The sequence below is a fragment of the Balneola sp. genome, from assembly GCA_003712055.1.
In the GTDB taxonomy this organism is placed as follows: Bacteria; Bacteroidota; Rhodothermia; order Balneolales; family Balneolaceae; genus RHLJ01.
In genome coordinates this window covers 1-115343 of sequence record RHLJ01000003.1, presented here as the reverse complement: position 1 = coordinate 115343, position 115343 = coordinate 1, and the positions used below count along the sequence as shown (strand labels likewise).

113 protein-coding genes and 2 tRNA genes (1 of these 115 running past the window's edge) are annotated in these 115343 nt (G+C 39.9%); 75 read left to right on the top strand and 40 right to left on the bottom strand.

Translation table 11 applies throughout. From position 1 onward, the window contains the following. Together serC and ED557_07925 are read right to left on the bottom strand one after the other, a co-directional pair. Nucleotides 1-931 carry the 5' portion of a 3-phosphoserine/phosphohydroxythreonine transaminase gene (gene serC, locus ED557_07930; protein RNC83701.1) on the bottom strand. It extends 152 nt beyond the left edge of the window, so the window shows 931 of its 1083 coding nt (coding positions 1-931); the start codon lies at nucleotides 929-931; the stop codon falls past the left edge of the window. 24 nt (nucleotides 932-955) lie between these two features. Next, on the bottom strand, nucleotides 956-2167 hold the full coding sequence (locus ED557_07925; GenBank protein RNC83700.1) for a DUF1015 domain-containing protein: 1212 nt from the start codon (nucleotides 2165-2167) through the stop codon (nucleotides 956-958). Between the two features lie 101 nt (nucleotides 2168-2268). On the opposite strand from ED557_07925, the gene ED557_07920 reads away from it, so the two are divergent. Next, the gene (locus ED557_07920; protein ID RNC83699.1) at nucleotides 2269-2589 is read left to right on the top strand and encodes a DUF1844 domain-containing protein; all 321 of its coding nucleotides are present in this window, start codon (nucleotides 2269-2271) and stop codon (nucleotides 2587-2589) included. Beyond that, complete coding sequence (locus tag ED557_07915) at nucleotides 2531-3016, top strand: NUDIX hydrolase (protein RNC83698.1); 486 nt, start codon at nucleotides 2531-2533, stop codon at nucleotides 3014-3016. Before ED557_07920 ends, ED557_07915 begins: the two co-directional genes overlap by 59 nt. 41 nt (nucleotides 3017-3057) lie before the next feature. Here ED557_07915 and ED557_07910 read toward each other — a convergent pair whose 3' ends face one another. From ED557_07910 to ED557_07890, 5 genes are all read right to left on the bottom strand, one after another. Further along, nucleotides 3058-3714, bottom strand: coding sequence for an energy transducer TonB (locus tag ED557_07910; GenBank protein RNC83697.1), 657 nt, complete (start codon nucleotides 3712-3714; stop codon nucleotides 3058-3060). A gap of 129 nt (nucleotides 3715-3843) precedes the next feature. Further along, complete coding sequence (locus ED557_07905) at nucleotides 3844-4488, bottom strand: energy transducer TonB (GenBank protein RNC83696.1); 645 nt, start codon at nucleotides 4486-4488, stop codon at nucleotides 3844-3846. 79 nt (nucleotides 4489-4567) lie between these two features. Then, complete coding sequence (locus ED557_07900) at nucleotides 4568-5002, bottom strand: hypothetical protein (GenBank protein RNC83695.1); 435 nt, start codon at nucleotides 5000-5002, stop codon at nucleotides 4568-4570. Further along, a complete protein-coding gene (locus ED557_07895; GenBank protein ID RNC83694.1) occupies nucleotides 4966-6459 on the bottom strand; it encodes an NAD(P)H-hydrate dehydratase in 1494 nt (497 codons plus the stop codon). The genes ED557_07900 and ED557_07895 overlap by 37 nt, the downstream gene beginning before the upstream one ends. 9 nt (nucleotides 6460-6468) lie before the next feature. Then, a complete protein-coding gene (locus ED557_07890; protein RNC83693.1) occupies nucleotides 6469-7935 on the bottom strand; it encodes a proline--tRNA ligase in 1467 nt (488 codons plus the stop codon). 125 nt (nucleotides 7936-8060) lie between these two features. On the opposite strand from ED557_07890, the gene ED557_07885 reads away from it, so the two are divergent. After that, nucleotides 8061-8137, top strand: a tRNA-Met gene (locus tag ED557_07885). Nucleotides 8138-8509: 372 nt separating this feature from the next. Further along, nucleotides 8510-8923, top strand: coding sequence for a TM2 domain-containing protein (locus tag ED557_07880; GenBank protein RNC84037.1), 414 nt, complete (start codon nucleotides 8510-8512; stop codon nucleotides 8921-8923). Nucleotides 8924-9080: 157 nt separating this feature from the next. Here the strand turns inward: ED557_07880 and ED557_07875 are convergent, their stop codons facing one another. Both ED557_07875 and ED557_07870 read right to left on the bottom strand, forming a co-directional pair. After that, on the bottom strand, nucleotides 9081-9722 hold the full coding sequence (locus ED557_07875; GenBank protein ID RNC83692.1) for a DNA-binding response regulator: 642 nt from the start codon (nucleotides 9720-9722) through the stop codon (nucleotides 9081-9083). 107 nt (nucleotides 9723-9829) lie between these two features. After that, nucleotides 9830-10210, bottom strand: a complete 381-nt coding sequence (locus ED557_07870; GenBank protein ID RNC84036.1) for a hypothetical protein — start codon at nucleotides 10208-10210, stop codon at nucleotides 9830-9832. A gap of 133 nt (nucleotides 10211-10343) precedes the next feature. Here ED557_07870 and aspS point away from each other — a divergent pair, with 133 nt between their 5' ends. The 6 genes from aspS to ED557_07840 all read left to right on the top strand — a co-directional run bounded on the left by aspS (nucleotide 10344) and on the right by ED557_07840 (nucleotide 15355). Beyond that, a complete protein-coding gene (gene aspS, locus ED557_07865; GenBank protein RNC83691.1) occupies nucleotides 10344-12116 on the top strand; it encodes an aspartate--tRNA ligase in 1773 nt (590 codons plus the stop codon). A gap of 235 nt (nucleotides 12117-12351) precedes the next feature. Then, nucleotides 12352-13059: a DUF429 domain-containing protein gene (locus ED557_07860; GenBank protein RNC83690.1), complete on the top strand. Its 708-nt coding sequence runs from the start codon at nucleotides 12352-12354 to the stop codon at nucleotides 13057-13059. A 237-nt stretch (nucleotides 13060-13296) separates the two neighbouring features. Continuing rightward, a complete protein-coding gene (locus ED557_07855) occupies nucleotides 13297-13902 on the top strand; it encodes a superoxide dismutase (protein ID RNC83689.1) in 606 nt (201 codons plus the stop codon). 62 nt (nucleotides 13903-13964) lie between these two features. Further along, entirely contained in the window at nucleotides 13965-14372 is a 408-nt protein-coding gene (locus tag ED557_07850) for a four helix bundle protein (protein ID RNC83688.1), read from the top strand. 62 nt (nucleotides 14373-14434) lie between these two features. Beyond that, nucleotides 14435-14881, top strand: a complete 447-nt coding sequence (locus ED557_07845) for a BrxA/BrxB family bacilliredoxin (GenBank protein RNC84035.1) — start codon at nucleotides 14435-14437, stop codon at nucleotides 14879-14881. A gap of 123 nt (nucleotides 14882-15004) precedes the next feature. Further along, a complete protein-coding gene (locus ED557_07840) occupies nucleotides 15005-15355 on the top strand; it encodes a response regulator (GenBank protein RNC84034.1) in 351 nt (116 codons plus the stop codon). Nucleotides 15356-15425: 70 nt separating this feature from the next. Here the strand turns inward: ED557_07840 and ED557_07835 are convergent, their stop codons facing one another. From ED557_07835 to ED557_07825, 3 genes are all read right to left on the bottom strand, one after another. Further along, complete coding sequence (locus ED557_07835) at nucleotides 15426-17102, bottom strand: mechanosensitive ion channel family protein (protein ID RNC83687.1); 1677 nt, start codon at nucleotides 17100-17102, stop codon at nucleotides 15426-15428. Nucleotides 17103-17176: 74 nt separating this feature from the next. Then, entirely contained in the window at nucleotides 17177-18292 is a 1116-nt protein-coding gene (locus ED557_07830; GenBank protein RNC83686.1) for a class C beta-lactamase-related serine hydrolase, read from the bottom strand. A 395-nt stretch (nucleotides 18293-18687) separates the two neighbouring features. Then, nucleotides 18688-19446, bottom strand: coding sequence for an alpha/beta hydrolase (locus tag ED557_07825; protein ID RNC84033.1), 759 nt, complete (start codon nucleotides 19444-19446; stop codon nucleotides 18688-18690). A 158-nt stretch (nucleotides 19447-19604) separates the two neighbouring features. On the opposite strand from ED557_07825, the gene ED557_07820 reads away from it, so the two are divergent. From ED557_07820 to ED557_07810, 3 genes are read left to right on the top strand one after another with little or no spacing between them, the layout of a single operon-like run. Beyond that, entirely contained in the window at nucleotides 19605-20018 is a 414-nt protein-coding gene (locus ED557_07820) for a glyoxalase (GenBank protein RNC83685.1), read from the top strand. 11 nt (nucleotides 20019-20029) lie between these two features. Further along, entirely contained in the window at nucleotides 20030-21055 is a 1026-nt protein-coding gene (locus ED557_07815; protein RNC83684.1) for a hypothetical protein, read from the top strand. 36 nt (nucleotides 21056-21091) lie between these two features. Next, nucleotides 21092-21526, top strand: a complete 435-nt coding sequence (locus tag ED557_07810; protein ID RNC83683.1) for a DUF559 domain-containing protein — start codon at nucleotides 21092-21094, stop codon at nucleotides 21524-21526. A gap of 107 nt (nucleotides 21527-21633) precedes the next feature. Here ED557_07810 and ED557_07805 read toward each other — a convergent pair whose 3' ends face one another. Beyond that, nucleotides 21634-23625 carry an ABC transporter ATP-binding protein gene (locus ED557_07805; protein ID RNC83682.1) on the bottom strand — a complete coding sequence of 664 codons (1992 nt, stop codon included), beginning with the start codon at nucleotides 23623-23625 and terminating at the stop codon, nucleotides 21634-21636. Nucleotides 23626-23731: 106 nt separating this feature from the next. Between ED557_07805 and ED557_07800 the strand changes: the two genes are divergently transcribed. Then, entirely contained in the window at nucleotides 23732-24817 is a 1086-nt protein-coding gene (locus tag ED557_07800; protein RNC83681.1) for an HlyC/CorC family transporter, read from the top strand. A 76-nt stretch (nucleotides 24818-24893) separates the two neighbouring features. Here ED557_07800 and ED557_07795 read toward each other — a convergent pair whose 3' ends face one another. From ED557_07795 to lysA, 3 genes are all read right to left on the bottom strand, one after another. Beyond that, a complete protein-coding gene (locus tag ED557_07795) occupies nucleotides 24894-25700 on the bottom strand; it encodes a hypothetical protein (GenBank protein RNC83680.1) in 807 nt (268 codons plus the stop codon). Between the two features lie 298 nt (nucleotides 25701-25998). Continuing rightward, the gene (locus ED557_07790; protein ID RNC83679.1) at nucleotides 25999-27360 is read right to left on the bottom strand and encodes an aspartate kinase; all 1362 of its coding nucleotides are present in this window, start codon (nucleotides 27358-27360) and stop codon (nucleotides 25999-26001) included. A gap of 249 nt (nucleotides 27361-27609) precedes the next feature. Continuing rightward, entirely contained in the window at nucleotides 27610-28767 is a 1158-nt protein-coding gene (lysA, locus tag ED557_07785; GenBank protein RNC83678.1) for a diaminopimelate decarboxylase, read from the bottom strand. A gap of 212 nt (nucleotides 28768-28979) precedes the next feature. Between lysA and ED557_07780 the strand changes: the two genes are divergently transcribed. After that, nucleotides 28980-31070, top strand: coding sequence for an amino acid permease (locus ED557_07780; protein RNC83677.1), 2091 nt, complete (start codon nucleotides 28980-28982; stop codon nucleotides 31068-31070). A gap of 160 nt (nucleotides 31071-31230) precedes the next feature. Next, nucleotides 31231-33336: an amino acid permease gene (locus ED557_07775; protein RNC83676.1), complete on the top strand. Its 2106-nt coding sequence runs from the start codon at nucleotides 31231-31233 to the stop codon at nucleotides 33334-33336. 3 nt (nucleotides 33337-33339) lie between these two features. Here the strand turns inward: ED557_07775 and ED557_07770 are convergent, their stop codons facing one another. Beyond that, nucleotides 33340-34599, bottom strand: coding sequence for a histidine--tRNA ligase (locus tag ED557_07770; GenBank protein ID RNC83675.1), 1260 nt, complete (start codon nucleotides 34597-34599; stop codon nucleotides 33340-33342). Nucleotides 34600-34726: 127 nt separating this feature from the next. Here ED557_07770 and ED557_07765 point away from each other — a divergent pair, with 127 nt between their 5' ends. Beyond that, a complete protein-coding gene (locus ED557_07765) occupies nucleotides 34727-36187 on the top strand; it encodes a lipopolysaccharide biosynthesis protein (protein ID RNC83674.1) in 1461 nt (486 codons plus the stop codon). Here the strand turns inward: ED557_07765 and ED557_07760 are convergent. Beyond that, a complete protein-coding gene (locus tag ED557_07760) occupies nucleotides 36177-36806 on the bottom strand; it encodes a hypothetical protein (protein ID RNC83673.1) in 630 nt (209 codons plus the stop codon). The two genes, ED557_07765 and ED557_07760, sit on opposite strands and share 11 nt — an antisense overlap. 495 nt (nucleotides 36807-37301) lie before the next feature. Here ED557_07760 and ED557_07755 point away from each other — a divergent pair, with 495 nt between their 5' ends. The 8 genes from ED557_07755 to ED557_07720 all read left to right on the top strand — a co-directional run bounded on the left by ED557_07755 (nucleotide 37302) and on the right by ED557_07720 (nucleotide 44742). After that, nucleotides 37302-38375 carry a DegT/DnrJ/EryC1/StrS family aminotransferase gene (locus ED557_07755; GenBank protein RNC83672.1) on the top strand — a complete coding sequence of 358 codons (1074 nt, stop codon included), beginning with the start codon at nucleotides 37302-37304 and terminating at the stop codon, nucleotides 38373-38375. Beyond that, on the top strand, nucleotides 38363-39247 hold the full coding sequence (locus ED557_07750; protein RNC83671.1) for a sulfotransferase: 885 nt from the start codon (nucleotides 38363-38365) through the stop codon (nucleotides 39245-39247). The genes ED557_07755 and ED557_07750 overlap by 13 nt, the downstream gene beginning before the upstream one ends. Nucleotide 39248: 1 nt before the next feature. Then, nucleotides 39249-40196: a glycosyltransferase gene (locus ED557_07745; protein ID RNC83670.1), complete on the top strand. Its 948-nt coding sequence runs from the start codon at nucleotides 39249-39251 to the stop codon at nucleotides 40194-40196. 109 nt (nucleotides 40197-40305) lie between these two features. Then, nucleotides 40306-41358: a glycosyltransferase gene (locus ED557_07740; GenBank protein ID RNC83669.1), complete on the top strand. Its 1053-nt coding sequence runs from the start codon at nucleotides 40306-40308 to the stop codon at nucleotides 41356-41358. Nucleotides 41359-41430: 72 nt separating this feature from the next. Then, complete coding sequence (locus ED557_07735) at nucleotides 41431-42060, top strand: PIG-L family deacetylase (GenBank protein RNC83668.1); 630 nt, start codon at nucleotides 41431-41433, stop codon at nucleotides 42058-42060. A gap of 54 nt (nucleotides 42061-42114) precedes the next feature. Further along, nucleotides 42115-43017, top strand: coding sequence for a UDP-3-O-(3-hydroxymyristoyl)glucosamine N-acyltransferase (locus ED557_07730; protein RNC83667.1), 903 nt, complete (start codon nucleotides 42115-42117; stop codon nucleotides 43015-43017). A gap of 10 nt (nucleotides 43018-43027) precedes the next feature. Beyond that, the gene (locus tag ED557_07725) at nucleotides 43028-43261 is read left to right on the top strand and encodes an acyl carrier protein (GenBank protein RNC83666.1); all 234 of its coding nucleotides are present in this window, start codon (nucleotides 43028-43030) and stop codon (nucleotides 43259-43261) included. Between the two features lie 2 nt (nucleotides 43262-43263). Continuing rightward, on the top strand, nucleotides 43264-44742 hold the full coding sequence (locus ED557_07720; GenBank protein RNC83665.1) for a long-chain fatty acid--CoA ligase: 1479 nt from the start codon (nucleotides 43264-43266) through the stop codon (nucleotides 44740-44742). On the opposite strand, the gene ED557_07715 is transcribed toward ED557_07720, so the two are convergent. The 3 genes from ED557_07715 to gatC are packed head-to-tail and all read right to left on the bottom strand — an operon-like array spanning nucleotide 44720 to nucleotide 48785. Next, nucleotides 44720-46036, bottom strand: coding sequence for a hypothetical protein (locus ED557_07715; GenBank protein ID RNC83664.1), 1317 nt, complete (start codon nucleotides 46034-46036; stop codon nucleotides 44720-44722). The two genes, ED557_07720 and ED557_07715, sit on opposite strands and share 23 nt — an antisense overlap. Continuing rightward, on the bottom strand, nucleotides 46017-48488 hold the full coding sequence (locus ED557_07710) for a hypothetical protein (GenBank protein RNC83663.1): 2472 nt from the start codon (nucleotides 48486-48488) through the stop codon (nucleotides 46017-46019). Before ED557_07710 ends, ED557_07715 begins: the two co-directional genes overlap by 20 nt. 9 nt (nucleotides 48489-48497) lie before the next feature. Continuing rightward, entirely contained in the window at nucleotides 48498-48785 is a 288-nt protein-coding gene (gatC, locus tag ED557_07705; protein RNC83662.1) for an Asp-tRNA(Asn)/Glu-tRNA(Gln) amidotransferase subunit GatC, read from the bottom strand. Nucleotides 48786-48932: 147 nt separating this feature from the next. Here gatC and ED557_07700 point away from each other — a divergent pair, with 147 nt between their 5' ends. The 7 genes from ED557_07700 to ED557_07670 all read left to right on the top strand — a co-directional run bounded on the left by ED557_07700 (nucleotide 48933) and on the right by ED557_07670 (nucleotide 54266). After that, entirely contained in the window at nucleotides 48933-49205 is a 273-nt protein-coding gene (locus ED557_07700; protein RNC83661.1) for an HPr family phosphocarrier protein, read from the top strand. 5 nt (nucleotides 49206-49210) lie between these two features. Further along, nucleotides 49211-50923: a phosphoenolpyruvate--protein phosphotransferase gene (gene ptsP, locus ED557_07695; GenBank protein RNC83660.1), complete on the top strand. Its 1713-nt coding sequence runs from the start codon at nucleotides 49211-49213 to the stop codon at nucleotides 50921-50923. Between the two features lie 230 nt (nucleotides 50924-51153). Then, nucleotides 51154-51453: a glycoside hydrolase gene (locus tag ED557_07690; GenBank protein ID RNC83659.1), complete on the top strand. Its 300-nt coding sequence runs from the start codon at nucleotides 51154-51156 to the stop codon at nucleotides 51451-51453. A 5-nt stretch (nucleotides 51454-51458) separates the two neighbouring features. Continuing rightward, nucleotides 51459-52241 (top strand): biotin--[acetyl-CoA-carboxylase] ligase, encoded by a 783-nt coding sequence (locus ED557_07685; protein RNC83658.1) that lies wholly within the window; start codon nucleotides 51459-51461, stop codon nucleotides 52239-52241. After that, the gene (gene tilS, locus ED557_07680) at nucleotides 52213-53556 is read left to right on the top strand and encodes a tRNA lysidine(34) synthetase TilS (protein RNC83657.1); all 1344 of its coding nucleotides are present in this window, start codon (nucleotides 52213-52215) and stop codon (nucleotides 53554-53556) included. The genes ED557_07685 and tilS overlap by 29 nt, the downstream gene beginning before the upstream one ends. 3 nt (nucleotides 53557-53559) lie before the next feature. Beyond that, nucleotides 53560-54120 carry a hypoxanthine phosphoribosyltransferase gene (hpt, locus tag ED557_07675; GenBank protein ID RNC83656.1) on the top strand — a complete coding sequence of 187 codons (561 nt, stop codon included), beginning with the start codon at nucleotides 53560-53562 and terminating at the stop codon, nucleotides 54118-54120. Between the two features lie 57 nt (nucleotides 54121-54177). Beyond that, nucleotides 54178-54266: transfer RNA gene (locus ED557_07670), tRNA-Ser, on the top strand. A gap of 85 nt (nucleotides 54267-54351) precedes the next feature. Here ED557_07670 and ED557_07665 read toward each other — a convergent pair. Beyond that, complete coding sequence (locus ED557_07665) at nucleotides 54352-55725, bottom strand: aldehyde dehydrogenase (GenBank protein ID RNC83655.1); 1374 nt, start codon at nucleotides 55723-55725, stop codon at nucleotides 54352-54354. Nucleotides 55726-55727: 2 nt separating this feature from the next. After that, entirely contained in the window at nucleotides 55728-56819 is a 1092-nt protein-coding gene (locus ED557_07660) for a phenazine antibiotic biosynthesis protein (protein ID RNC83654.1), read from the bottom strand. A 102-nt stretch (nucleotides 56820-56921) separates the two neighbouring features. Between ED557_07660 and ED557_07655 the strand changes: the two genes are divergently transcribed. Beyond that, nucleotides 56922-58547 carry an aromatic amino acid lyase gene (locus ED557_07655; GenBank protein ID RNC83653.1) on the top strand — a complete coding sequence of 542 codons (1626 nt, stop codon included), beginning with the start codon at nucleotides 56922-56924 and terminating at the stop codon, nucleotides 58545-58547. Nucleotides 58548-58694: 147 nt separating this feature from the next. Here ED557_07655 and ED557_07650 read toward each other — a convergent pair whose 3' ends face one another. Further along, nucleotides 58695-59390, bottom strand: a complete 696-nt coding sequence (locus ED557_07650) for a DNA-binding response regulator (GenBank protein ID RNC83652.1) — start codon at nucleotides 59388-59390, stop codon at nucleotides 58695-58697. After that, entirely contained in the window at nucleotides 59377-60429 is a 1053-nt protein-coding gene (locus ED557_07645; protein RNC83651.1) for a hypothetical protein, read from the bottom strand. Before ED557_07645 ends, ED557_07650 begins: the two co-directional genes overlap by 14 nt. 197 nt (nucleotides 60430-60626) lie before the next feature. Between ED557_07645 and ED557_07640 the strand changes: the two genes are divergently transcribed. Both ED557_07640 and ED557_07635 read left to right on the top strand, forming a co-directional pair. Then, on the top strand, nucleotides 60627-63341 hold the full coding sequence (locus ED557_07640; GenBank protein ID RNC83650.1) for a TonB-dependent receptor: 2715 nt from the start codon (nucleotides 60627-60629) through the stop codon (nucleotides 63339-63341). 5 nt (nucleotides 63342-63346) lie between these two features. After that, a complete protein-coding gene (locus tag ED557_07635; GenBank protein ID RNC83649.1) occupies nucleotides 63347-64165 on the top strand; it encodes a DUF4249 family protein in 819 nt (272 codons plus the stop codon). 279 nt (nucleotides 64166-64444) lie between these two features. Here ED557_07635 and ED557_07630 read toward each other — a convergent pair whose 3' ends face one another. Then, entirely contained in the window at nucleotides 64445-65215 is a 771-nt protein-coding gene (locus ED557_07630) for a 3-methyladenine DNA glycosylase (GenBank protein ID RNC83648.1), read from the bottom strand. Nucleotides 65216-65227: 12 nt separating this feature from the next. Then, a complete protein-coding gene (locus tag ED557_07625; GenBank protein RNC83647.1) occupies nucleotides 65228-65650 on the bottom strand; it encodes a YjbQ family protein in 423 nt (140 codons plus the stop codon). On the opposite strand from ED557_07625, the gene ED557_07620 reads away from it, so the two are divergent. Both ED557_07620 and ED557_07615 read left to right on the top strand, forming a co-directional pair. Beyond that, entirely contained in the window at nucleotides 65597-66427 is an 831-nt protein-coding gene (locus tag ED557_07620; GenBank protein ID RNC83646.1) for a DNA alkylation repair protein, read from the top strand. The two genes, ED557_07625 and ED557_07620, sit on opposite strands and share 54 nt — an antisense overlap. After that, entirely contained in the window at nucleotides 66411-67304 is an 894-nt protein-coding gene (locus tag ED557_07615; GenBank protein RNC83645.1) for a radical SAM protein, read from the top strand. The genes ED557_07620 and ED557_07615 overlap by 17 nt, the downstream gene beginning before the upstream one ends. On the opposite strand, the gene ED557_07610 is transcribed toward ED557_07615, so the two are convergent. The 8 genes from ED557_07610 to ED557_07575 all read right to left on the bottom strand — a co-directional run bounded on the left by ED557_07610 (nucleotide 67301) and on the right by ED557_07575 (nucleotide 80617). Further along, a complete protein-coding gene (locus tag ED557_07610; protein RNC83644.1) occupies nucleotides 67301-67714 on the bottom strand; it encodes a hypothetical protein in 414 nt (137 codons plus the stop codon). The two genes, ED557_07615 and ED557_07610, sit on opposite strands and share 4 nt — an antisense overlap. Before the next feature lie 10 nt (nucleotides 67715-67724). Beyond that, nucleotides 67725-74039, bottom strand: a complete 6315-nt coding sequence (locus tag ED557_07605; GenBank protein RNC83643.1) for a T9SS C-terminal target domain-containing protein — start codon at nucleotides 74037-74039, stop codon at nucleotides 67725-67727. A gap of 22 nt (nucleotides 74040-74061) precedes the next feature. After that, nucleotides 74062-75546 (bottom strand): tail fiber domain-containing protein, encoded by a 1485-nt coding sequence (locus ED557_07600; protein ID RNC83642.1) that lies wholly within the window; start codon nucleotides 75544-75546, stop codon nucleotides 74062-74064. Between the two features lie 18 nt (nucleotides 75547-75564). Then, nucleotides 75565-75780, bottom strand: a complete 216-nt coding sequence (locus tag ED557_07595) for a LuxR family transcriptional regulator (protein ID RNC83641.1) — start codon at nucleotides 75778-75780, stop codon at nucleotides 75565-75567. A gap of 82 nt (nucleotides 75781-75862) precedes the next feature. Further along, nucleotides 75863-76471: a DNA-binding response regulator gene (locus ED557_07590; protein RNC83640.1), complete on the bottom strand. Its 609-nt coding sequence runs from the start codon at nucleotides 76469-76471 to the stop codon at nucleotides 75863-75865. Then, nucleotides 76468-79482: a hypothetical protein gene (locus ED557_07585; protein RNC83639.1), complete on the bottom strand. Its 3015-nt coding sequence runs from the start codon at nucleotides 79480-79482 to the stop codon at nucleotides 76468-76470. The genes ED557_07590 and ED557_07585 overlap by 4 nt, the downstream gene beginning before the upstream one ends. A gap of 104 nt (nucleotides 79483-79586) precedes the next feature. Further along, complete coding sequence (locus ED557_07580; protein RNC83638.1) at nucleotides 79587-80024, bottom strand: hypothetical protein; 438 nt, start codon at nucleotides 80022-80024, stop codon at nucleotides 79587-79589. 104 nt (nucleotides 80025-80128) lie between these two features. Then, nucleotides 80129-80617 (bottom strand): AraC family transcriptional regulator, encoded by a 489-nt coding sequence (locus ED557_07575; protein ID RNC83637.1) that lies wholly within the window; start codon nucleotides 80615-80617, stop codon nucleotides 80129-80131. Between the two features lie 127 nt (nucleotides 80618-80744). Here ED557_07575 and typA point away from each other — a divergent pair, with 127 nt between their 5' ends. After that, nucleotides 80745-82565, top strand: coding sequence for a translational GTPase TypA (gene typA / locus ED557_07570; GenBank protein RNC83636.1), 1821 nt, complete (start codon nucleotides 80745-80747; stop codon nucleotides 82563-82565). A 104-nt stretch (nucleotides 82566-82669) separates the two neighbouring features. On the opposite strand, the gene ED557_07565 is transcribed toward typA, so the two are convergent. Beyond that, on the bottom strand, nucleotides 82670-82933 hold the full coding sequence (locus ED557_07565; protein ID RNC83635.1) for a hypothetical protein: 264 nt from the start codon (nucleotides 82931-82933) through the stop codon (nucleotides 82670-82672). Between the two features lie 224 nt (nucleotides 82934-83157). Between ED557_07565 and ED557_07560 the strand changes: the two genes are divergently transcribed. Both ED557_07560 and ED557_07555 read left to right on the top strand, forming a co-directional pair. Then, nucleotides 83158-84837: a hypothetical protein gene (locus ED557_07560; GenBank protein ID RNC83634.1), complete on the top strand. Its 1680-nt coding sequence runs from the start codon at nucleotides 83158-83160 to the stop codon at nucleotides 84835-84837. 308 nt (nucleotides 84838-85145) lie between these two features. Then, nucleotides 85146-86747, top strand: coding sequence for a hypothetical protein (locus ED557_07555; protein RNC83633.1), 1602 nt, complete (start codon nucleotides 85146-85148; stop codon nucleotides 86745-86747). 1 nt (nucleotide 86748) lies between these two features. On the opposite strand, the gene ED557_07550 is transcribed toward ED557_07555, so the two are convergent. Both ED557_07550 and ED557_07545 read right to left on the bottom strand, forming a co-directional pair. Further along, nucleotides 86749-89577, bottom strand: coding sequence for a hypothetical protein (locus ED557_07550; protein RNC83632.1), 2829 nt, complete (start codon nucleotides 89575-89577; stop codon nucleotides 86749-86751). A 98-nt stretch (nucleotides 89578-89675) separates the two neighbouring features. Next, the gene (locus ED557_07545) at nucleotides 89676-89948 is read right to left on the bottom strand and encodes a hypothetical protein (protein RNC83631.1); all 273 of its coding nucleotides are present in this window, start codon (nucleotides 89946-89948) and stop codon (nucleotides 89676-89678) included. A gap of 177 nt (nucleotides 89949-90125) precedes the next feature. Here ED557_07545 and ED557_07540 point away from each other — a divergent pair, with 177 nt between their 5' ends. Next, nucleotides 90126-91250 carry a DUF3541 domain-containing protein gene (locus tag ED557_07540; GenBank protein ID RNC83630.1) on the top strand — a complete coding sequence of 375 codons (1125 nt, stop codon included), beginning with the start codon at nucleotides 90126-90128 and terminating at the stop codon, nucleotides 91248-91250. 288 nt (nucleotides 91251-91538) lie between these two features. Further along, nucleotides 91539-92657 (top strand): hypothetical protein, encoded by a 1119-nt coding sequence (locus ED557_07535; GenBank protein ID RNC83629.1) that lies wholly within the window; start codon nucleotides 91539-91541, stop codon nucleotides 92655-92657. Nucleotides 92658-92706: 49 nt separating this feature from the next. On the opposite strand, the gene ED557_07530 is transcribed toward ED557_07535, so the two are convergent. Both ED557_07530 and recG read right to left on the bottom strand, forming a co-directional pair. Continuing rightward, nucleotides 92707-93825 carry a carboxypeptidase-like regulatory domain-containing protein gene (locus ED557_07530; protein ID RNC83628.1) on the bottom strand — a complete coding sequence of 373 codons (1119 nt, stop codon included), beginning with the start codon at nucleotides 93823-93825 and terminating at the stop codon, nucleotides 92707-92709. A gap of 63 nt (nucleotides 93826-93888) precedes the next feature. Continuing rightward, the gene (gene recG, locus ED557_07525) at nucleotides 93889-95958 is read right to left on the bottom strand and encodes an ATP-dependent DNA helicase RecG (protein ID RNC83627.1); all 2070 of its coding nucleotides are present in this window, start codon (nucleotides 95956-95958) and stop codon (nucleotides 93889-93891) included. A gap of 190 nt (nucleotides 95959-96148) precedes the next feature. Here recG and ED557_07520 point away from each other — a divergent pair, with 190 nt between their 5' ends. Genes ED557_07520 through rplQ form a run of 33 tightly spaced genes read left to right on the top strand, consistent with a single transcriptional unit; the run spans nucleotide 96149 to nucleotide 115045 of the window. Beyond that, on the top strand, nucleotides 96149-96523 hold the full coding sequence (locus tag ED557_07520) for a 30S ribosomal protein S12 (GenBank protein ID RNC83626.1): 375 nt from the start codon (nucleotides 96149-96151) through the stop codon (nucleotides 96521-96523). A gap of 26 nt (nucleotides 96524-96549) precedes the next feature. Next, on the top strand, nucleotides 96550-97017 hold the full coding sequence (locus ED557_07515; GenBank protein ID RNC83625.1) for a 30S ribosomal protein S7: 468 nt from the start codon (nucleotides 96550-96552) through the stop codon (nucleotides 97015-97017). Nucleotides 97018-97038: 21 nt separating this feature from the next. Beyond that, entirely contained in the window at nucleotides 97039-99180 is a 2142-nt protein-coding gene (fusA, locus tag ED557_07510; protein RNC83624.1) for an elongation factor G, read from the top strand. A gap of 28 nt (nucleotides 99181-99208) precedes the next feature. Beyond that, nucleotides 99209-100396, top strand: a complete 1188-nt coding sequence (tuf, locus tag ED557_07505) for an elongation factor Tu (protein ID RNC83623.1) — start codon at nucleotides 99209-99211, stop codon at nucleotides 100394-100396. 13 nt (nucleotides 100397-100409) lie between these two features. After that, the gene (locus tag ED557_07500) at nucleotides 100410-100721 is read left to right on the top strand and encodes a 30S ribosomal protein S10 (protein RNC83622.1); all 312 of its coding nucleotides are present in this window, start codon (nucleotides 100410-100412) and stop codon (nucleotides 100719-100721) included. Between the two features lie 19 nt (nucleotides 100722-100740). Beyond that, nucleotides 100741-101379, top strand: a complete 639-nt coding sequence (locus tag ED557_07495; GenBank protein RNC83621.1) for a 50S ribosomal protein L3 — start codon at nucleotides 100741-100743, stop codon at nucleotides 101377-101379. A gap of 2 nt (nucleotides 101380-101381) precedes the next feature. After that, nucleotides 101382-102032 carry a 50S ribosomal protein L4 gene (locus ED557_07490; GenBank protein ID RNC83620.1) on the top strand — a complete coding sequence of 217 codons (651 nt, stop codon included), beginning with the start codon at nucleotides 101382-101384 and terminating at the stop codon, nucleotides 102030-102032. Next, nucleotides 102029-102319, top strand: a complete 291-nt coding sequence (locus ED557_07485) for a 50S ribosomal protein L23 (protein RNC83619.1) — start codon at nucleotides 102029-102031, stop codon at nucleotides 102317-102319. The genes ED557_07490 and ED557_07485 overlap by 4 nt, the downstream gene beginning before the upstream one ends. 12 nt (nucleotides 102320-102331) lie before the next feature. After that, entirely contained in the window at nucleotides 102332-103162 is an 831-nt protein-coding gene (locus tag ED557_07480) for a 50S ribosomal protein L2 (GenBank protein RNC83618.1), read from the top strand. Between the two features lie 11 nt (nucleotides 103163-103173). Further along, the gene (locus ED557_07475; GenBank protein RNC83617.1) at nucleotides 103174-103443 is read left to right on the top strand and encodes a 30S ribosomal protein S19; all 270 of its coding nucleotides are present in this window, start codon (nucleotides 103174-103176) and stop codon (nucleotides 103441-103443) included. 10 nt (nucleotides 103444-103453) lie between these two features. Then, entirely contained in the window at nucleotides 103454-103831 is a 378-nt protein-coding gene (locus ED557_07470; GenBank protein ID RNC83616.1) for a 50S ribosomal protein L22, read from the top strand. Nucleotides 103832-103843: 12 nt separating this feature from the next. Beyond that, on the top strand, nucleotides 103844-104605 hold the full coding sequence (locus tag ED557_07465) for a 30S ribosomal protein S3 (GenBank protein ID RNC83615.1): 762 nt from the start codon (nucleotides 103844-103846) through the stop codon (nucleotides 104603-104605). 10 nt (nucleotides 104606-104615) lie between these two features. Further along, complete coding sequence (locus ED557_07460) at nucleotides 104616-105035, top strand: 50S ribosomal protein L16 (GenBank protein ID RNC83614.1); 420 nt, start codon at nucleotides 104616-104618, stop codon at nucleotides 105033-105035. 10 nt (nucleotides 105036-105045) lie between these two features. Next, nucleotides 105046-105243: a 50S ribosomal protein L29 gene (locus tag ED557_07455; protein ID RNC83613.1), complete on the top strand. Its 198-nt coding sequence runs from the start codon at nucleotides 105046-105048 to the stop codon at nucleotides 105241-105243. Nucleotides 105244-105260: 17 nt separating this feature from the next. After that, nucleotides 105261-105536 (top strand): 30S ribosomal protein S17, encoded by a 276-nt coding sequence (locus ED557_07450; protein ID RNC83612.1) that lies wholly within the window; start codon nucleotides 105261-105263, stop codon nucleotides 105534-105536. A 19-nt stretch (nucleotides 105537-105555) separates the two neighbouring features. Then, nucleotides 105556-105924 carry a 50S ribosomal protein L14 gene (locus ED557_07445; GenBank protein RNC83611.1) on the top strand — a complete coding sequence of 123 codons (369 nt, stop codon included), beginning with the start codon at nucleotides 105556-105558 and terminating at the stop codon, nucleotides 105922-105924. Nucleotides 105925-105937: 13 nt separating this feature from the next. After that, on the top strand, nucleotides 105938-106318 hold the full coding sequence (locus ED557_07440; protein ID RNC83610.1) for a 50S ribosomal protein L24: 381 nt from the start codon (nucleotides 105938-105940) through the stop codon (nucleotides 106316-106318). Between the two features lie 12 nt (nucleotides 106319-106330). After that, nucleotides 106331-106882 carry a 50S ribosomal protein L5 gene (locus ED557_07435; GenBank protein ID RNC83609.1) on the top strand — a complete coding sequence of 184 codons (552 nt, stop codon included), beginning with the start codon at nucleotides 106331-106333 and terminating at the stop codon, nucleotides 106880-106882. A 14-nt stretch (nucleotides 106883-106896) separates the two neighbouring features. After that, complete coding sequence (locus ED557_07430) at nucleotides 106897-107166, top strand: 30S ribosomal protein S14 (GenBank protein ID RNC83608.1); 270 nt, start codon at nucleotides 106897-106899, stop codon at nucleotides 107164-107166. A gap of 6 nt (nucleotides 107167-107172) precedes the next feature. Further along, nucleotides 107173-107565, top strand: a complete 393-nt coding sequence (locus ED557_07425; protein ID RNC83607.1) for a 30S ribosomal protein S8 — start codon at nucleotides 107173-107175, stop codon at nucleotides 107563-107565. A gap of 15 nt (nucleotides 107566-107580) precedes the next feature. After that, on the top strand, nucleotides 107581-108135 hold the full coding sequence (locus ED557_07420) for a 50S ribosomal protein L6 (GenBank protein RNC83606.1): 555 nt from the start codon (nucleotides 107581-107583) through the stop codon (nucleotides 108133-108135). Nucleotides 108136-108145: 10 nt separating this feature from the next. Continuing rightward, on the top strand, nucleotides 108146-108481 hold the full coding sequence (locus tag ED557_07415) for a 50S ribosomal protein L18 (protein RNC83605.1): 336 nt from the start codon (nucleotides 108146-108148) through the stop codon (nucleotides 108479-108481). A gap of 17 nt (nucleotides 108482-108498) precedes the next feature. Then, complete coding sequence (locus ED557_07410) at nucleotides 108499-109023, top strand: 30S ribosomal protein S5 (GenBank protein ID RNC83604.1); 525 nt, start codon at nucleotides 108499-108501, stop codon at nucleotides 109021-109023. Between the two features lie 21 nt (nucleotides 109024-109044). Next, a complete protein-coding gene (locus ED557_07405) occupies nucleotides 109045-109497 on the top strand; it encodes a 50S ribosomal protein L15 (GenBank protein RNC83603.1) in 453 nt (150 codons plus the stop codon). 16 nt (nucleotides 109498-109513) lie between these two features. Further along, nucleotides 109514-110827 (top strand): preprotein translocase subunit SecY, encoded by a 1314-nt coding sequence (secY, locus tag ED557_07400; protein RNC83602.1) that lies wholly within the window; start codon nucleotides 109514-109516, stop codon nucleotides 110825-110827. 2 nt (nucleotides 110828-110829) lie between these two features. Next, entirely contained in the window at nucleotides 110830-111639 is an 810-nt protein-coding gene (map, locus tag ED557_07395) for a type I methionyl aminopeptidase (protein RNC83601.1), read from the top strand. Continuing rightward, entirely contained in the window at nucleotides 111632-111850 is a 219-nt protein-coding gene (locus tag ED557_07390; GenBank protein RNC83600.1) for a translation initiation factor IF-1, read from the top strand. The genes map and ED557_07390 overlap by 8 nt, the downstream gene beginning before the upstream one ends. Nucleotides 111851-111861: 11 nt before the next feature. After that, nucleotides 111862-111978, top strand: coding sequence for a 50S ribosomal protein L36 (locus ED557_07385; protein RNC83599.1), 117 nt, complete (start codon nucleotides 111862-111864; stop codon nucleotides 111976-111978). Nucleotides 111979-111992: 14 nt separating this feature from the next. Next, nucleotides 111993-112370: a 30S ribosomal protein S13 gene (locus tag ED557_07380; protein RNC83598.1), complete on the top strand. Its 378-nt coding sequence runs from the start codon at nucleotides 111993-111995 to the stop codon at nucleotides 112368-112370. 19 nt (nucleotides 112371-112389) lie between these two features. Continuing rightward, entirely contained in the window at nucleotides 112390-112797 is a 408-nt protein-coding gene (locus tag ED557_07375) for a 30S ribosomal protein S11 (GenBank protein RNC83597.1), read from the top strand. A gap of 19 nt (nucleotides 112798-112816) precedes the next feature. Further along, nucleotides 112817-113422, top strand: coding sequence for a 30S ribosomal protein S4 (locus ED557_07370; GenBank protein RNC83596.1), 606 nt, complete (start codon nucleotides 112817-112819; stop codon nucleotides 113420-113422). 23 nt (nucleotides 113423-113445) lie between these two features. Further along, on the top strand, nucleotides 113446-114417 hold the full coding sequence (locus ED557_07365; GenBank protein RNC83595.1) for a DNA-directed RNA polymerase subunit alpha: 972 nt from the start codon (nucleotides 113446-113448) through the stop codon (nucleotides 114415-114417). Between the two features lie 16 nt (nucleotides 114418-114433). Beyond that, on the top strand, nucleotides 114434-115045 hold the full coding sequence (gene rplQ / locus ED557_07360) for a 50S ribosomal protein L17 (protein RNC83594.1): 612 nt from the start codon (nucleotides 114434-114436) through the stop codon (nucleotides 115043-115045). Nucleotides 115046-115343: the final 298 nt, after the last annotated feature.

The window sequence follows — 115343 nt, the reverse complement described above, 5'->3', positions numbered from 1 at the left end:
ATTCAGCCTCAAGTTCTTCAGAAGAAAGCCGGAAGCATACATTCATATTTGAACGAGAGTTCAGTTCTGCGGTACCCGAATAGAAATCATCGGAATCAATTTCATTATAAATGAGAGATGCTTTTTCTTCATTGAATTGCTTGAAGTATTCCAGCCCGCCCTTATTTTCAATCCACTCGAGAACCAGGTTAACCATATAAATAGCAAAGGTTGGGGGAGTGTTGAACATAGCTCCATTTGCATGGGTATGATAACTTACCATGGTAGGGATATTGGTTTTGGTCGCAAGTTGGAGGAAGTCCTTTTTAATAATAGCGACGGTTACACCAGCAGGCCCAAGGTTTTTTTGAGCTCCGGAATAAATAACTCCATACTTCTGAACATCAATAGGGCGGGATAGAAAATCAGAAGAAGTGTCACAAACCAAAGGGACTCCATTAGTATTCGGTTCCGAATCGAACTGCGTTCCAAATATGGTATTATTTGAAGTAAAGTGAACATACTTAGATCCATCAGACAGGTTCAATTCTCCTTTGCCAGGAACTCTGTTAAAGTTAGAGTCTGCACTGGTAAAGGCTTCGTTTATACCACCAAATAGCTGTGCTTCTTTAATAGCCTTTTTACTCCATGCACCCGTATTGATATAATCTGCAGTTTCACCTTCACTTAAGAAATTAAAAGGAACACTAAAGAATTGAGTGCTGGCACCACCTTGAAGAAACATGATCTCAAAATCATCCCCAAGCCCTAAGATGGTAGAAAGGCGTTGCCTGGCTTGTGCGTCTATTTCGGTGTACTCAGGTCCGCGGTGGCTTTTCTCCATAATGGAAGTACCGGTTCCTTTGTAATCAACAAGTTCTTCTTGAGCTTTCTGCAATACCTCTAAGGGTAAAATGGCAGGGCCGGCGCTAAAATTATGTACTCTTTTCATGTATAGTGTAAGTGTGAGTGAAGATTAAAAAGTGTGAATAAGTAACCCTGACCTAAGTTTAGGTTCAAACCAGGTTGATTTTGGAGGCATCAATAAACCAGCATCTGAAACAGCCATTAACTCCTTGATACTGGTCGGATACATGCTTATACCTAGTTCTGCTTCTCTGGAATCAATTAGTCGTTCAAGTTCATCTGTACCTCTGATGCCCCCCACAAAGTGAATATTTTTGTCCTTGCGAGGATCAGTAATGCCCAACAATGGTTCCAATAAAAATTCTTGTAATCGAGCTACATCGAGATGATCAGCTACGGTATTTCTTTCCGTTTCAGGGAGGGTGATCCCGAACCAACTGCCATCTAAATATATCGACAGGCCCCCTTTTTTTGTTGGAACCGGATGCGCATTTTCTGTTATCGAAAAATTTTCAGCAAGTCGGGCTTTAAAATCAGAAGGTATCTTATAAATAATACGATTGTAAGCCAGGATATTCATTTCATGTTTCGGAAAAAGCACAGCTGGGAAGAAGTCATATTCTTGTTGCTTATTCGAGTCGGGATTTTTTTTCCTCATTATATGAGCAGCTCTAGATGCACTTGCACATCTATGGTGGCCATCGGCAACATAAAGAACGGGTACGTTCTGAAAAGCCTGGCTCAATCGTTCAGCATTTGATGCTTTCCAAATAGTGTGCTGAACACCATCATCGGCTGTAAAATCATACAAAGGCTCAGTTTCACACTCATCTTCAATGATCGAAGAAACATTACGTTCATCGTCATTAAAGGTGAACATAACGGGTTCAGGGTGAGCCTGCATAGTTAGCAGATGTTTGGTGCGGTCATCTTCCTTATCGGGACGTGTTAGCTCATGCTTTAAAATGATATTAGAGTCGTATTCATCGACGCTAACACACCCGAAAATTCCTGTTTGGGAACTGCCCTGCCACGAAAGTCTGTAAATGAACAAGGTGTTCTGATCTTCCTGGATCATCTTACCGGATGCTAAAAGATGCTCAAGGTTTTCCTTACCCTTTTGATACACCTCTTCAGAATAGATGTCAGTTTCTTCCGAAAGGTCTATTTCCGGCCGTATTACATGTAGAAAGCTGAGTGGATTACCCTTTGCCATAGAGCGTGCTTCGGCAGTGTTAATCACATCGTACGGTACAGAAGCGATATCAAAAATAAACTCAGAATCGGGGCGCCATGCTCTAAATGGCTTGACTGTGGCCATAGGGTAAATACATAAAATTTTTGTAAGCAGAAAAGGTAAAGAAAAAAGAACTTTGTTAAGTTTAAATCAGCTTAAAATTTAGGAACTAAACAGTAAATATTATGACAGCAGATAACATCAGTGCAGACCAACAAGATCAGCTATTGTTAATGATGTTGATTCAGCAGCACCAGCAAATTGGGATGATGGGGCTTGGTAAGATTAAAAATCCGGCAACGGATCAAATCGAGCGGGAACTGGCTTCCGCTAAATATGCAATTGATACATTGAACGCTCTCAAGAAATTCACGGCTGGAAATCTCCCAAAAGAACTAGAAGGTTACCTCGATCAAACGTTGACCAATCTGCGCTTAAACTACGCAGATGAAGCAAAAAAAGGAGATACAGACTCTTCCGCTTCCGAAAATAGTTCGGATGAGTAAACAAATAAAAGCGGCTGGAGGAGTGGTTTTTAGAGTTTCCGGGCAAAGCTCAGAAGCAAAAGTACTTCTGATTTATAGGAATGGGATTTGGGATTTACCTAAAGGAAAGCTCGAAAAGGGTGAGCATATCGAAATGTGTGCAGTAAGGGAGGTTGCAGAAGAAACAGGTACTCAATTACCGATGATAATCAGTGACCTTGGAACTACATACCACGAGTATATCGAGAAAGAAAAAGAGATTGGAAAAACTACCTATTGGTATAGCATGGTGTTTCCTAGATCTCAATCCCTAAAGCCCCAGTTAGAAGAAGGAATAGAGCAGATTGAGTGGGTGCCGTTATCAGAAGCTATTGAAAGGGTAGGGTATCAAAACCTGGTTCAGGTGCTTCAACGTTTTCAAAATGTGATGGAAACAAAAAAGGCGTGATATAAATACCACGCCTTTAATTCCTCACTGATTAAAATAAATCAGTTTTGAAGCCTGAATACAATTGGTAAACTGTACTGTACACGTACTGGACGACCACGCTGCATTCCCGGAGAGAATTTAGCTTGCTTTACTGCTTCAAGTGCTGCCTCATCGCAACCACCGCCGATACCACGAATAACTCGTGGGTTTTCAACTCTTCCTTGCTCGTTTACAATAAACTGAACAGTAACACGACCTTCGATGCCAGCTCTTCGAGCCATCTCAGGATACTTTACCTTTCTTTGTAGGTCAGCAAGTCCACCTTGTAACTGAGGCATAGTTTCAACAACTACGAAGAAATCTTCTTCTTCCTCGTCAGATGGTGGTGGTGGTGGTGGTAGGTCGAGAGGACCATCCAAATCTAATTCGGCATCAAGGTCCAGAATCTCATCCTCGATAATCTCATCGTTAGGTACTTCAACAGGTACCGGTGGACGAGGTGGAGGTGGGGGAGTTTCTATTTGCTTGGTTTGAATTACCTCTTCCATCACCACTTCCTCTTGTTCCTCAATGGGTGGCGGAGTTGGAGGTTCACTGTACAAATTGATCTTGACTAAGCCAATAATAAATAATAGTGCGACAATTAAACCCACCTGGAGCGTAATATTGTACGTTCTACGTAGATCTACTCCTGCCTTTTTTCTATCTGTAATCATAACCTATCCTTAATTCTCAATGATTTTTTTAGGGACTAAAAAAGAACGTGTTTTTTTGCTAAGTCCGCAAGTCATTTATTTAAATATTACTGTTCTGTAACGAAATTAATATCGATATCGTTTGTGGGCTTAATTTTGAAGTTTGAAGGTCACGGTCTGATGCATTCGGACCCTAACAAATTTTCCGTTTTGAATACCTGGAGTAAACTTCATTTTTTTGATAACACGGAGTACTTCTTTATCACAGCCGCCACCAATTCCTCTAATTATAGTTGGGTCTTCTACTTCTCCTTGTTCATTTACAATGAATTGAACAGTGACTCTTCCCTCAACGCCGATTTGCCGTGCCATATCAGGGTATTCGATTTCACTATATAATTTTTTGAGTCCACCTTTCATTTCTGGCATAAATTCAGGTAAAGGCTCAAATGTATCCTCCGGAGGTGTCGCCTCTGGCTCAGAAAAAGGAATGGGGTCATCAGGGGCGAAATCAAGAAATACAATCGGATCCGGTTCAATGGGGTCATCAGTTGGGACTTCTATGAATACGGAAGGCTTATGCGGAGCTGGCCTCTCAGGTTCTTTAGTTATTGGTACATCAACAACATCAAAAGGGTCTGGAGTAGGTGGTTCACATATTGTACATGGCTTTTCTATTACTTCAAATCGAATATTTGTTGCTGCAATTAGAAATAGAAGAGCACATATAATTCCTATTTGTGTAAATATAGTGTGGTAGGCACGCAAGTTTGCCCGTGGTTTCTTTTTGATCATAATGTGTAAGATTAGTTAGTACATAACTAATAAAGCAGAACTCAAGTAGCAGAGATATCACATGATCATGTCGGGGGAGCTAATCCTTGAAAAGCTGGCGAAAAAAGAAAGGAAGTATAAGAATGGCAAAACCGGATCCCAATCCATCGGCAATAAAATCATAGAGTTCGGGGCTACGATTGGTGGGGAGCATAAATTGCAGGAACTCGATCAAAAGGCCGAAAGAAAGTCCATAAACAAAAACCCAGAAGAGACTTGGGGTTTCTTTTTTCTTTAGTGCCCAAACAATCCCAAGCAAAAAGGTCCAGATTGCAAAGGCAAGAAAATGACCAATTTTGTCATAGTCCCAGATATTTATCTCGTAAAGCCGATCTGCTGGATATAAAGTACCTATGAATATTACTCCGGTTGCTAATAGAAGTAAAATGAAAGGTAGCTTTCTGTATTTGAGGATGATTGCTTTAATAATCTGGAGAATTAAATAAGATGAATAGGTTCCAAAGGTGTAGTAGATGTATTCGAATGGGTATCTGCTTTTTCCTTACCGTCTAAAAGTGCAAAACAGCAGGCAAGTTCCCGGTTTTTCTTTGAAAGCCAGAAACCAGCAACTTTCCCGGCTAGCACATCCCCAAAACCTGCCCGGGAAAATATTCGTGTATCATAACCTGTCATTAACACCTGTTGATTGTTTATAACTTGAGAAGGTAGTCCTTTTGAGAGAATCGTTGCATTCAATTTAGTAGAAAGAGAGGTGCCAAGTTCTAGTCGATTCTTTTCTTCCATCTCAAATCCCTCAGCCAGTTTTTTTAATTCTCCAGGGTGGGGAGTTAAAATCCAGTTTGCCCGTTCCGGCTTTTGAAGATCACTATGTTCAGAAAGTGCAAATAGGGCATCGGCATCAATAACCAAATCTCCTTCAAATTGAGAAAGCAGGGATTGAACAAAAGCGACGGTTTCCGGTGATCGGCCTAGTCCGGGACCAATTAGAAGTACTCCCGGTTTTTCCCGAAGGATTTCAAGTACAGAATCCAGATGTGAGGAATCAAAGAATACATCTTTATCATTTCCCAAAGGTCTTTTTATAATCTGAACCAGGCTCTTCTCATATACATCCAGTAACCCTTTTGGGGTGATTAAGACCACACCACCAACACCAGAAGACCAAGCACTTTGACTTGCCAATGCCGCAGCACCTGTTAGTCCCTCTGAACCAGCGATGATGTATACAACACCCCCGTCATATTTGTGCGCCCTCTTTACGTTCTCTCGATTTTGATCGACCCATACCTGGTCGATCAAAAAAGTAGATGACGTTTTATATCCGGAAGGAAAAGGGAGTTCACATAAGACAATATCCCCACACACATCATAGGCTTTATCGAGATAAAAGCCTTTTTTTAAAGTACCGAATGCAAGGGTGTAATCGGCTGAAATGGTAGCACCCTCTATCTCTCCGGTATCAGCATTTAATCCTGAGGGGATGTCCATTGAAAAGGTAGTAGAGTGCTGCTTATTAACCCACTCGATTACCTCTTTAGTAGGAGATTTTATTTCTGAACTTAGCCCGGTGCCAAATATTCCGTCTACTATAAAATCGTAAGCAGAATTTTCCAGCTCTTCTAAAGAACTCAAAAAATGTACGTCATTCCCTAGCTTTTTTAGGAGGTCAAGATTTTTTGTACAATCGGGAGAAAGGTTTTCGGTACCGAACACAAAATAAATAGTACAACTAATCCCTGCTTCGCTTAAGATTCGTGCCACTACCAGAGCGTCTCCGGCATTATTACCTTTTCCGCAAAGGAATAGCCCTGAGTGTTGAGATTCTATGGTTTGTAGGATAAAATCGGCGGCTCGTGTACCTGCAATCTCCATTAAAGTGAAGCCGTCAATTCCGAATTCAGATATAGTTCGTTCATCCAATTCGCGGCTGCTTTGGGCCGTAAATAATTGGTATGAATGTGGAATATTCATTAGGCTACGTTAGTAGGCTTTTGCAAATAGAACTTTTTGGGTAGATGGCTTTCCGGTAACCATACAGGTTCCGGCTTCTCCTTCAGTTAAAGGAATGCAGCGGATGGTAGACTTGGTTTCTTCTTTGATTCTTTCTTCTGTTTCGGGAGTACCATCCCAATGAGCGTAAATGAATCCACCCTTTTCTTCTAATACCGATTTGAATTCTTCGTAAGTCTCCACTTCGGAGGTCATTTCATCGCGTCTTTTTTTAGCTGTTTCAAATAGATCTGTTTGGATAGTTTCCAGAAGTCCCGAAACCAGGCTCCCGATTCCTTCTCTGGATTCAAAACTCTTTTGCAGAGTATCCCGGCGCGCTAATTCCACATTTCCGTTTTCGACATCACGAGGCCCGACAGCAATTCTTAGTGGAATACCAGCAGCTTCATGTTCTGCAAATTTAAAGCCTGGTTTATAGTTATCACGATCATCCAGCTTTACCCGGATTCCCATTGCCTTTAATTCATCATAAATACCATTTCCATATTCAACAACGGTAGCTCGTTGTTCATCATCGCGATAGATTGGGACGATAATTACCTGTGTTGGAGCAAGTTTAGGAGGAATTACCAGGCCATTATCATCGGAATGAGTCATGATCAAACCCCCAATCAAACGAGTTGAAACCCCCCAGCTGGTGGCCCAAACCAATTTATGATCCCCATCCTTATCCTGGAATTTCACATCAAAAGCTTTGGCAAAATTCTGACCAAGGAAATGAGAAGTACCAGCCTGAAGTGCTTTTCCGTCTTGCATAAGTGCTTCAATACAGTAGGTGTCTTCAGCTCCTGCAAAACGCTCGCTTTCTGTTTTTACTCCGGTAATAACTGGCATAGCCATAAAGTCTTCAGCAAAGCTTCGATAAACTTCCAGCATTTGAAGGGTTTCCGCTTCAGCTTCTTCTTTGGTAGCGTGAGCAGTATGCCCTTCCTGCCATAGGAATTCCATAGTTCTTAAAAAGAGGCGGGTACGCATTTCCCATCGAACCACGTTGGCCCACTGGTTGATAAGAATTGGAAGATCTCGGTAAGATTGAATCCAGTTTCGATAAGTATCCCAGATGATAGTCTCAGAAGTAGGTCTAACGATCAATTCCTCTTCCAGTCTGGATTCAGGATCAACTTCAACTCCTCCATCCACACTTTTTAAACGACTATGAGTGATAACCGCACATTCTTTAGCAAAACCCTCTACATGTTGGGCTTCTTTGGAGAGGAAGGATTTTGGGATAAAAAGAGGGAAATACGCATTCTCATGCCCGGTATCCTTAAACATAGTATCAAGTCCCTGGCGCATATTTTCCCATAAAGCCATTCCATTGGGGCGTATTATCATACAACCACGAACTGGTGAGTGTTCAGCCAGTTTTGCTTCTTTCACCACATCCAGATACCATTGTGAATAGTCTTGTTCCCTTTTTGTAATACGTTGCGCCATGTAACCTTTATAATCTGTGTTTTGCGGGAAGTGAAGGTAACAAACTTCCGGTTGAGATTGGGAACAAATGTCTAAAAAACTGTTACTCTTAAGCTGGGAAAGCTGTATATTTGGCGCTCTCCGAAGGCGTGGTAGCTCAGATGGTTAGAGCGCACGACTCATAATCGTGAGGTCGGCGGTTCAATTCCGCCCCACGCTACAAGAGTAAAGCCCGATCCATAAATGAGTCGGGCTTTTTTTGTTTTGAGCAACATCTTTCGATATTGATAAGAAACTTAGTATTCAAAAACTCGATAAGAGCTTTTGAAATGAATTGCGCTATCAAATCTAACAGATAATGAGGACATCAGATCAGTACGAATTAATAAACCAGGTACAACGTGTATTTCAGGAGGCTTCAAAAAGATATGAGGGGCTCCTGACAGAACTGGATAAAGGGGAATCAGTTAGGGAGTCAGGATTGGCTATTACTATTTCGGACTCTTTAAAGAATTTAAACCGTAAAATCAGCGCATTCGAGTTTGGGAATATTGATTTAAATAAGCTTCTGGATGAATTTATCTTTGAAAAAGAAATGCTTATAGGGGAATTGGAGATTCAGACCGATAGCCATGTTCAGTTAAAAAGATTTGCAAAGCGTTTACTTCAAAGCATTGAAGAGTTCATTGCTAAAACTGGAGGTAAGAAGAAAAAGCTTAGGAAAAGCCTGGCCAATCAATATAGCTCGGAACAAAAATCCAAGTTGATAGCTTATTTGTTATGGTTTTTTGGAGGTTTTGGAATACTTGGATTGCATCGGTTTTATTTAGGTAGAATAGGCACTGGCTTGGGCTGGCTTTTCACCTGGGGCTTATTTGGTTTTGGAGCTATATATGATCTATTTGCTCTTTCGGGAATGGTTGATGATCAAAATTATATGAATCAGTTGCGAGAGGTTAAGTTGAAGCAGCTGTCTGAAGGTAGGGATAAGGAACAGGACAGTTACTGATTTGTCCAAAATAAAAAAGCCGACCTCAATTCAATGAGCGTCGGCTAATATCATCTACAGACGGCTATTACCCCATTTGCAATTACAAACTACTTTAAAGAAAGCGCTTGCTCAATAATGGCTTTTATGTAATTTGTGTACGTAGAATTACGTAGTTCTAGTGAAGCATGTGCCGATTTTGCAATGCATATCTGACCAGACCAGCGGTGTTCTTTTGCCCCAGTTTTTTCAAGAGGTTAGTGCGGTGTTTATCTACGGTTCTGGGGCTTATGAATAGTTGATGAGCAATTTCTATGCTGGTCAATCCATCCACCAATAAATTCAGGACCTCTTTCTCTCTTTTGGTAAGATGCTTTTTGGATTTTTTTATCCTTGCAAGTCGTAAATACTCACGGGTCATCATTTTTGAGAAACGCTTTCCGAGGTAGTTTTCTCCATTTGCCACTTTTTGAGCTGCGTCAATTAATTCAATCCGATGGGAAGATTTCAACAATAAGCCGGTAGCTCCAGAATCAAGGAACTCATTAAGGGTGGCATCGGAATCGGTATCGGCCATCACAAGGATGTTAGCCTTAGGGTATTTTTGAATAATTTTATTGGCTAGCTGAATACCGCTGATCTCAGGCATAGAAAATGAGATGACGCACAAATCGGGCATCACATTCTCGAATGCGCTAAGTACTAATGCACCATTATCAATCTCACTGCAAATTTCGAAATCAACAGATGAGAGGATGGTACTTAGTCCATGCCTAAATATTTCGTTACCGTCTGCAACAATCGTTTTGATTGCCCCCATTTAAGACCTCCCCAGGCTTAATGAGTATTGCTTATATATTCAAAAGGACTGCTAAAGTACTTGAAAAAAGTGTCTTAGCAAAAATGTTTTTTGCTTCAATATTGAGCTTATAAACTAAGGCTAAGAAAATACACACCTATTGAAGCCTTAATAGTCCACAAAAGGGTTCTGATCCAGTTCGTATTCACCAGAATCCTTATGGTCTTTTTATCCATTTCGGAGCTTAGTTTATTATGGGCAGGAACCGAAAAGGCAGCGGTTGATATCCAAATAGCTATGACCAAATAAAATCCCAAGCTATTCAAGCTGAATGCTGAAGACTCCCACCATAGAATTCCTGAGCTTATTAGTTCAAAGATCATAAGTGGAACAACAAGTATGCTGATTCTTTTGCTATGGAAAATGTGAAACTCTTTGAATCGCTCTCGATCAACAAAATAAAAAGAGGGATAATGCACCAATTGAATGGTCCATATAAGACCCGTCAAAAAGAGAGTAACTCCAAGGTTAAGTACAAATATGAGGTTTCCGCTCATACTAACAAGCGATTCGTTTTCATTATGCGTATTTTCTGCGCCTTTCTAACATAAAAAATTCACTCTACGATTCATCGAACGAAGCATGACTTTAAAAAGAACACATACCTGTGGAGAATTAACCGCTAAGGATATCGGTCAGGAAGTAATATTGAATGGATGGGTAGGTCCCCGTCGCGATCTGGGTGGATTAATTTTTATCGATTTGAGAGATCGATATGGAATCACTCAGATTGTATTCACAGAAACAGATGCTGCATTACATGAGCGCGCCGAGGGATTACGCGCAGAATATGTAATTGGGGTAAAAGGAAAAGTAATTGAGCGCGGGGAAGAGAATATCAACCCAAACCTTGTAACTGGTGAAGTTGAGATCGAGGTTACAGATATGATCATTTATTCAGAAGCTGAAACTCCACCTTTTGAGATCAAAGATGGAATTCCGACTAATGAAGAAACACGGCTTCGCTATCGATACCTCGATTTACGCCGGCCCGAGATGCAGCAAAAACTAATGATGAGATCCAAGGCATATCAGGCTATTCGATCCTACTACCACAGTCATAATTTTGCAGAAGTAGAAACTCCGGTACTTATGAAAAGCACCCCGGAAGGAGCACGGGATTATTTGGTTCCAAGTAGAGTAAATCCCGGAAAGTTTTTTGCATTGCCACAAAGTCCTCAGACTTACAAGCAGTTATTGATGGTATCTGGCTACGATAGATACTTTCAAATTACCAAGTGTTTCAGGGATGAAGACTTAAGAGCTGATCGCCAGCCAGAGTTTACACAGATTGATGTGGAAATGAGCTTTGTGGATGAAGAAGCTGTGTTTTCTCTTCATGAAGGGTTGATGAAGCAGGTATTCAAGGAAACGGTGGATGTTGATCTGGAAACCCCGTTCCCAAGAATGAGCTACGAGCAGGCGATGAATACCTATGGCTCAGATAAACCGGATATCAGATTCGGGCTTGAGTTTGTCGATTTCTCAGATATCGTAAAAGATGCCGAATTCAAAGTATTCTCTGGAACGGTTGCAAATGGCGGTGCGGTAGTTGGTATCACTATCCCAGGACAAGGTGAAATGGGACGGGGCGCTATCGATCGGTGGACAGAACGAGTTAAAAAAGAAACCGGCGCCGGAGGATTAATTTACATCAAAATGCTGGAAGAAGGGCCATTATGTAGTGTGGCTAAATTCCTTAGTGATGAGATTCTAACTCAAATGGTTGAGGCTTCAGGGGCAAATACCGGAGACCTTGTGTTTATTCTTGCAGGCCCAAAACCCTCTGTACTGCAACAACTAGGGCAATTAAGATTGATGGTAGGAGAAGAATTTGAGTTAATAAACGAAGATGTGTTTAAACTGCTTTGGGTAACTGATTTTCCATTGTTAGAATGGGATGAAGAAAGTAGACGGTTCCATGCTATGCACCACCCGTTTACCTCTCCTAAACAAGAAGATTTAGAGAAACTCGAAGCCGATCCCGCTTCGGTGAAAGCCCGGGCTTACGATCTTGTGTTAAACGGTTTTGAACTTGGTGGCGGTTCAATAAGAATCCACAGCCGTAAAGTGCAAGAGACCATGTTTAATGCCCTTGGAATTGGAAAAGAAGAGGCGGAAGATAAGTTCGGGTTCCTTCTTGACGCCTTTAAATATGGTGCACCTCCACATGGGGGAATTGCTTTTGGAGTAGATCGGTTGTTAATGATCCTAACAGGTTCCAAGAGCTTGAGAGATGTGATTGCATTCCCAAAGAATCAGCGGGCACAGAGTATGATGGATAATTCCCCATCAGAAGTTGAGCCTGAGCAGTTGAATGAACTTCATATCACCTTGAAAAGAACGTTGAAGTAAGATTATTGATTTAGCCACAGAAGTCCTAAAACTCAAAGGAATAAATAGATTACATTAAATTATTACCATTAGTTATTCACGGACCTTAAGAGTTATTCGTTAATGGTTATTGGTGAATCACCTTCCAAAAACCATTAACGAATAACCAATAACTCATAAGGTTTACTAAAAATGTTTAACCACAATGATTTAATAGTGTTGTGTTTTTGGGAGCGGAAACTAATTAGCAATAAACATGAGAACAGCAGGCATTGACGGATGTAAAATCGGATGGGTATTAGTCACCTTTGATGAAGGAAGCGAAAAGTACCAGATCATTGAAAACAATGATGATTTGAAAGCTGCTTTTGCTGAATACGACCGAATATTCATCGATATGCCTATCGGGCTTGAGGATGAAGATTACACCCGAGAGTGCGATGCTTTGCTCAGAAAAGAATTAGGCAGCGATTATGCCTCTAGTGTGTTTAGTCCCCCAATTCGTCCAGCCTTAGATGCTCCGAGTTATGTGGAAGCAAATATGATCAGCTTTGATTACACCGAGAAGAAGCTTTCCCTTCAGGCTTGGAATATCACCCCAAAAATTAAGCTAATTGATGAGTTGCTTACATCTAATGAAGGCTGGAGTGAGAAGATTATGGAAAGTCATCCGGAGCTACTGTTCCAAAAACTGAATGGAGGAATGATTTTTCAGAAGAAAAATCTCAAAAAAGGTATTCGTCACAGATTGGAATTGATTAGGGAAGAAGAACCTATAGCCGATGATTTTTTCAGAGAGATAAAGGAAGAGTGGAGACGAAGCGACGTAGGAGAAGATGACATTGTAGATGCCATGGCGCTGGCCTTGTTTGCAAAAAGATCAATTGAAAAGGGGATCAAAACTATTCCAGAAGAAGCAGAGTACGATTCCAAGGGTTTACCCAAAGCCGTTCACTTCGTGTAGAACAGAGTAAGAACGTCGAACACTGAACTTTCAACATTGAACTTTGAAGTTCAGCGTTCAACATTTGACGTTCAATGTTCAATAGGGTTAACAAATCACAAAGATAGATTCTTTGTATCGCTTCAGGAACGATTTTAGGAGCGGTTATGCTTACCTTTCAAGCCTTAAATAGTTGAAGACCAACCAAGTAGTAGTTGCCTGCAACTTCAAAACAGAAATTTTAAAAAGAGGATTATTATGGCTTATACATTACCTGATCTCCCATACGCTTATGACGCGCTAGAACCACATTTTGATGCCCGAACCATGGAGATTCATCATACCAAACATCACCAGGGATATACAACTAAAGTTAATGCGGCTCTGGAAGGAACTGAGTTTGAAGGGAAGCATATTGGGGAAGTGCTTTCTAATATTAATGCATTACCAGCCGATAAGAAACAAGCTGTAATCAACAATGGTGGTGGTTTTGCTAATCATTCATTGTTCTGGGAAATCCTTTCTCCAAACGGTGGAGGTGCTCCAACAGGTGATCTTGGAGATGCTATTAATTCAACCTTTGGAAGCTTTGATGCGTTTAAAGAGCAGTTCAGCGCAGCAGCAGCAACCCGTTTTGGTTCTGGTTGGGCATGGCTTGTTGTAGATGGCGGTGCACTTAAAGTAATCTCTACTGCGAATCAGGACAGCCCGATTATGGATGGCATGAAGCCAATTCTCGGGTTAGACGTTTGGGAGCATGCATACTATTTAAACTACCAAAACAGAAGACCTGATTATGTAGCAGCTTTCTGGAATGTGGTAAACTGGGATAAAGTATCTGAGTTCTACAACAGAGCTAAGTAAATATCGACTATTGACAAGCGACCATGGACTAAAATTCTTGGTCGTTTTATTTATAGAATAGTATGGCTTTTAAGTTTGAAAAATTAGAGATATGGAACCTCTCAAAAGAAATGGCAAAACAAGTCTATATGTTGATTAGGCTTTTGCCTGACGAGGAGAGATACAATCTTAGTTCTCAGATGCGGAGAGCCGTTACGTCTATTTCATTAAATATTGCTGAGGGTTCTACTTCTCAAACAGACCCGGAGCAAATTCGTTTTTTAGGATATGCACATCGTTCTTTAATGGAAGTAGTTGCTTGCTTAATTCTAATCAAAGAGAATAATTATATTGATAAGGATTTTTTTGAGCAGCTATATAGAGATGCTGAAAAGCTCTCAGCAAAAATTTTAGCGATGAGAAACTCACTAAAAAAGAATCAAAATTATTATATAAAAGAAGACCCAAAAAACTATGAGGTTGATATTTAAATGTCGATTGTCAACCGTCATTTGTCTACCCATTAATGTTAGAAAATAATTTAGGAGAAAATATGCAATTTGGATTTGGTGTTGGCCCCGATACTTCGTGGATGAGAGAAGAACTCACCCAGTTTGGTGTGGAGGAACTCACTACCGTACAAGATGTTGATCGAGCAATGACCGAGTATAAAGGAACCATGCTCATGGTTATTAATTCTGTATGCGGATGTGCTGCAGGCAATGCGAGACCTGGTTTAGGAATTGCTCTCGAGCATTCTGAAGCAAAGCCGGATCATATGGTTACTGTATTTGCCGGGCAGGATAAAGAAGCCACAGCACATGCGCGAGCTTATTTTAGCGATTTCCCTCCTTCGTCTCCTTCTTTCGCCTATTTTGTTAATGGCGAGATTAAGGCAATGATCCCACGTCATCGTATTGAAGGAAGGACCAGCCATGATGTAGCCGCAGATTTAAAGATGGTTTTTGAAGCCTTTAAAGGCAAGGAAGAAGAAAAATAAAAATTTGCTGGCGAGAGTTTTAAAAACCCGATACATTCATGTGTCGGGTTTTTTTATTGGGAGAAAGGATTAGGTGGCTATAAATACTAAAGAAGCACTATGGAGCAGATATCAAAAAAAGCCATTATTGTTGAAGACAACCTAATTCTCTCGATACTCTACGAAAACCTAATGAAGGAAATGGTTTTCAAGACTATTGGTGAGATTCGAGACGGGGAAACAGCAGTAAATCTTGTAAGAAAATACTCTCCTGATGTAGTTATCATGGATATAATGTTGGAAGGGGAAATGGATGGTATTACAGCGGCGCACCACATACGTGAATTCTCTAACGCCCCCATTCTTTTCATTACAGGAAATTCAGGAAAAGAACATGTGGAACGAGCTTCGAAGGTTGCCAACTCCAAATTTCTGATAAAACCAATTTCTGAAAAGAAGCTCACGGAAGCTGTAAATGAAATGGTAGAGGTTTAGTACCTGATTGGTTATTTGTTAATGGTTTTGGTGAATCACTTTCCCAATAACCATTAACAAATAACCAGTCTTACTTCTTAGCTCCAAAATCTACTTCTTTACCGTCTTTGAAAATTTTAAGACCGTCAGGTTTCCCTTTGCTTCCTCCAGGACCAAATTCAAATACACCAGTAGCGAGTTCCTCTTCCGTTCTGGAGTTTCCTACTTCTCTGCTAGTCTCTTTATAGAAAGAATCTACATGCAGGGTTTGAGTAGGGAAGGCGAATTCCACTCCAACTTCCTGTGCAAGTCGTAAGATTTCTAGCAAGAAATTATGGCGCTGTTGCAACTCAGTACTCCAGTCAGGAACATCAAAGAATACATACACCAGTACATCAAGAGAATGAGCACCAAATGAGTTGAAATGAATCTCATAAAAGTCCTGCCGGAAATGCTTGTTCGCCTTTACCGTTGCTTTGAGTCCCTCTACAAAAGCCTCCATTTGTTCAGGAGTAGTTGAGTAGGTAAGGTTGAGTACCGTTTTCAATCTTCGATATTGTCTCAACCCATAGTTATCAATATCAGTGGTGGCAATGTTTGAGTTAGGAACGGATACCAACGAGTTATAAAAAGTTCGTACTCTGGTTGTTCGGAATCCTACTTCTTCAACAACGCCTTCAACATTTCCTACTTTTATCCAGTCGCCAATTCGGAATGGCCTGTCCGCAAAAATGGTGATGGAACCAAAGAAATTAGCAAGTGTGTCTTTAGCAGCTAAGGCAACGGCTAGACCACCAATCCCCAGTCCAGCAATAAGGGAGGCCACGTTATATCCGTTATTTTGAAGGATTAGGATCACACCCATCGTTACAATAAAAAAGCGCAGTGTTTTTCTGACTAGAGGTACAAGTTGATCATCTAACTTATTCCCCGTTTTAGAAGTAACTACCATCAGGTACTTGGCCAACACATCTGCAAGGTTATAGAACAGCCATACAAAACCGATAGAAACAGCTACTTCCAGAATTTTAGATAAGTACAGGTTAACCTGTACAGAGAGCTGCAGGTTGGTATAAGTGAGATAAAAGAAGGCAATCAGGAAAATGAAGCCAATAGGCCGTTCTATTCCATTTAAAAGGTCATCATCCCAGGTGAACTTGGTTTTCTGGGTAACTCTTCGGATGTAATTATCCAGTATGAATTCAAAAACTCTGCGCAATATGAAGCCAATGAGCAACCATAGAAAAACTCCCAGGTATTGCCAGATCTGAACACCAAACCATTCATTTTTTGACCACTCAGGAAGTTCATCAATCAATGCTTCAATCACTCCAGAGAAGGTAGCCTGGTACAGATCAGGTATTTGTTCAATCGTGGCTTCAGAAAACACCCATTTCCCATTTTGTTTAACCAGGTATACTTCTGGTAGGGAATTGAACAAGATATACTGGTTCAACCCGGAAAGAGTGTCTGCATAGTTGGGGTTGTTTGGGATGTTTTCGTATACGACCAGTAAGCCACGAGCATCAAGAACTCGTCGCAATTCGATTGCCAGTTCGGTTTTCTCTTCTTTATCTCCATCTGATAACTCAAACGGTAGGATAATGCGGTCCAGATTTTCATGACCTTGCTGCTGCCAATGCATAAAAGTGTGAACTGCTCTTCGGGGGTTATCCAGATAATTCGGATTAGCTGCCTCCTGGAAAGCGAATGCTGGTGAGGAAAGCAGAATGCCTAGTATTATCCCAAATGAAAAAAACCGACGCATAGTTGTAAAGTCTGAGTGAAGTTCTGCGGAAAGGTAAGGAAAGGGAAAGCCTGTGGAAAGCCTTTAAGTCTTGATCAGTTTGAAATAGTTCTGCTTTCAAGGAAAGGAATGATATGATCTTCAATCAATAAGAAAACAGGACGTTTATAAGTTCTTCTCCGGCTTGCATTGGTAACTGAAGAAGTCATAACAACTACCGCATCCAACTCTGGAATCATCATGATGTATTGCCCTCCATGCCCCCAGGCAAAAAAGGTAGTATATGCTCCGGTTCTGGTATTCCACCATTGATATCCATAGCCATATGGATTGTAATTGCTGTAGGTATAGGTCTTGAATGAATCAGTTATCCATTCTTTTGAAATGATTTGTTCTCCATCATATTCACCTTCATCCAGAATCATTTGTCCAAGCTTGAGCATATCGGAAGGAGATAGAGCCATGTTATTTCCACCCATGTAGTAGCCTTGAGGATCTCTATCCCATCCGCCTACCGTAATGTTCAAAGGTCCAAATAGATACCTTTCGGCGAATGACTTCGTGCTCATACCAGTTGCTTTGGTAATAATCACGGAAAGTAAATGAGAAGTACCGGTGCTATACACCATTCTGCCACCTATTCGGGATACAAAGTTTTGATCAAGGGCATAACCAACCCAGTCGTTGCTTAGCACCCAGGCTCCATAATTTCCAGAGCTGGTAGAAGCTAATCCAGCTTGCATGCTCAACAAATTTTTTACCGTGATGGCTTCTTTCCTTGGATCAGGGTTTTCTTCAAAATAATCCGGAAAATAGGTCTTGATTGGTTCATCAACTGAGGGGATAAAGCCTTCCTCAACGGCTATACCTACAAGAAGGCCAATAATACTTTTAGATGCTGATTTGATGTTGTAATCTTGGGCAGCAGAACGGCCATTAAAGTAAGTTTGCCCAACTAACTCTCCATGTTGTTGGATGATCAGGCTCCTTACTGAAGAGATAGAATTAGCCTCTTCATAAATGCTCTCAAGTTGAGCACTTTCGGAAGCCGATTGTTGCGCTAAAATACCCTGAGCTTGAAAGAGTAGTAGAAAAAGGGCAATTAGAAAACTAGTCTTCTGAATCTTCTTTATCTCCTTTAAACCTAAAAGTAACCGGTATGCTACCATCTTGTGGTGCTCCGATGTGATACAATTCCCATTCTGCGTCATAATTCAATATCCGATATCTAAGTAATGAGACCAAATCTTCGGAACTTCCGCTTTCGTCGTTCCATTCGAAGGTTTCAACGCGAAAACGGAGATTTCGTTTCTCTCCGTTCACATAAACATCAAGATTAGCGACTTTATCTACATTTGGGATGGTAAACTGTACTCTTACATTATGCATGGTGTGCGATTAGTTAGTAACTGATCTACAAATATCAAGAACTGTACCAAGCTGAGAAATAATACAAATAAGTAGTAAAATCATTGGTTTTGATATTAAAACTGTTCGATTTGATACACATTTGTTCATTTTCGTACGGACTACATTCACGAGTACAACGAAGTGATCTCAGAATTTACCGCCATTATTTCTGAGACCGCTTCACTTTGTTCGCGGACTAAATATACTTCTCAGCCCAGGTACCCAGAACCTTCCCTACAAATTCACTGTCCTCTCTTTCACGAAGCAGATGATCGGCTTTATCCAGGGAGATAAAGCTTTTTGGGTGCTTAGCATTTACAAAAATCTTAGTGGCGTTTTCAATGCCAACAGTATTATCGAGGGGAGAATGAAAGATGATGAGCGCTCGATCTAAATTCTTGATATAGGTCCTCATCTTAATTTCTTCCAGGTCATCCACGAACTGTTTTTTAATGGTGAAGGGTCTTCCTGCCAGGGTTACCTGAGCCTCTCCCTTTTCCACAATCTCATCCAGGTTTAGGGCAAAATTATGTTTTACATGCTCAGGTTCTGCAGGGGCTCCTATTGTAGCTACAGCTTTCACCGAATCCATATGATTGGCAGCTTGAAGTACAGCCGCTCCTCCTAATGAATGACCGATTAAAATGCTTGGAGCCTGGTATTCTCGTTCCATAAAACGGCAGGCAGCAATAAGGTCATCGATATTGGATGAGAAATTGGTATTGGCAAAATCGCCGGCGCTTTCACCTAAGCCCGTGAAATCGAAGCGGAGGGTTGCAATTCCAACCTCAGCTAGCTGACGGGTGATATTTCCTACTGCTCTAAGGTCTTTTGAACAGGTGAAGCAGTGTGCAAAAAGCGCATAAGCCTTGATGTTTTCTTCCTCAGGGAGATCCATTTTTGCAGCTAAGGTATCTCCAAAGGCCCCGGTAAATTGAACTTTTTTTGACGGCATAATTTGAAGGTTGCCACTAAAGCGCGAAAGCACAAAAAGTGAGTGTGATTGGTTCGCAAAATAAACTAATTTCCAACACCAGAAATTCCTGGCTAATATAAAACGCGATCTAAAATTTTGTGTTTTAGTGATTCCGCGGCAAACAAACCTGAAATCATATGAATCCTTTTCACCTCGCTTTTCCAGTTAAAAATCTAGATGAAACTTACACCTTTTACACCGAAATATTAGGCTGTTCAACTGGTCGCACTTCCGATCACTGGATCGACTTTAATATGTGGGGGCACCAGGTAGTGGCACATTTGAGTCCCGAAGAAGCGGGTGAAGCTGCAAAAAATGCGGTAGATGGAAAAGGAGTTCCGGTACGCCACTTTGGAGTCATCCTGGAAATGAATGAATGGAAGACGCTAGCTGAAAAATTAACTTCTGCTGGAATTGAATTCATCATTGAACCCTATGTGCGCTTCAAAGGCGAGCCCGGAGAGCAAGCCACCATGTTCTTCCTAGACCCCAGTGGAAACGCCCTCGAATTCAAAGCCTTTGGAGATAAAAGCCAGATTTTTGCTAAGTAATTCTCGGAAAAATGAAAAATGAATTAAAAATTAGTAATGATGAGAGAACTTGGCTTGAAGAGGCCTATAACATTTTTAAGAAAGGTGAGGTTTATGACCCGATTATATTTTATGAAGCCAACTTTGATAAGTTTTCTAAAGGATTTATGCCAGAAGATCTCAATAGGAGTTTAATTAGGCCAGATGGTATAACTCTTTTAGGAATTTGGTTGGTAGATCCAGATAACAATATTTTTGAAAAGATCGAAAAAGTAATAATTGAACTTAAAAAACTGGTTTTAGATAAAAGCAAAAGGAAAGAGTTTTCGACAAAAGAGCTCTCAGATAGTTTAAATATTTCCCTAGAAGAGATAAGCAAAATTATTCAATTCATTTTTCATGATTTAAATGGATTCATAAGATCATTTGGAGGGAGTTATGAGTATGTAGATAACTTTGAAATAGTTAAATCATTTCATCAGGTTCGAAAGTTCAAGAGATTTGTTTCTGTAGAGAAGGAATTGGAGATAACTGCTAGGCATATTTTAAAACAAACAAAATCCCCTAACAGACGGGTAGTTAGGAATATACACAAGGGATCACCCCATCAGGTAACTATTTCTGAAGAGCAGGTCGAAATTAAAAGAACAGAGAAAGATACTGCATTTATAATCATGCAGATTGATAAAGAAAAGCACGAATTAGAAGATGTTCTAAATACAATAAAAGAGGTTTGTAAGGAATTTAATATTGTTGCACAAAGGGCTGATGAAATAGAACATCAGGATAAAATTACAGATGTCATATTGAATAAGATCGATAGTTCTGAGTTCATTATCGCTGATTTATCAGGTGAAAGACCAAATGTTTACTACGAAGTAGGATATGCTCATTCAAAGGGTAAAAGGCCAATCTTGATAAGGAAGGAAGGTGAAAAGCTTCATTTTGACCTATCGGTTCATAATGTCCCAGAATATAGGAGTAACACAGAGTTAAGAGATATTTTGACTAGAAGGTTCGAAGCAATTACTGGAAGAAAATTAAAAAAGGAAGATTAGTTTGTAAGGACTCCCTCCTTCACCGGTCTAACCGGTATGGCAAGAAATGTAATCATCCCTTACAACCCGAAATTAAAAGAATACGCACGCGCTCTACGCAAGAGATCCACATTAGGTGAGGTACTGCTTTGGCAGCAAATCAGGAGAAGGAGGCTTGGGGTACAGTTTCACCGACAAGTTCCTATTCATCAATACATCGCCGATTTCTACTGCCACGAACTCCTACTCGCCATTGAATTGGATGGAAGTTCCCACGATCATCCCATTAGACAAGAAAAAGATGCGATCAGGGATTTCATCCTCAAGAAGCTGGGAGTAAAAGTTATCCGGATTGCTGACTGGGATGTAAAAATGCATATGGACTCGGTAATCAGTTTTCTCCAACAACAAGTAGAAGCACGCATCGAAGAGCTCGAAAAAGACGAATTAAAGCCCCGTAAAAATCCTCCCTCGAGGGAGGTGTCAATTTGAGCTAAGCTCAAATGACGGTGGGTGTCAAACCCCGGCCGGAGGTTTTGACACCCCACGCGATAAATCAAGAACGCTTGATTTATCGGTCTCCCCTTGAGGGGAGATTTTTATGGGGCTTCGCTTTTTAGCTCTTCTTCTACGGCCTCAATGCGCATGGAATATTCCTCCCATTTGTACATGAGCTCGACCAGAGATTTTTTGAGTTCCTCGTATTCCAGGGTGACTTCCTTCACCTTGTCATTATCCTCATAGAAATCGGTTTGAGCCATAAGCTCTTCAATTTCAATCTTACGAAACTCAGAGGATTCAATTTCTTGCTCTACTTTCTGCAGCTTTTTCTTGATGGGCTTTACCCGTCGATTCAGCTCGTTCCGGCGTTCGGCTTCCTGGCGGCGCTGCTCCTTTTTTGAAAGAGTTACACTTTCAGTGTCTCTGGTTGCTAGTGCCTTATTGTTATTAGTTAATTGTGAATCGGTCTTGCCCTGTTCTTCCTCTTCCTTCTTCTTATCCAGGAAATAAGACACGTTCCCCAAATAAGTTCGGATTCTACCAGGCTGTACTTCCAACACTTTATTTACAATGGTATCAAGGAAAGCTCTATCGTGAGAAACAATCATGCAGGTACCCTCATACTGTTGAATGGCCTGCTGCAAGATATTCTTACTGCTCATATCCAGGTGATTGGTAGGTTCGTCAAAGATGAGAAAATTAGCAGGAGATAGAAGCATTTTGGCGAGTGCTAACCGGCTTTTCTCTCCACCTGAAAGCACCTTCACTTTCTTGAATACGTCATCCCCGATAAACAGGAAACTTCCAAGTATGGAACGTAAATGACTTTCTTTTTGTCCGGCGCCTTCTTCCAACATGATTTCCAGAGGATCTTTTGTGAGATCAAGTTCATCAGCCTGATGCTGAGCAAAATAGGAGGTGGTTACCTTATGTCCTTCCTTTCTTTCTCCAGCCTGAATAGGTTCATTTCCCGAAAGGATGCGAATAAGTGTGGACTTCCCTGCTCCGTTTGGTCCAACCACCGCAATTTTATCTCCTCGTTCGATCTCGAAATCCAGGCCTTCAAAAACGGTGTAATCTCCATACCTCTTAGTGATATTATTGAGATTCATCACCACTTGTCCGCTTCGTTCGGGAGGAGGGAAGCGAAAAGAAACGCTAGCTAGTTCGTCTTCTACCTCGATACGATCAATCTTTTCAAGCTGCTTAACCCGGCTTTGTACCTGACGTGCTTTGGTAGCCTTGTATCGGAATCGTTCTACAAACCGCTCCGTCTCTTTGATCTGCTTCTCCTGGTTCTTCTGTGCATTAATTAGCAGCTCCCGTTCCTCCTCCCACTTTCGCTCATAGAAAGAATAGTTTCCTGCGTAATCGCTCATGGTTCCCTGTCGAATAGCCAGTGTTCTATTCGTGAGCATATCAAGAAAAGCCCGGTCGTGAGAAACAACAATGACCGCTCCATCATAGGTCTTAAGGAAATTCTCCATCCATTGAAGCGATTCTATATCAAGGTGGTTGGTGGGCTCATCCAGCAAGAGGTAAGTAGGATTTCGAAGTAGTAGTTTTGCAAGGGCAATTCGCATTAACCATCCCCCGCTAAATTCTGTTGTTGGTCGATCAAAATCCGATTCTGAGAAGCCCAGGCCCATCAATACTTTTTCAATCTTTGAGCGCAGACTGTAGAGTCCTGAAGTTTCCAGTTGTGTTTGAAGAGAGCCATATCTCTCCATTAATTTCTCATACTCCGATGATTGGGAATCGGTAATAGAAAGCTTTTGCTGTACCGATTTGACCTGCATCTCCAGATCAAACAGCTCTTTAAAAGCTGTTTCTACTTCTTCAATAATGGTAAGGGAAAAATCAGGCTCCACTCCATCCTGAGGCAGATAACCAAGGCTCTCTTCTCCGGCCATCGACACTTGGCCTTTGTCTACTTCCTGAAGTCCCATAATCACTTTCAAGAGCGTTGACTTACCTGCGCCATTAGGTCCTACGAGTCCAATTCGTTCTCCAGGATTTACGATCGTGCTAATCCCATCGAGCAGATTCCGATCGCCAAGTGATAGTGTTATGTTAGTTAGTTGAAGCATTCAGAAAAGTAAGCGCAGAAAATACCTATAAAATCAAACCAAGAGAAAATGATACTCAACAAAAATTTTATAAATAGATACCAATTTTAGTGCTAGTTTTAAGGGTATGGGATTACTCATCTTTTATTTAGTACTCGCTATCGCGGTTTCTTTTCTCTGTTCGATTCTGGAAGCAGTCATTCTTTCTGTTACTCCGTCTTTTATTGCGCTAAAAGAGCAGGAACAGCCAAAGAAGGGGGCATTGCTTCGATCTCAAAAGGAAGACATCGACCGGCCACTTTCTGCTATTCTCACACTTAATACCATTGCACACACGGTAGGGGCTGCTGGAGTAGGTGCTCAGGCACAGGTCGTATTTGGGAATGCTTATGTGAGTATCACTTCAGCTATACTTACTCTTGTGATCTTAATATTCTCTGAAATCATCCCAAAAACATTAGGAGCGATTTACTGGAAATCTATGGCTTTATTTGCAGCGCGGATTATCCGTGTTCTGATATGGCTGACCTATCCATTTGTGAAGCTTTCGAAAGGGATTACAATATTGCTAAGCAGAGGAGAGAAAGAACCTTCCCTGAGTAGAGAAGAATTTTCAGCTATGGCTGACCAGGGAGTTCAGGAAGGCATTTTCGAAGAGGGAGAATCAAATATCTTTAAAAACCTTATTCGTTTTAGCTCTCTGAGAGTAGAGGATATTATGACCCCACGCATTGTAGTGGTGAAGTATCAACAGGAAACCACCATAGCAGAGGTTTTATCAGGGGGAGAGGAAATACAAGTTTCCAGGATTCCTGTATTTGGTGAGACCGAAGAGGATATTACAGGCTACATCCTCAAGATCGATTTGTATTCTAATTTGGCTAATGGAAATGAGTCTAAAACGCTTAAAGAGATAAAGCGTGATGTACTTATCGTACCTGAGCGAACAACCGTAAAAATGCTCCTTGAACGGCTTTTGGAAAACAAAGAACACATTGCGGTAGTTGTGGATGAATATGGAGGGTTAGCAGGGGTCGTAACTATGGAAGACGTAGTAGAGACATTGTTGGGCATTGAAATAGTAGATGAAATTGATGCCATTGAGGACATGCAGAAACTGGCTAGAGAGAAATGGAAGAATCGAGCCAAAAGATTGGGTATTGTAATGCCCGACCCGCCTATCGAGGATGTTGAAAAGAGTGGAGACAGATAAATTCCTCTAACAACTTAATGCAAATAGCACCTGACTATTTTTTAAAGCCAGGTGCCATAAAAAACTATTGCATTAACTAGTTGTCAGAATCATCATGATGGTGATGATGCTCATCGCCGCCTTCACTATGATGGTGATCATGTTCATTGTCATGACCGTCTTCATCGTGATGGTGTTCATGTTCGTTTTCATGCCCGTCGTCGCCATGGTGATGGTCGTGCTCGTTCGCATGTCCATCGTCTCCGTGGTGGTGCTCATGCTCATTTGCGTGTCCATCATCTCCATGGTGGTGATCATGCTCATTCATGTGTCCATCTTCTGCGTGATGATGGTGGGCTTCTGCATTTTCTCCATGATGGTGATCGTGCTCATTTTCATGCCCATCGTCTCCATGATGATGTTCGTGCTCGTTCGCGTGCCCATCGTCTCCGTGGTGGTGTTCATGTTCATTGGCGTGTCCATCGTCGCCATGGTGGTGTTCGTGATCTCCCGAGTGCCCATCCTCACCATGATGATGATCGTGTTCGTCCGAATGTGCATCTTCTGCATGATGGTGACCATGATTAGAATCATGAGTGCCTTCACTATGGTGATGTTCGTATTCATTCGAATGCCCGTCCTCTCCATGATGGTGCTCGTGTTCACTGGAATGCCCATCATCGCCATGGTGATGTTCGTGTTCATTTGCATGCCCATCTTCTGAGTGATGATGCTCATGCTCGTTGGCATGTCCATCGTCCCCGTGATGATGATCATGGAGTTCTTTAGCCATTGCTGCTACCGACTCGGCACTTTTGGCTACTGAATCATTAGAATTGAAAATGTAGAGCATAACCGCGATTGCACAAACAATTCCAAAAACTTTGAAAGGTAGATTTTTCATTATTAACAAGATTCAATCATTGCGTGTAAAAAAAGAAGCCGAATTTGATGGTTATCAAATTTGCAAATCAAACAGGATCAACATGTCTCAATTCATTAAAAATTGAGATATGTCGACCTATTTCGTGTTAGTTATGCTTCCAAATTACATTTTTTAACAGGTCAATAAAACGTAGAATGGTTCTAAATTTGATGTGCAATTACCCATTAAAGCTAAAGCCCATGCAAGCCAGTGGTTTAGTCGGATAGAGGGGCGTGGACGAATGGTCAAATTTTTTGTTAAGAGTCAAAACCTGGTGCTAGAATAACCCTGAGTGCACTTTTTGTGCCGATTCTATCATTCGGTTTTCGGCTACTACAAAACTGAATATTCTCTTTTCCTTGGTGAAGGTGATCATATCCACTTCTTCATTTTCGATCGCTGAAAATACCTTGTTGTTTAGCTCTTCTATGTTAGAAATAGTACAGCCGATTAAACTAACAAGTCCTTTATGTTTTTCTATGGTCACTGTTCCCACTTCTATTAAAGCGTTTGAAAGAGTTTCCAGATTAGTGGAATCAGAAAGGCAGATGGTTACAGAAGCTTCAGTAGTGTTTACGGCGTCTACCGGAAGGCGAAGCTGTTCCAAGGCCTGGAATACTTTAGTAAGAAAAGAGAAGCCCATTACGGTTTCATAAGCACTTACTGTGAGCAAGACCATGTTCTCTTTAAAAGACATGGCCAATACATCTCGTTTATGATCTGAGTCTCTGACAATTAGTGTTCCTTCATCATCGGGCTGGAACATGTTCTTCACAAAAACAGGGATATTTCTTTCCTGGGCAGGTTTAAGAGTCGAAGGGTGCAACACTTTAGCTCCGTAATAAGCCATTTCGGTGGCATCAAAATAACTGAGCTCAGCAATGGGTTTGGCATCAGAAATAAAACGAGGATCGCTGGTGTATATACCGCTTACATCCGTCCAGATTTCGATAGCCTGTGCATGTAATGCTCCACCAATTAAACTGGCAGTATAATCTGAGCCTTCGAAGCCTAGTGTGGTTGTGGTTCCATCTGGTGCTTCTCCATAAAATCCACCAATAATAGGAGTAAAGCCTCCATCCAGTACAGTTTCAAGTGCCCCTGATTTTTGATTGATCAGTCCGCGGTTTGGATTAGCCCTTCCATATTCGCTATCTGTTTTGATAATCTTTTTGGCATCAATGAACTGGGTGAGTAAGTCGACGGCTAAACCACACTGGGCAAGTAAAAAGGAGGATATTTGCTCCCCAATACTTGCAATAGAATCTCTCATTGCCGGAGTAAGTTCACCAGCTTTATGCGTATAGGTTAAGAGCTTAAAAAGGAGTCCAATTTTCTGATCAAGTTTGTGCTCGCAACTTTCTTCAATAAGCGGATTCTTCGGATGCGGATTTTCCTTTAGAAAATTATGGAGGAGACCCAAATGCCTCAGTTTTATTGCTTCCCCGGTAACTAAGGCTTTCTCCAGGTCACCATTTGCTGCCAGTTCCGCAGCTTCAATGAGCTGCCGCGTAGTTCTTGCTGTTGCGGATACAATAACTACTGGGTATTCATATCCGCGAATGATCTCCAATACCTGTTTCCAGGTGTGATGATCATTCATCGAGGTTCCGCCAAACTTGAGTACGTGTATGTTCATCTAGTCTTTATGAAGTTCTGAAAATAAAGGGTTTAAAATCTTATTCCATTAACAAAGAGAAGTTTTGTTCCATCCCCTTTTTATTTTAAAAAGTCATCCTAAGGATACTTCCGAAGGATCTAGTCGAGTACTTACTTCTGACCCACCCCTCAATCCCCTCCGTGGGAGGGGAGGCTCGCTGTTATAGATTTTCTTCAAGTAAAGAGTTCCCCTCTTGGGATTGAGGGGTGGGTTAAATATTGGTTGGCATTACCCCAAATCTTCTGAGAATACGGAAGCAATATGAGGACGGAGGTTGTACTGGCTCTTCATTACCTCACCATAGGCACCGCAACTTCTTATTGCAATGATATCACCCCGTTTTACTTCCGGGATATCAATATCCTTTCGAAAGGTATCTGAACTCTCGCAAATAGGGCCTACTACATCATATTTCTTGGTAGGCTGAGAGCTGGTTAGTACGTCAATTCTGTGCTTGGCCTGATATAAGGCAGGACGTATAAGCTCAGTCATGCCTGCATCAACAACCGCAAAGTTTTTGGTTCGCCCTTCTTTGGTAAATAGCACTTTAGTGATGAGGCTTCCTGACTGCCCAATGATGGATCTACCTAGTTCAAAGTGTAGATTCTGATGACCTTTTAACTGGATATGTTTCTCAAATAAATCAAAAAAGCCTTTGAAATCAGGAGTAGCATGTTCGTTTGGGTGAGAATAGTTGATACCAAATCCTCCACCAACATTAATTACACTAAGCTTGAAGCCTTTATCTTCGATATAGTGATTTAGTTGATTTGCTTTGGCGCAAAGCTCTTCAAAAGGGCTCAGGTTTTCTATTTGAGAACCAATATGAAAGTGGATTCCTATAAGCTTAAGATTCTCAAATTGAGGCAGCCGATCTAAAACCGTATCTAAATCCTCTTCATTAATCCCGAATTTGTTTTCATTCAATCCAGTAGTAATGTAGTGATGTGTATCTGCATTCACATTGGGATTCAGGCGAAGTGCAATTCGTGCTTTCTTTCCAAGCTTTCTCGCCAGCGAATCTATCACTTCAATTTCCTGAGGAGATTCACAGTTGAAGCAAAAGATGTCATGCTCTAAGGCTAAAAGGATTTCATCATCACTTTTTCCTACTCCCGCAAAAGCAATTTCAGAAGGCGAAAATCCAGCTTCCAAAGCTCGTTCGATTTCTCCACCACTTACACAATCAGCACCTAATCCAGCCGCTTTTATGTGTTCAAGCACCTTGACCTGGTGATTAGCTTTCAAGGCATAATGGATATGACACCCTCTGCTTGTTCCATATTTCTCGACTTGAGATAATGTGGCATTTAGTACATCAAGATCATAATAATAGAATGGGGTTTTTAACCCCCTGAAAGAGTCAACAATTTCGTTTGGAAACATTATATATTCGGCTACGCCGCCTTCTTCGATAGTTCGAGTGAGTATAACTAGTTAAATGAGGCACAAATTTAGCAATCCAAAAGGGAAAGAGTGTATTTTTTTACTGTTTTTAGCTATTGCATTCTTTTTATGGAACTAAGAACATGATAAAGTTGATTTCTACACAAAGAGCTAAGCCTTTTTAGCAAAACGAACGTTTCTTTTATATCGAGATGGCCGAATCGAAAAAAAAACTATCTAAAAAGCTTACGCTTTTTGACCTCTATGCAGTAAGTACGGGAGCTATGTTTAGTTCGGGCTTTTTCCTTTTGCCCGGTATTGCTGCCATGGAAACAGGTAGTGCAGTGTATTTAGCATACCTCGCCGCTGCTTTTTTAATTTTACCATCAATGTTTAGTGTAGCAGAGCTTTCTACAGCAATGCCAAAGGCTGGTGGTACTTACTATTTTCTTGATCGTAGTTTAGGTCCATTGATTGGAACAATAGGAGGGCTGGGTTCCTGGATAGCATTAGTTTTTAAAAGTGCCTTCGCCTTGATTGGGATGGGAGCATATCTGACTTTATTCGTCGATCTTCCAATTCTTCCCCTTGCACTGGTATTAACAGTAGCCTTTGGATTGCTTAACATTTTTGGCGCTAAGGAAACCGCATTACTACAACGCATACTTGTTGCTTCATTAGTAGTGATTATGGCCTTCTTTGTAATTCAGGGCCTGAATTACATGTATATAGCTCAGAATCCTTTACCAGAGCTCAGACAACAAGATTTTTTCACTAACGGAATAAATGGTTTCATCTCTACCATTGGATTAGTATTCGTTTCGTACGCGGGTTTAACGAAGGCAACCAGTATTGCTGAGGAAGTCCAAAATCCGGATAAGGTTATTCCTTTAGGAATGATATTGTCACTATTGACTGCAAGTATTGTGTATGTAGTTGGGGTATATATCATGGTAAATGTGTTACCCGCTGATGAATTATTTTCAAGTCTTACCCCGGTAGCCGATGCTGGGAGAGTGATTTTAGACTTTCTGCCCGGTAATTCAGGGCTTTTATTAGTAGTAATTGCAGCAATAGCTGCCTTTGCATCAACCGGGAATGCAGGAATTATGTCTGCTTCCAGGTATCCTCTCGCAATGAGTAGGGATAATTTGATTAGTTCTAAGTTTGGCAGGATTGGAAAATTCAAAACCCCTCACATTTCGGTATTAGTTACTACCGGGGTCATGCTCTTAGTCCTCATACTATTTGATGTAGAGGCTGTAGCGAAACTTGCCAGTGCATTTCAACTATTACTTTTCTTCCTGATTAATTTGTCGGTAATAGTGATGAGAGAAAGTAAGATTGAGGCTTATAAACCTGGCTATAAATCTCCATTCTATCCTTGGGTTCAAATTGCAGGTATGATTATTTCATTGTGGCTGGTTGCCGAGATGGGATTATTGGCCGTAGGTCTTACTGGCACATTAATTATAATCTGCATTGGCTGGTATTTCTATTATTCTCATGGAAAGGTGAAGCGACAAGGAGCTATTTACCATATTCATGCCCGGTTGGGTCAGTTAAGATATGAGGCGCTGGAACATGAGTTAATGACCATCATTAATGAGAAAAACCTTAATACCGCTCTTACCTATGAAGAAGTAATAGCAAGGTCGACGATAATAAAGGCTACCGATCAGCAAACGAATTTTGAACGGCTATTGATGAAAGCCACGATAAATCTTGATCGCAAGGTAAGTGTGGAGCGAACAGTCTTAAAAGATAGCCTTTCTAATTTCGAACAGAATTTTACCCAGTTAAAAGAAGGTGTATTCTTCAAGTATGTACAAGTAGAAGAAGTGAAGATTCCTGAGATGATTGCTATACAATCAAAAGAGGGAATGGTGTTAAACATTGGAAAAGAAGAGCATAAGGCACATGCTATGATTTTCTTGGTTACACCCGCTGACCGTCCTCTTTTGCACATGCGGATTATCGGTCATCTAGCAGAGCTAATTGAAGCGGAAGAATTTTTGGAGCGGTGGAAACAGGCCGAGGGTGAAAAGGAGCTAAAGAATGTACTTCTGACTGATGAGCGTTTTATCCATATTCGCCTTCAGGAGCATACAAAGTCAGAAGAGTGGATAGGAAAAGAGATTATGAATGTAAGCTTACCCGGGGAATGCTTGATTGCCATTATTGAGAGAGACGGGGAAATCGTTATTCCAAAAGGGAAAACCAAGTTAGAATCCGGAGATGTACTATCTATTCTAGGTTATCCTAACGATATAAAGGTACTCAAGGAAGGCCTTGAAGAATAATTACTTATCCAATCTGATTCTGTTTTTTTAAAAGTTAAATTTGATTGGTACTTATCAAATTCGCACTATCTGGAAAAGAAGTGAGTAGATAATGGTTGTTTACTCATACTTCTTTATACTGTTGAATAGATAAGCAATATCATCAGACTTAACTTTTTTTATGGCCCACGACAAATTAGCTAAAGAACTTGGTCTCTCCGACGTATATGCAATCGCTACAGGGGCAATGTTTAGTTCAGGATTCTTTTTGCTTCCGGGCTTAGCTGCTGCTGAGACAGGGCCATCCGTATTTTTGGCCTATCTCGTTTCAGGTATTATCGTACTGCCTACCATGTTCAGTGTAGCTGAGTTGGCGACAGCTATGCCCAAAGCCGGTGGGACCTACTATATTATCGATAGAAGTTTAGGACCAATGATTGGTACAATTGGGGGCTTTGGCTCCTGGATTGCACTGGTTCTGAAAAGTGCTTTCGCGTTGATCGGTATGGGCGCCTATATCGCTATTTTCTATGATGTGCCCATTATTCCGGTAGCAGTAATTCTGACTATTATTTTTGGGATTTTGAACGTGGTTGGAGCTAAAGAGACTACCTTTTTGCAAAAGGTACTTGTAGCAGCACTAGTTACAATTATGATTTTCTATGTGCTTCAGGGTTTGTTCGCGGTATTTTCACCGGGAATGATGGAACAAACTTCCGATCGATTTACTCCTCTTTTTACAGATGGATACTATGGATTTTTTGCAACCGTAGGGATGGTATTTGTTTCCTATGCCGGCCTTACAAAAGTTGCCAGTATAGCAGAGGAAGTAAAAAATCCGGATAGGAATATTCCTTTGGGGATGTTTCTCGCAATCATCACCGCTGTGTTTGTATATGTGGTTGGGGTGTTTATAATGGTTTCAGTGTTAGACCCCAACGAGTTTCGCGAAGACCTTACCCCCGTAGCTACTGCTGGGGATGTGTTCCTTAACTGGTTGCCCGAGCCAACAGGCCTGATTCTGGTTGTAATAGCGGCAGTAGCTGCCTTTGCATCTACTGGAAATGCAGGGATTATGTCAGCTTCCAGATACCCGATGGCAATGGCTCGAGACAAACTGATTAACGAACGGTTTGCTAAAATCGGAAGGCTTGGTACTCCGCATTGGTCAGTATTAGGCACAGTGGTTATGATGCTGATTATTTTATTAGCCCTTAATGTAGCAGAAGTAGCAAAGCTCGCTAGTGCATTCCAGTTACTATTATTCCTGCTTCTAAATTTGGCGGTTATAGTAATGAGAGAAAGTAGGATCGAAGAATATGATCCCGGATTCCATTCTCCCTTTTACCCATGGCTTCAGATAGCGGGAATGATCCTTTCTATTGTACTCATCTTTGAGATGGGTGGATTATCCATTCTGTTTACCATCATTGTGTGCGTTTTTGGAGTGGTATGGTATAAGTATTATGCCGCTGAGAAAGTAGATAGGCAAGGGGCTATTTTTCACGTGCATGCTCGATTAGGAGAAAACAAAGACTCAGGCCTTGAGCGAGAGATGAGGGGTATTTTGAAGGAAAAAGGCTTACGGCAAGAGGACCAGTATGAAGAGATGATTTCTCGATCTGAAGTGCTGGATATAACGAATAATGCAAAGTATTCGGCAATTGTAGACAAAGTCTCGGAGCGTTTTGCTCAAAAATTAAATACCCCTTTAGAAGAACTAGAAACACTTTTTAAGGATTTTGATCAGGAGCATATCATACCTATCGCAGAAGGAGTGGCATTAAATCATGCTAAGCTGGAAGGTGATATCCAACCAGAGATGGTTTTGGTGAGAATTAAAAAAGGACTCGAAACTGAGGATATGAAGCATTTGGCCTCTGATCAATCGGGGTCGGAAACGCTTAGTGCAATCCTGTTCTTAATTAGTCCTCAAAACAACACGGGTCAACATTTGCGAATGCTTGCTCAAATTGCTCAAAAAGTTGGGATTCATAACTTCATAGAGAGATGGAATGGCGCAGAAACTGAAGTTGAATTGAGGGAGATTTTACTTAGAGACGAACGTTTTATTCGTATTACTCTAAAGCCTGAAGATGAAACGAATCTGTTTATCGGGCAGATGATCAAAGATATCAGACTTCCAGGTCAGAGTTTGATTACTATCATTCACAGGCAGGGTAATATTGAAATACCCCACGGTATCACAGTACTTCAAGAAGGAGATGAACTTTCCATTATTGGAGATAAGGAGGATATAAAAGCACTCCAGAAAATGATAAGCTAAAACTTAGCTCGATAAGAAAGAGAGGATTTGATCTAATGAAAGAGATTCTTCGCTGCTTTCCTTCATATTTCTAAAAGTAAATAATCCTTGTTCCAGCTCATTGTCTCCTACAATCAATGTATGCATGGCGTTTTCTCTGTTGGCATCTTTCATTTGTGCACGCATTGACCGGCCCTGGTAATCCATTGTAGCAGAAACGCCGACTTCTCTAAACTTGGAAAGAGTTTTTATAGCCCAGTTTCTGGCGGTATCGCCAAGGGTAATGATATAAACATCAATGGCTTTCTCTTCAACAAGGCCAATTCCCAGTTCTTCACAGGCAATGAGTAATCTTTCCATTCCTGCCGCGAATCCTACTGCTGGAGTGGGTTGCCCTCCAATTTCTTCAACCAATAAATCATAGCGACCACCACCAGCCAGTGCATCCTGTGAACCAAGGTCCGGGCTTGTTAGCTCAAAAGCAGTACGGGTATAATAATCCATACCACGAACCAGTAGTGGGTCTATGGTATACTCAATATCCAGCGCCGTAAGGTATTCACACACTTGTTCGAAATGAAGTTTAGATTCTTCATTTAGGTGATCACTAATTATCGGGGCATTCTTTATAAACTCTTGGTCTTCTGGCTCTTTCGAATCCAGGATACGCATCGGATTTTTCTCAAATCGTTGTTGCGAAAGCTCGCTTAATGTATCGAAGTGTGGTTTTAGGTAATCTCGGAGTACCGTTTTATAAGCATCTCTGCTTTCCGGATCTCCAACAGAATTAATCTTCAAACTGAAATTTTTGATTCCAATACGCTGATAAATACGCATCATAAATGCCATGCATTCTACGTCGGCCACCGGGTTATCAGTTCCAATAATTTCTACACCAAATTGATGGAACTGACGCTGCCTGCCTTTTTGTGGTCGTTCAGCTCTAAACATGGGTCCGATGTAATAGAGTTTTTGAGTCCCTCCTCGTTGTGCCAGGTGATGTTGTACGAATGAACGTACTACAGGAGCGGTAAGCTCAGGCCGGAGTACGTAATTGCTATCTCCTTTTGTAAATGCGAAAATCTCTTTAGTTACTATATCTGTTAATTGACCGACTCCACGCTTAATCAATTCTGTTTGTTCAAGAATGGGAGTTCTAATCTCTTCGAAATTGAATTTAGCTGCTTCTTCATGGATAATCTGCTCGAGAGCTCTCCAGGTTGGTGTTTCATCAGGGAGAATGTCGAACATTCCATGATGGGTAGAGTAGGTAGTTTTAGCCATGTATTAATCGCAAAATTTATGAGGAGAGAAGATAAGATTCATGGAAGTGAAATTCTGATTTTAGATTTGCGAACCTTTTACTTCAAAAAAAGTATACATTTCGATTCGAATTTTATGTAAAAATTGAATGTCATCGTTATCAGATAAGGCAGTAGTAGGAGTCTTTTGGGCTGGTGTTGAAAAGTTCGGTGGAAAGGCCATACAGTTTGCTTCAACTATTGTATTAGCTCGAATTTTAACTCCTGAAGATTATGGATTAATAGCATCCATAATTATTGTATTTGCCGTTGCCCAGGTTTTAATAGATAGTGGATTTAGTCAGGCTTTAATTAGAGAAAAGAATATCACCGACCAGGACAGGGCTACTACTTTTTATGTTAATCTAATAATAGCCTTTCTGTTATCAATTCTTATATGGTTTTCGGCTGAGCCCATTAGTGTGTTTTATGAAAATGATACACTGATAAACTTGACAAAATTAATGGCAGTTACCCCATTAATTTCTTCCCTCTCAATTATCCAGCGAGCGCAATTCATACATCAAATTAATTTCAAAGGGCATGCTTTTGTTTATCTGGTCGCTTTTTTGTTAAGCTCGGTACTCGCTATTTATGCAGCAGTAGAAGGCCTGGGTGTTTGGGCCTTAGCTATACAATATGTAAGTATGGCTTTTTTTACTTCACTGTTATTCTGGATAGTCAATCCATGGATACCCAAAGGGTTTATAAGGAAGGAATCCTTTGAAAGGCTTTTTGGCTTTGGTTATAAGTTAATGCTGTCGGGGTTGTTGGATATCAGTTTTAAAAATTTGTACAAAGTATTAATTGCCAAATACTTCCAGTTTAGTATTCTGGGCTTTTACTCACAGGCTGAAAACATTAAAAATTCGATCTCAGAAAATTTAATAGGATCTGTGACAAGAGCTAATTACACAACACTATCGAAAGTAAAAGACGACCAAGAGAGAATAACAGACGCTCACATAAAAACAGTTCAGGTAACGTCTTACTTCGTTTTTCCCATAATGACCGGTCTGATATTAGTCGCAGAACCATTTATTATTACGTTAATAGGGTCTAAATGGGCTCCCTCCGTACCAATACTACAGGTAATAGCTATAGCTGGAATGATTAATCATTTACAGGTTTTGAATACCGATGTACTAAAAATATTTGGGCATTCAGGCCTGTTGCTGAAATTGCAAATTATAAAGAAGACTGGGGTACTAATCGCAATTATTATTGGAATTCAATATGGTTTTTGGGGATTGATAATTGGGCAGGTAATCAGTTCATATTTTTCTCTATTCTTGAATATGAGATACACTGCAAAGTTGATTATTTACCCAATAGCGGATCAAATTAAAGATATAATACACGTTCTACTATATTCATTACCAATGATTGCAATAGTATTCGTTATTGATGGTATTCAATTCGAATTAATCTGGGTCAGATTGATAATTCTTATTCTCGTGGGAGCAGGAACTTATCTAGGTACTAGTTTTATTTTGAAGCCAATTTTCTTCAAAAATATGATTTATATTTTAAGGCCTAAATTTAAAATGCTAAATAGAATTAAGGTTTGATCTTACTCGAAGATTTGTTTGAGTGAAGTTCAAAATTTTCTGGAACATCTATATTGAAGAAGGCTCCCAGTTTCTGCCACTTCTTGTCGTCATACAAATCACAATAGAAGAGTGATCCAGAGCTTTTTTCTTCAAAAAAATCTACAACTTCCCTGTTACGTAATGTGTAGATTTTTTTATAATGATCACCAAATCCCTCTAGATTAAGCAGGTTATCAATCTCGAATACTTTAGGTTTAAACTGTGGGTCTGTATCAAGCCTTTCATAGAAATCCTGTTCACGTCGATACACCTTGCAATGCCTTTTCGTATTGCCTAACGTTTTCCCGTTAGAGTGAGATTTTAGTGACCTGAACCAGTCATCTGCATTTCTGGTAAATAAGATAAATTTAGCATCCGGAAATCTATGATATAACACCTTATAAAACTCGGGATACCACCATGGGTCATCTTCAAATACTTGAAAGGATAAGAAATCTTTCGAATTGAATATGGATTCGAAATCTCCATCAAACCATGAGCCTGACCATTTATTCCTTTTCGAATCGTCCCAACGCGCTACGGGGTAGCCAAAGTAGGTGAAAAAATCACCAACAGAAGTTGTACCCGTTCTTTGCATAGAAATGCAGAAGATCCTGGAGGTGTTTTTCCACTTTAACCGGTTTAAAAACCTTAACCGTATTCGATTTAATGGGTGGAGCATTTTCTTTAGAAACATTTCTAAAAACTATTAAAAAAGTGTTGACAACAATTCCGCGGAAGGTGCGAAGCTAAGCATTTATTTTTTTAAGAGAGAAAGAAAATATGGCAAATCCTATTCGAAAAAGAGGATTTCAAAAAACAGTATTTATTGAACTACTATTTCAAAAATGTCTTAATGAACGGAAAGATTTTCGAAGTACTGGAGGTAAGAGCAATTAAAAACTAAAATTGGTACTTTTTTACAATCTCATTTAAGATGTTAACCTAACTAAATACTGTTGGTAAGATTGCAGAATCCTATTTTACAGGATTGGATTAAAACAGGAATAAATTTATTGAATAGGTCTTATATCCTTACAAATGTTACCCATCTTCTGTTTTCTGCCATAAAATTTCTACATAGAAGTAAAAAATGATTCAGGTAACAAAACCTTTTTTCCCTCCTTTAGAAGAATATTCAGAATATCTTAAAGGCGCCTGGGACAGAGAGTGGATCACTAATAATGGACCTCTGGTGAATAGGCTGGAAGAAGAACTCATAAGCTATCTTGGAATTGATAACCTCCTTTTTACCGGAAATGGTACGATAGCTTTGCAGATTGCCATAAAAGCATTGGAATTAAAAGGGGAGATTATCACTACTCCATTTACGTATGTAGCTACGGCAAGCAGCATTTTTTGGGAAGGGTGCACTCCTGTTTTTGTAGACATAGACAATAGTACATTTAATATTGACTCTGACAAGATTGAAAGCGCGATTACTGATCAGACCTCTGCAATTTTGGCCACCCACGTATTCGGAAATCCCTGTGAAGTAGAAAGAATTGGTGAAATAGCGAGAAGAAATAACCTAAAAGTTATTTATGACGCTGCACATTGTTTTGGAACTACTTTTAAGGGTAAATCAATCTTTAATTGGGGTGATATATCAACTGCAAGCTTTCATGCTACCAAGATTTATCACACGGTTGAAGGTGGGGCAGTAATATCCTCGAATAGTAATTTGTTTCAGAGGATGAGATACATGAGAAACTTTGGACATGATGGTCCATACAAATTTAATGGGGTCGGAATAAACGGAAAAAACTCTGAACTACATGCAGCAATGGGGCTGACGAATTTAAAATATATCGATGAAATTCTTCATAAAAGAGAACAGCAATTTCTTTTTTATAAAGAATGTTTGGAGGGATTAGAGTTAGAGTTTCAAAAACCAGAGTCTGAAGCTGAAATTAATCACTCTTATTTTCCAATTGTATTAAGTAATGAAGAAGTAACCGGAAAACTAGAACTGGAATTAGCAGAAAATGAAATTTTTGCTCGCCGTTACTTCTATCCTTCTTTGAATACTCTCGATTATTTATCAGGAGAAGTACCCATTTCAGAAGATATAGCAGCAAGGATTTTATGTTTACCCCTTTACCACGATCTTAAAAATAGTGAGCAAGCTAAAATTTGTGATATCATATCTGGATGCATAGAATAAAGACTCCCTTATTCATTCTTGGGAATCCAAGATCAGGCACGTCTCTATTGAGGCTCATGCTTACTGAGCATAAATCCATGATTATACCCCCCGAATGTGGGTTTATTCAATGGTGGTTTGATAAGTATCAGGATTGGTCGGATCAGCTTTCAGACATACACTATGAAAGAAAGGTCTTACAATATGTAGAAGACTTAAAGACATCGAGGAAAATCGAAACCTGGGATTTTGATTTTGAGTTACTTACTCAGTTTCTCAATAAGAAAAGGCCATCTACTTATTCCGAGCTATGTTTATTAGTGATTGAAGCTTATGCTATTCAGAAGAATAAAATGGTTAGGTACTTAGGTGATAAGAACAACTACTATCTTAGTTACCTCGAGTTAATTGGAGAGCTATTTCCAAATGCAAAGTATATATCTATTATTCGAGATGGCAGAGATGTAGCTTGCTCATATCTCTCGATGAAGAAGGTACACTCTAATTCTGATTACAAACCCAAATTAGCGAGCTCAATTGAAGAAATTGCTGAAGAGTGGTCAAGCAATATAAATCGTATTAAGCTTTTTCTAGATAAGATTAAGGTGGAAGATTCGATCTGGGTTAGGTATGAAGATTTAATCACAAATACTGAAGAAGAGTTATCAAGAATTACTTCTTTCCTTGACATTTCTTTTGAAAAACAAATGCTGGACTACTATAAAAGCAATAATGAGCCAAATGAGCTGCTGGCATGGAAGAAAAAAACACAGGAAAAACCTGATGTTAAGAATATTGGGAAATTCAGATTTGAGCTCACACCCGATGAGATTATCGAATTTGAAACTATTGCAGGCCCTATGCTAAAAAAATTTAAATACGATATGAACTAAGGTGATTGAACTCTCAGAAGAAGAAATAATATCAAATTGGTATTCCGATAGTATTAAGGTGAGCATTTGTTGCATTACCTATAATCAGGAGGAATATATATCTAACACATTAGATGGTTTTCTTAGCCAGAAGACAAGTTTTGCTTTTGAAATCCTTATCAATGATGATGCATCAACAGATAGAAACCAGGAGATCATAAAAAGCTACGAAGAAAAATATCCGAGACTTATAAAGCCGATATATCAAAAAGAAAACCAAAGAAGTAAGATAGGGCCGGTCATAAATGTGGAATTTAATTATCTAAGAGCTGCTGGTGACTATATAGCCCTGTGTGAGGGAGATGATTATTGGAAAGATCCCAATAAGCTTCAAAAGCAATATGATTTTATGGAAGCCAATCAGGATTGTTCTGTTTGCTTTACTGCTGCTTTATACAGAAATGATGCAAAGCCATCCAAAAGTTTTATAAAGAAACCTGTTAACTACGAAGAGACAAAGAAATATAGCCTCACAGAGAGTATTTATAAGGCAGGAGATTTTATGCCTACTCCTACTGTTTTTTTTCGAACAAAATATGCTCATCAATTACCCAAATGGTTTTATGATTCACCAGTAGGTGATATGCCACTTTCACTTTTTCTCGGTACGGTAGGCAAATACGGATATTTAGATTTCGTGGGATCTGTTTATAGAGTTAATGCCTCTTCGTCATGGAGTTCGACCATGAAATTTGAAAAAAGGCGCAAAGTTGTACAAGGTCTTTTAAAGCTGTTGGATGAGTTTAATAAATACACTGAATTTGAGTATCAGAGAGAAGTAGGAAAAGAAAAAAAGAGAGTAATATTTAACGATAGAAAGTCTATTGTCAAAAGAGCTATATCCACTAGCTTTATAGGAAAATTGATTAAAAAAGTGATTGGGGACAATAATTATCATGATAAGAATTGAGCACAAAAGAATAAGGATTATCCTCAATCACATTGAGTAACTTAATTATAAGTGCTCAAATCGAGGGTATTTTTCCAAGATATTTATAAAATAAATTATAGTTTATTTTATGGCGAAAAAGGACAAAATATTAGTAGTAATTCCCTATAAAAGTTCATTTATAATGAATGATATTAAAATTATATCTAGTCAATATGATATTATATTGAACTCATATAATTGGAAAAATAAATTCTATGTTCCTTTTTTTTTAGTCTTACAGTTCTTGGCAATGTTCAAATATTTAAGAAGAGCCAGGCTAATACTGATAGAGTTTGGTGGTTATTGGGCATTAGTTCCTTCCATCCTTGGGAAGGTTTTTAATATTCCAGTATTGATTGTACTGCATGGAACAGATTGTGCAAGCATGCCGCATATTCAATATGGAAACCTAAGAAAGAAAGTACTCAGATTAGCATGTAAGGTATCTTATAATTTAGCCACTGCCCTTTTGCCGGTAAGTGATTCTCTTATCTACACTAAAAACGATTATAATACAGAAGACATATACCAAGGGGTAAGGCACCATTTCCCAAATACTAAGACTCCTTTTGAGGTTATTCATAACGGTTTAGATACCGAATTCTGGAAGCCTATCGGGAATGTAATCAGAGAGGATAATCGTTTTATTGCTGTATTCAGTCAGGCTCAATTCATTTTAAAAGGTGGAGACTTAATCATGGCTTTGGCTGAAAAATTTCCCGATCGAAATTTTTATATAGCTGGAATTGATGCACCACAGAATTTAAGTAATACCTCAAAAAATGTTCATTTTTTGGGAAAGTTATCAAAGGAAGAACTAAGAGAAGAATTTGAAAAGTCTACATTTCATCTTCAATTATCAATGTATGAAGGATTTGGATTAGCCCTTTGCGAAGCTATGCTTTGTGAATGTATTCCAATAGGTTCATCAGTAAATATCATTCCTGAAATTATTGGAGATACAGGATTTATTTTACAAAAAAAGGATATGGCTCAATTAGCCGATGTCATAGAAAAGGCTGATGCAGTAGAGAATAAAGTTGAACTTGGTCAAAAAGCAAGAAAGCATATAATGGACAATTTTAGCTTGAAGAAAAAAGAAGAACTACTGCTAAATACTATCAATTCATTCGTGAATTGATAGTATAACTTTCTCTCAATAAACGATTTCAAAATTCCATATCCTTGAACTGAACAACGTGTATATTTGAGTATGGAAAAAATTCTAATTCTAGCCCCTCACACTGACGACGCCGAGTTAGGTTGTGGAGGCACCATGGCCAGGTTTTTCGAAGAAGGAAAGAAAATATATGTAGCTGCATTTTCTACAGCACGGGCGTCTCTTCCTGAGGGTGCTGATCCCGATATGCTAAAGAATGAATTTTTGGCGTCTATGAAAACCTTAGGGGTACCCGAAGAGCAGTTATTTATCTACGATTACAAAGTACGAATGCTTTCTTATCACAGGCAGGAGGTATTGGAAGAAATTGTAAAGCTGAAGCAGCAGATCAATCCTGATCTTGTACTGGTACCATCGGGGAGCGACTTACATCAGGATCATCAGGTAGTATATAATGAGGCGTTACGTGCTTTCAAAGAGGTAAGTATTTGGGGTTATGAACTTCCGTGGAACCATGTTTCTTTTTCCACTCAGGCCTTTGTGACGTTGTCTCAAAAGCATCTGGATAAGAAATGGGAAATGATGACGACATACGAATCTCAGTTCCAGAAACAGAGAGCTTATTTTACAAAAGAATTTATGGAAGGCCTTGCAAGGGTAAGAGGCGTGCAAATAAAAGAAGCTTATGCTGAGGCATTTGAAGTAGTACGATTCAAAGTATGATCAAAAAAAATAAATACTCCGTTTCGTCTGTGAGATTAGATATAAAGGCCAGTCATGAATAAGTGGACTCCAAAATTTTTGATGGAGAACTCTCCAGCAGAATTCATTTTTCAGGGAAGTGAGAATTTCGATTTCCTCGATAATGTGAGGAGTATTGATAATGCTAATGAACGGTCTTTAGTTTGGTGCAGTCCCAATCGAGAGGACAAACAAAAACTGGTAGAACAAACTGAAGCAAGGGTAATTATTTGTGACGAGTCCATTGAATTAACCAGTGATCTTTTAGAGCGAAAAGGGTTTTTCATTGTCAAAAATCCCAAGCTTGCTTTTTCAAGATTGCTTAGAGCCATTATCCCGTCAAATTTTAAACCCGGAATTCATGAATCCTCAACTATTCACCCCGAAGCAGTTATTTCTAAAACAGCCCACATAGGTCCTAATAGTTATATCGGCAAATGTGTGATAGGGGATGATACCGTACTTCATGGCAATAATTATGTATATAATGGAACCAAAATTGGTAACCATGTTCTCATCGAGGCAGGAGCAATATTAGGGGCAGAAGGATTTGGAATGGCCAAAACCGAACATGGAACCTGGGAACGTATGCCGCACCTGGGCGGATTAGAAATAGCTGATTGGGTTGAGGTGGGAGCAGCAACTACTATTGATAGAGGTACACTGGAAAACACCGTAATAAAGGAAGGAACTAAGATATCAAAGTCAGTTCATATTTCTCATAATGTTCAAATTGGTACAAATTGCCTTATAACAGGTTGTGTTTCAATTGCGGGTTCAACAACTATTGGCAATGATGTTTGGATAAGTCCTAACGCCACTATACTGAACAAGATCAATATTGGGAATAATGTGTTTATCTCATTGGGCGCAACAGTTACCCAGGATATTAAAGACAACTTTCAGGCACTAGGAAGAAAGATTCTTCCTAAGAGTTAATTATGGGATAATGAGTATAGATGTAGAAAAACTTATTAAGGAAGTATTATTTCTGGAAGAGGGAATTACATTGACTGATAGTATGGGGCCTAATGATATTGATTCATGGGACTCATTGGGGCATATTAATATCATATCAGCAATAGAAGATGAATTCGAAATCGAAATGGATCCAGAGGAGATTATTGAAATCAGTACTATTGCTGACATCAAGGAATTACTGAACAAAAAACTCAAAGATTAAGGTTGAATCAATCTAACTCTATTGTTGAAGGTTTCTTTTCAAGTGCAGAAAGGTTTCCCAAAAAAACTGCGATTATCTGGAAAGGTGAGACTCTGAGCTATGAGGAAGTGTCGGTCAACACTCGAAAAGTAGCTGCCTTTTTAAAAAAAAATGGTATTTCAAAAGGTGATAGAGTGTGCTTTTATGGGGAGAAGAGTCCACTATTCGTATATGCTTATTTAGCAACTCATTTGTTGGGAGCAGTTGCCATTCCTTTGGATGTCAAACTTCCTAAAACAGCTGTACAAGACGTATTTAGTATTACAGAGCCTAAAATAATCCTACATCCTACTCAAAATGAGCTTTCGTTACTTCAGTTTCCATTTGATGATCAATTACTGGGTACTGAACCTTTAGTTGAATATGAATTTCCGGATAGGAGCGATTTAGCAGATATTCTATTTACAACCGGAACAACAGGTTCTGGTAAAGGAGTACAGCTTATACATCAGAATATTTTAGCAGGAGCAACCAACTCTAATGAATTTATAGGGAATGATCATTCAGATACGGAAATAATCCCACTTCCTTTGCACCATGCCTTTGGGTTAAGGCGTGTTCGCACAAATCTTTATTTGGGAGCTACCATAATTTTGGTTGATGGCTTTATGTTTCCCAAGCTTTTTTTTGAGGCTATTGAGCATTGGGGAGCAACAGGTATTTGTTTGGTTCCTGCAGGTTTTCTGGTAATCAAAAAACTTATCAAGGATCGATATATTCCGTACTTCCGGCAATTGAAGTATATCGAATTTGGTAGTTCGTCAATGAATATTGAAGATAAAAGAGAGATTGCAGCAAGTTTACCTACTACCAGAATTTGTATGCACTATGGCTTAACTGAAGTAGCTGCTAACATTTTCACGGAGTTTCATGACTTCAATGAAAAGCTGGAATCTTTGGGAAAGCCCAGTCCAAATGTAAGTGTAAGTATCCTAGACGAATTGGGTAATCCATGTAAGAATTATGAAGTAGGGGAAGTTTCTGTTAAAGGAGAAATACAGACCATTGGCTATTGGAAAAATGATAAGCTTTCCGGTGACTCTTTTATAAATGGCTGGTTCAAAACGGGTGATCTAGGTTATCTAGATGAAGAAGGTTTTGTCTTTTTAAGTGGGCGCAAAGATGATGTAATTAATGTAGGGGGTAAAAAAGTATTCCCTACTGAAATCGAGTATGCGTTAAATCAACATCCTGCTATCAAAGATAGTGCTTGTATTTCAGTTAGCGATGGAAAAGAAGTTACCGGTGAAAAGATTAAGGCGTTTATTCAGTTCGAAGATGGAAGTAAAATAGAAGATAAAGAGCTTGTATTGTTCTTATCGGATAAGCTGGAGCCCTATAAAATTCCAAGAATATTCAAATCTGCGGAAAGCATACCATATACAAAGTCGGGGAAAAAACAGAGAGAACAACTGAAATCTAATCCAAAAGAGAACGCATAATTTTTTCCAGGCTCTCGGTAAGTTTCTCAAAGCTGTAGGAGCTTATTGCACTCTTGTTTGGGGGTATCGATCCCTGGTTCGTTTTTGAGTTGGTATAACTTTTTAGGATAAACTCTGTGACACCCTCCATATCATCATGCTCAAAGAAGGATCCAATATTTGTTTCATTTACTAGTTGAGCAGCAGCTCCGTCTATTGGACCTATTCCTAGAACCTGATTTCCTGAAATCATGTATTCAAACACCTTAGTAGATAAGGCGAATTTGCTGTTCTTAGTCCTTCCAATAGCAAGTAAAAGCAGATCAGTATTCTTGACCTTTTTCATCATGTCGTCATGCTGGATGAACCCTGTAAATGTACAGGTAATGTTCTTTACCGAATTTGCTAGATCCTTTTTAAAAATCGGATCAATACTTCCGAAGAACTCAACTTGTATTTGTGCTGCTATTTCAGGGTGGCTTATTTCAATATTCCTTAATGCAGCAACAAAGGCTTTGGGATACTGATTTGCCTTCAAGCTCCCAAAATATCGTATAGAGAATTTATCGCTCGGTTCTTTAGCGGCTTGTTCAGTTACGATGTGATCAGGGTCAAATCCGTTTGGGATTTTTGTGGATTTCTTCTCAATGATGTTCTTGGAATCAGAAAAAAAGCCGTGATTTACCATCGTAATCTTATCGGCTCTATCAAGCACAGAGGATTCTAATCTTTTGTTTCTTTTTCTTGCCCACGGACTCTGAGGGTTATCATCGTAGTAGTAAATATTGGTCCACGGATCTCGAAAATCGGCCAGCCATGGCAGGTTACTCCATTCCGCTAGTTTCTTAGCAATTAGGCTGGTAGTGGGCGGGGGAGAAGTAGAAAAGATGAGGTCTGGTTTTTCTAACTCGATTATTTTTTTACCGAGTGGTACAGCAAACCATTTCCAGGTGAATTTAGCATCAGGTACCATCAAATTTAATCTTGCCCAAACCGCAAACCTATCGAGAAGCTTTTTATCCTTTTGATAGAAAATCCCCGGGTTACTAGTACTACCCTGATCTTTATTTTTTTTATTAAGAAGGTTCGTTGGCTCGATTATTCGAGACCGGTAAACTTTTAAGTTATCTAAAGCAGGGTCGTCCGGCTTACCCTCCATCCCAGCTACTGCTTTTTCGGTGGTGAGAATAACTACATCCCACCCTAATCTGGAAAGGTATTTTGCGAACCTAGAGACTCTGTAAGTCCCTACTCCTGCTGAGGGGTACCAATAATAGGTTACTATAAGTACCTTTTTATTCTTCACCTTCCTCAGGTTTCTTCCTGAATTTTAAAAATCCTATTAACAGAAGGAGCCCCAGCTGAAAACCCAGTGAAATTCTTGAAAGCATTACACCTCCGTAAAAGGATCTGGGTCTGAAATCTAGTTCAAGAGTATGTTCTCCAGCTGGTATCTGGATACCGCGCAACAAGTAATTCGTTTTATGTATCTGAACTTCTTCACCGTTCAGCAAAGCCACCCATCCATCATCATAGAATATTTCACTTATTACCAAAAAGCCGGGTTCAGATCGTTTTAAATTGAAGCTCATTTCTGCACCATAATTATAGGTGAGTACTTCTACGGTACTGGTACTATCCATATACGTTTCAGCATCAAAGCCTTCAACAATGGCCATCTTTGAGAAGTCGGTTCTTCCGCTATAAATCAATTCATAAGCCTCATTTGGAGAGTTTGCAGTAACAGTTGAGTCTGCAAAAAATGCTTTAGGCAACACATTAGAAACCTCATAAACCACACCGCTATTACTTTGAAAAACAGGGGTCAATCCGGCTAGATTTAAGCCTGGGGTATAAGTGATATACTTTGTATTTAGAACTCTCAATAGGTCAAGATTTATCCCTTGGCTTCCACTAAAAAGAGGATTTTCATTAACCATGAATACATCCTGAGCAAGACTCAGTTTTGCAGCGCTATACCCTCCAAGAGATGGGTAATAATAGCTTGGCTCCGAGTTGCTGAAAGCATTATCCAGAAGAGGAAGTACCCGGTAAGGATAGCCTTCTCCTGAGTCAGTGTTATCAATCAGGAATTGATCTAAATCTCGTTTCTTAGATAGTATGGTTTCTTCTGCTCCTACATTGGAATTCACAAGGCTGGTTTCGGGCATATATCGTTGCCCCACTAAAATCATGTCACCGCCAATAGTGGTAACAAGAATAAGCCCGGCAAGTCCAGTAGCTATCCTGGAAGTATAGAGCAAATAAACAACTCCTCCTCCTATCACTAAAATAATTCCGAATCGTAGTAAATCACTTTTGGCTTTTTCTTCTCTCCCAGGCACCAGACGAGTATTTACAAAGTTATTGGCCTGTTGGATTACCTGAGGATTTTGTGGGTTAACCCGGTTTTGTTGTGCAATTTGTGACGCAATCCGTTCCACCTCTCCGTCTTTTTTGAAATCAAAAGAATTAACATGTAGGAAGATGCCTACAAACAGAACAGCAGTTATTATCACAGGACTTTGTACTTGCTTGAAGCTCCTTTCTGTCTTATCAGTTCGATCCAGTAACCAGGCAAGCGCATAAGCCGCTACAACCGAGAAGGCAAATGCAGGTAGTACCAGCCATGTTTCAGGTGCTCGGAACTTATTGTAGAGAGGGATAATATCGAACGCTAATTGGTTGAAGAAGGCAAAATTCTCCCCCCATGCGAATAAAATCCCTAAGGCTCCAGCTCCAAAAAATACGTACATCTGCTTTTCTCTAACCCTCGAAAGGGCCAGAATTAGTAGCAACAGAGACAGGGCTCCAAAATAGTGTGGTCCGCTTGTGGAAGTTTTTGGCCCCCAATAGTCTGGTGAAGCTCCGCCATAAATATTGGGCATAAAAATGGTTAGTGTTTCAGAGATACCTTGAGACCATAAGAAAGCATAATTGGAATCTAATCCATCGGTATTAGTGATTGCTGAACCTCCACGGGTACTGTGCTTGGCGTACTCTTGCTGAGAGAGCATACGCTCTGCATTCCCAAAAGCTCCCATCAAACCACCTAAAACCAGGAAGCCCGTAATAATGGCAAATTTTTTATATGACTTTTCTTTTAATAATAACCAACCATCATAGAGCCAGAGAAACCCTAGCAAGTAGATGAAATAGTATGTGATTTGAATATGTCCCGCTCGTACTTCAAGAGCCATTGCCGCGGTGAATATGAGTAGTCCCCATAATTTTGCTTTGGTTTTAGCAATGAGCCAGTACCCAGAAAACATCCAGGGAATAAGTGCTAGCGCGAAGAACTTGGAGGTATGGCCTGCAATAATTATTACTGCAAAATAGGAGGTGAGCCCGTACATCAAACTTGCGAATAAGGCTGTTAGCGATCTAAAGCCCATTAGAGTCAGAAAAAAGTACATCCCACCTAAAAGTACCCAATACTGAAAGGCTGGATATATGTCTCTAAAAAAACGAGAAAAATAATCCAGGTGGACAGTTTGTGGTAATGTTGAAATAACAAAAGAAGGCATTCCCCCAAACATATTTGAAGCCCAAAGAGGTTCTTCTCCAAATTCAGCGCGGTATTCTATAATAGACTCCGCAGCTCCTCTCCATTGGGTAATGTCATGTCTTTGAAGTTCTTTTCCTCCAAGTGTAGTGGCATAAAAGAGGATGAAAGGAACAACAAACAGAACCAGAAGTGCTATTATGTGTTGTCGGGATTTTGGAAGCTTGTAGAAGAAGTCTGAAGAAGGAGTATTTGAAGACATGGATATGGGTTATTCAATTACTTTTGGAACACGGAAATAATCAGAGTCGGCATCGGGAGCATTCTTTAATGCGTCTTCATGTGAAAGAGGGTGCTTGGTTTCATCTTTTCTTAAACGGCTTTCCATTTCAATAACATGCTCTAATGGTTCTACTTCAGTAGTATCTAATTCATTAAGTAGCTCCATATAACCAAGAATTTTATTCATGTCTCCGGCTAGACTTTTAACTTCTTCTTCAGACAATTGAAGTCGAGCTAAATTGGCTACATATCGAACATCTTTTTCAGTAACAGACATTGTATTGTTCTCTTTTTTGATTTCTTAAGGTAAGAAAGAAAGCCCTAAAGGGTAATGTATTTACTTAATAAAATTGTGGAATAAGTTTAACCACATAAATTTAGGAATCATTGGGTTTTTCTTTGACGAAGAATACTATATTAGATCATGACAAAGAAAAAAGTGACCATTTTAAATAGTTCAGGCTTGCATGCACGGCCTTCAGCGGCGCTTGTAAAACTAGCCAGCAAGTTTGAATCTGAATTCTATATTCATATGTACGGATACAGAATCAACGGAAAAAGTATTCTTGGGGTGATGACATTAGCCGCGGAACAAGGAGCAGAACTGGAATTTGAAGTTAATGGTCCTGACGAGGAAGAAGCCATGGAAAGTATTACTGAATTGGTAAATAATAAATTTGGTATGCACGATGAGTAACTAGCATGGAAAAGTTAGCGACTCAAGAAATATCGATAAAAGGTCTTCCGGGTAGCGAAGGTATAGCAATTGGAGATGTTCTTGTTATTGACAACAAGAAGAGAAAGGTTCAGCCAAAAAAGATTAATTCGGAATCAATTCTTAGTCATCTTAAAAGCTTTGCGAAATCAAAGCAGCTATTTCTTAAAGAACTTGACACCCTCTCAACAAATCTTGATACAAAAACAGCGGGTATTTTAGAAACCCAAAAGCATATTGTTTCTGATGTTGAAATTGAAAAACGAATTAATGCTTCTATCGAAGTGGAGCAATACTCCGTTGATTATTCCATTTATAAGGTGTTTAACGAATTTATTGAGCGATTAAGAGAGAGCGGCTCCGAATTATTTCAGCAGCGTATTGTAGATATAGAAAATATTAGGGACCGCTTAATTGGGTTGTCCTGCGAAAATAGAAACGCTCTTATTGTTGAGAAGGGGACAATACTCATAGTGAAAGATATTAGTCCAACCGACCTGATACATTATTTCGAACAGGGAATAGGTGGATTGGTTATGGATAAAGGAGGAATAACTTCACATGCAGCTATTATTGCTCAGTCACTCGGAATACCATGTTTAGTAAGCACTAAAGATGCCGTTTCTTCTTCGGGTTTATCAAAGAAAGCAATACTTGATGCAAATAACGGAGAGCTTATACTTAATCCCTCATCTCAAACTACATCAGACTACAAAACAGCTCAAAAAAAAGAGAAAAGGCTGAGGAATGCCGTTGCGGTTACAAGTAAGCCTTCAACAACAAAGGATGGTAAAGATTTTACGATTAGAGCAAATATTGAATTTGTTCAGGAGTTAAAACTGGCCAAAAAATTTAATGCAACTGGTATCGGGCTACTCAGAACTGAGGCATTATTGTTTGGGGGAATTGCCAATAAAAGTGAATCTGAGCAGGATAAGTTTTATGAAGAGGTGCTCTCAAAAAGTGAAGGGGAAGTAACTATACGTCTATTTGACGTTGGGGGCGATAAGTTAATTTCTCATACACACGAAGAGGCAAACCCGTTTTTAGGTTGGAGAGGCATTCGAATGCTACTTGATGAAGGGGAGATGTTTAAAAGTCAGCTCCGATCTATTCTTAAAACTGCAGGTAAATACCCAGGTAGGATTAAGATTCTGGTTCCAATGATAAGCTTTGTAGAAGAAATCGAAGAAGTAAGAACTGAGCTCAATATTTTACAGGATGAGTTGAAAAATCAGGGTTTTACTGTTGATGAAGGTGTTCAGCTTGGGGTTATGATTGAGGTTCCAAGTGCTGCTTTAATGGCTGATCATATAGCAAAAAAAGTAGATTTTTTAAGTATTGGTACAAATGATCTTACTCAATATACATTAGCTGTAGATAGAGGTAATGAACGCATTTGCTCGATGTATCAACATTATCATCCGGCTGTTTGGAAGCTTATACAAACTTCTTACGATGCCGCAGTAAACAATGGTATTCAAATCAGTGTATGTGGTGAATTAGCTGGAGACGAAATAGGCGCTGCTTGTTTACTAGGGCTTGGGATTAACGATTTGAGTATGTCTCCTTCATCTATACCAAAAATTAAAGGTCTGCTTATTCAGCGTTCTCAAGAGGAGCTCCATAAATTTTCGAAAGCAGTGCTCAACTGTTCTACCAGTGAAGAGGTTAGAGAGTTATATCGAGCCTGGGATTAAGAGACTATTTATCTAAGTTTTTAAGTGGTTCTAAGCATATGCTTAATCTGGTTTGGTAAGGAAACGGTTCCATATTAATTCAGTAAGGTATTTATCTATTATTTATTTAATAAATAAGTCAAACAATGTGATTGTATAAATTTGTTTACGGTATTTTTATTGATTCAATTAAATAATAAAAGTAAATTTGCAGCTTCTCCTAATTAAACTAAAACAAACTGATTGTTGAAATGTTAGAAAAGAAATTTACCCCTAAGAGAACTGTATGTAAGGTAACATTTACTGTTCCTTCTGAGATTGTTGAAAAAGAAGTATCACTAGCCGGAGATTTTAACGACTGGGATGCTACCGCAATTAAACTTGAAAAGAAGAACGGATATTATGAAACTGAGCTTCGTCTGAAACCAGAATCAGAGTATCGGTTCAAGTATTTAATTGATGGCGAAACATGGGAAAACGACTATGAAGCCGATGCCTATGTTGCCAACGAATTTGGCACAGAAGATTCTCTGGTTACAATAGGAAAGTAATCCCTTTGTTTTTAACCGAGCAATTTGAAGATCAATTAGCTACGTCCTGGTTAGGACGTAGCAATTTTTATTTCTCTGAATTGGATTCCACCAACTCATATGCTAAAAGAATGAGCAGGGTGGATAGCTTACATGGCACTTTAGTTATTGCTGATTCACAGACTAAAGGAAGAGGACAGTATGAACGCGCCTGGGAGTCAGAGTCAGAATGCAACTTGATGTTCAGTCTGATATTTGAGCCGACTAATCAACATAGATTAACGATACTAACTCTTTCATGTGCACTTGCTGTAGCGGATGTATGTAGCGATTATGCTAAAACTAGTTTTGATATAAAGTGGCCTAACGATGTTCTGATCGATGGGAAAAAGCTATGTGGTCTACTTACAGAGGCAGTATTCAATGGAAATGTGTTGGATAGAGTAATTGTTGGTATTGGGATTAATATAAATCAGCGTGAATTTGAAGCTGAATTAAGTGACTCTGCAATTTCACTTGCCCAAATAACAGATAAAGAATATTCAAGAGAGCAAATATTAGCCCGTATTCTAACGAAAATAGAATACTACTACCGGCTATGGGAAACCAGAGAAATCGAGTTAGTCCGCACGATCAATAAAAATATGATTGGGTATGGACAATGGGCAAAGATATTTGTGAACAACGACCTAAGAGAAGGGACTTTTAAATTTCTGGGTGTTAATGAACATGGTGCGTTAGTTGTATTGAATAAGGATCTTGAAGTGGATACTTTTTCGTATGAACAAATCCGTGTCCAAATCGATTAAACAAAGTTTAGTCAATCACCTTTCTTCATTAAAAAAGAAAAACCCCAGCTTCATTATAGGGGTTAGTGGAGGAGCTGATTCAATGGCTCTTTTGTATCTGCTTTCAAAAGTTGAAGCAGAGCTCTTTGTTGTACATATCAACTATGGATTAAGAGGCGAAGATTCAGACCTGGACCAGGAACTTGTTGAAGGAATGTGCACGGAATGGAACATTGAGTGTTGTTCTGTACGTCTAGAGTCGGCTCATGCAAAAGTGGAGAATTTTCAGAAATGGGCACGGGATGAACGCTATCGGATTTTCAGGGATATTAAAGCCTATCAGAAGGCCGATTTTATAGCAACTGCTCACCATCAAGACGATCAACTTGAGACTATTTTTCAAAAACTATTGAGAGGAAGCGGGATTGGTGCCTGGGATGGAATGCAAGTTGTTGAAAAGGATATTTTTCGACCTCTCTTAAGAATTAGCAAAGAAGAGATTTATACTTTTTGCGAAGAGAATGCGGTTCCTTTTAGAGAAGATGTAAGTAATCAAGAAAACAAATACGCTCGAAATCTTCTTAGAAATAAAGTGTTTGAAGAATTTGAAGAATTCTTCCCTGGATGGAGAAATAATATCCTGGAACTTGAAGAACGAAGTAAGTCCTATCAGGCTGCTCTTGATATAGTTTTTGAAAAAGTCTTCAATGGCTCAGGGATTGAGCTTGATTCATATAATATGTTGGATGAAGTGCTGAAGGCAGAAGTGCTAAAGAAATACATACTCACTTTGAATGAGGATGTACCACTTTCTAAAGGCCAATTACTGGAGCTTAAAAAAATAGGAGATACTCAAACAGGTACATCCATTGAGCTTGGTGAGTGCGGCCACTTATATAAAGAAAGAGAACAAATCTTTTTCAAACTTTCCGACCTAAAACAAAAAGATCAGAGTTTAATACAAAAAAATGAGATAGAAGATGGATTGGTATTAAATGGATTCAGTTTTTATTTCTCCTCAGAATCGAAGCCAGGGGTATTAAATCTTGACGCTGATTGTTTGAGTTGGCCAGTTACAATAAGAAATTGGCGAGATGGAGATTCCTTCAATCCCCTTGGTATGGAAGGTTCGCAGAAGGTTTCAGACCACTTGACAAATCGTAAACTTCCTTCATCATTGCGGGAAAACGCCCGGGTGCTTTGTGGTAATGATGGAGTCATTTATTCCGTTTTATTTCCTGAAATAGCTTCAAACGGAGAGTTTGGTACTATTTCGGAAAAAGTGAAATATAATTCGCATACTTGCAGCTATTTAATTATCCAACAAGTGGTATAAGAAATGAGCTTTTATTTACCGGATTCTGTTGAGTGCAACGGGGAAATTTTTGATGTATTTATCACCAAAGAGCAGATAGATGCTAGGATTTCCTTAATGGGCGAGCAGCTAGATAAAGACTTTGATGGCAAGAACCCCATTTTTATTGGTGTACTGAACGGAGCATTTATCTTTCTGGCAGATATCATGCGCAATGTTACTATCGAATGCGAAGTCGATTTCATGAAATTGAGTAGTTACGGTGATGCTAAGGTGTCGTCAGGAGAAGTAACTGAGCTGAAAGAAATTGATGCAAAGATTAAAGGGAAGCATATCATACTTGTTGAAGATATAATCGATACTGGGCTTTCTATGAAGTACATAGTTGAAAAGATGAAAGAGAATGAACCAGCATCAGTGTCAGTGATTACATTATTGCATAAGAAGGATGCTACCGTTCATGATGTTAATATCGATTATGTAGGCTTTGAGATCCCAACAAAATTCGTTTTGGGTTACGGATTAGATTATGCCCAAAAGGGTAGAAACCTGGCTCAGATTTACGCCATAAGGGAAGACAAATAAACAAACTTAACATTGCTTAGACATACTGAGCACCGTATATTTGTGCCCCTTCAAAAAGGAGAGGTGGCTGAGTGGCTGAAAGCGCTCCCCTGCTAAGGGAGTTTAGGTGGAAACACTTAACGAGGGTTCGAATCCCTCCCTCTCCGCTCTACTTCGCCAAGGCTTCGTAGAGCAGGCTCGGTTGGTCTAGCAATTTTTGTAGTAGCTCAGATTACTATTAAAATCTTCCTTTCAATTCCGAGCTACTCCTTTAGTTCGCATCAGGAATTCACCTAAATATGAATCATGTGGAATACCCGGTTCCAGGAAAGTAGTTGGTGTATTTCCTAGATAAAGGTTAAGTATGGATGGTTCATTGAGCAAACTGTCTATAAGTTCTTCATCTCGAGTAATCGCTGTTAAAACTAAGGTATCTTTTAGTGGAGGTATTCCATAGTCCTTTGACCAAGGTGCAACCCATACGCAAGGAAAGGGCAATTCAACTCTTGTTTGCGATGCGTTTGGATCATTAAGAAGAAAGACTGCTGGGCGTAAGACAGCAGCTCCGTCTCCAAGATCATGAACCACTTCATTTAATATAGGCTTTGTTCCAAGCGCACGTTGATGCAATAGATTTTCTAGTGCTAATGCCTGATCCAGCTGCTGTACAGGTAAAATCGCTTTATCATGATCTGGCGGGTGGCTCGGCATTTTTGCTAAGCGGTCGGCAAGAGCCTTTGCAAATGGAGCCGGGTCGCCTTCGACAAATATAGCCGTGGTATTAATACAGTTAGTTGCGCCTTTTCCAGCAACGGATTCGATGATCATATCCATGCTTTCTTGCCAGGCATCTTCCGTGATAAGAATTTTGGATCGTCCCGGGCCCTCAGTTAGTACGGTGGGGCGATTATGGTATTTTTGAACCATGGCATCACCGCCATATACTATAGACAAATCGGATGCCTCGACGATATCTTCAGCTTCTGCATGGTTCGTCGGTAGAAACATGATTTGATCAGTGTCAAAACCTGCCATATGCAGAGCTCGAATTAATCGGTAAGGAGTTAGTGGCTCGCGTTGGGAAGGGCGAACTACTACTTTATACCCGAGTGCCAATGCTTCAAGCCAAAGTGAGTGAACACTAGGTGTGTTTCCTGAAGCAAGAACACCAAATATGTTACCTCTGCGAACCCACACAGCTCCTCCATCTAAAGTTTGGGGCGCTCTCCAATCGTCGACAGCAGCTAATGGACGGGCAAATGCCGATGTTTGATATGCTTTGATTGCAGATTCGGCTATTATTTCCGTTGATTTACGGGCCATATATAGAGGTAAACCGCAGATACGGCTCACCATGCGTTGGTAGGTGTCTGGAGACATGCCATCGATAGATTCAGTGGAAAATATTTCTCCCGCTTTCGCCAATATTTCAGCTCTTTTTTCCACTGATTTCGGTGCTGCTTTATGCATCGCTGAGATACTGCGCCATAAGAATAGACGAGGAATTAAGCTCAGGCGAAGAGTAGGCACGCCACGAACATCCTTGACTATGGTATGACGGCGAGTTCGGTAGGAACCACTTGGGCCAATGGAGTCAATCGGGATGAGAGTATCAGGAGATGGCATAATTAATAGACTCCTTCGATTACTGTCTTTCCCTCAAATGTTTGAACTGGATAAACATCCGCAACAGCATCACCTAAGTGTCCCGAAAGGGCTTCAACTCTTGTTCCCATATCTCTCTCGAGATTATTAGGCAAAAACATATTTCTACTAATATGATGCATTAACAACTGACCTCGTTCGCCATAGGGTACTTCTTCGTGAGTATCAGGATGAACAACCTTGAAGGTTACGAAGGGAGAGAGAGGATCGAATACACAAAGGTCGTCATTACGCTTCTCGGGTCGCTCGATCACTCCGCCAAGCATCATAGCACTGCCATAGTTACCAACCAGGGAGACCTCTGGAAAAACCTTATTACGGTAAAGCTCGCGTGTATCGGCATCCATGTGCGCACCACCCCATTGAATACCGGTTACTTTTTCATTTATTAAATCAACCAGTTTATCTTCGCGAGCCATGCGCTCAAGTAAAGGTGGTGTTGTGATTAGGAGCCCTATATCCTGAGTCTCTAAAATAGTACTTGCTTGCTCAACAAGGTGACGAACATACCGCTCAACCTCTTCCTTGTGTCCAGCTTCTAAGCTACGTTTCACCCAACGGGGATCCAGATCTATTGGGAAATTCAAGCCTCGGGTTCTCCGTGCCCTTTCCGCAGTATAAGCACCAAACATATGAGGCCCCGAAGGACCGACGTAACAAATATTTTTGCCTGGTAGAATTCCATGAGCCGCGACCTTTTCATCTTGCCAACTAAGTTGAAGGTTCACCCAATCTTCGAGAACTACGACGCGCTTAGGGATTCCGGTAGTACCACCGGAGTCAAATACACCGAAAACAGGGGGTTTCGGGCCATAGCCCACAGGGATAAGGTTTTGAACCGGTACTTTTCGCATCTCATCTACTACATTTGGAAACTTCTGTAGATCTGCGAAGGTCTTTATTTCTTTCTGAGGGTCAAAACCCAATATTTTACTTCTTTCAACCCAATAGGGTGAGCCAGTATTCGGATTGAAATGCCAGCTCATTGCAGCTGCGATGAAGTCTTTTTCTTTAACTTCAGATCCAATTCGTTGATCTAAAATTTCAGTGATCATTTTAGTTGGCTCCTATCTTTTTTAAAATTATCTCTGTCCGTAGATTGTAAAATATAAAATATAACTTAGACTGCTAGTCCAAACTCTTGAAGCACAAAAAAAATGGCGAATTCACCTTATAAAAACGACTCGGTCAATCGCGAGACCTTCTCTTTCATGTTAGATGGAAAGTCGCTTCAGGTAGAGGACGTTTTCCGTTTTTTAGCGGCTGAATCTTGCGAGGTTAAACTTGAACCTGAAGCAGCGGGGAATGTTAAGGCCTCTAACGATCAGGTTCGAAAATGGTTAGCAGAAGGGCGACCTATTTACGGATTGACAAGAGGATTGGGTCCCTTAAAAGACAAGGTATTAGTGAGTGAAGAACAGATCGACTTTCAAATGAGGATACTGGAATCTCATGCGACGGGCATAGGTCAACCCTTTTGCGATCAGATTTCTCGAATTGCCCTGCTACTTAGGGCCAATGTTGCTAGCAGTGGTTCGTTTGGTATCCGTATAGATTTGATCCAACGTTACTTGGATTTGTTGAATGCTGGTGTGATTCCCATTATGCCATGGGAGGGATCTCTGGGTAGTGGTGACCTGCAACCAATGGCCGCACTCGGACTAGTAATGGCAGGTAGTCCGCATGGTGTGGCCAAATACAACGGCGATATTGGTTCCGCGCCAGACATACTCGCGAGAGCAGGAGTTGATCCATTATTTACTTTGGAGATAGAGGAGGCCCTTTCGATTATTAGCGGTAGCACCGTATTAGCAGCGGGTGCGGTTTATTCGCTTTACCGGATAAAACATCTTCTTTATGTGATGGAGGCTTGTTTCGCCCTGACCATGGAGGCTCTCCGCGGTGAAATAGGTGCATTAGACTACCGTATTCATGAATCGCGTGATATACCTGGTCAGATTATTTCGGCACATACAGCACGCACTCTTCTAAAAGGTAGCGAGTGGACAACAGATGAAGGACGTGCACGTCTTGGTGAAGTTAACCCACGTATACAGGATGCAGTTAGCCTCCGCTCAACACCGCATATTTATGGGTCGTTACGGGAGACCTATAGCTTCGTGTCCGATGCGATGAACCGAGAGATCAATGCCGCGTCTATGAATCCACTTGTCTTTCGGAATATAGAGCAACCAGATTGCTTTGATGTTGTAATGGGTGGAAATTACGATGGTTCTCATATGGCGCACCTTTTAGATTACCTCAATATTGTCCTTACTGATGTAGCTGGTCTTTCTGAGTCACGTTCCGCACGACTGATTTCACCTCAAGCTAGCTATGGACTCCCCGCCAACCTGGCCGGCGGTCAGCCTGGGCTCAACTCTGGTATGGTACAAGTTCAGTCTCTCCAACTCTCTATTATTGGGCAAATGCGTCAGCAAGCTACGCCAGCAAGCATCCATTCCCTATCAGGAAAAAGCATGCAAGAAGACCACAATAGCATGGGTAATAGTTCTTTGTATGATTTGCAGTTAAACCTGGATATGTGCGAGCAAGTATTGGCCATTGAGTTAATGCTTGCTGCACAAGCCATTGACCTTATTCGAGATCGTATGCACCCGATGAAAATGTCACCGAAAACTGAGGCAATACACACCTTGATTCGCAGTCATATTGAGATGGTTATGGAAGATCGTTTTCTTCGGGAAGACATCGAAGCATTGATTGACCTGGTTCGCGGTCAGGAGTTAGCGGCTTTAGTTGAAAATTTGCTAGAAGAGTGATGGCTTAATCATGAACAGACAGCTGGAGTTTAAGCGGACTTAAGGAGGGTTCGAATCTCTCCCTCTCCGCTCTACTTCGTCAAGGCATGGTAGAGCGAGCGCTCGGTTGGTAAGGTAATCTTGCAAGAGCAACTAATTGATAAACATCTATTTCAGAGCTTCCAGTACTTGTTGTTTATAACTTACTCCAATCGGGATTTCTCTATCTTCAAGGTGAATAATATTGCCTTCTAAAAATCGAATGGCGTCAATTTGAACGATATATGATCTATGAGTACGCAGAAAAGCATTGGAAGGGAGTTCTTTCTCTAGTGCCTTGAGACTTTGTAAAGAGATAATGCGTTGCCCTTGCTTGGTGTAGAACGAGACATATTCCTTCAGTCCCTCTATTAAAAGTATATCAGAGAATTTTAGTCTATATATTCGATGATTAGAAGAAATGGAAAGATGATTTTTTGAATTTGTGACGGATTCGACTCTGGGAAAAATAAGTCTATGGACTTTTTCAATGGCCTGCAGGAAACGTTCAAAGCTAAAGGGTTTCAATAAATAATCGGTCACATTTAGATCGTATCCTTCTAAGGCGTAATCAGGATAAGCGGTTGTAAAGATGACCTTGGGTCCGTTTTTGATTGATTTTAGAAAATCAGTTCCTTTTATATCTGGCATCTGGATATCAAGAAACAGCAGGTCTATTTCATTACTGTTTATCAACGGGAATACTGCCAGTGGACTTTTAAAAGTACCAATCACAGATAGCCCTTCTACCCTTTTAGAAAAGTTTTTTAGGAGCTCCCTAGCTGGTTGCTCATCATCTACAATTGCACATCTAATGGGTTCCATTCAACTCAATGCTAAGTTCGATCTTGTATTGATAAATATCTTCAAAAAAATTGATAGAGTGACGTTCAGGATAAAGTAGCTGAAGCCGCTTCTTCACGTTAGCAATTCCCACACCTCCGGTTTCGTCTTTTGTTGTGGGTATAGGCGGAATGCTGTTTTCAACTTTAAAGCAAAGTTTCCCAGATTCCTTTACTTCAAGAGAAATGTCAATCCAGCTTTTGTCAGTGTCTTCGATTTTACTATGCTTAAAAGCATTTTCGACAAAAGGCATGAGCAGCATGGGGCTTATTTCTGCATTATTTCCCTGATGATTAAAATGAATATTCGATATCTGGTCATCCTTTAATTTTTGAAGCTCGATATAATTGCTAATATACTCGATCTCTTTCTCGAGGGAGACTTTATCGACATTGCATTCATAAATAAGGTATCTAAGCATGCTGCTTAGTTTCACTAACATATCCGGGGTTTTCTCAGATTTTGTAACTGATAGTGAATAAATATTATTTAGGGAGTTAAAAAGAAAATGTGGGTTGATCTGTGACCTTAGAAACTTGAGTTCAGTCTCAAAGTTTTGTGTCTTGAGTTGTTCCAATTCCTGTTCAACTAATTGAGAATGCTCTGTTTTTTTAAGGATGAAGGATACCATTAATAGCATAATAGCAGGGACCGAGATGGGAATGAGCCTAAGAAAAATGGGAGGTTCAACTGAACTAAAATCGTTAGGGTTATTCATCATAAAAAGGGGCACAGGCTGTGGTTGAATGAGCCCTTCAAGAGCTACAGCTCCAATAAAAACAAAAGTGCAAAGAACAATTACTACCGAAAAAAGATAAAGCAGATTCTTACCTCTGAAATAAAGAGATGGAATGAGGTAGGTGTAATTGACATAAAAAATGGAAGCATGAACAAAAGTAATGATACTCGCAACTAGCAACGCATTGATTAGAGTAAATTGCTCATTAGCTACAAAAAAGAATAATGTGAAGTAAATGCTCCACAACAAAAAATGCAGTAAGTATTTTCTTATAAAATCCATTTTCCCTTTTTCAATTCATCTCAAAAATACAGGGGGTTTTTTAAAAGAGATCATTTTTTCAATCAATAACTCAAAAAGTTCAACCAAAGAGATCATTTAGGTAATCAAAGGTACTCATAGATTTTTTCCTTTCATTGGTTGAATAATTTTTCCAGATAGAGTGATTATGCTGAGTTTTGGGCAATAAAAAATAGGTCATGCCCAGAAAAGCACTTTTTTCACTATTCATCTATATCGTTTCAACTACGGCATTAATTGCTCAAGACAATTCCGAAATTTTAGTAAATGGTACATACCTTAATCAAGATTTGTATTCCATTTTTGAAGCATTGGAAGAGCGTTATGGTATTACAATCGATTTTGAATCAGAGGTAGTTTCAAATGTAAAAGTCCTTGGAGTTTCATTTTCAAATCGACCCCTTGAACGAGTATTCGAAGCTCTTTTAAAAGAATTTGAAGTGGATTTTCTTGTAGAAGGAAAAACGGTAAAAATTAGAAAAAAGGGAGTGAGACTTAAGAAAACTCCCGATCCAACAAGGGTTAATTTCACTCTTGAAGGCAAAATAATAGATCAAAGTTCAGGAGAAACACTTCCCTATGCCACGGTATATTTACCTGATACTGAAAAAGGTACTAGTTCAAATGTTGATGGATTTTTCACTCTTTTCAACACACCAAGTGATACCTCCATCATTGTGGCGCAATACATTGGGTATAAAACGCTCACACTTCAGTTGCTACCAGAAAGTATTGATGGAAATTTCATAACCATCGAGCTTGAGCAGTTTACAGAAGAATTGGAAGAAATTGTAGTTACAGATCAAAAAGAACATATGATCAAAGCTTCAAATGGGGTAAGTTCAGTGTCAATTTCTCCTGCTCAACTTTCTTCTCTACCTAGTCTCGGGGAAAAGGACATCTTCCGATCTCTCCAGATGCTTCCAGGTATAAGTGCTACTAACGAAACCTCTTCCGGACTTTTTGTTAGGGGCGGTACTCCCGATCAAAACCTCATTTTATTTGATGGCTTTACTGTTTATCACGTGGATCACTTTTATGGTTTTTTCAGTGCATTCAATTCTAATGCAGTTAAGGATATACAATTCTATAAAGGAGGGTTTGAACCCAAATATGGCGGAAGGTTATCAAGCGTAGCAGTACTGACAGGAAAGAATGGGAACACAAAAAATGCTTCAGGAAACTTTGGGATTAGTGCCCTAAGTGCCAATGGATCATTAGAATTGCCCTTTGCCGATGGAAAAGGATCCATGTTTTTATCAGCACGTAGATCCTACACCGATATTGTACAAAGCGGGATTTATAACAACATTTTTGGGTTGTTCGAAGAGGAATCAGATAGTGATCAGGGTAATGTTGGTCCGCAAGCCCGATTCGGAGCTACTGAAACAGAACCTGCTTTTTACTTTTATGATTTAAACGCAAAAGCTACATATAGACCTAGTAATAGCGATATCCTTTCCTTTTCCTTCTATAACGGGCAGGATAAACTGGACAACTCGAGTGATTTTAATAGTAGTCAGTTTAGTGGAGTATTCGGAGGAGGTGGGAGCGAATCAAACTTTGGTTTTACAAATGATACCAAAGACATCAATGATTGGGGTAATGTAGGTTCAAGTCTTCGTTGGGGACGTCAATGGAACAATAGATTGTATTCTAACTCTGTGCTGTCCTACTCAAAATACTTTACAAATCGGGATTTATTTACCACCAACGAAATAACTCGAGCTGACTCTACTTTTGAAGTTCGGGATGGTACTCTTGAAGACAATAATGTGATTGATTTTACTTTCAAGAACGATAATGATTTTCAGCTCAATCAAAATCATACTATATCCTTTGGTCTTCAGTACACTTATAACAATGTTGATTACACCCAAATCAGAAATGATACCTCGGTAGTACTAGATAGGAATGACAAAGGATCTGTACTGGCCGGATATATCCAGGACAGCTGGAAACTCTTTGACCGATTGACCTTGAATTATGGGGTTAGAATCAATCAGTACAGCGAAACGAATGATACCTATGTTGAGCCTCGCGCTTCCTTTTCTTTTAAGGTCACCCCTTCCTTAACCCTTAAAGGGGCGTGGGGCTACTTCAATCAATTCGTTACAAGAGTAGTTCGTGAGGATGTGTCTCAGGGAAGCAGGGATTTTTGGCTGTTAGCTAATGATGAGCTTAACCCGGTTAGCTCGGCTACCCATTATATAGCGGGGATATCTTATGAAACGGCTGGTTTTTTGTTCGATATCGAAGGATATCACAAAGACATGACAGGTCTTTCTGAGTACACATTAAGGTTTACAAACTCTGGCTTCTTGAATTCCAGGACTACTCAACTGGATGAATTCTTTTATGAAGGAACAGGCTATTCAAGAGGGATTGAATTTCTTGCTCAGAAAAAGTTTGGCAAATATACTGGTTGGTTGGGGTACACTTTGAGTGAGACCATTCATGAATTTCCCGATTTATCCGAAGATCCTTACCCGGCGCTTCATGACCAAACGCATGAGTTTAAATTAGTAAACAGCCTTCGTCTGGGAGATTTCAACCTGTCAGGAACATGGGTATATGCAACTGGAAAGCCTTATACAAGCCCAACTGGCGGGTATGAAATTACGCTTCTTGATGGAGTAACCAACACCTATGTGTCAGTAGGGGATAAAAATGCATATCGGTTAGCAGATTATCACCGACTAGATCTTTCCGGAACCTATGGATGGGATTGGGGTTCCGGGGTATGGGCTGAAGTAGGACTATCCATCTTCAATGCTTACAACAATACCAATACCTGGTACAAGAAGTTTGAAGTCATCGAAGGTGATCTGATTACAACCGATGTAAACACCATTGGTTTTACCCCAAACATATTTTTCAACATCAAGTTTTAAGCATAATGAAATCAAGAGCACTCTTAATTGCTGCCATGATTACCCTGACTTCGTGTTCTGATGGGACGGTAAATCTATCAGTTACTGAAGAAGTGGTGGTAGAAGGATTTATCTATTCAGGAAACCCGGTCAATTCAATACATATAAGCCGACTTATTCCATTTATTTCTGAAGAGGAGGAAGATTTTTCCATCAATGATGCAAATGTTCTTATCGAATGGAATGATACGAGTTATTTACTTAGCCCTGATGGTAATGAATCAGGTGCCTATCTTTACGAAGGCAACGACCTTCAAATTATAGATGGAAATACATACGTACTTTCCTTTGAATATTTCGGGGAGCGAATAGTTTCAAGCACAACGGTACCAGAGAAACCACAGGGTTTATCGGTATCTGATCCAAGAATTGAAATTGAACAAATCAATGAACTCCAGGATTTATTTGAGCGAACAGAAATACCAAACATTGAAATCTATTGGGATAACCCGGAAGGAAACTACTATTTCGCCAGAGTAGAGAATATAGAGAGCGATCCCGAGGAGATAGTTACTATCGATTTTGGAGATAACGAACGAAATTTGAGTTTTGAAATAGAGCCCACCAATCTGGATGTATTCAATGTGATCCCATTTACGCTAACCCATTACGGGAGATATCAGGTGGTTCTATATCATGTAAATCAGGAATATGTGGATCTGTATGAATCGGGAGATCAGGATTCCAGGAATTTATCAGAGCCTCCTTCAAATGTTGAAAACGGATTGGGAATATTCACTTCGTTTAGTAGTGATACACTGATTTTTAGCATAGAGAAGGGCTAATTTTTTAGGGATAATTTCCTATAGCTATGTAGGTATTCTCTGACTGGGAAGCCTACTTTTTGTTTTAATAGAAGTCCAGGAAACGAGGCTCTTTAAACGCCAGAATGCGTCATTCCGCAGCCTTCCCTCCGTATGAGACTTTGGAAGGCGGGCGAAAGCCGGAATTTGGATTCAGATCAAAAGTAAGTTCTGCTTGTAAAAGCTAAATCTAGATTCCCGCCTCCTCGGGAATGACTAAGAAACGGTGAAGTTTCATAAGCTTCTTATCCCGAATTCATATTACTTTACTATCAATAACGCCCATGCATCTTCTTTTTTTAGAAGATTGCGTAGAGCGTGTTTAATGATCCAAGCTCTTTCTTTGGTCGCATCTTTTTTCCAGTTTTCAATTATAGCTTTTGCGATCTCAGGATTGTCCTTCAAAATATCATTCAGGCAATTCGCCACTGATTTCTGTATATATTTCTTCGTGTCATCTTTCAGGTTTTCAAGAATAGGTAGCAGCGGGCTTGGATCATCTATAAATTGATCAAGCTTTGGTGCCCATGGCAAACGTGGTCTACCTCCTTCGCTTGCAAGCCGTCGAACATGAAAGTTGGAATCCTTAGACCATTCTTCCATCACCTCGATGGTTCTTTCAGGGTATTTCTCTATATATGGCCGAATGGTGTATTCACCGGTATTTCTTTTGGTGATTTCTTTAATACCATTCATGGATTCTTCAAAGTTATCTAGTCCGTACTTCTCAATGAATTTGGCAATGGGCATCACCCAGTAAAAATTGGCGAACATCCCGGTTTCTTCTTCATTTTCAGGTCCGAGAATAGAAAGCAGAACAGTGAGGTTTCTCAGATAGCTCTTTCCCAAAAAGCTATCCAGTTCATCGGCTATCACTTCTACCCGGTCTTTTAGCTCTAAAGGCTGAACCTGTTCATCGATAGATGTCGAAAAAGCAGCTACATCAATAGAATGTCCTGCTTCAATGATCTTATTCCCCAAAAGAGTAGCCAGTTCTCCGTCAAACCATAGTTTTAGTTGTTTATAAGCCATCGATAACCTCTTTTAGACTCCCATTAATGTTACTACCAGTTTTCTGCTTCCACCATGAATCCGATGCTCACATAAATAAACTCCCTGCCAGGTTCCAAGATTGAAACGTCCATTGGTAATTGGAATAGAAACGGAAGAGCCAAGAATAGAGCTTTTTATATGTGACGTCATATCATCAGCTCCTTCATAGGTATGTTGGTATAGGCTCATATCCTCAGGTACAGCTCTCCTGAAATGCGTTTCAAAGTCTTCTCTAACGGTTGGGTCAGCATTTTCATTGATTGTTAAGCTGGCACTGGTATGTTGAATAAAAATATGAGCTATTCCGGTGTCGATCTCTTTTAGTTCAGGCAGATGATCCAAAACTTCCCGAGTGATTAAATGGAAGCCTCGAGGTTTTGCTGTAAGCCTGAATTCTTTTTGGAAAGTTTTCATCACTATTTAATTCATTACATTCTTCATGGAGAAGAAAAGGTACTAAAAGAACACCTCTTGGAAGAAATATCGAGAAAATCTGAAATCAAAAGAGAACTTGAAGAATGCTTTTCTTCATTAGAAGCAGGAGGTATTGACTCTTTTGCGGCAGCCATTCATCAAAGGATTTTAAGCTATAAAGTAAAATTTCCACTTCTTGAATATTGCGGACAAGAAATAGTACATAGAGTAAAGCCTGAGGAACATCTGGAAATCTGTGAAAAGCTTACAGGGTCACAGACCATTGGAGAAAATGTACTTATAGGCACCATTCTTAAGCTCAGACTTGGACTGAATTTTGATGAATCTATCAACAAAGCAATCAAATATATCTCTGAATCCTGGGATTGGTATGTATCAGACATCATCGGAGAAAGAGTATTTGGACATGCTTTTCTGAATTATCCGGGAAGAATGATTGATACTTTCGAGAAGCTAAAAAGCCATGAGAGTAAGTGGGTGGTTCGGGCGATTGGATCTGGTTGTCATAACGCCATTAAATGGGGACTCCCCAAGCCAGAAGTTGAAGAAGCCTTTAAAGTGTTGCTCAGCCTTTCTGGAGCAAAAGATCATCATATCAGAAGAGGAATTGGCTGGGCAGCCAAGACTACGGCTAAATTCCATCCTGATATCATTCAAAAATTTGAGGAAGAGATTTACAGTAAAGGGGTTGGCTCGTGGTTTAGAACCAAGATCAAGATTGGCTTAAGCAGGCATAGTTATGGTCTCAGAAATTGAAAGCAAAACCATACTCAACAAAACCAAGAGGAGAGACCCCTGGTTTCTGGACGATTATACGCTAAATCCATTTAGCGCATGCTCTTTCAACTGCTTGTACTGCTATATAAGAGGTAGTAAATATGGCGAACACATGGAGAAAAAATTAGCAGTTAAAGTGAATGCTGTTGGATTGTTGGAAAAGGAATTGGCAAGAAGGGCTAAGAAGCAACAGTATGGAATTATTGTGCTTTCATCCGCTACCGATCCATATTTGAAAGTTGAAGAAGAGCTTGGATTAACCAGACAATTGTTAGAGGTGATTTTAGAGTATCGGTTTCCGGTTCATATGATTACCAAGTCCGATCTCATAGTTCGGGATATTGATTTGATCAAGGAGATAAATAGAGTCTCTATTCTGCCAGAAGACTTGGGAGGTAAACTTGAAGGAAGTGCGATGGTCTCCTTTTCCTTTTCCACACTTCAGGATGAGGTAGCCAGAATATTCGAACCGGGAGCAACAACTCCTTCAGATAGATTAAAAGCTGTGGAAGAAGTCAAAAACTCAGGGTTAACAACCGGGATTAGTTTGATGCCTTTGATTCCCTATATATCAGACACCACTGAACAACTTGAATTAGCTTTTTCAACCTTTAAAAGACTTGGTGTGGACTATATTTTCCCTGCTACTATTTCTTTGTTTGGTTCAGGACTTGCAGATAGTAAACAGCTCGTAATGAGAGCTATAAAACGTCATTACCCACATCTGGAAGAAAAGTATCACAGGTTTTTTGACCATTCGGACCGGATGCCTGCTTATTACCAAACGGCCTTTTCAAAGAAGATGAGAGAGTTGTTAGACAAGTACGAAATTAAAGATCGAATACAGAATAGCTAGAACTCAATTTCATAAGGGTTATCCGGAGTACCTAATCCAGCTCCGGAATTAAATGATATACTATCTACTGAGCCAATGACTCTGTCTTCGCCGGATTGGTATAGCCGAAACCCTATTTTCCCTGTAGTTTGATTGTTATAGACTAATAAGAAATGGATTACTCTTCCCTGATGTACTTCACCTGTGGTAAAGCCTTGAAGATCATTATCGTGAAAAGCAGCAAGAATATCAGAAGTATCAGATGAAGAAGAGGCAAAAGCCACAACGCTCATATAATGCTGATAGGAGCTGGGGTCTATACTCCATTCGGAAGGATCATCCTCAAAAACCAAAACACCTGATTCTTTTTTACATCCGAAAAAAGCGACAAAAGAAAGGCAGAGATAAAAAGTTATCAATTGAATCTTCATAGCTTTCCTGTTATTTAATGAGTGTCATTTTTCTTATTTGGGTGAATTTATCCGCCTTCATTTCGGCAAAGTAAACCCCGGAAGACAATCCAAGTGCGCTTGTATCCCATTGTATGTAATGTATTCCAGCCGGGAGCTCTTCATTAGCTATTGTTGCTACTTTTTGTCCTAGAATATTGTATATGACAATGCTGAGGTGAGCTTTTATAGGCAAACTTACATTTAAGGTAGTACTTGGGTTAAATGGATTAGGGTAATTCTGGCTCAAAGAAAACTCAGTAGGAATTTCAGAATCTAAAACCGCCCGCTGTCTTACTGGAGCTAGTAAAGATCCGGTGTGATGAGTATCCGAGAAGATGACTTTATTATTGAGTCCTATTATTTCTTCAGACTCTGGATTAAGGAGCTTGAAGCTGACTGAGTCTGCTGTTGCGATGGAATGGTACACCATTAAGTAACTTCGGTATTCTCCTACCAAAGGAATCAAATTGAGGCGACCAATACCGGCAATCTCATCATTAATAAATGCACCTACAACCCACGAACTATCCAGCTCTATCTCATCAAAACCAAGAATAACGGGCATATTGTATTGATGTTCATATACACTTAATTCCCATTTAAGTCTGGATTCTACGGCTTCTTTCTGGCTGTATTGGGAAGAAATTATTCCTTTTGTAACAGGCAGGTTTTTAACTGGGCTCTGATTTTCAGAGTTGGTATGAATTTTTTGGTTAGTCGATCCAGTGTTATAAGAGAAAGAAAGGGTGTCGTCAGAAGTGGAAGTATAGATAAAACCATCTCCAGCTCTCAGCAGATTAAGACTACCAATCCATTGATTTATATTTCCACCTAGATATTCAGCAAATTGAGTTTGATTTCTGATAACAGAACCTTCTGTTGCATTTAGGTTAGCCAGAGCAGTATTTATTTGGACATTTCTTCGAATTGGGTAGCCGATCCAGGTATTACCAGGAGTAAGAGTTATAGTTTGGGCATCAGGGTCAATTTCCTGTCCAATAAAGGTGATAGTCTTGGCGGAATCGGTATTTATGTGGTAGGTCTCAGAAGATGAGAACTGCATTTTTCCCGGAACCCAGCGGTTGCCGGAAGTAGACCATGACTCGAACCTCGACTGACTGATTATTCGGTCGCCTTCACCAAAAGAGATGCCACTTAATGCATTATTGATTTGACTTTTTTCTTCTGTGTTAGTCAGATGTTCGGTAAACCATGTCCATCCTTTATTTAAAGTAACATGCTGAGCCACATCTCCTTCTGAGTTAAATTCGATCGGTGAAGAAAGTGAGCCCATTACCGTATTAGCTTCAAAAGAGAAGCTGTCATTAAGCTCCCAATACTCTTCAGCGTCCTCGGCATCCCACAACCGGAAGGTTATTTCTTCGCCATTTTGAACATTGCTATACAAATTCAGGAACAATAGATATTGTCCAGTTTCCTCTACAAGTTGAGGTGAAGCAAATCCTCTACATTCTCCATCAACAAAAGCAGCGACTATATCAAAAGAATCAGATGATGGAGTTCCCTTAAGAACCACCTCGCCAACTACCGACATTTGATATTCAAAATCGAGAGGTTCAACCTGCCATATAGGAGGACGCTGGAGTGCACGTATATCCAGTTGTAGAGGTTCATCACCTTCCGATGTTTCGACGGTTAGTGTATCAAAGTACTGACCAAAGTTTATCTCATCTGTTATTGAGAGCTGGATATCGACCTTACCATTGGCTCCAATTTCACCTTCCACGGGGGTAACACTTATCCAGTCAGGAATGTTGGTTAGAGTGAAGGAACTGGTTTGCTGTCCAATATTTCTTAACGGTATGCTGAATACGGTAGTAATATCAGTGAACACAGCTTCACTTAGAGTTTTTTGGTTCCATCGAATTGGGTTTCGATCTACTTCAAATTCCCATTCGATTGGGCTCGAAATCCAGTTTCCATGAATGTCTGCAAGAGTGTCTATTTCAGCTCTGAGGCGTACTCCTTCAATAAATCGGTTTTGTTCTTCTGGGGTAAGAATTATTGTAAATCCATCTGTACTGAATCGCATCGGGATTTCCCGGTCTTCTTCTGTATTGAAAAGACGAATCTGATCTACAAAGAGTGTTGTAGTATCAATTCGCTCATTAAAAGTGATGGCTATTTCCTGGTTAAAACCTAAGGATCCATTATTCGCTGGGCTTAGCTCTCCAAAAATAGTTGGCGAAGATCGGTCGATAATTCCATTCAGGTGGTTGCTTTCGCTAACGGTTCCATCCACACAAACGGACTTAACGCGCAAGTTAAATGCTCCATCTGCCAGATCATTATAATCCCAACTCATGAAATAGAAATCCTGGATTCCTATGCTATCAGAGCGCACTGAATCAGCAATGATCCAGAAGTCCTCTCCCGCATGTTGATATTCTAAAAGAAGCTGATCAAAGTCGGGATCATTAGGATTGTACCCGAACACCTGAACCGGGAAAGCTGTGCTATCATACTGATTAATCACAAAGTTATTAAAATTGGCAATTGCCACGTCACTTCCGCAAGCTTTTGAAAACTGAACATTGAAGAAAACAGTATCTACAGCATCAAGAAAGTGTCGGTTTTCGGTGGATAACCATAAATCATACTGCCCGGGAGCGTAAGCCATTAACATCAAACTGTCGTATTCAAAGGCCTCAGGACCACGTTCAACGGTTAAGGATGCCTGCACAGTTTCTCCTGCTGGTATGGTAAATGAGTTCGTTGCGGGAAGTGCTTTACCTCCTACTTTTAATACTGCTCCATCAGGGTTTGATTCAGGAATTAACCGAACCTCGTATACCCGTTCTTCGTCTGTTTCGCTTTCATTTCCAATGTTAAGTGTAAATTGCGCTTCCCCAGTAGGTGGCACATTCACAGCCTGATATGAATCCATAGTTAAAGACACGTTATCTCTTTTCGAAGTATTTTCTTCCCACGGATTGGTAGACTGCCCACCCTTTAATTTATAGAGTGGAAAACCCAGTACATCAGTTTCAATATCTACAGAAAATGCATCACCTTCAGTAGCGTCGTCAAGGACTATTCTGGTTTCTGTACTACCTTCAAACTCTATTTCTCGTTCCGAGTCTTCCGAGTATGTAGTTTTTAACTTGGTTTTGAACCCTTCTCCCGATCCCGCAACTGTTGTAATAATATCATCCGTAACCTCGGATTTGATTTCAATCTCATCCTCCCATTCGATACTGGATACAGATTGGTATCCAGCAATTGCCTCATAAGGCGCACCCGCGCTAAAAGAAATATTATTTTTGAAGAGTTGATCCGGTAAAACCTGGGGGATATTCAGTAATCCGAGAAAGTTCTGGGATGTCAATTGATTGTGGAACTCTAAATGGCGTTCCCAGTTTTCGACTTCTTTTTGAATATCTACATTAACATTAAAGTCAGGGGTTTGTTTTAAGTTAGGGATTAGCACTTCTTCGATAAATCCTACTGTGTAATAATAGAAGGTCTGAAACCCGTCAGGTTCTATTCCTAAACGTTTAGATATTTCAACCGATCCGTCATCATTTACTCGAAGTGATTGAACAACACCATATCTATAATTATGGGCTGCACCAGCTATGATATCATGTTTCCCATCTGCACTTTCAGCAGATTCATCGGTTTTTAATACCTCTTCAAATGTGATTGTTTTTCTGGATTTTAAATCAACTCCATAGGTGGTTTTAGAGCCTACCTGGTTTTCATCACGCACCTGCTCAAGAGTTTCAATAAGTACCCCCTCACCTTCAATCTCATCAATGCCACCTACTTCTACAGTTTCAAATTCTCTGTCTTCTGCTAGTTTAACCTCAAAGCTATTGGCATAAGTAAGTGTATACTCCTTTGTGATTTCAGAAAAACTTTTATCTCCGGGAGGGTCTCTCAAAACAAATAGAGGGCGATTAGGTGCAGTAGTAATGAATGAGTTTCCCACGGTTTGATGACCTTGTACATAAGCCCAAAACTCTCCAGTAGCTTCGCGACCATCTACGTCTTTACCTGTAATTTGAAGCTCTTTTTGGTAAGGGCGTTCACCACCATCCAGGAAATTAGGTCGTCCTACAATCATTTTATAAACAGGCATAGAATCCTTTCTTGTGATATCCGGATTCTTAAAAGTGATGGTGCGATTTGTTTCCTTTAGGGCAATTTTGTCATCTATTTTTACAGTTCCTGAATCGATATAACAATAGTTAAGTGCCCCGGTAGTGGAGTTTTTGTACTCTTCTCTAAGAATCATCTTAAAAAGGGTAGTATCCTGGCCTTCGGCTGCCATTCTTAAAACCGGAATATCATTAACGTGGCGTGTATTCGTTAAGAGTTCTATTTCAGCCTCGAGAGGAGCTCGGTATATAAATTCTACCGTGTCACTGCCTGCTGACAAATCTATCTCGATACCATCAAAGGTGATATTAGGATCTTCAGGGGTAAGAATTACCTCGTATTTATTGGAGGGAATATTTCTTAGTACTGCAAACCCAGAAGCGTCTGTTTCAAAGGTTTGACTAAAACAGCCATCCAATGTACGTACCGTCACAGTTGCCTTTCCGATTGGATAGCGACAAGCACCACCGGCAAAATGAATACTTAGGTCTACCAGGTCGTTATCTTTAAATTCGACCCCAGCCAGAGGTTCGTTTATATTTTCAATTACATAATTAATGGGACTAAACGGATGATCGTTTTTTGAAGGTCCAATTGTTACGGAGGTACCTGGTTCAAATTCAAGAGTGAACTCTCCGTTACTATCCGTGAATGTTTTTGGTATGGTTGAATTACCATTGACGAGGATTTCTACTTCCTGTTCAAAGCATTCTGTACCAGAAAACTTTACAAATCCTTCTACCGAAATTTGAGAATCATCTTCAAAGTCGACGTTATTTACCCCTGTATTACTGGTACTAAGGGTGGCATTTCGTAAAGAGGGGGTAAACGTGTGGAGTGCTTTAGTTGGAGTTACATCAAAGGTAGTTCCGGTATCATAAAAGATACCTTCAATTTCATAATTTCCTAAGGAATCAGTGATTGCGCTGGCGGGTAAGGTGGCATGTGTGGTAGAAAAAGACGCGCCTTCTATATTCAATTTTATTTTTTGGGAAGTAAGGTCAAATGCAAGATCACCAGTTCCTTCATCAAGACGCCAATAGCCGATCAAATTCTCGGTTTTACCACTTATAGTTCGGTCTTTATCTGTTTGGATTGAGGTGGTATCGCGGTGAATATCCCACAATCGTATTTCATCAATAAGCCCATCCCACCTGGCTAGTCCGGAAGTTGAATTAATATCTTCTCCAATCAGGAATGAAATGAATTCTTCGAGAGAACCATTTGTAGAAGCATCGGCCTCTATGTTTCCATCTACTAATAATTGTACACCTTTTGAAGTACTGTAAGTGAGAACCACATGGTACCACTGAGAAGTAATGAAGGTTGTTGTACCAGTTAATAATTGTTCACCGAAAGAGGTAGTTAGGGAGGCTGCAAATTTATCCCCAGAAGTATACAGAGCAAAGGGATATGACTCCCCGGATACATCCTGAAACTGTCCACCTCCCAACATGCGATCCGTTCCTGTCGAGCTCGGGTTAACCCACATTGAAAACGTAAAAGAGGTATCAATAAGACTATTTAGAGTACTAACTTCGCTGCTTACTGCGTCTAACTTATCATCGGAACCATCAAAGCTTAATGAACGCCCAACTACCGGACTCAAGCTAACCTCAACATCAGAAACAGGTCGCTTTTTTGAAGTTTCAATGGTTCCTGTTATTACTCCATTTGGATTCACAAATCCGGTAGTGTTTCCCAGTACACTTTCCCCGAAGTTATTTATGGCGGTGATAGTGTAGAAATAGAATACACCTGCTTTTACATTGCTATCAGTATAGGAAGTATCAGAAAAGGAGAGCCTTGCCAATAAGTTGCCATCACGAAATACATGATACCCCTTACCCGGGGCAGGAGACAAGCTTTCCAATTGCCATGTGATTTCTACTTTATCAGAGAAGTCTCCTTCCGAGGCACTTATATTTGGTGAAGAAGGTGAGTTAAGTTGTAATCCCCATAATCCAGTGCTGGTAGAATTATTAAGCCCTTTAGTACTAAGTACAAACGGTTCGCCAATTACAATACTAGAGTTGTATTCCCCGGATTTAATGGTTCCGGTTGCTCCATTTACGATGGTGGTTCTTCCTGTATTATAGGTTTGAGCGACCAACTCAAGGTGGCACGAACCTATCAATGATAGAAAAAGCATTATTCCGGGAAATAATTTGGTATTCATGACATCCTCAGAATTATGGTGACTACCTATCTGTTTTGTTTTCCGGTGAGGATGTTTCTTTCTCTTTTATGTTTGCCAGTTGGCTTTTTAATTCTTCATTTTCTTTGGCGAGTGCATCAACTTTTTCATTGAGTTGTTTTATTGCCAGAACTAACTCCAACGTTATAGCATCGAAATCCAGCTCTTTTACATTTTCAATGACAGTTCCATCGCTTAGAGTTTTGTTTTTACCGGAATCGGTTACTGCATGAGGTAACACTTTTTCGACTTCTTGAGCAATCAAACCGTGAGAAACGGGCGCGGCGTCCAGAAATCTAAACCGGTACGTCTTGGGAGATAATTTCAGAATGTTTTCCAAAGCCTCAAAGGAAGAGTATGGTCGTATGTCAGTCTTGATTCTACGATCACTAAATTGGTTTTCGAGGCCACATGAACCTAGACCTTGCCCGCATTTTATACCAAATCGGTCAATCCATATTGTCTCGTAACCATTATTAAAAAAGTTAATTACCCCATCGGAATGAGAGAATAACCCAGTGTCATTGTCATCTACGAATTTATAACCAGGCTGAACATTGTCATTTCCCCCTTCGCCTCCATGGCTTCCAATACCAAGTCTGGAACCACTATTATGAGTTGGTACTCTGGTAGCAATAAAGCCATCTACCGCATGTGTCTTTCCTCCAATTTCAACCCCTCCTTTATATTCACCTGCATAGTTTAAATGAAGCTGATCGGTTGTTTCGTCTCCAAGAATAGCAAGGTTTCTGGAGTCCCCGCCAAGTGTGTCCGCACCTCCTTGAATCCAGATATCATAATCAAACGTGTTTCCGCCTGATTGAATAGACGGTTTGTCAAATCGTGTGGCTCCTTCAAAAAGGGACATTCCATTTACCTGGAAATCCTCTTCAATATTTGTGGTTCCAATACCCACTTCTCCATTCGCGTTCACAAAAATCCCTTCATCATCACCGTCACCAGAAATCCAGTTGTCATCCAGTTTGATATTACTGGCAGATAGATGAAATTCACCATTGGAAATAACCAAATCTCCACCTTCTATCTGTAGCTTTGCTTCCGAATCAGGAGAGGTAGTTCCAATTCCTACAGCTCCGGTTGAAGGGAATACATTTTCACTGCCTACTACCGCCATAGAATAGGGACTTAGTGAAAGCGGGATTCTGGGGCCTAGTTCGAGTCCTCCATCAACAGCAATTCCTAAGTAATATTGACTGTTGAAGCCAATACCAGAGAGATCAGTAGCATCCCCAAGAAGTGCAGAATATACTCCATTCGTGATGGTCAAAGATTGATCTTCTTCCCAAATTTCGGCTCCACCTGTTTGATCTTCATATAATTTAAAAGTCAGTTGATAGGTGCCATCCGAAACGGCCATATTTTGGTCGTCTCTAAGTACTCCCTGAATATTGAGAGTAGGTGCCGTTTGGGCCAGAATTTCTGTTGCAGAAATAAATAGGAAAAGGGAAACAAAGATTAAACGTTTCATGATAATGTTCGTTTTTGATTAGTCGGGTTGGAGCTCGCTCTTATGTTCTATTGCGTATTTCAGCACACAGTTTTTACCGCTGATGCGAAGTTTTTTTGCGATGCTATATCTATGGTTTTCAATAGTTTTAGGTTTTGAACCTAGTTGCTCGGCTATTTCTGATGTGGAAAAACCATTCGCAATCCGTTCTAATACCTGCATCTGAGTTTTGCTTAATTTTGTATGATTAGTCATACCATAAGTAAGCCTTGATGACTGAAACTAGATATAGGGGTTAACCCTCATTTTTCATTAGAAAGCGAAAGGAGAAGGAGTACTAGATTTCATCTTTATGCTGAATAGCCCAGGAGAGTAGGGTGTTTTTCTTGGCTTCCAAATTGAGTTTTTGGGAGATATTCCTACGATGATTCTCCACCGTTTTAGGAGATATAAATAATTGGGAAGCAATTTCAGTAGTGGTTTTATTTTCTGAAATCAGCGTTAGAATGTTGTATTCACTTTCAGTGAGTAATTGCTCGTAATCCTTTTTTAAATGCCCAGACTGTTGTACTTCAGGTTTTGAAAGTGCTAGTGCGATAGTGGTAGCTACTTGTTCCTCATCAAAAGGTTTAAGTAAATAATTGAGTGGTTTTACCTCTTGTGCTCTTACCAAGTAGTTGTCATTTGCATTGGCAGTGATGAAAATAATATTGGTGCTAACGGACCGGATTATTTTTTGGCAAAGAGTGATACCATCTACTTTATCTTCCTCTAAGTTGATATCGCATAACATCAGGTGGGGTAAAAAGGAACGAGATTGATCAACCATCTCATCCGGTTCATTCACAATCAGAATCTCTGTAATTCCAATTCGTTTTAGAATCTTTTGAAGATCGCGGGCTATCACCATTTCATCCTCTAATATGAGCACGCGGATGTCAATCATGAGTTGCTTATAGGGATTTCAAATTTGTATGAAGTACCAACGGAAGAAGAGACTTCTTTACTTCCTTTAAGCTGACGAACCATATCTTCGATAAGTAATAGGCCTAAAGTGTCTTCCTTTTGCTCAGTTAGGTTAAAACCGGGGCCATTATCACTGATGATTAATTGAAGTACTCCATTTTTGATACTGCTTTTAATTTGAAGTACGCCATCTTTAGTCTCATTAAAAGCGTATTTGAATGCATTGCTGATTACTTCATGTACCGTTAACCCCAGTGGGATTGCGGTATTGGTGTCTATTTCACAAGGCTCTAATTCGTAGTTCGTTGTAACGGACTCTGATCTTTTCTGATAATTCTGTTCAATATGTTCAACCAGGTTTTTTAGGTATGCAGAAAGTTCTATTTCCTTGAGATCATCATGTTTGTATAAGATTTCATGGACAAGGCTCATACTTCTGATTCGGCCCTGACTCACTTTGATTGCGTCCAGCACCTGCTGATCATTAATTGTATCCTTTTGAAGATTTAACAGACTGTAGATAATCTGAAGATTATTTTTCACCCGATGATGAATTTCTTTTAAAAGCACTTCTTTCTCATCAAGATTCTTTTGAATAACCTGTTTTTGTTCTTCGATCTCTTTAGTTCTACTTGAAACCTGCTCTTCTAATTCCCGGTTTCTTGCCTCAAGCCGGTTGCCATTCCATTTTACTACCCCAATTAATATTCCAATAAATAATCCAAGCCCAAGAATAAAATACATGGCATAAGCTGCGGATGTTTGATACCACGGAGGAGTAATAGAAAAAGCAAAACTTGCGGTACCAGAGATATTCTCATACATATCCTTCGCCCGAACTTCGAATACATAAGTACCATGGCTAAGATTCGTATAGAACTTTTGAGATTCGTTATTCCATGGGCTCCATTGGTCATTATCTCCAATTAGCCTGAAGGAATACTCAGTAACCTCGGGGGCTGAAAAATGAGGAAGCCCATATTGGAAACGAAGTTCATTTTCGTCATGCTTTAACTCTGGGGTTTTAAAGCCAGGACTAGGATGTCCGCCATAAATCAGTGAATCATTTTTGGTGAGACTTACTTCATTGATGTATGTCTTTGCTTTGTGCGAATACTCTCTTTGCTTATCTCTGTCGAAACGATAAACCCCATTTGTAGTAGCTAACCAGGTTGTAAGGTCTTCGTCAAAAAAGAAGTCTTGAGTAGAACCTGAGGATATCTTTCGTAAAGGGAGATCATTCCATTCGTAAGAACCCTGATCAGTAGGTATAAGCATCCCATTTTCCGATGATCGAACAAACCAAACTCTATCCGGCGCTTTTTTAACTCTAAATACATCTTTCCCAGAACCGGTAAACAAGGGGCCAAAAGTAGAATCCGGAATTATTTCAGAAGAGGATTCATCAATCCTAAAAATACCTTTTGAAGTACCAATAGAAATATGATCATCAAGGAAAAAGGTGTTGGTATATTTGTCGGTTCTTTCAGGAAAACCAACCTCGCTGGGAAATCTGACAATATCCTGACTAGTTGAATTAAAGAAATCCTCGATTTTGGTGGCTCCTTGAAACTGGGAGCCTAACCATAAGTCTCCATTCGGCTTTTCAGCTATATAGTGCGTATTGGTTTCAATACCTGGGTGTGGAGGACTCAACTCCCATTTGTTATTATTATATCTAAGTGTTCTGAAATTCAACATAGCCCCAACAAATACAGCATTGGGATCGGTTTTAGAATGCTGCAGTTTTCGAACAACGAGGTTATTTAAAATTGGACTTATGACTCCATCTTTAAAAACAAAAAGTCCCTCTTGTGCCCCAATTAATAACCCATTCTCAGTACTAAGCAGAGTCCATATTTGAAACCGATTATCATTTATCCGCTCGAATTTGGCAGCTTCTAAGCCTTGTTGAGTAAGCTTAAATAATCCATTATAAGCGCCTACATACAATTCTCCATTATGCCTAGTAATTGACGATGAAGTGCTGGTTATGCCCTCATTGTTTTGAAACTTTGATAAAGCAGCTTCTATTTCTATTCGGGCTAGTCCTCCATCTAATACAGCCCAAAGTCCTCCGTGGTCATCTTCAAATAACTCCGTGGTTGGTTTCTCTTCAACCTGCATACGATTAACTAAATTTCCTTCTTGATCGATCAGGAATAATCCTTCTTGAATAGTAGCAATAGCAATATTTCCACTATTAAGTTTTACGGTCTTGTAAGCCATAGCTTTTTTTAAGAGCTCATTGATTTCATTATTAAAGAAAGAAAAAGAAGTGCCATCAAATTCAAAAAGGCCTTTAAAAAAAGTGGTAACTAGCATGTTACCATTATCCAGAGGAATAATATTGCCTACATTGTCTTGCGAGAAGATCTCACTATTAGGAATTAAAGAGAGAGAATCACCTTCCAGGTAAAACAAGCCATGGGGAAATTGCTGAACAATTACTTTCCCATTTATAACAAATCCATGTTGAAACCATCGATCATTTTTTATAATTGAAATGGCATTATTGTTATAGTGAAAGATGTATTTATTTGAACGAAAGTACACCCCATGTTCATTGATAAGGATATTCCAGACGTTATTGTAAGATTCAACAGAATCAGGTATTAGATGGGTAAGAGACCTCAAGACCATGTTTCCAATCGAATCTGAAACAACAACCCCAAAGTCATTTTGACCACCCCAGAAAAGATTTTCCTTCTCGTCCTTTACTAATGAGCGGATTAAGCCGCCATTCAGGGTAGAAGCTTTTTCCCAGCGATGGCCATCAAAACGGAAGACACCGTGATTGTTTGCAAAAAGCATACGCCCGGTAGAATCTTGGATCGCTGCCCAATTCTGGTTATGCCCTTCGTAGTCTTCTGGAGAGTAGTACGTATAAAAGGGCCTTCCAAGTTCGCTGAAATTCTGTGCGAAGATCGCATTGGAAAAGAGAATGACCTCTAGTATTAAAGAAAAGAGAATTGTTTTCCTAACCCTCATAGCTATAATTCGATATGGGGATAAGAAAGTAAAAAAGGGAAGGATATCAAATTCCTTCCCTTTTAGAATTCCAGAAGTGGAAAACTTTTTATCAGTTTTTCACTCTATTTATGAGAAACATAAATAGGTTTATCGTGTTTTACGGCCAGATCGGAAGCGTATTTGTAGATTTCTTGTAATTCATCATCTGTTGCATCTTCTGGTACGGTAATGGTTTGGTCTTCATCAAATCCAGCATCAGCAGTGCTACCAGGCTCAGCACAAGTAACAGTAATATGCATTGGAGTTACTATACTAAATGTTAGTGCTGAAACTAGTCCATTGAGAAAGCTAATTTTAGTTTCAACTTTTGCTACTCCATCTGTGCAAGTTTCGCTAGCATCAATAGGAGTTGGAGGTACTAATCCGTATACAAAGCCCATAGCCCATGGTTGGTCAATAACAACATTAGATGGAGTTTTGTCAGTCATTACAACAGCGTTATAACACCCCGTGAAGATAGTTACTAAGAGTAGTGCAGATATAATTCTAATATGCTTCATTATTCACATGATTTTGTTAAGGTTAAAGCGAAAAAGCTTCGTCCAGGGTAATTAATTAAAAGGACTTTTGAAATTATTTTTAAAAAACCTTTGTCAAGGCTTTACTAAGAAATGGCTCTTATGGGCACCCAAACTTCTTCTTCAGAATCGGGATGTTGAGTTCCTAAATATTTTTTTCCAAGCACTTCAAAGTGAGGGCGATGATCAATTTCAAATCCAGAAGTCGGAAGCCATTGTTCATGAATAAATCTAAGTGTTTGAACAAACTCAGTTACCGGACCTTTATGGATAAAAATGGCGTACAAGCCTTCTGGAATTTCTAATACCTCCATACCCGCTGGGATATGATCAACATCAGAAACTTCTACTGCCGCCCAATACTCAAACTCAATGAAGGGAGTAAAGCTTTTAAAAGAGTAAATACCATTATAAAGTTGAACTGAAAAATTGTCTTCTGATACCAGGTTCGGAATTTCCTTTCTTCTAGGCATGAATTGAGGCCAAAGCTTTGGTGCTGCGTAATTGGATAAAGAAGTATCAGATCTAAGGCCGATTAAAGTTTTTCCAGGAAAATGAGTTATCTCTTTTAGCATGTTATAAACTAGTACATCTGTTAATAAGTATCAGAAATTAGGACTAAACATTTAAGTAATTCATAATCATAATTTCATTGAAATAGCCGTATCTTCAGGGCTTGGAATTTTTCATTCACAATTAAACATGCATCAAGACTTAAGAAATATTGCCATTATCGCTCACGTAGATCATGGGAAAACTACATTAGTTGATCAAATACTAAAGCAGAGCGGAACTTTCAGGGAAAACCAGGAAGTAGAAGAGAGAGTAATGGATTCCGGCGACCTTGAGAAGGAACGTGGTATAACCATCAGTGCAAAAAATACCGCGGTTCATTGGGGTGATACTAAAATCAATATCGTAGATACTCCGGGTCACGCTGATTTTGGTGGAGAAGTAGAGCGGATTCTAAAAATGGTAAATGGAGTAATCCTTTTGGTAGATGCTGCCGAAGGCCCATTACCACAAACCAAGTTTGTGCTTCGTAAATCCCTAAGTCTTGGGTATAAGCCTATCGTCGTGATAAATAAGATAGACAGGAAGGATGCCCGGCCAGATGCTGTGCTGGATGAAATCTTTGACTTGTTTGTAATGCTTGATGCAACCAATGATCAACTCGATTTTCCGGTACTATATGCAGTGGCCAGAGATGGGATTGCAAAACTTGAGCTTGAAGACGAAGGGGAAAGCCTTGCACCATTGATGGATACCATTGTAGATCATGTTCCAGCCCCTTCTCAACCAGTTGAGGAAGAATTCAAAATGCTGGTGAGTAGTATTGACTGGAATGATTATGTAGGTAGAATTGCGATCGGTAGAATAGAACAGGGAACCATAAAGCTTAACCAGGAAGTGGTTTTAGTGAATGGAAAAGGCGATCAAAAGATGAAAGGTCGTGCTACCAAACTATTTACTTTTAACGGACTCCAGAGAGAACCTGTAGAAGAAGCTCGTGCTGGTGACATTGTTGCTCTTGCAGGTTACGATTCAGTGAATATTGGCGATACCTTAACGGCAATATCTGATCCAACACCTCTAGAGTATATTGATCTTGATAAACCAACTATTGCGATGTATTTCCGGGTAAACAATTCTCCTTTCGCAGGATTAGAAGGAGATTATGTTACTTCGAATCAGATCAAGGACCGTTTGGAAAAGGAAGTGCGTACCAACGTAGCGATGAGGTTGGAAGCGACTGATAGTCCTGATGTATTTAAGGTTTCAGGACGTGGGGAATTGCAGATGGCAATTCTTATTGAAACGATGAGACGAGAAGGATTCGAATTTGCAGTATCTCGACCAGAAGTCTTGATGCAGGAAATGGAAGGTGTTGTTCATGAGCCTGTCGAAGAAGTGGTCATTGATGTTCACACAGATTACAGTAACCGTGTGATCGATAACCTTCAAAAGAGAAAAGGGATCATGCAAGGTATGAGCCAGGAAGGAGAGAATAATAGAATTGAGTTTAGAGTTCCGTCGAGGGGATTGATAGGTTTTAGAGGGGAGATGCTAACCGAAACGCGAGGTACAGGAATAATGCACCAGCAGTTTGATGCGTATGAGCCTTTTGCAGGTGAGATACCAGGACGTACCAGAGGGGCACTAATCGCCTTGGAAAAAGGAGATGTAACGGGATACGCGTTAGAAGGTATTCAGGATCGAGGTCAGTTTTTTGTAGAGCCAGGAGATCCAACCTATATGGGAATGGTAGTAGGGTTAAATAACCGTACTGATGATATGGTTGTAAATGTAGCTAAGAAGAAAAACCTGACTAATCATCGTGCTACTCAAACTGCAGACTCAATTAAAATTTCTCAGGCAAAAAAAATGAGCCTCGAAGAATGCATAGAATTTATCGCTAATGACGAGCTACTTGAAGTGACTCCCAAAAGCTTAAGAGTAAGAAAAAAGTTTTTAGATCATAACGATCGTAAACGCGAAGAAAAGAAGAAAGCTACCATATAAAAAAAGCCCCGAAACCGGGGCTTTTTCTTGTCTGGGTCAGGTATGTTACCGTGTACTAAGCAATACCAGAAATTGGGGTACTGCAATTAGTTCCTTTGTTCTATTTATCTGCTTAAGAATCCTAATTTGAACTTGAATTTTGTCTTTGTCTTTGCTTCACCCTGACAAAAGGATACTAACCCAAGTGTCTCTCTAACTATCCTATTTTTTCTTAAACAGCTTTGGCATACCAACTGCTCCTCATTATCTATTACAACAGTTTGAAGTTTTACCAAAAAGTCACCCACTAATCTAGGTTTACCTTCTTCAGCTCCACAGCAGGAGCAGCTTCTAACTTCTACACTTTGCTCACATATTTGCATATTCATTTCTAAAACCCATTTGTTTGTCGAACCTTAATTGGCTGAAGCTAATTTATCAGGTTTGATTGGCGATCTTCCCGAATGTAGAGAGCGCGTAGGGGTAAATAAGTGCCTTAACGGTGTTAATTTGGTACTTTTTTAGAAAACTGTTTAGAAAATAAATAGTACATTCTTGTGGGTTATGAATTATGTAGGGATCCTGTAGGGTCTAAAAAAATAAAGTTAGAGATATGAGGAGAAATAGATTTGCACTAGTAAGCATTGCTCTGCTTTGCTTCTTTGTTCAAGAGATAAAAGCACAATCAACAAATGAACTAATCAACAGGCTCGAGCTAGAAGAAGATCCAAACGAGCTAGAGGTCATGTATATAACACTGATGAATCGTTATCTAGATAATGATTTGGATTCAGCTTACATATTTGCTCAAGGTTTTGTTGAATTTGCTGACGAGCTTAGAGATACAACACTGATGGTAGGGGCACACTACAATATGGGTCGATATTATGGATACAAAGGGGAAACTGTTAAGGCCATTGATGAATTTAAGATTGCACAAGTATTAGCTGACGCTACGTTTGGTACTTCAAATTCTGAATTAACATTGCAGGGAAGAATTGTAGGTATGATCGGCTACGTGTATTACACAAATGACCAGTTCGACACAGCTCTAGATTATTATAAACTTGCACGTACCTATTTCGAACCTTTAGGGGCCCAACGTCCACTTGCGATTACTATTAGTACTATCGGAAGTATTTATTATCAAAAAGAAGACCTGGAATCTGCGAAAAATTATTATAAACAATCGCTTAAAGTAAAAGAGGAACTTAAAGATTCTTTGTTGATGACTTCAGACATAAAAAATATTGCGATGATTTATCAGGAATGGGGGCAGTTGGATTCAGCTCGTATTTTTTTGGAGAGGGCACTGGAAATTGATGAAAAGGTAGGTTCCAGGAGAAAATTAATTGGAACTTATAGAGATCTTGCCAGGATGAATATTGATCTTGGTATTGGAGATACAGCATTAAATTATGCCAAAAATGCCGCTCTGCTTGCTGAAGAATATAAGTCGTACCGTGATCTTGAAAGAGCGTACGAAGTTCTTTACGAAGCTCACGATTTTCTAGGTAATAAGGGTGAAGCGTTAGCAAGCTATATCAAATTTCATGATTACAGGGATAGTGTAATCAATGAAGAGAGTAGAGCAACACTTATTGAAGTACAGGAAAAATACGAAGCAGAAAAAAGAGAGAAGGAAATTGCACTATTAGCTTCGAAAACAGAATTACAAAGAACCAGAATTATTTTGATATCTCTTCTTCTCGGTGGGGGGCTTCTTTTTGCGATTCTGTTCGCTTTAAGAGCACAGCATGTAAGAAAGAAAGAGGTAGAACTTAAAGAGAAAGATCGACTGCTTGCAGATTCGCAAAAGAGGTTAGCAGAAGAGGAACTGGAAAATGAAAAGCTGAGATTTGAGCAGGTACAAAAAGAGCTTACCGACTATGCACTCCATATTGTAGAAAAGAACGATTTCCTTGAGCAACTAAAGGAACAGATCTATGGTATTCGATTTGGTTCCGATCGAGATGAGATGAGGAGAGAGTTAACAAGAATGGAAATGAAGATTCTTCAAAACGTTTCGATTAACGAGCAAAGAATGGAACTTCAATCTAAAGTTGATCAAGTTTGTTCCGGTTTTTTTGATAACCTAAAAAATCAATTTCCTGATCTTACAGAAAAGGACAAGAGACTGGCAGCTTTAATCAGATTAAAACTTAGTGCTAAAGAAATAGCGGGTATTCTTAATATCGAACCTAAAAGTGTTGAGCAAAGTCGTTACAGGTTAAGAAAGAAACTAGAACTAGATCCTAAAGAAGATTTATTAGAAGTATTACTTGCCCTATAAAAAAAGCCCCGATTAAATCGAGGCTTTGGCTTGTCTTGGTCAGGTAGATTATTGTTTTACTAATACAACCCGATAGATTCGGATTGAGGATTAGTTCCTTTAGGAAAGAGAATAACCGGCTATCAACCAATTATTCACGGGTATTAGAATTATGTTAAGGGTAGACAAATTTGCTTCACAATTATAGCTAAAAGAATACTCTGAGATGGATTTGTAGATCATTTGTAGACCGAGCATTTTTTAAAACACATAAGGCTTTTGGAGGCTAAATCATATATTGATGTATACATTCGATCTACAAGTATGTCATGGGTATTAAAAATTTAGTTTTGGGTTTGGTATTAGTGTTGGTTTGCTGCGATGTCTACGCTCAGTATGGAAGGATGTCGAATTATGAACTAAGAAGCATTTTAGAAGACGAAGAAAGAGTCGAAGATTTTCATAGAGCATATGAGATTCTTATTTCAAGGTACATGCGTAGCGATATCGATTCGATGCTTTTTTTTGCAGAATCATTTCTTGAGTTTGCTAAGGGGCAAGAGGATTTAGAATTGCTAATTAGTGCCTACTATAATTTGGGTAGGCACTATGCGGTGAAAGGGGTACATGATGAAGCTATCGTAAATTTGATGGAAGCGTATAACCTCAAGTCGAGCTCCAATAACTCTAGTAGGATGGGACAAATTATTGGAATGATCGGGTATGTTTACTTTTATGATGAACAATATGAAGCTGCAACCGATTTCTATGAAGAAGCCCTCACGTATTTCGAAAAGGCTAATGCTCGTCAACCTAAGGCAATTGCAACGAGTACCCTGGGAAGTATCTATTTTCAAACTAAAGAATATGGTAAGGCTAAGCAGAAGTTTAAGGAGGCGCTAAAGATAAAAGAGGGTTTAAAGGATACCCTTTTAATGAGTACCGATATCATTAATCTGGCAATGGTCTATCAAAAGGAAGAAAAGCTCGATTCTGCATTAGTATATGCCTTGCAGTCCAGAGAATTTGATAAGAAAATGAACAACCTTATGGGCCTCACCGAGACATTAAGGCATTTATCGTCAATTAATCTTGAATTGGGGAATCATTCAAAAGCAGAAGAATATGCACTAGAATCTTATGAAATCGCAAAGGAAGTAGGCTCCTTAATTCTTATTCGAGATGGGTATAATCTACTATATACAGTGTTTAAAGAGGCTGGTAAATCTGAATTGGCGTTAGAAAATCACGAGCACTTCAAAATATATAGCGATAGTATCACAAACATGGATACCAGAGAGGAACTAGTTGAGGCTCAGGCTCGATACGATACTCAGAAAAAAGAACAAGAGATTCTTCTTTTAGAAGCCGAAAATAGAGAGGCCAGATTGAAGATGATATTATCGATTGTCATAGGTTCGGTCCTGTTGATAGGCATTTCCATAAGTTATAGGCAATCTTCTAAGCGGAAGGAAAAAGACAGGGAGCAAGAAATTCAAAGCATTCAAAAGGAGCTGGAAAGCTATGGGATGCTAATAAATGCTAAAGATGAGTTTTTGAATAGTGTGATTGAACGATTAACTAAAGTATCGAAAGTGCTTATCAACATTGAGTCGAAGAAAGAGCTTAATTCTTTGGTAAGTTCCTTACGACATACTACCAAAATTACTGGAGAGGAAGAGCACTTATTAAACAGAATAGACCAAGTAAATAGTGGCTTTTTCAGAAAATTAGATCAAAAAGGGAACTCACTTACCAAAGGGGATAAGCGGCTTGCTTCACTTGTTCAAATGGAATTATCGAATAAAGAAATTGGCAACATAATCGGGATAAATACAAGAAGTGTAGTTCAGGCAAGGTACCGTCTCAAGAAAAAGCTGGAATTACAAACAGAGGACGACCTGGTTTCATATTTGAAAGAACTGGCCTAGGTTAGAGTGCAATCCTTATAAAGAAATCGAAATTGGTATTGGAATCCCCTGATGTTGAATCGAGTAGATAGCTTTGTCTTAGCACAAAACTTATGGGCAAAACATTGAGCATGACATTATCCAAAATTAGTTCCCCACCGAAAGATCTACTGCGTTCTTCGAAGTCTGTTAAAAATAAATTGTGTTTCGCTATATCATAAAACATGTTTAATCTCACTCTCTTGAAATAGGTAAAATTGAAAAACCCCCAGTCGGGATATAACAAAGGGAGTTGATAGTTTATTGAAAAGCGAAATACTTCATCATTGTAGGGGTATGCATACCCACGAGCAAAATTAAATACATCGGAGTATTGGTAGGTATTACTTAGGTCTTCTTTTTGATATTCTCCCTCAATTAGGATTCCATGATTCAAACCGATTCCAGGTATATAAAGACCCATTTGAGCGTTAAAGCGCTCCGCTTCTATATCAGAAAGTGACTTCGAATAATACATCAATAAATACGGCCCTAAGCGGGGTTGAACATTTTGGTATGCTCTCCTTCTGATATTGTAGGAAACAAGATTTAGCTCTAATGAAGTAAGTTGCTCAGATGAGTTTTCTAAAGAAAAACGACTTCCTAGATGATAAGCGGCAAGGTTCCCTGTTATTGTTAATCCAGTCGAATAATTTCCTCGCTCCCAGACCAAAGGAATTGAAATCCCTGTGCTCACTTTATTTTGAGTGAAACTATCCAAAAAATAAGTTGAATCACTTTTAGAGAGGACTACTGTATTTCGGTCAGTGTTAAAAGCGGAAGCGTTAATTACAGGGAAATACCTGGCATATTGCGCAGAGACACCATATCTAAAAGCATCCTCGTTTTGGTTAAAACCACTGATTAGATTTGCATTAAAATCATTTAGAATGTTAGTAAATCCTATCCGTGCATATACTTCACTGGTACCTCCTGATATTCCCCAGTCATGCAGTTTTGTTCCTTTAAGAAACCCCTTATATGGCTTGGCTTCAAACTTGGTATCAGGGATTTTATCAAGAATATCTTCTTCATATTCTGCAAGATTAATATTAAATCGTTCCATATGAGATGGTGCGATAGGAGCAATAATTTTTTGCATAGATTTTTCTATTTCCAGAGAACTGAGTACGGATCCCATCTCGGTAAATTCACTGAACACAATCCGTGTACCTTCCGGAGAAATATCTGGCTGGTAAGCGCCAATTCTTGACGAAGTAAGCTGAGTAATGGTTTGTGACCCATCCAGATCAATGGAAAAAATATTATCAATACCTGTATAAGAGGCTGAGTAAACCACTCTATCCTTCCCTACTGCAATTTTTCCGATGGTATGTGTTGTCCAGGGAGAAAGTTGAGAAATCTGATCATTCGAAAGGTTGAATTTAAAAATAGCTAGTTGACTATTCTTTTTTCCAAGGTAAATAATGGCGCCATTATCAAAAGACCAGGATGGATAAGAAATGGTATGATCCTCCGGATTCGGAAGCACTTGTTCAATGGAACCATCATTTATATTTAGAATTACAATATTGGATTCCAGCTCTTCTGTATATCTAGCAGCGACAATTTTTGAGCCGTCAGGAGAAGCTTCTGGAGAGAAAAATTTCGTTTTTCGGGCAATAACTCGTTTCTCTCTAGTATTTAAATCGTAGGTAATAATCTTAGTGAAATTCCTAAGTCCCCATCTTGGATCACGTTCATATTCTGACCAGGAGAGAATCGAATTAGTAGAGGACAGAAAAGGAGATACTGAAGAGCCAACATCTGTAATTTTTTTCGTTTGCCCATTAGTTAGCTGATAGATTGCCCCTGTTTTTTTGTAGCTGGCACTCAAGTATACAATACTGCTTTCATCTATATATTGAGGGAAGCTGTTATTAGTAAATATTTTCTGTTTTGGTGTTAGACTTTGGTGATTAGTTAATTGAAGCTCATTTAATTCTTTATTCCACTGTTCTTTTAATTCTGAGTATGAGGCTTTGTACATACCAGGAGCGCGCATTCCTGTATGGATTTTCATAGCTCCAGAAAAAGGGTAAATAATAGTTCTGTATGATCCGGCATCTTTAAGAACTTTTTTCCAAACATCTGGTCCAAATTGATTTCTCCCATAGTTTATTATCGCAAACCCGAGTGGATAATGACTTGGAACCAGGTCTTTATAGGAACCATTGCGTGCCTTCATATAGGAGTAATCGATATCATTTAGGAGTAATGCTCTTTGTTCTTTGAAAAAGGAAGCATTCCTGCCTCTTCCGCCACTGCTGAGAACAGTTTCCGAGCTTACTGCATCTCCTTCGAAGTACCAGTCGGGAATAGCAAGGAACATAGAGCCAGCCCATCCACCCTGACCTTGTGTGATATGAAAAAACTTAGTTACCCATCTATTCGAGTTAGAAAACTGAAGCGCATGCCTATATTCATGTATGGCTAAACCATCTAACCAATCTACTGAGCCTAATACCTGATTATTTTGAAAAGGAGTCGCAAAAAACTCACTACGAAATGGAGAAAGGGAAACGTAACCGTTGCTAATAACTTGATTAGCCTGAAGTACTATATCAATTTTTTTTGAGTTTGAGCCAACAGTATGAAGCTGATGGGCATGTATATAGTTTATAAGATTAGCTATTCGATTTGCCTTTTCGTATTCACCATCCGGGTAGATAATTTTTACAGTTTGTGTATTTATTTGATTCCAGCTTAGAGATGGTGGATGCCCTCCAAACTGAATTTGTGAATAAGAATTGAACCAGGGGAAAATTAAAACACAAAGGAGGGTAGCTAAGAGTTTTAGAAATTGAGTCAAGGCGAAAAAATTATCTTATTGTAGAAGATAGTCTCTGTTGATTAAGAACTCAAAAGAGAGAGGGCTTATTAAACGAGTGAAATGAGAGAGGAGTGTATTTATTTTTGTTGAAAACCAGAAAAGAATAGTTTCCTTAAGAATGAAAACCTTTTCCCGTTGTTGTATTTATCTTGAAAGGCACTCATGCTCTTGATCTTTCTTTTACAACCCTGACACGCAAGCTTTGTTTCTCCATCGTGTTCAATCTCATTTAGCTCAACGATATACTGACCCACTTTTCGCATTTCCCCTTCTTGCGAATTACAGAAATCACAATTCCTTTTAGAATAAAATTCTTCTGGATCGTTGTTATCCTTCTTTTGTTTGGTCACTTAATACTCCTAATTGATACCCGTTCCAATAATAAGTGTTCAGGAGCACAAATCCAGTATTTGTATAGTTTTTGTAGACCAATTTTTAAAGCAAAGTAGAAATCAGTATTAGAAAAGAGGGGTAGGGAAAACCTCTTGTGAGATGTTTTTGAGTTAAACACCAAAAAAATTCACGCTATGAACATAACAAAATATATCGGCCTGATAACCTTATTAGTATTGAGCCTTAGTCAGGAACAGAGCTTTGCTTTCCAGCATGAGGAGGTATCTGTTGAATATAACTTTGCAGAAGACGCAGCCATCATCAGGGACAATTACGAAAGGAATGCTGACAAATTATCCCGTTTCAAAACCGGGCATATGGGACTCAGATTTTACCGCCACTATGGGGACGAAAAATACATTCCTCTTTTCCTGGAGGGGATAGAATTGGCAAATCAAAGTTTAAATACCATTTATAAAAGGGGGCTGGATGCAGAGACCATCAAAAAATACAGTGAAGAAAGTAATCGAAAATATTACAGCACTTCTACTACAAGGAAAAGGCTTCGAAGTCAAACACTAAGCGATTTCCCGGAATATCGATTTTATGCTACCAAGCTATTGCGCCATGTAGCTAGACTTGATGAGATTGGATTAAGGCATGAACACCATGATGAATTCATAGAAGCCTTGAAATCCTATGATTTTAAGAGGGTGTTTACCAACTATCGAATGATAAAAGCATGGGGAGCACAACTTGCAAACCAGGTTTATTGGCTAAAGCAACTCGGTATAGCAGATTACACACAGATTTTTCAAGAAGCGGTGAATCGGGTCTATCCTGAGGAAATGGATGGAAGGCTCAGCAAGCAGCAATTCGAAAACAAGCTCTACACGTTGACTCATATAGTTATAGCAGCTTCAGGATATTATCAAGTAGATGTGGCCTATGAAGATTTTCCCGAGATTACAGATTACTTCAGGAGAAATACCCTTTCCATTTTAGAAAGAGCAAAAGAGGATGTGGTCATTGAAGTAGGTATATCCTTATTACTTATAGGTAATGATTATCCGGAGATTGATGTGATTCGCCGCCACATAAGTAACAAAATTAATCGCGAGAAACGGATGATTCCATCTCCGTCTGGTAAAACAGATTTCGCCCTTGGGGAGCATCGAAATATAATAGGAGTACTACTGCTGGATTGGCAGGGAACCTACCAGCGCCCGCAAGTACAGGATTTGGGAATGTGGCAATCGAATATTCCGAAGACATTAAATGCTTATCGACTCCAAAGCCTTGGAGAATTGCAGCAATGAGTATTTGAGATGAACGGTACTCAAAAAAAGAAACTCATCGGCGAGGAACTAAGCTTGTCCTACGTACGCATACTTCGGAAGGCGGCGGTCTCAATGAGATGACTCCTCTCAAATGAAAATTACATACTGAATTAACCTTTTTTTCTCAGGTGGACCATACTTCTTAACTATCACTAAGAAGTAGTATGCAGGAAAGAGGAGTGCTGGTTGTGCTCCTCTTTTTTTTATAGGTGGTAGGGTAATCGTGCAGTCGACTGTTTTATAGATAAACAAGACCAACATCTAACAATGAAACGAACAATCACCTGCATACTTGCCATACTTTTCTTCCAGGAATTTGCTTCCGCTCAACTCCGGGTTAAAACAGGAGTTTATCAAGGCTACGAGTGGAATATTTTCAGAAACCCGGAAACACTCATACAATCAGAAGACACTCTGGGGAGAAGTGATTTATGGAGCAATTCAAACTACAATGAATTGTTCGCGAATACAGATTTTCTCAAGCGATGGGGGAGTACAAGGTTAAAGCTGAGTGGAGACCTAAGAGCTAATGTGTACCACCAGCAGAATAGTGCTCAGAAAGAATTTTATCGTGTTTATGCATCATTCAGAACCAAGTATGCATCCAGGAAGTATTTTGAGTTTTCTCCCAGTTTCTCAAGAAAAACACAGGCACCAATTGATCAAAGTGACCTCATTTTCAGGAGTCGCTTTTCCTATTCTCAGGTATTAGCTCCATTACATTTTGACTTCTATCTCAAAAAACAAAGATGGCTAAGATTTGAGGCCAGTTATCGATACAAGTCATACGATGCAACTGATAATGATAAAACACATTATCATGGATTTGAAGTCCAGGCCTTGTATTCGAAAAGATGGAAGGGGAGGGTGACGAGTGAGATCGAATTGTTTGCCGAATGGAATTCAAGAAATCAAACTGAATTAGAATTTGCCACTCAAACCAGTCCTGAAGAAATAAAGAAGAGGTCATTTGAGTCGTACACAGTTGGAAGTAACCTTAGCTTTCAATCGAAGAGTAAATCTTTCAAAATCGAATTTCCTGTTTCCTATAAAGTATTCAATGATTCACCGAGCGAGCGTCTCAACTATTCACAAGTTGTTGCCGGAACTAAACTCTCTTTTGACCTAGGAAAAGCCAGGGTGATTCAAAATTTCTCGGGGACCCTCAGAGATTTTACCACACTTACAGTAGCTGATGAGGAATTTCTGAATTATAAATTCATACGTAGCTCCACTACAGTAACTGTGCCTATTATGGATCGATTCAACTATATCGCAAAGGCTTCTTTAATAAGGAGATTGTCGAATAGAGCCACTATGAGTAGCAGTTCGTTCCGAGGATATTTCAGCTCATATATAGAGACAGGCATAAGCATAGGCCTGTGATTTCTAACCCAAAAGAAGACAAAAACACCTGTTTGAAAGCAGGTGTTTTTTATCTGATATTGTAGTTGTCGGGGAGTAGCTCAGGAATTCGATGTGTCCAACCCCAGAATCCATGTAAGGTATATTTCCCGGGCTCAGAATAGCTACCAATAAACTTATTAACCACGGCGGTTTGGTTGGGTATTTCAATCCAGGATATCTGGTCATAGTTACCGCTCATGCGAATCTTACTTTTTAGTAAATACCCTATCTCTTCGTTTATATATACCACCTTTATATAGTCATATTTTTTTGGTACGAAAAGCTCGATCCATTTGCTGTTTTTTGGAAACGTACTGAATTCTTGTTTTATGATTTCTTTAGTAAAGGCTTTATCACTGTAATCATGATGCCCTTCAAAATTATTCAAACTTTCTTTCTTTGCAGCAAAAATCTCAAACCCCTCTTCTTCATAAGAATTATTGTCTAAAGCATTTAAGAAGTGAACAAAAGAGCCTTCATAACTCCTTTTTCTTTCCCTTAGCCATGCTTGATGTTCTTGTTCTGAATCGGCTTTCATTTCTTCGAACTTCACATAAAAACTGGCATTAAAACTATCATTAGAAGAAACACTCTCATTCAGGTAGTATGTGATTTCATATCCAAGAGCCTTGTTAAGTATTTTTAAAGGTGCTTCGCCGTTCGCTATCAATTCAGAACCGGAGTTTTCGAAATCTAATACTTCAGGATTGAGAATCTCCATCTTGGATGAGTTATTAGTGTATCCAAAGAAGTGCTTCTTAAAAAGTTCCAGATTTCGTTTCCATTCCTTATTGCTCGCGCGAACCTGAATTTGACCCAGCTCAAAATCTTTTGGTTTAAGGCTCACATTAAAGGTCTGGTTTTCATCTACAGGGAATTCAATTTTAACTGCATGTTCTTTAAACCCTATAAAAGAGAAGACGATTGTTTGTTCCCCATTTGGGATTCCTGGTAGTGCATAGTTGCCATCCTTATCCGATATGGTGCCTATTGTAGTTTTATTAATAAAAATATGTGTTCCAGGTAAAGATTCTCCCGTGTCGGAATCGAGTATCTTTCCTCGAAGAACATTACTCTGAGCATTTACAACATCACACGCAATTATGACGATCAGGAAGAGCAAGAAAATTTTACAGGAATTCAGCATAGAGATTAATTCTTATAAACATACTTGTACGATGTTGAATAGTATTTATAAAATCAAATTATTTTATCCCATTCCATAAAAAGAAGCCTTTTCAGCAAAATAAGGTTCGAATATTTTTTTGAGAGGTTGATGGTCAGGGTGGGTTAGTTCGGAATCTTGTTCTATAAGATCTCTAGCTTTTTCTTTAGCCTGGGCAAGGATGAATTGATCGCCCACTATATCAGCTACTTTAAAATCAGGTAAGCCACTTTGTTTGGTTCCAAGAAAATCACCCGGACCTCGAAGCTTTAGGTCTGCTTCCGCAATTTTAAAACCATCATTGGTTTCTTCCATGGTTTTGAGTCGGAAGGCACCTGCTTTGCTCACTTTCACATCTGGCATGAGTATACAATAACTTTGCCGCTCACCCCGGCCAATCCTTCCTCTCAATTGATGAAGCTGAGAAAGCCCAAAACGTTCAGCATGTTCTATAATCATTACAGAAGCATTAGGTACATCAACCCCTACTTCAATCACAGTGGTTGAAACCAAAATCTGAAGTTTGTTAGCGATAAATGATTTCATGACCTCATCTTTTTCATCCGAACTCATTTGCCCATGCAAAAGCCCCACGTTGAAATCAGCAAACCTTGCTTTCAGTTTTTCATATCCCGCAGTCGCATCTTTTAAATCTAGTGCTTCGGATTCTTCAATCAATGGATAGATGACATATACCTGTCCGCCTGTATCAACTTCTGATTTCACAAAGGAATAGACATTTTCTCTTTTCTTCTCTCCACGAATAGCAGTCCTAACTGGTTTTCTGCCCGATGGGAGTCCTTTTATAATAGAGATATCCAGATCGGCATACACCGTCATTGCCAATGATCGCGGTATGGGAGTGGCACTCATTACTAATATATGAGGATGCTCTCCTTTATTTAATAGCTCTGCCCGTTGCTTTACTCCAAATCGGTGTTGCTCATCTATCACAGCCAAACCAAGCTTGTGAAACTTTACTTCTTTCTGGATAACCGCATGGGTACCAACTACAATTTGGCAGCTTCCTCTTTCAATATCCGTAAGTACATCTCGGCGTAATGCGGTCTTTTGACCTCCTACCAATAATCGAATATTAATATCCAAATCTTTTAACTGGCTTGATAAAGTCTGGAAATGTTGTTCGGCCAAAATTTCAGTAGGAGCTATGAACGTTGCCTGATAGCCATTATCCAATGCCATCAATAATGCCCCAATGGCAACAATTGTTTTACCGGCGCCTACATCTCCCTGGATAAGCCTGTTCATCTGCCTCCCTGATCGTACATCTTTTTTGATATCAGCCAGGGCAGATTTCTGACCATCTGTTAAATCGAAAGGGAGTAGCTCTTTAAAATAAGTAGAGGTATAATTTCCAAGATTGCTCAATACATGACCTCGTTCTCTTTCTTTTATAGTGTGATGGATTTTCTCCATACTCAATTCAAAAAGAAAGAGCTCTTCAAACTTAAACCGATCAAGGGCTTTTTTATGATCCGAATGGCTATTCGGGAAATGGATCATTTGAAAGGCTTCTTTACGAAGGGGGTGGTTCATCTCCTTAAGCATACTTTGCGGTAAAAACTCATTCAAAGTAGTTTCGCTTAACATGGACTGGATCCATTTTCTAATGAGTACACTGGTAATACGTGCTTTGCTTAGTTCTTTATTTCCCGGATAAATGGGAACAATTTTGGAAAAAGCCTCCAGGTCTCCTTCCTCAGCTAATTTGTCAACTTCGGGATGAGCCATGGTGATAGTTTTACCATATCTCTTTGCTTGTCCAAAAAAAGCTACAACCTCTCCTTCCTTAAATGCCTTTTTGAAATAAGAAGCCCCTCTGAACCAAACCCCTTTAACAACTCCTGTTCGGTCATAAATAGAAATCTCGAGTCGCTTCTTTCTGCCAAACCCAACTTCTTCTATAGAAGTGATTTTCCCGGTAACGGTAACCTCTTCATTTGCTCCTCTTAGTTGCTTGATTGGCTGCACATTCGTCCGGTCTAAATAGCGGTACGGGAAATAATACAATAAATCAGCGGCGGACCTAATGCCCGACTTAGATAAAGCCTCGAGCCTTTTTGTTGATAAACCGGGTAAAGTTGAAAGATTCAATTGATATAATGATATATATCTATAAAAAAATTATTGAGTAAATTTAGCTGCTTTTAGCACTAGTTTTCTAGAGATTAGGCAAGATTAAGGAATAAGTGGAATTATTGGTGATAAATTTTTTGCACAAAATTCTAAACATCCCGATATTTGCAAGCTCTCGATTTGATGGCAATAACCAAATTTTTGAACAGTGCCAACTATACAACAACTTATTAGAAAAGGTAGAAAAAGTAAGGTTCGGAAAACAACCGCTCCGGCAATGCAGAATTGTCCGCAGAAGCGTGGTGTTTGTACCCGGGTTTACACTACCACTCCGAAGAAGCCGAACTCAGCACTTCGTAAAGTAGCTCGTGTTCGTTTAACAAATGGAATTGAAGTTACCGCCTATATCCCTGGTGAGGGCCACAACCTGCAAGAGCATAGTATTGTTCTTATTCGTGGAGGAAGGGTAAAGGATTTACCGGGTGTTCGATACCACATCATTCGTGGTACACTTGATACTGCTGGTGTTGAGGGTAGAACACAGAGCCGAAGTTTATACGGTACTAAACGACCTAAAGGGTAACCATTAAGAATTTAAACTAGTCGAGCATGCGTAGAAGAAAAGCAGAAAAAAGAGACGTGCAACCAGATCCGATTTTTTCGGACAAAATGATTACCCGTTTTGTGAACAACCTGATGAAAGACGGGAAGAAAAATGTTGCTCGTAAAATTGTTTATCAGGCATTCGAACTGATCGAAGAAAGAACAGGAGAAACAGGTATTGATGTTTTCCGTTCTGCACTTCAGAATTCAACTCCAGTAGTTGAGGTTAAGTCTCGCCGAGTTGGTGGGGCTACTTACCAGGTGCCTGTTGAAGTGAGACAAGAGCGTGGTACTGCCTTAGGAATGAGGTGGTTAATCAAAGCGGCGCGATCAAGAAATGATAAATCAATGTCGCTTCGTCTTTCCAGAGAGCTTATCGATGCTTCTAAGAATGAAGGTGGAGCTGTTCGTAAGAAAGATGAGACTCACCGTATGGCTGAGGCAAACAAAGCATTCGCACATTTTAGATTTTAAAAAACACTATTCATCACAAACATGTCTGAAGTTAAAACTGCAATGGATCCTAAAGTTCTCGACACAATGCGCAAAACGCGTAACATCGGGATTATGGCGCACATTGATGCCGGTAAAACCACTGTTACCGAGCGTATCCTTTTCTATACTGGTAGAAGTCATAGAATTGGTGAAGTGCATGATGGCGCTGCTACTATGGACTGGATGGAGCAGGAGCAGGAGCGTGGTATTACTATCACTTCTGCAGCTACTCACTGTATTTGGAAAGATCACCGCATCAATATTATTGATACTCCTGGTCACGTGGACTTTACCGTAGAGGTAGAGCGTTCTCTTCGTGTATTAGACGGTGCAGTATTTGTACTTTGCTCTGTAGGTGCTGTTCAGCCTCAGTCTGAAACTGTATGGAGACAGGCTACCAAGTACATGGTTCCTTGTATGGCTTTCGTGAACAAGATGGATCGTACTGGAGCTGACTTCTATAATGTAGTATCTCAGCTTGATGAAAAATTGAATGCAAATCCTATTCCTATCCAAATTCCAATCGGAAGAGAGGAGAACTTTAAAGGAGTAGTTGATTTGATCACCATGCAAGGTATTGTTTGGGATGAAGCTTCTCTTGGAGCAAAATATGATGTAATTGACATCCCAGAAGATATGGTTGAAAGCGTGAACGACTACCGTGTTCAAATGCTTGAAGCTATTGCTGACCATGATGAGACCCTGATGGAAAAATACCTCATGGAAGAGGAGATTTCTGAAGAAGAAATTATTGATGCGATCAGAAAGGCAACTATTGCAAAAGACATTACTCCAGTAATGTGTGGTACTGCTCTTAAGAACAAAGGTGTTCAGGCAATGCTTGATCGCGTTCTTGATTTCATGCCTTCTCCACTTGATGTTGAAGCTGTTAAGGGTATCGATCCAAAAACCGAAGAAGAAGTTACAAGAGAGGCTGACCCAAATGGTCCTTTCTCTGCATTAGCTTTCAAGATCATGACGGATCCTTATGTAGGTAAGTTAACATTTGCTCGAGTGTACTCTGGTAAACTTGACAAAGGATCTTACATCTTAAACTCTTCTACTGGTAAGAAAGAGCGTGTTGGTCGTCTACTTGAGATGCATGCCAATGACAAGAAAGATGTAGAATTTGCCCAGGCAGGTGATATTGTAGCTGTCGTAGGTGTTAAAGAAGTGTACACTGGTGATACGTTCTGTGATCTGGACAGTCCAGTTATCCTTGAGCAAATCACTTTCCCAGAGCCGGTAATTAAGCTTGCTGTTGAGCCTAAGACAAAAGCTGACAGCGACAAGCTTTCAACTGGTCTTCAAAAACTAGCTGAAGAAGATCCGACATTTAAAGTTTCTACTGATGAAGAAACTGGTCAGACTACAATTGCTGGTATGGGTGAGCTTCACCTTGAGATCATTGTTGATCGATTGAAAAGAGAATTTAAAGTAGAAGCTAACGTAGGTGCTCCTCAGGTATCTTACCGTGAAACCATTTCTGCTAATGTTACTCATCGTGAGACTTACAAGAAGCAAACTGGTGGCCGTGGTAAGTTCGCTGATATCCAGTTTGAGATTGCTCCTATGGGGTACTTCGATAATTACGAAGGTAAGAAGGATCGTGTGAGTCAGCACGAAGGCTTCGTATTCATTAATGAAATTGTAGGTGGTAATATTCCTCGTGAATTTATCCCATCTGTTGAAAAAGGATTCCTTGCGGCTTTGGAAAATGGTATCCAGGCCAACTATGGAGTTCAAAATATTGGTGTAAGACTATTTGATGGTTCTTACCACGATGTTGACTCTGACCAGTTAAGCTTCGAATTAGCAGCAAAGTCTGGTTTCCGTGAGTCAGCAAAAAAAGCCAAGCCGGTAATGCTTGAGCCTGTAATGAAGGTAGAAGTAACCACTCCGGAAGAGTACATGGGTGATGTTATTGGTGACTTGAACAGTCGTCGTGGAATTATCCAGAGCATGAACTCTGATCCTAATGGCTCAGTAGTAAAAGCAAATGTTCCTCTTTCTGAGATGTTCGGATACTCTACTGACCTTCGATCTTTGACTCAAGGGCGTGCAGTATACTCTATGGAATTTGAAGAGTACACGCAGGTACCTGATAAGATTGCTCAGGAAATTATTGAAAGCCAGGCATAAGAAATTTAAACGATAAACTAGTTAGAATATGGCAAAAGAGACCTTTCAACGCACCAAGCCCCACGTGAATGTGGGCACCATTGGTCACGTAGATCACGGCAAGACGACCTTGACGGCGGCGATCACGACGGTAATGGCGAAGACTTATGGGGGAGAAGCCCAGGCCTTCGATCAGATTGACAACGCTCCGGAGGAAAGAGAGCGTGGGATTACCATTGCGACGGCGCACGTGGAGTATGAGTCTGAAGCACGTCACTACGCGCACGTAGACTGCCCGGGCCACGCCGACTATGTGAAGAACATGGTAACGGGTGCGGCTCAGATGGACGGTGCTATTTTAGTAGTAGCGGCTACCGATGGCCCGATGCCACAGACCCGCGAGCACATCTTGTTGGCTCGTCAGGTAGGGGTGCCTCAAATCGTAGTGTTCATGAACAAGGTAGACTTGGTGGACGACGAGGAGCTGCTTGAGTTGGTAGAACTGGAAGTACGTGAGCTGCTATCTAGCTATGAGTTTGATGGCGATGATATTCCTGTGATCCAGGGATCTGCGTTAGGTGCTCTTAACGGCGAAGCGCAGTGGGAAGAGAAGATTGTGGAGCTTATCCAGGCAGTGGATACCACCATCCCTACTCCAGAGCGTGATGTAGACAAGCCATTCCTAATGCCAGTAGAAGACGTGTTCTCAATCACTGGTCGTGGAACTGTGGCAACAGGCCGTATTGAGCGTGGAATCTTGAAGCTTAACGACGAGATCGAGATTGTAGGGATCGTTGAAGAGCCGTTAAAGAGTGTAGTGACTGGTATTGAGATGTTCCGTAGACTGCTTGACCAGGGTCAGGCGGGCGACAACGCGGGGATCCTGCTTCGAGGTATTGCCAAGGAAGACATCCAGCGTGGAATGGTGCTTTGTAAGCCAGGCTCAATTACTCCCCACAAGAAGTTTGAGTGTGAGGTGTACGTGTTGAGCAAAGACGAAGGTGGGCGTCACACGCCGTTCTTCAAGGGCTACCGTCCACAGTTTTATTTCCGTACCACGGATGTAACGGGAGCATGTGAGCTGCCGAGTGGCGTGGAGATGGTGATGCCTGGCGACAATGTGAAGTTGTCGGTAGAATTGATTCAGCCGGTGGCGATGGAAGAAGGGCTACGTTTTGCGATCCGTGAGGGTGGGCGAACCGTAGGAGCCGGTGTGGTAACTAAAATCTTAGATTAAGGAGTTCTGATCCGTGGCAACACAACAAAAAATCAGAATCAAGCTAAAGTCATACGATCATAATTTGATTGACAAATCAGCTGAGAAGATTATTCAGACTGTAAAATCAACTGGTGCTGTGGTTTCTGGTCCAATTCCATTACCAACAAGAAAAAGCATTATCACTGTAAATAAATCGGTGTTTGTTGATAAGAAGTCTCGTGAGCAGTTCGAATACAGAGCTCACAAAAGACTTATTGATATTCTGTCTACTGGTTCACAAACCGTAGATGCTCTAATGAAGCTGGAATTACCTTCTGGCGTTGACGTAGAAATTAAAGTTTAACGAAAGGATCAAGAACACAATGCGTGGTTTGATTGGAAAAAAAGTTGGGATGACAAGTGTCTTCGACGAAATCGGTCGCAGTATTCCTGTAACTGTTGTTGAAGTTCCAACCGCTGTTATTACCCAAATCAAAACAGAAGAAAAGGATGGCTACAATGCTGTTCAGGTTTCTAGTTTTGAACGAAAAGAAAAAAATATTTCAAAAGCTGTAAAAGGCCACCTTGCTAAAGCAGGAACTTCAGGAAAAGCGGTAGTAAAAGAATTCCGTGATTACCTACCAGAAGGACTTGTAGAAGGTAATGAGCTTAAGGTTGAAGACGTGTTTTCTGTAGGAGACATCGTTGATGTGGCCGGTACTTCAAAAGGTCGTGGATTCTCTGGGGTAATCAAGCGCCATAACTTTAGCGGAGTTGGGGATGAGACTCATGGTCAGCATAACCGACTAAGAGCTCCTGGTTCTATTGGTGGTGCTTCTGACCCTGCACGTGTATTCAAAGGAATGCGAATGGCAGGTCAACATGGTAATACTCGTGTGAAAGTAAAGAACCTGAGTGTTGCTAAGATTCTTCCAGAATCAAGCCTCATACTAGTTACAGGAAGTATTCCTGGTCCTAAAGGCAGCTACGTTGAAATCCTCAACAAATCAGCTGAGGCGTAAGAATGAAATTAGATATATATAAAATAGACGGAACCAAGGCGAGCAAAAAAGCAGATCTTAATGATGCAATCTTTGCTATTGAGCCTAATGAAGTTGTTATGTACGAAGACGTTCGTCGCCATATGGCTAATAAGCGTCAGGGTACTCACAGCACAAAAGAGCGTTCAGAAATTACTGGTAGTACAAAGAAATTATATCGACAAAAAGGTACTGGTAATGCTCGCCGTGGAAGCATCAAGTCTCCTCTTCTTAGAAAAGGGGGTACTGTATTTGGTCCTAAGCCTCGTGACTACAGCTTCAAGTTAAACAAGAAAGTCATTCGTTTAGCTAGAAAATCAGCGTTATCGGTGAAAGCTGCTAATGAAGCTATTACTATTGTAAAGGACTTCACTTTTGAAGCTCCAAAAACCAAGCAAGTAAATACAATGCTTGCGGCTTTCCAGGCAGAAGGGAAAAAAGTGCTTCTACTTACTGCTGAAAATGACAAGAACGTATACTTATCAGCTAGAAACATTCCTGGTGTAATGGTATTGGAAGCAAACATGCCTAATACATATCAGATCCTGAACGCTGATGTAATTATGATCCAGGAAAGTGCGATTGCTGTTCTTGAGAACTCAATCGAATCCAAGAATGAAGAGGTAGCAGCATGAGCATTTTAATCAGACCTGTTATTACTGAAAAATTGAGCCGTCTTTCTGAGACGGAAAATAAGTTCACTTTTGAAGTAGCAAAAAAAGCTACCAAGCCGGAAATCAAAGAGGCTATCGAGTCTCACTACCCTGGCGTTAAAGTAGCTAAAGTGAACACATTGATCATGCCTTCCAAGCCTAAAGGAAGATATACTCGTAGTGGTTTCCAGGCAGGTAGAACTGCTACATGGAAGAAGGCGATTGTGACAATTAAAGAAGGTGAAATCGATTTCTTTAGCGAAATCTAAGATTAGAGATACATGGCAACAAGGAAATTAAAACCTATTACTCCCGGTACCCGACACAGAATAGCTCCTGTGTTTGATGACGTTACTACTGATAAGCCGGTAAAATCTCTTACCGTTGGTATTGGTAAATCAGGTGGTCGTAACCATCACGGACGTAAAACTTCTCGTCATAGAGGAGGAGGACACAAGCGCCGTTACAGGGTAATCGATTTCAAAAGAAACAAATTTGATATCCCGGCTAAAGTTCAAACAATTGAGTACGATCCAAACCGTACTGCAAGAATTGCTCTTTTAGCTTATGCGGATGGTGAGAAAAGATACATTATCGCTCCTAATGGATTAAAAGTTGGTGATACTGTGATCTCTGGTTCGAAGGTATCTCCGGATTTAGGGAATGCTCTTGAATTAAGACATATGCCTCCTGGTACATTCATTCATAATATTGAGCTTGAACCAGGTCGTGGAGCGATTCTTTGCCGAAGCGCTGGGACTGTAGCTCAGTTGTTAGGTAAGCAAGAAAAGTATGTAAGTGTAAAGCTTCCATCTGGTGAAGTGAGATTAATCCTGGGACGTTGCATTGCAACTGTTGGTACTACCAGCAATCCGGATCATATGAACACTACCATTGGTAAGGCAGGAAGAAGCCGTTGGTTAGGTCGTCGTCCACAAACTCGTGGTGTTGCGATGAATCCGGTAGATCACCCAATGGGTGGTGGTGAAGGTAAAGCTTCTGGTGGACATCCACGTTCTCCATGGGGTCAAATGGCTAAAGGTAAAAAGACCCGAGACCGTAAGAAGCTATCGAATAAATACATCATCAGAAGAAGAAACGCTAAGAAATAAGAATAGAAAGTATGCCACGCTCATTAAAAAAAGGGCCTTTTGTTCATTACAAGCTTCAACGAAAAATTGATGAGGCTAATGAAAGCGGAAGCAAAAAAGTGATCAAAACCTGGTCTAGAAGTTCCCTGATAACTCCTGATTTTATCGGGCTAACACTAGCTGTACATAACGGCAAGCAGTTCATTCCGGTATTTGTAACAGAAAACATGGTAGGTCACAAACTTGGTGAATTTGCACCAACTCGAACTTTCCGTGGGCATCCAATGAAAAAAGCTAAATAAGGTAGAGTAAATGGATACTCCAGTATTTGAGGCAAGAGCCATACAACGACATTTAAGAAGAGCCCCTCGTAAAGTGAGGTTAGTAGCCGATGCTGTACGTGGTGCTCAGGTGGATAAAGCTTTGAAAAGGCTTGAATTCACTAAAAAAGGTTCAGCAGCTGAGGTAGCAAAAGTAATTAAGTCGGCTGCAGCAAACCTGAGAGATAAATTTCAGGAAGAGCGTTTTGATGATGAAGATTTATACATCAAAACCATCTATGTAAATGAAGGCGTAACCCTTAAGAGAATTCAACCTGCACCGCAGGGAAGGGCTCACCGCATAAACAAGCGTTCTTGCCATATCACTGTGGTGGTTGCAAAACGTGAAGTAGAAATGGCAAACGATTAAACGAGCAATACCTTGGGACAAAAAACAAATCCAATTGGTTTTAGACTAGGAATTATTCGCGGTTGGGATTCTAACTGGTACTCAGAAGACAACCAGCCTGCATTAGTGCTTGAAGACACTAAGCTTCGCGAATATCTACAAACCCGTTTAAGAAACGGTGGGCTTTCGAACGTAGTGATCGAGCGTACCCCGAAGAGAATCCTTCTTACTCTTAGAACAAGCCGTCCTGGTGTAATTATCGGGAAAGGTGGTGAGCAGATCGAATTACTCCGCGAAGAGTTAAAGAAAATCACAAGCAAAGAAGTACAAATTAATGTGAGTGAAATTAAGAGACCTGAGCTTGATGCAAGTTTGGTTGCTCAAAATATTGCTCAGCAACTTCAAGCTCGTGTTTCCTTTAGAAGAGCAATGAAAACCGCCATTGCTTCTGCCATGAGAATGGGAGCAAAAGGAATTAAAGTTTCATGCGCTGGTCGTCTTGGCGGTGCTGAGATGGCGAGAACAGAACAATACAAAGAAGGCCAGATTCCCCTTCATACACTTAGAGCAGATATTGATTATTCAGTTGCTACTTCTAATACCATTTATGGAGCTATTGGAGTAAGTGTTTGGATCTACAAAGGAGAGATTATTGGAGATGTTGACTTGACTCCTGGAGCTCAAAGTAAACAAGAAGCTGATTCTTCTCGAGGTAGAAGAGGCGGCGACAAAGGCGATCGCAGAAATAACAGACGCCGACGAAACAGAAACCGTGCGAACAATAACAACGGATAGGTAAGTAACGATGTTAGAACCAAAAAGAGTAAAACGACGTCGAGTACATCGCGATAAACTTAAAGGCAATTCCAACAGAGGTCATCTCATCAATTTTGGTGATTTTGCTTTAAAGGCATTGGAGCCTAAGTTCATCACTTCTCGACAAATTGAAGCATGTCGTATCGCAATCGCACGTTCTCTTCAACGTGATGGTCAGACATTCATCAGAATTTTTCCTGACCGACCAATGACCAGTAAGCCTGCTGAAACTCGAATGGGTAAAGGTAAGGGTGCTTTGGATCACTGGGTAGCTGTGGTAAAACCAGGCCGCATCATGTTTGAAATCGCCGGAGTATCTGAAGACAGGGCTCGCGAAGCGATGAGAAGAGCTGCTCACAAACTTCCAATCAAAACTAAATTCGTCGTTCGTAGAGACCTGAACGGATAAGGAGGAAGAAATGAAAGCACACGAATTAAGAGATTTATCAACTACAGAATTAGAAACCAGAGTAAAGGATGAGCAGTCTGCTCTTCAAAATCTTCGTTTTTCTAAATCTGTTACCGGGCAGCTCGAAAACCCTGCTCGTATTAAAAGTCACAGACGTGAGATTGCACGTTTGAAAACCATTTTGAACGAAAAAAGAAGTGCTGAGTAATCAGCAGGATTTTGACTATGGCAGAAAACGCACAGAATATTGAAAGAGCACAACGCCGTGAAAGAACCGGCCGGGTAGTAAGCGATAAGATGGAGAAAAGTATCACCATCGCTGTTGATCGTCAGGTGAAGCACCCTATTTATGGGAAATTCATCACAAAAACTACCAAGTACATGGCTCACGACGAAAACAACGAAGCAGGTATCGGTGATACTGTTCGAATCATGTCAACCCGCCCGCTTTCCAAAAGAAAGTCTTGGAGATTGGTTGAAATCGTTGAAAAAGCTAAATAAGTAAGAGGTTTAGAAAGCGATGGTTCAAACTCAAACAATTTTAAACACAGCTGACAACAGCGGAGCAAAAAAAATCATGTGTATCAAAGTTCTTGGTGATTCAAGAAGAAGATATGCCAGAGTAGGTGATATAATTTCTGCTTCAGTGAAAACTGCACTCCCGGGTGGTAATGTTAAAAAGGGTGATGTTGTTAAAGCTGTTATAGTGAGAACGAAAAAAGAATTCAGGCGAAAAGACGGAAGCTATATCCGTTTTGATGAAAACGCCGCAGTAGTTATTAACAAAGATCAGGAACCGGTAGGAACACGTATTTTTGGACCTGTAGCTCGCGAACTTCGTGAGAAGAGTTACATGAAGATTGTGTCCCTAGCTCCGGAAGTACTTTAAAAGGATTAGAGTAATGCCACGCAGGTTCAATACACAACGAAAATTACACGTTAAAAAAGGCGATACAGTTGCCCTAACTAAGGCGATTACCAGCTCAAAAGGTCAACCTTCTCGTGATAAGGGTTACCAGGCAAGAGTATTAATGGTTTTCCCGGATCAGGAAAGGGTACTTGTTGAAGGTGTTAACATCAGAACACACCACGAAAAGCCTTCTCAAGAAAATCAACAAGGTGGAAGAATCCATAAAGAAGCCCCTATTCACATTTCAAATGTGATGGTAGTGGATCCTTCAACTGGAGAGCCATCAAGAATTGGTCGCAAGCGACTTGAAGAAAACGGTAAAGGCCGTTGGGTTCGCTATGCAAAGACCAGTGGTGAAATCATAGACAAATAATTGTAGATAACAATGGCAGAAGCAAGACTATATACATTTTATAAAGAAGAGATTGCTCCTAAGCTTAAGGAAGAGTTTGCCTATGAGAATGTGATGGCTATTCCTAAGCTCCAGAAGATTGTGCTTAATGTGGGATCCGGAGAAGCGATTCAAGACAAGAAATCATTAGATACTATTGTTGCAAATATGGCTCTGATTACTGGCCAACAGCCAGTAACCACTAAAGCAAAAAAATCTATCTCTAACTTTAAGTTAAGAGAAGGAATGCCAATCGGATGTAAGGTGACTCTAAGAGGTCGTATCATGTACGAATTCCTTGATAGATTCATTAACCTGGCATTACCTAGAACTCGTGACTTTCAAGGTATTCCTGACAGGAGTTTTGACGGGCGTGGTAACTACACAATGGGTGTAAAAGAGCATACCATTTTCCCTGAAATTGATACTGATAAAGTTACAAAGCTGCATGGTATGGACATTACGTTTGTAACCACTGCAGAAACTGATGAAGAGTCTTTAGCATTGCTAAAACACTTCGGAATGCCATTTAAAAGAAGAAATTAATACGAAATTCCATTATGGCTAAAAAATCCTGGATAGCAAGAAACGAGAAAAGAAAAAGAACAGTAGAGAAATTCGCTGAAAAGCGGGCTGCTTTAAAAGAGGCTGGTGATTATGAAGCCTTACAAAAGCTCCCTAGAAATGCGAGCCCTACTCGTGTAAGAAACCGGTGCAGTATTACTGGCCGTAGTAGAGGATACATTGGGAGATATGGTATTTCTCGAATCAAGTTCCGTGAATTAGCTTCGGATGGAAAAATCCCTGGCGTAAGAAAAGCAAGTTGGTAAACTGAAATGAACGATCCGATAGCAGATTTTTTAACTCGAATTAGAAATGCGCAAACTGCAGGCCACAGAAAAGTGGATGTTCCTGCATCTAAATTAAAGCGCGCAATGGCTAAGATCCTTGTAGATAAAGGATACATCTCTAAGTTCATCGATATTGAAGATGGTAAGCAAGGCGTAATCAGGATGTTCCTGAAATATGATTCGTATGGTTTACCTGTAATCCGTGACCTTACAAGATTTTCTAAGCCTGGATTAAGAAAGTATAGCGGAGCGGCTGAAGTGCCACGCGCTCAAAACGGCCTTGGAGTGGTAATTCTATCTACTTCGAAAGGTGTAATGACTGATAAAGAAGCTCGCAAACTTAATGTTGGCGGCGAAGTACTTTGTACCGTTTATTAAAAAGAGTATTAAACTATGTCTCGTATAGGAAAATTACCCGTTGCCCTTCCCGATAAAGTTGAACTAAGCATTAGCGCTGACAACATTATCACTGTAAAAGGGGATAAAGGCGAAAACAGTCTTCAGGTTCATCCAAATATCACTGTTGAAAAAAGTGAAAACACTATAGTTGTAAAGAGAAGCTCTGAGCAAAAATCAGATCGTGCACTTCACGGTCTTTACCGTTCTCTTATCAATAATATGGTAGTTGGAGTTACCGAAGGGTACACTAAAAAACTAGAAATCATTGGCGTGGGTTTCAGAGCTGCTATGAGCGGTGATGTACTTGAACTAAACCTTGGTTATTCTCACCCGATCTTCTTCGTACCGCCTCAAGGGATTAAAATTGAAGTAGATACCAAATCCAGCAAAAACCCAATTCTTATCATTTCAGGTATCGATAAGGAGTTGGTTGGTCAGGTTTCTGCAAAGATTCGCTCATTCCGTAAGCCTGAACCATATAAAGGAAAAGGTATCCGGTATGTTGGTGAGCAGATTAGACGTAAAGCAGGTAAATCAGCGGCTAAATAAGGACTAAGAAATGAATAAGAATCAGAAAAAAACTGAACGCAGGAATAAAATCAGAGCTCGGATCCGTGCTACTGTAAAAGGTACTGCTGAAAGGCCACGGTTAAGCGTTTACAAAAGTAACAAGTTTACTTACCTGCAACTAATTGATGATGCAGCTGGAGTTACTCTTGCATCAAACAAAGCTGAAGCTGGTGTTGAAAAAGCAAAACAGGCTGGAACTGAACTGGCAAAAGCAGCTCAAGACAAAGGTATTAACACTATCGTATTTGATAGAGGCGGATACCAATATCATGGAATTATCAAAGCGGCTGCCGAAGGTGCCCGTGAAGGTGGATTAGACTTTTAAAAGAACTGGACTAAGTAATGCCTAAAGTAAGAAGAAAACAATCTATCCCAGCAGCAAACCTAAATTTAGAGGAGAAGCTGGTTCACGTTAACCGTGTAGCAAAAGTAGTAAAAGGTGGTCGTCGATTTAGCTTTAATGCCATTGTTGTAGTAGGAGATGGTAATGGAGTTGTAGGTCATGGTCTTGGTAAAGCGAACGAGGTTTCTGACGCTATCCAAAAAGGCTTTGACAACGCAAAAAAGAATTTGATCAGAATTCCACTTACTGCAAGTAAAAGCATCTACCATCCTGTGGTTGGAAAAGCAGGAGCAGGAAAAGTATTATTACGTCCGGCATCAGAAGGTACTGGTGTAATTGCTGGTGGTGCCGTAAAAAACTTGCTCGATGTAGCTGGTGTTCACAATATTCTTTCAAAGTCTCAAGGTTCTTCTAACCCTCATAACATGGTGAAGGCTGCATTTCAGGCATTAAAAGAATTAACTGACCCTGTAGAAGTAGCGCAGAGAAGAGGCGTTTCTCTTAATAAAGTATTCGAAGGTTAATACCGATAACATATTTGAACTATGGATTTAACTAATTTAAAAGCACCGGCTCCAAATAAGAAAAACTCGAAAAGAGTTGGGCGTGGTGAAGGTTCTGGTAAAGGACAGGAATCAGGTCGTGGTATGAATGGTCAAAAGTCCAGATCAGGTTATTCAAGAAGAGCCTGGTTCGAAGGTGGTCAGATGCCCCTACAACGACGTATTCCAAAATTCGGTTTTAAGAATCCGAACCGTGTTGAATACCGACCTATTAATCTTAGAACAATCAGCGAGTATATTGAAGCAGGGAAGCTTGAAGCTACTATTACTATAGTTGATTTAGTTGGAGCTGGTTTAGCTCATAACAAGGATCTTGTAAAAGTTCTTGGAACCGGAGAGTTCAAGGACAAAATCGAAATTGAAGTACATGCTGCCAGCAAAGCTGCTATTGAAAAAGTAGAAAAAGCAGGCGGAACCGTAACCATCATTAAATAATCGGAACTAGCGACGAATGAGTCTGATAGAAAATTTCCGCAACATCTTTAAAATCGAGGACCTGAAAAACAGGATTCTATACACAGTAGGAATCTTGATGGTCTACAGGGTAGGAAGTTATATCACGTTACCAGGAGTAGATCCTGGTGCACTTCTAGACTCTACTGGAAGTGGAGCAAACAGCCTTCTGGGCTTGTTTGATATGTTTGTGGGAGGGGCTTTCTCTCGTGCGGGTGTATTTGCGCTTGGTATTATGCCATACATTACCGCTTCTATCATCATTCAGTTAATGGGGGCTGTAGTACCTTATTTCCAAAAGCTTCAACGTGAAGGTGAAGAAGGGAGAAGGAAGATTACGCGTCTAACCCGATATGGTACAGTTGGTATTACCGCACTTCAGGCTGTTGCATTTTCTATAAACCTGATTGCGACAGCTCCTGGAGCAATTATTGTAAGTCCTGTGGCATTCACAATTACTTCCATTATTGTATTAACAGCAGGTACTGCATTTGTAATGTGGTTAGGTGAGCGAATTACTGATCGAGGGATTGGGAATGGTATTTCGCTAATTATCATGATTGGTATTATTGCAGTACTACCTGCAAACCTTATTAATGAGGTTACAACCAAGAGTAATGCAATTATCGTATTAATTGAGATTGCTGTGCTGGTCCTCATTATTGCAGCTGTAGTCTTACTTACTCAAGGAACCAGAAAGATTCCTGTACAGTATGCAAAGCGAGTGGTTGGAAGAAAAGTATATGGTGGAACGACTCAATATTTACCACTTCGTGTAAATGCAGCAGGTGTAATGCCTATTATTTTTGCACAGTCAATCATGTTCATTCCTAGCACAGTTGGATCGTTTTTCCCAGAGAATGAAACTGTCCAATTATTAACAGCATGGTCGGTTGACTACTCCGGTTTCTTATACTCGGTAGTATTCTTCTTTATCTGTGTGTTTTTCACATTTTTCTATACGGCTATCGCCATCAATCCAAAGGAAATGGCTGATACCATGAAAAGACAAGGTGGTTTTATTCCGGGTGTTCGCCCAGGTAAATCTACCGTAGAGTTCATTGATAATATTTTGACAAAAATTACCCTTCCGGGTTCACTATTTCTTTCTTTTGTAGCGATTCTTCCTGCAATCGTAATCAACTTTGGAGTTACTCCAGGATTTGCTCTCTTCTATGGGGGTACAAGTCTGTTGATTATAGTTGGTGTTGCGTTAGATACTCTGCAACAGATTGAGAGCCATTTGATGATGCGTCATTATGATGGTTTCATGAAAACAGGAAAGATCAAAGGGCGAAGCCGCAGGGCTTAACAATGATCTACCTTAAAAGTGAATCCGAAATCGACAAGATGCGTGAAAGCGCGCAACTTGTTTCCAGAACACTTGGCCAGGTTGGTAAGTACATTGAGCCAGGAGTTACCACTGGAAAGCTTGATCGGATTGCGGAGGATTATATAAAGGCAAATAATGCCAGGCCAGCTTTCAAAGGTTATGGCCCTAGTAATAATCCATTTCCAGGTACGCTTTGTATTTCAGTAAATGAAGAAGTTGTACATGGAATTCCGGGAGATCGCGTGCTTAACGAAGGAGATGTAGTCTCTGTTGACTGTGGAGTAGAAAAAGATGGTTACTTCGGTGATCACGCGTTTACTTTTGCGGTTGGAGATTGTGATGATGAGGTACTGAATTTATTGCGTACTACTCTTGAATCACTCTATCTCGGGATTGAGCATGCAGTACATGGTAATAGGATGGGAGATATAGGAAGTTCCATCCAGAGCCATTGCGAGAAAGAAGGGTTTGGAGTTGTAAAGGATTTAGTTGGGCACGGATTAGGAAAATCATTACATGAAGATCCATCAGTTCCCAATTACGGAAGAAAAGGAAAAGGGGAGCGCCTGCGTTCAGGTATGACCCTTGCGATTGAGCCCATGATAAATATGGGTTCGTGGAAAGTAAAAACGTTGAAAGATGGTTGGACGGTAGTAACGGCCGATGGTAAAGTTTCTGCTCACTTCGAACATGATATTGTAGTGAGGGAAGGAAGTGCTGAAATTCTCAGTACTTTTGACTATATTGCCGAGCTGTCGAAAAATCAAGATAATGTAATTCAATATGGCTAAACAAGAGCCGATCAAACAGGATGGTGAAATCTTAGAAGCACTTCCAAATGCACAATTCAGAGTGCAGCTGGAAAATGGGCATGAATTACTTGCTCATGTTTCTGGAAAGATGAGGATGTACTACATCAAAATTCTTCCCGGAGATAAAGTAGCTGTTGAGATGTCTCCTTACGATTTGAGTAAAGGACGAATTACCTATCGATACAAATAACTACTGTAGACATGAAAACAAGATCTTCGGTTAAAAAAAGAAGCTCAGACGACAAGATTGTAAGACGAAAAGGTCGTTTGTATGTAATCAATAAGAAAAACCCTCGCCACAAGCAGCGACAGGGATAATTGCATAAGTATATATGGCACGAATCGCAGGAATTGATTTACCAAAACAAAAAAGAGGGCTAATAGGCCTTACTTATATACATGGGATTGGGCGTTCTCAGTCTCATAATATTCTATCATCACTTGAGATTGATGAGAACATTAAAGTACAGGATTGGACTGATGAGCAAGTGAGTGCTATCCGTACGATGATTGATGAAGAATATAAAGTGGAAGGTGCTCTACGAAGTGAAGTGAATGGAAACATTCGTCGACTTATAGAGATCGGCAGTTATAGAGGAGTAAGGCATCGTAAAGGGCTTCCTGTTCGAGGTCAAAGAACTCAGACAAACGCGCGTACTCGTAAGGGTAAAAAGCGAACCGTTGCCAATAAGAAGAAAGCTACTAAGTAATTTTAATTGACAAGTAATTATGGCTAAGAAGCAAGCAAGCTCAGCTGCAGCAGCTAAAAGAAAAAAGAAAAAGCAGGTTAGTGATCCTAATGGGATGGCTTTTGTAAAGGCTACTTTCAATAATGTGATTGTTACCATTACAGATGCTAACGGAAATGTACTTTCCTGGTCTTCTGCTGGTAAAGAAGGATTTAAAGGCTCAAGAAAAAATACACCGTATGCAGCTCAGCTAAGTGCTGAAACTGCTGCCAGAGCTGCCCATGATATGGGGCTAAGAAAAGTGGAAGTATTTGTAAAAGGACCTGGTTCTGGTAGAGAAGCAGCTGTTCGGGCAATGGCAAATGTTGGATTAGAGATCTCTTCTATTGTAGACAAGACTCCAATCCCGCATAACGGATGTCGCCCACCAAAAAGAAGAAGAGTTTAATTAGTTATTGTAATAACACATGGCAAGATATAGAGGACCAAAACAGAAAAAGGCTAGAAGGTTTAAAGAACCAATTTTTGGAGCTAGTAAAGCTCTTGAAAGAAAGCCTTATGGCCCAGGTCAGCATGGCCGATCAAGATTCCAAAGAAAATCAGAATACGCTGTTCAACTAGAAGAAAAGCAAAAGGCAAAATACACATACGGACTTTTAGAGAAGCAATTCCGTAATCTGTATGAAGCAGCAAGTGCAAAGGATGGTGTAACTGGTGAGGTATTGCTTCAGTCTCTGGAATCAAGATTAGATAATACTGTATTCAGAATGGGATTCACGAAAACTCGTCGTCAGGCGAGACAGCTTGTTTCACATAAGCACATTGTAGTAAATGGTAGTACAGTGAATATTCCTTCATATGCAGTGAAGCCTGGTGATATTATTTCACTTCGTCCAAAATCAAGAAACCTTGAGTTGGTGCAGGATTCATTGAGCAGTGCTCCTCGCAATAAATACAAGTGGGTTGAAGTAGATGCTAAATCAACTTCCGGGAAATTCCTTTATGAGCCCACAATGGAAGAGATTCCAGAAAACATCAATGTTCAGCTTATTGTTGAGCTTTATTCTAAGTAATTTTAAAAGTTTACCGTATCACTATGAGTAACTATAGTATTCAAATGCCAGAAAGCCTCGATGTTGTTAAAGATGATGACAACTTCGGTACATTTGTTCTTCAACCACTAGAGAGAGGATTTGGTGTTACGATCGGAAATTCATTTCGAAGAGTACTTCTTTCTTCTCTTCCGGGTATTGCTATCAATGCTGTAAAAATTAATGGCGTTGATCATGAGTATTCCAGTATTAAAGGAGTAAAGGAAGATGTTTATGAAATCATCTTAAACTTCAAGCAAGTACGCTTCAAGCAAGTTGAGCAAAGCGGTGGAGTAATTCACATAAGCAAGAAAGGTAGTGGCACACTTACTGCAGGTGACATTGATAATGCTACTGCTGAGTACGAAGTACTAAACACTGACCATGTAATAGCTAATCTTGCTGATGATGCTGAGCTCGAGATCGAACTTCGTGTAGGTCGTGGAAGAGGATATGTTCCTGCAGAGGAAATTTCTTTTGATGAAGAAGATGTAAACCTTATTGCTATCGATGCAATCTATACTCCTATCAAGTCTGTAAAGTTCAATGTAGAGAACGTTCGTGTTGGGCAAAGAACTGACTACGAAAAGCTTGTAATGGATGTTGAAACTGATGGCTCAGTAAATGCTAAAGAAGCATTAACGCTTGCTGGTAAAATTCTTAAAGAGCACATTGAGAAGTTCATCACTGAGAAGATTGAAGAACCATTCACTCAGGAAGAGGAAGAAGTAGATGCTGAGAAGCAAAGAATTGCCAACCTACTCCGAACAAGTATTGAAGACTTGAACTTGAGTGTTCGTGCATACAACTGCTTGAAATCTGCAAACATCAATTCAATTGGTGAACTAGTTGCAAGAGATGAGCAAGACCTATTGAAATTCAGAAACTTTGGAAAGAAATCTCTTACCGAGCTGATTGAAGTAATTGAAGAAAAGAATCTTCAATTTGGTATGGATGTATCCAAGTATTTAGACTAAGAAAGGAAATTAAATCATGCGCCACAAAGTAAAAGGTAGAAAACTAAGCCGTACCGCTGCTCATAGAAGAGCAACGATGAGGGCATTAGCAACTGCTCTTGTTAGAGAGCACCGAATTGTTACTACCGTAGCTAAAGCGAAAGAACTTCGTAGATTTATTGAGCCATTAATAACGCGAGCTAAAGAAGATAATCACCTAAACAGGAAAGAAGTTTTTTCTAGTCTTCAGGATAAAGAAACAGTAAAAGCTTTATTTGCTGAAGTAGGTCCAAAGGCGAAAGATCGACCAGGTGGTTATACCCGGGTAATCAAAATCGGATTCAGGCAAGGCGATGGAGCCGAAATGGCTGTGATTGAGTTAGTAGATTTCAATGACATTCAGCCCGAAGGTAAAACTACCAAGAAAAAGAGAACTCGAAGAACTAAGAAATCGAATGCACCAGAGGCAGCTACTGAAGCAGCAACCGCTGAGGCTACAGAAACAGTTGTTGAAGAGGAAATAGAAGCTGTAGCAGCGGAAGAAGAGGTTGCTAGCGAAGAAAGTTCTGAAGAAGTAACTGCAGAAAATGAGTCTGTTGAAGAAGAAACTTCAGAAGCTGATACGGAAGAGGAAGGAGAAAAAAAGTAATCCTCTAAACCCTTTTAAAAAAGAAGTGCAACGATAGAGTTTCACTTCTTTTTTTATGCTCCAAAGTTTAGGGCAAAAAAAGTAGAAAAAAGTTCAGATAGTTATTGACATCTGATGGATTTATCCCGTATCTTTGGAATCTGTCTTGGAAATTATTTGATGTCTAAGGCATTGTTCCTTGAAATAATGTAGAAGCAAAAAACAGATTGTTTGTGCGAGCTTTATATAAGCTCTGAAATTCTTTTGAATGAGGAGAGCGTAGGGTCGGCTCACAGAGTATAAATTTTTATTACAATGG

Coding starts and splice junctions, on each gene's coding strand:
- ED557_07925 (RNC83700.1), bottom strand. CDS start 2,167: ATGGCCACAGTCAAGCCATTTAGAGCATGGCGCCCCGATTCTGAGTTT.
- ED557_07920 (RNC83699.1), top strand. CDS start 2,269: ATGACAGCAGATAACATCAGTGCAGACCAACAAGATCAGCTATTGTTA.
- ED557_07915 (RNC83698.1), top strand. CDS start 2,531: ATGAAGCAAAAAAAGGAGATACAGACTCTTCCGCTTCCGAAAATAGTT.
- ED557_07910 (RNC83697.1), bottom strand. CDS start 3,714: ATGATTACAGATAGAAAAAAGGCAGGAGTAGATCTACGTAGAACGTAC.
- ED557_07905 (RNC83696.1), bottom strand. CDS start 4,488: ATGATCAAAAAGAAACCACGGGCAAACTTGCGTGCCTACCACACTATA.
- ED557_07895 (RNC83694.1), bottom strand. CDS start 6,459: ATGAATATTCCACATTCATACCAATTATTTACGGCCCAAAGCAGCCGC.
- ED557_07890 (RNC83693.1), bottom strand. CDS start 7,935: ATGGCGCAACGTATTACAAAAAGGGAACAAGACTATTCACAATGGTAT.
- ED557_07880 (RNC84037.1), top strand. CDS start 8,510: ATGCTTATAGGGGAATTGGAGATTCAGACCGATAGCCATGTTCAGTTA.
- ED557_07875 (RNC83692.1), bottom strand. CDS start 9,722: ATGGGGGCAATCAAAACGATTGTTGCAGACGGTAACGAAATATTTAGG.
- aspS (RNC83691.1), top strand. CDS start 10,344: ATGACTTTAAAAAGAACACATACCTGTGGAGAATTAACCGCTAAGGAT.
- ED557_07860 (RNC83690.1), top strand. CDS start 12,352: ATGAGAACAGCAGGCATTGACGGATGTAAAATCGGATGGGTATTAGTC.
- ED557_07855 (RNC83689.1), top strand. CDS start 13,297: ATGGCTTATACATTACCTGATCTCCCATACGCTTATGACGCGCTAGAA.
- ED557_07850 (RNC83688.1), top strand. CDS start 13,965: ATGGCTTTTAAGTTTGAAAAATTAGAGATATGGAACCTCTCAAAAGAA.
- ED557_07845 (RNC84035.1), top strand. CDS start 14,435: ATGCAATTTGGATTTGGTGTTGGCCCCGATACTTCGTGGATGAGAGAA.
- ED557_07835 (RNC83687.1), bottom strand. CDS start 17,102: ATGCGTCGGTTTTTTTCATTTGGGATAATACTAGGCATTCTGCTTTCC.
- ED557_07830 (RNC83686.1), bottom strand. CDS start 18,292: ATGACGCAGAATGGGAATTGTATCACATCGGAGCACCACAAGATGGTA.
- ED557_07825 (RNC84033.1), bottom strand. CDS start 19,446: ATGCCGTCAAAAAAAGTTCAATTTACCGGGGCCTTTGGAGATACCTTA.
- ED557_07820 (RNC83685.1), top strand. CDS start 19,605: ATGAATCCTTTTCACCTCGCTTTTCCAGTTAAAAATCTAGATGAAACT.
- ED557_07815 (RNC83684.1), top strand. CDS start 20,030: ATGAAAAATGAATTAAAAATTAGTAATGATGAGAGAACTTGGCTTGAA.
- ED557_07810 (RNC83683.1), top strand. CDS start 21,092: ATGGCAAGAAATGTAATCATCCCTTACAACCCGAAATTAAAAGAATAC.
- ED557_07805 (RNC83682.1), bottom strand. CDS start 23,625: ATGCTTCAACTAACTAACATAACACTATCACTTGGCGATCGGAATCTG.
- ED557_07800 (RNC83681.1), top strand. CDS start 23,732: ATGGGATTACTCATCTTTTATTTAGTACTCGCTATCGCGGTTTCTTTT.
- ED557_07795 (RNC83680.1), bottom strand. CDS start 25,700: ATGAAAAATCTACCTTTCAAAGTTTTTGGAATTGTTTGTGCAATCGCG.
- ED557_07790 (RNC83679.1), bottom strand. CDS start 27,360: ATGAACATACACGTACTCAAGTTTGGCGGAACCTCGATGAATGATCAT.
- lysA (RNC83678.1), bottom strand. CDS start 28,767: ATGTTTCCAAACGAAATTGTTGACTCTTTCAGGGGGTTAAAAACCCCA.
- ED557_07780 (RNC83677.1), top strand. CDS start 28,980: ATGGCCGAATCGAAAAAAAAACTATCTAAAAAGCTTACGCTTTTTGAC.
- ED557_07775 (RNC83676.1), top strand. CDS start 31,231: ATGGCCCACGACAAATTAGCTAAAGAACTTGGTCTCTCCGACGTATAT.
- ED557_07770 (RNC83675.1), bottom strand. CDS start 34,599: ATGGCTAAAACTACCTACTCTACCCATCATGGAATGTTCGACATTCTC.
- ED557_07765 (RNC83674.1), top strand. CDS start 34,727: ATGTCATCGTTATCAGATAAGGCAGTAGTAGGAGTCTTTTGGGCTGGT.
- ED557_07760 (RNC83673.1), bottom strand. CDS start 36,806: ATGCAAAGAACGGGTACAACTTCTGTTGGTGATTTTTTCACCTACTTT.
- ED557_07755 (RNC83672.1), top strand. CDS start 37,302: ATGATTCAGGTAACAAAACCTTTTTTCCCTCCTTTAGAAGAATATTCA.
- ED557_07750 (RNC83671.1), top strand. CDS start 38,363: ATGCATAGAATAAAGACTCCCTTATTCATTCTTGGGAATCCAAGATCA.
- ED557_07740 (RNC83669.1), top strand. CDS start 40,306: ATGGCGAAAAAGGACAAAATATTAGTAGTAATTCCCTATAAAAGTTCA.
- ED557_07735 (RNC83668.1), top strand. CDS start 41,431: ATGGAAAAAATTCTAATTCTAGCCCCTCACACTGACGACGCCGAGTTA.
- ED557_07730 (RNC83667.1), top strand. CDS start 42,115: ATGAATAAGTGGACTCCAAAATTTTTGATGGAGAACTCTCCAGCAGAA.
- ED557_07725 (RNC83666.1), top strand. CDS start 43,028: ATGAGTATAGATGTAGAAAAACTTATTAAGGAAGTATTATTTCTGGAA.
- ED557_07710 (RNC83663.1), bottom strand. CDS start 48,488: ATGTCTTCAAATACTCCTTCTTCAGACTTCTTCTACAAGCTTCCAAAA.
- gatC (RNC83662.1), bottom strand. CDS start 48,785: ATGTCTGTTACTGAAAAAGATGTTCGATATGTAGCCAATTTAGCTCGA.
- ED557_07700 (RNC83661.1), top strand. CDS start 48,933: ATGACAAAGAAAAAAGTGACCATTTTAAATAGTTCAGGCTTGCATGCA.
- ptsP (RNC83660.1), top strand. CDS start 49,211: ATGGAAAAGTTAGCGACTCAAGAAATATCGATAAAAGGTCTTCCGGGT.
- ED557_07690 (RNC83659.1), top strand. CDS start 51,154: ATGTTAGAAAAGAAATTTACCCCTAAGAGAACTGTATGTAAGGTAACA.
- tilS (RNC83657.1), top strand. CDS start 52,213: ATGAACAAATCCGTGTCCAAATCGATTAAACAAAGTTTAGTCAATCAC.
- hpt (RNC83656.1), top strand. CDS start 53,560: ATGAGCTTTTATTTACCGGATTCTGTTGAGTGCAACGGGGAAATTTTT.
- ED557_07665 (RNC83655.1), bottom strand. CDS start 55,725: ATGCCATCTCCTGATACTCTCATCCCGATTGACTCCATTGGCCCAAGT.
- ED557_07660 (RNC83654.1), bottom strand. CDS start 56,819: ATGATCACTGAAATTTTAGATCAACGAATTGGATCTGAAGTTAAAGAA.
- ED557_07655 (RNC83653.1), top strand. CDS start 56,922: ATGGCGAATTCACCTTATAAAAACGACTCGGTCAATCGCGAGACCTTC.
- ED557_07650 (RNC83652.1), bottom strand. CDS start 59,390: ATGGAACCCATTAGATGTGCAATTGTAGATGATGAGCAACCAGCTAGG.
- ED557_07645 (RNC83651.1), bottom strand. CDS start 60,429: ATGGATTTTATAAGAAAATACTTACTGCATTTTTTGTTGTGGAGCATT.
- ED557_07640 (RNC83650.1), top strand. CDS start 60,627: ATGCCCAGAAAAGCACTTTTTTCACTATTCATCTATATCGTTTCAACT.
- ED557_07635 (RNC83649.1), top strand. CDS start 63,347: ATGAAATCAAGAGCACTCTTAATTGCTGCCATGATTACCCTGACTTCG.
- ED557_07630 (RNC83648.1), bottom strand. CDS start 65,215: ATGGCTTATAAACAACTAAAACTATGGTTTGACGGAGAACTGGCTACT.
- ED557_07620 (RNC83646.1), top strand. CDS start 65,597: ATGGAAGCCTCGAGGTTTTGCTGTAAGCCTGAATTCTTTTTGGAAAGT.
- ED557_07625 (RNC83647.1), bottom strand. CDS start 65,650: ATGAAAACTTTCCAAAAAGAATTCAGGCTTACAGCAAAACCTCGAGGC.
- ED557_07615 (RNC83645.1), top strand. CDS start 66,411: ATGGTCTCAGAAATTGAAAGCAAAACCATACTCAACAAAACCAAGAGG.
- ED557_07610 (RNC83644.1), bottom strand. CDS start 67,714: ATGAAGATTCAATTGATAACTTTTTATCTCTGCCTTTCTTTTGTCGCT.
- ED557_07605 (RNC83643.1), bottom strand. CDS start 74,039: ATGAATACCAAATTATTTCCCGGAATAATGCTTTTTCTATCATTGATA.
- ED557_07600 (RNC83642.1), bottom strand. CDS start 75,546: ATGAAACGTTTAATCTTTGTTTCCCTTTTCCTATTTATTTCTGCAACA.
- ED557_07595 (RNC83641.1), bottom strand. CDS start 75,780: ATGACTAATCATACAAAATTAAGCAAAACTCAGATGCAGGTATTAGAA.
- ED557_07590 (RNC83640.1), bottom strand. CDS start 76,471: ATGATTGACATCCGCGTGCTCATATTAGAGGATGAAATGGTGATAGCC.
- ED557_07585 (RNC83639.1), bottom strand. CDS start 79,482: ATGAGGGTTAGGAAAACAATTCTCTTTTCTTTAATACTAGAGGTCATT.
- ED557_07580 (RNC83638.1), bottom strand. CDS start 80,024: ATGAAGCATATTAGAATTATATCTGCACTACTCTTAGTAACTATCTTC.
- ED557_07575 (RNC83637.1), bottom strand. CDS start 80,617: ATGCTAAAAGAGATAACTCATTTTCCTGGAAAAACTTTAATCGGCCTT.
- typA (RNC83636.1), top strand. CDS start 80,745: ATGCATCAAGACTTAAGAAATATTGCCATTATCGCTCACGTAGATCAT.
- ED557_07565 (RNC83635.1), bottom strand. CDS start 82,933: ATGAATATGCAAATATGTGAGCAAAGTGTAGAAGTTAGAAGCTGCTCC.
- ED557_07560 (RNC83634.1), top strand. CDS start 83,158: ATGAGGAGAAATAGATTTGCACTAGTAAGCATTGCTCTGCTTTGCTTC.
- ED557_07555 (RNC83633.1), top strand. CDS start 85,146: ATGGGTATTAAAAATTTAGTTTTGGGTTTGGTATTAGTGTTGGTTTGC.
- ED557_07540 (RNC83630.1), top strand. CDS start 90,126: ATGAACATAACAAAATATATCGGCCTGATAACCTTATTAGTATTGAGC.
- ED557_07535 (RNC83629.1), top strand. CDS start 91,539: ATGAAACGAACAATCACCTGCATACTTGCCATACTTTTCTTCCAGGAA.
- ED557_07530 (RNC83628.1), bottom strand. CDS start 93,825: ATGCTGAATTCCTGTAAAATTTTCTTGCTCTTCCTGATCGTCATAATT.
- ED557_07515 (RNC83625.1), top strand. CDS start 96,550: ATGCGTAGAAGAAAAGCAGAAAAAAGAGACGTGCAACCAGATCCGATT.
- fusA (RNC83624.1), top strand. CDS start 97,039: ATGTCTGAAGTTAAAACTGCAATGGATCCTAAAGTTCTCGACACAATG.
- tuf (RNC83623.1), top strand. CDS start 99,209: ATGGCAAAAGAGACCTTTCAACGCACCAAGCCCCACGTGAATGTGGGC.
- ED557_07495 (RNC83621.1), top strand. CDS start 100,741: ATGCGTGGTTTGATTGGAAAAAAAGTTGGGATGACAAGTGTCTTCGAC.
- ED557_07490 (RNC83620.1), top strand. CDS start 101,382: ATGAAATTAGATATATATAAAATAGACGGAACCAAGGCGAGCAAAAAA.
- ED557_07485 (RNC83619.1), top strand. CDS start 102,029: ATGAGCATTTTAATCAGACCTGTTATTACTGAAAAATTGAGCCGTCTT.
- ED557_07480 (RNC83618.1), top strand. CDS start 102,332: ATGGCAACAAGGAAATTAAAACCTATTACTCCCGGTACCCGACACAGA.
- ED557_07475 (RNC83617.1), top strand. CDS start 103,174: ATGCCACGCTCATTAAAAAAAGGGCCTTTTGTTCATTACAAGCTTCAA.
- ED557_07470 (RNC83616.1), top strand. CDS start 103,454: ATGGATACTCCAGTATTTGAGGCAAGAGCCATACAACGACATTTAAGA.
- ED557_07460 (RNC83614.1), top strand. CDS start 104,616: ATGTTAGAACCAAAAAGAGTAAAACGACGTCGAGTACATCGCGATAAA.
- ED557_07455 (RNC83613.1), top strand. CDS start 105,046: ATGAAAGCACACGAATTAAGAGATTTATCAACTACAGAATTAGAAACC.
- ED557_07450 (RNC83612.1), top strand. CDS start 105,261: ATGGCAGAAAACGCACAGAATATTGAAAGAGCACAACGCCGTGAAAGA.
- ED557_07445 (RNC83611.1), top strand. CDS start 105,556: ATGGTTCAAACTCAAACAATTTTAAACACAGCTGACAACAGCGGAGCA.
- ED557_07440 (RNC83610.1), top strand. CDS start 105,938: ATGCCACGCAGGTTCAATACACAACGAAAATTACACGTTAAAAAAGGC.
- ED557_07435 (RNC83609.1), top strand. CDS start 106,331: ATGGCAGAAGCAAGACTATATACATTTTATAAAGAAGAGATTGCTCCT.
- ED557_07430 (RNC83608.1), top strand. CDS start 106,897: ATGGCTAAAAAATCCTGGATAGCAAGAAACGAGAAAAGAAAAAGAACA.
- ED557_07425 (RNC83607.1), top strand. CDS start 107,173: ATGAACGATCCGATAGCAGATTTTTTAACTCGAATTAGAAATGCGCAA.
- ED557_07420 (RNC83606.1), top strand. CDS start 107,581: ATGTCTCGTATAGGAAAATTACCCGTTGCCCTTCCCGATAAAGTTGAA.
- ED557_07415 (RNC83605.1), top strand. CDS start 108,146: ATGAATAAGAATCAGAAAAAAACTGAACGCAGGAATAAAATCAGAGCT.
- ED557_07410 (RNC83604.1), top strand. CDS start 108,499: ATGCCTAAAGTAAGAAGAAAACAATCTATCCCAGCAGCAAACCTAAAT.
- ED557_07405 (RNC83603.1), top strand. CDS start 109,045: ATGGATTTAACTAATTTAAAAGCACCGGCTCCAAATAAGAAAAACTCG.
- secY (RNC83602.1), top strand. CDS start 109,514: ATGAGTCTGATAGAAAATTTCCGCAACATCTTTAAAATCGAGGACCTG.
- map (RNC83601.1), top strand. CDS start 110,830: ATGATCTACCTTAAAAGTGAATCCGAAATCGACAAGATGCGTGAAAGC.
- ED557_07390 (RNC83600.1), top strand. CDS start 111,632: ATGGCTAAACAAGAGCCGATCAAACAGGATGGTGAAATCTTAGAAGCA.
- ED557_07385 (RNC83599.1), top strand. CDS start 111,862: ATGAAAACAAGATCTTCGGTTAAAAAAAGAAGCTCAGACGACAAGATT.
- ED557_07380 (RNC83598.1), top strand. CDS start 111,993: ATGGCACGAATCGCAGGAATTGATTTACCAAAACAAAAAAGAGGGCTA.
- ED557_07375 (RNC83597.1), top strand. CDS start 112,390: ATGGCTAAGAAGCAAGCAAGCTCAGCTGCAGCAGCTAAAAGAAAAAAG.
- ED557_07370 (RNC83596.1), top strand. CDS start 112,817: ATGGCAAGATATAGAGGACCAAAACAGAAAAAGGCTAGAAGGTTTAAA.
- ED557_07365 (RNC83595.1), top strand. CDS start 113,446: ATGAGTAACTATAGTATTCAAATGCCAGAAAGCCTCGATGTTGTTAAA.
- rplQ (RNC83594.1), top strand. CDS start 114,434: ATGCGCCACAAAGTAAAAGGTAGAAAACTAAGCCGTACCGCTGCTCAT.